This is a genomic window from Rathayibacter sp. AY1C6 (assembly GCF_002931535.1).
In the GTDB taxonomy this organism is placed as follows: domain Bacteria; phylum Actinomycetota; class Actinomycetes; order Actinomycetales; family Microbacteriaceae; genus Rathayibacter.
In genome coordinates this window covers 1-109,894 of record NZ_PSWC01000004.1, presented here as the reverse complement: position 1 = coordinate 109,894, position 109,894 = coordinate 1, and the positions used below count along the sequence as shown (strand labels likewise).

Genomic DNA, 109,894 nt, shown 5'->3' with positions numbered 1-109,894 from the left:
CAGGCTCGACCCGTGCCGGAAGAGGATCAGGAGGCCGATCCCCGCGAGCACGTCGCCCGTGAGGACGCCGTAGACGGGCTCGATCCGCAGCTCGCCGAACGCCAGCGGGTGCAGCCCCGCCAGGACCGAGACCAGCACGATCGAGAACATGGTCCGCAGCGTGAACCGCCAGCCCTTCTTCCACAGCGAGAGGGCGAGGAACGGCACGTTGACCGTGACGAGGATCACGCCGAACGGGATGTCGAGCGGGTACCCCAGCAGCAGCGCGAGACCCGCGGTGCCGCCCGTGACCGCCTGGCTCGCGCGCAGCAGGTAGAGGCCGAGCGACACGACGAACGCACCGGTGACGAGACCGAAGACGTCCTCGAGGCGGGAGTGCGGCACGGGGGCGGAGGCGTCGGGCACCCGACGATGCTGCCACACGCCGCGCCCCGGTCCGGACGTCCTCGTAGGATGTGCCGGTGCTGCCGAAGATCCTCCTGTTCTACCGCTTCGTGCCGCTGGCCGACCCCGAGTCCGTGCGGCTCTGGCAGCGCGAGCTGTGCGAGTCGCTGGGCCTGCGCGGGCGCCTGCTGATCTCGGAGCACGGGGTGAACGGCACGCTGGGCGGCGGAATGGACGCCCTGAAGCGCTACGTCCGCCGCACCCGCGAGTACTCGGCCTTCCGCGGGCTCGAGGTGAAGTGGAGCGACGGCTCCGGCCTCGACGACGCTGGCCGCAGCCTCGACTTCCCCGGTCTCTCGGTGAAGGTGCGCGACGAGATCGTCTCGTTCGGCGCGCCCGACGAGCTGCGGGTGGACGCCGACGGGGTCGTCGGGACGGCTCCGCGGCTCGACCCGGACCAGCTGGACGCCCTGGTCGCCGAGCGCGACGACGTGGTGCTCTTCGACGGCCGCAACGCCTTCGAAGCCGAGATCGGCAGGTTCGAGGGGGCGATCGTGCCGGGGGTCTCCAGCACCCGCGAGTTCGTCGAGCAGCTCGACGCCGGCGTCTACGACCACCTCAAGGGCCGGCCCGTGGTCACGTACTGCACCGGCGGCATCCGCTGCGAGGTGCTGTCGAGCCTGATGACGACGCGCGGCTTCGGCGAGGTGTACCAGCTCGACGGAGGCGTCGTCCGCTACGCCGAGGCGCGGCGCGACCGCGGTCTGTGGAAGGGGGCCCTGTACGTCTTCGACGGCCGCGGCTCCGTCTCCTTCTCCCCCGACGCCGAGGTGCTGGGCCGCTGCACCTCGTGCGCCGCGCCGACCAGCCGGATGCGCAACTGCACCGACCCCTCCTGCCGCGCCCAGCTCGTCGTGTGCGCGGACTGCGATGCGGCGGCCTGCGCCGCGCACGCGGGCCCTACGCTCGTGCCATGAGCATCGAAGCGCGCGGACGCACCCTCGTCGACCTCCACACCGCCCCCGAGCTGCTGCAGGTGGTGAACGTCTGGGACGTGATCAGCGCGACCACGATCGCCGCGCTCCCGGAGACCCGGGCGCTCGCGACCGCCAGCCACTCCATCGCGGCGGCGTTCGGCTACGAGGACGGCGAGCGGATCCCGCTGGAGCTGCACCTGGGCATGATCGAGCGCATCGTCGCCGCCGTCGAGGTCCCGGTCTCGGCCGACCTCGAGGCGGGGTACGGCGACGCGGGCGAGACGGTCCGGCGCGCGATCGGGATCGGCGTCGTGGGCGCGAACCTCGAGGACCAGGCGAAGCCGCTCCCGGAGGCGCTGCGGGCGGTCGAGAAGGCCGTCGCCGCGGCCGAGGAGGAGGCGGTGCCCTTCGCGCTCAACGCCCGCACGGACGTGTTCCTCCGCGCCGGCGACCGCGACCGCGGCGAGGTCCTGGCCGACGCCGTCGAGCGCGGCCGCGCCTACCTCGACGCCGGCGCCACCTGCTTCTTCGTCCCCGGGCTGCTCCAGGACGCCGAGCTGGAGTCCCTGGTCGCCACCCTCGGGCGGCAGCGCGTCAGCGTCATCGGCGTCCCCGGATCCCAGTCCCCCGCCCGCTTCGAGGAGCTCGGGCTGGCCCGCGTCTCCTACGGTCCGTGGACGCAGCGCGTCGCCCTGACAGCGCTCCAGGACGCGGCCGCCGCCCTCTACTCCGGCGGATCGCTCCCCGAGGGCACCCGACCCCTGAACTGACCGCCCGGCCGCGGGCCCGCGGGCGTAGCGTGGGCCCATGTACCGAGCCATCGTCGTCGAGCGGCACTCCGACTCCGACACCGACACCCCCAACCGAGCCCGCCTCCTCGAGCGCGACGACCCCGACCGCTCGCACGGCGACGTGTCGATCGCCGTCGAGTACTCGAGCGTCAACTACAAGGACGCCCTCGCGCTGGCGGGGCGTCCCGGGATCGTGCGCCGCACCCCGCTCGTCGCCGGCATCGACCTGGTCGGCACCGTGGAGTACGCGGACGGCGAGGCGGGCGAGCGCTTCGACTCCGGCGACCGGGTGGTGCTCAACGGCGCCGGCCTCGGCGAGCGCCACGACGGCGGGCTCGCCGAGCGGGCGCGTGTCGACTCCGCGTCGCTGCTCCGGCTGCCCGGCGCCATCTCGGCGGCACGGGCCGGAGCGATCGGCACCGCGGGCTTCACGGCGATGCTGGCCGTGCTGGCGCTCGAGCGGCACGGCGTGCGACCGGGCAGCGGTCCCGTCCTGGTGACGGGGGCCTCGGGAGGCGTGGGGTCGCTCGCCGTCGCGCTCCTGGCGCGCCTCGGCCACGAGGTCGTCGCCTCGACCGGCCGGCTCGGCGAGCACGGCGCTCTGCTCCAGCGCTTGGGCGCCTCCGACGTCATCGACCGCGCCGAGCTGCAGGAGGGCGGGAAGCCGCTGCAGTCCGAGCGCTGGGCGGGAGCGGTGGACTCCGCCGGCTCGCACACGCTCGCGAACGCCCTCGCGCAGACGCGGTGGGGCGGGTCCGTGGCGGCATGCGGTCTCGCGCAGGGGCCGGACCTGCCGGTGAGCGTGATGCCGTTCATCCTGCGCGGAGTGACGCTGGCCGGCATCAACTCGGTGGAGGCGCCGCGCAAGCTCCGCGAGGAGGCCTGGCGCCGCCTGGCTCACGACCTCGACCTGGAGCTGCTCGACGAGCTGACGACGACGGTGCCGCTCGGCGGGGCGGTCGACGCGGCCGAGGACGTGCTCGCCGGCCGCTCGCATGGTCGGACGCTGGTGGACGTCCGCGCCTGAGTGCACGGCGTCGCCGGAGGGCGTCCGCCCGCCTCGAGCGTGGAGGAGGGGGCGCCCCGGCCGGCGCTGCGGGGCGGCTGCTCGTGCGGCGGTGCGCTACTCCGCAGCCTCGGTGGCGCCGCTCGGCTCGGCCGACGCGTGACCGACGGAGGAGTCGGGGCGCGCGGCGCGGGGCTTCGCCGGCGTGCGGGGCTTCGGCGCGGGCTTCGCGGCCGGAGCCGGCTTCGCGGGGGAGGGCTCGGCGGACTCGGATCCGGCGGGCTTCGGCTCGGCGGGCTTCGATCCCGCGGACTTCGGCTCGGCGGGCTTCGGCTCCGCGGGCTTCGGCTCGGCGGGCCTCGGCTCCGCGGGCTTCGATCCCGCGGACTTCGGCTCGGCGGGCTTCGGCTCCGCGGGCTTCGGCTCGGCGGGCCTCGGCTCCGCGGGCTTCACCGGGGCTGCGGACTCGATCGGCTCGGAGCCGATGACGTCCACGGGCGCGGATCCCCCGGACCCGGCCGGCGTGCTCGCGGCGGTCCGAGCACTCGTCTTCGGAGCGGCCTTCGGAGTGGCCTTCGGGCTCTTCGGAGCGGCCCCCGCTGCTGACTCCGTCGGAGCCGCGACGTCCTCCGCGGCGCCGTCCGCGTCCGGAGCCGCGGTCGCCGCTGCCGCCGCGCTCCCGCCGCTCGCAGCCTCCCGGCCCTCGACCACCGTCGCCGGACCCGCCGCCTCCGCGGCCACGGCCGCGGCCTCCGCCGCCTTCGCCTTCTTCTTCGCGCGCTTCTCCGCGGCGGCCGCCTGGGCCCGCTCCGCCTGCTCGGCGACCTCGGGGACGATCACGAGGTCGTCGGTCTCGATCACGGGGATCGCCGCGGTCGTCGTCCCCAGCTGGAGGGCCGCGATCAGCTCGGGAGCGTGCTTGGTGCTCACGATCAGGCGGGAGTAGTCCTCGTCGACCAGGTCGATCACGACGGCCGAGGCGGTGCGCTTGATCAGCAGGAAGTCCTTGCCGCCGTGGAACTTCCACGTGCCGGCCGCGAGCGTGAGCGGCACCGCGGTGCCCGGCGCGCGGATGCCCCGCACCCAGATCCAGGGGTCCTCGGTGACCGTCGCCGAGCGGATGCTCGACCGGTCGACGACGACGTCGCTGCGGTGGAACGCGAGCAGTCGCTCGGCCGCGGTGAGGCGGAGTTCGAGGCGGTCGGGGAGCACGGTCACGACGGGCATGCCTCTAGTCTGCCCCGCCGCCCGCCGCCGGGTCAGCGCCGGATCGCACAACGATGCCCCGCCGCCCGCGTGGGTGGCAGCATGGTCGGATGCCGATGGATCCGGACGAGGCGCGCCTCCTCGACGCGCTGCTGGCCGAGCGGCAGGCCGAGACGCGCGACGAGGCGGCCCGGCTCGAGGCCTCGCTGGCCGAGCTCCTGCGCGACCGTGCCGACGGCACCGCCGATGACGAGCACGACCCGGAGGGCACGCCGCTCTCGGCCGAGTGGTCGCGGATGGCCGGAGTCCGCGACGCTCTCGCCCGCACGGCGCGCGAGCTCGACGCCGCTCGCGCCCGCCTCGGCACCGGCGGCTACGGGGACTGCGCCTCGTGCGGCCGCCCGATCGGGGCCGCCCGCCTCGCCGCCCGGCCCACGGCCGAGCTCTGCATCGACTGCGCCCGTCTGGCGGAGTCGCGCATCCGCTGACGCCCCGCGAGGCGAGCCTGCGGCGCGCCCTCCGCCTGAAGGCCCCCACAGATCCCGGCGTGCGGAAACCCGGTTTCTCCTGCGAGCATTCACATCCGGTCGCGTCCCTCGAACAGGTCTGACGGACCACCCCCTCCCCCCCCCTGCTCGAAAGGCACTCCTGCGATGACCGAGACGTCGACCGCCCGATCGACCGGCGCCCCTCCCGCCCCCGACAAGCGCGCCTGGCGCTCGCTGATCGTCCTGCTCGCGGGCATGTTCATCGCCCTGCTCGACACGACGATCGTGAACGTGGCGCTGCCCACCATCCGCACCACGCTCGACGCCTCCGAGTCGACGCTCTCCTGGATCATCTCCGGCTACGCCCTCGCGTTCGGCCTCGCCCTCATCCCCGCCGGCCGCCTCGGCGACCGCTTCGGGCACAAGTGGGTCTTCGTCAGCGGCATCGCCCTCTTCACCGTCGCCAGCTTCGCGTGCGGACTGGCCGCGGACGACACCCAGCTCGTCATCGCCCGCATCGTGCAGGGCCTGGCGGGCGGCGTCTTCGTCCCGGCGGTCAACGCCTACATCCAGCTCCTCTTCCGCGGCCCCTCGCGCGGCAAGGCCTTCGCGGTGATGGGCGCGGTCCTCGGCGTCTCGTCGGCGCTCGGCCCGATCATCGGCGGCCTGATCATCCAGGCCTTCGGCGACGAGAACGGCTGGCGCCTGGTCTTCTGGGTGAACCTGCCCATCGGCGTCGCGACCCTGATCGCCGCCGCGGTCCTCCTCCCCGCCCGCCGCGACCTCGAGGCCGGCGACCGCGCCCCGAGCGGAGGCGTCGACTGGCTCGGCCTCGTCCTCGTCTCCGGCGGCCTGGTCGCCCTGCTCGTCCCGCTCATCCAGGGCGAGGACGAGGGCTGGCCGCTGTGGACCTTCCTCTCGATCGCCGGCGGAGTCCTGCTCCTCGCCGCGTTCGGCGCCTGGGAGGTCCTCCACGTCCGCCGCGGACGCGCTCCCCTGGTGCCGCCGTCGCTGTTCCGCCACCCGGCCTTCACCGGAGGCGTGATCCTCGCGCTGGTCTACTTCGCGGCCTTCACGAGCATCTTCTTCACCATCTCGCTGCTCTGGCAGTCGGGCCTCGGCCACACCGCGCTCGAGTCGGGCCTGGTGTCGATCCCCTTCGCGATCGGCAGCATCATCAGCTCCTCGCAGAGCAACCGGATGACCGCGCGCCTGGGGCGCAACGTCCTGGTGATGGGCAGCGGACTGCTCGCCATCGGGCTCGGCTGGGTCTGGCTGGTGCTGCTGACCGCGACCCCGGACTCGATCAGCAACTGGCAGCTCCTGCCGCCGCTGCTGATCGCGGGCCTCGGCAACGGCTTCTTCATCGCCCCGAACGTGCAGTTCATCGTCTCGACCGTCGACCCGCAGGACGCTGGCGCGGCGAGCGGCGTGATCTCGGCGATCCAGCGCATCGGCTCGGCCGTGGGCATCGCGGTCATCGGCAGCGTGCTGTTCGGGAGCCTCGTCATCACGGGTCCGGACACGGTCGCCTCGGGCTTCCTCGACGCCGCGGCTCCCGCGATGCTCCTCAGCACCCTGATGGCGGTCGCCGCCTTCGCGCTGGTGTTCGTGCTGCCGAAGTCGGTCTCGCGCCGGGGCTGAGGGCCCCTGCCCGGTCGCCGCACGCCGGCGGCCGGGCGCGCGGGACGTCCGCCGCTCCGGTGCGGCGGGCGCCTCCCGCCTGATCCGCGGGTGGCCCCGGAGCCTACGCCCGAGCGGCCGCTGCGGCCTTCGCCGCCGCCGGCAGCGCGTCCACGATGCGCCCGATCGCCGCGTCGTCGTGCGCGGCCGAGACGAACCAGGCCTCGTACACCGACGGCGGCAGCGAGACGCCCGCATCGAGCATCGCGTGGAAGAACGCCGGGTAGCGGAACGACTCCTGCGCCTGGACTTCGGCGTAGTCGCGCACCGGCCGGCCCAGGTCCGTGAACATGAAGCTGAAGAGGCTCCCGGCCGTCTGCACCGTGTGCGCGACGCCCTCGGCCGTCAGCGCCGCCGACACCTCGCGCTGGAGCGTCAGCGCCGTGGCGTCCAGCGAGGCGTAGACCGCGTCGTCGGCCAGCTGCAGCGTCCGGATGCCCGCGGCCACCGCGACCGGGTTCCCGGAGAGGGTGCCCGCCTGGTACACCGGCCCCAGCGGTGCCAGGTGGTCCATGACGTCCGCACGGCCGCCGAGAGCCGCGACCGGCATCCCTCCGCCGATGACCTTGCCGAAGGTGTAGAGGTCGGCCCGGTACGGAGCCTCGGCGCCGCGGTTCTCGAGCCCCCACCAGCCGCCGGCGCTCACCCGGAAGCCGGTCAGCACCTCGTCCATGATCAGCAGCGATCCGTTCGCGTGCACGAGCTCGGCGAGGGCCGCGTTGAAGCCCGGGTCCGGAGCGACGACGCCCATGTTGGCGGCCGCGGCCTCGGTGATGACCGCCGCGATGTCGGCGCCGCGCTCGGCCAGGACCGCGCGCACCGCCTCGAGGTCGTTGTACGGCAGCACGATCGTCTGGGCCGCGGTCGCGGCCGTGACGCCGGCGGAGGCGGGCAGCGAGAGGGTCGCGAGACCGGAGCCGGCATCGGCGAGCAGCCCGTCGGAGTGGCCGTGGTAGTGGCCGGAGAACTTGATCAGCAGGTCGCGGCCGGTGACGCCGCGGGCGAGGCGGATCGCCGTCATCGTCGCCTCGGTGCCGGTGGAGACCAGGCGGAGCTTCTCGATCGGCGAGACTCCCCCGGCCGTGATCCGCGCCTCGACCTGCTCGGCGAGATCCGTCTCGGCGGGAGTGGACGCGCCGAACGAGAGACCGCGGGCGGCCGCCTCCTGCACTGCCGCGACGACCTCGGGGTGCGCGTGCCCGAGGACCGCGGGGCCCCAGGAGCAGACGAGGTCGACGTACTCGCGCCCGTCCGCGTCCGTGATGTACGGGCCGGCGGCCGAGACCATGAAGCGCGGGGTCCCGCCGACCGAGCGGAACGCTCTGACGGGCGAGTTGACGCCTCCGGGGATCGCGTGCCGGGCACGCTCGTACAGGGTGTCGTTCGCCGAGGTGGTCACCCCTCCAGGGTACGCGCGCCGCCCGGCGCCCTCGCGCCGGAGGAGCGCTTTCGGACGAGATGCCGAGGCTCGCTCCCGGGAGTAGGAGCGGCTACTTCAGCAGGTCGCGAGCGATCTCGACGGCCCAGTACGTGAGAACCGCGTCGGCCCCCGCGCGGAGGATCCCCGTGACCGACTCCAGGATCGCCGGCTCGCGCGAGATCCAGCCGTTCGCGGCGGCGGCCTCGATCATCGCGTACTCCCCCGACACCTGGTACGCCCAGACCGGCACGTCCGAGACGGAGGCGACGTCCGAGAGCACGTCGAGGTAGCTCATGGCCGGCTTCACCATCACCACGTCGGCGCCCTCGGCGAGGTCGAGGGTCGCCTCGCGCAGGCCCTCGCGGCGGTTCGCCGGGTCCTGCTGGTAGGTGCGGCGATCGCCCTCCAGCGTGGACTGCACGGCCTCGCGGAACGGACCGTAGAAGCTGGAGGCGTACTTCGCCGAGTACGCGAGGATCGCGGTGTCCAGGTGCCCGGCGCCGTCGAGAGCGGCGCGGATCGCTCCGACCTGGCCATCCATCATCCCCGAGAGCCCGAGCAGGTGGGAGCCGGCCTCGGCCTGGGCGAGCGCCATCTCCTCGTAGCGGAGGAGCGTGGCGTCGTTGTCGACGCGCCCGCGGTCGTCGAGGACACCGCAGTGGCCGTGGTCGGTGAACTCGTCCAGGCACAGGTCGGTCTGCACGACCAGCGCGTCGCCGACCTCCTCCACGACGACCCGCGTCGCGGCGTTGAGCACGCCGTCGGGGTCGGTCGCACCGGAGCCGACCGCGTCGCGCGTGGTGGGCACGCCGAACAGCATCACGCCGCCGATCCCCGCCTCGGCCGCCTCCGTCACCGCTCCGCGGACGCTGTCCAGCGAGTGGTGCATCACCCCCGGCATCGACCCGATCGGCCGGGCCTCGTTGATCCCCTCGGCCACGAAGAGGGGCAGGATCAGCTGCGCCGGGTGGATGCGCGTCTCCTGGACGAGACGGCGGAGTGCGGGGGTCGTGCGGAGGCGGCGCGGGCGGATGGCAGTCATGTCCTCCAGCGTAATCCCGCCCCGCCGAGCACCTCCCGGGAGCGCGGACGCCCCACCCGGTGGAGGTGCTCCGGACGCACCACATCTGCCGAGAGGCGGGTCGCTGCGCTGCGGGGCGAGGCCCGCCCCTCCCGGCCGACGTCGCGCCGAAGAGGCGGCTCAGCGGGGAGCGCGCTCCGTGGCGACGGCGGCGACCGCGTCGATGAGGGAGGAGGCCGAGCGCTCATCGGCGACGACGTCGACGCGCAGGCCGAAGTCGCGGGCGTCCTTCGCGGTCTGCGGGCCGATCGCGGCGACGAGGATCGACTCGGGCACCGGGCCGAGCTGCTTCTGGACCTGCTCCGCGACGCTGCCCGAGGTGACGAGGATCGCGTGCACGGCTCCGCCGGCGACATCCGCCACGACGCGCTCCTCCACCGGGACGCCGACCGTGCGGTAGGCGACCACGGAGCGCACGTCGTGCCCGATGCGGGTGAGGCCCTCGGTGAGCAGCGGCTTGGCGATCTCGGACCGCAGCGTCAGCACGCGCAGGGGGTGCCGACCGCCGGTCGCCTCCTCCCACTCGGCCAGGAGGCCGCGGGCGGAGTTGTCCTCGGAGGGGACGAGGTCGACGGAGTAGCCGGCGGCGACGAGCGCGGCCGCCGTGGTCTCTCCGACCGCCGCCACCTTGGTGCTGGCGGGCACGGTGGTGCGCAGGAGGGACAGGACGTCGACCGTGGTGGCGCTCGTGACGGTCATCCAGTCGAAGGCGCCGGCCTCGAGGTCGGCGAGGGCCTGCTCGAGCGCCGGGAAGTCGTCGGTCGGCGCGAAGTTGATCATCGGAGCGACGACGGGCGAGGCTCCCTTGGCACGGAGAGCGGCGGCGACACCGTCTCCCCACGGGCCTCCGCGGGGGACGAGGATGCGCCACCCCTGCAACGGCTTCTCCCACTGGGAGTAGGCGGCGGGGACGATCACGAAGGGGCTCCCAGGGGTGCGAGTTCGGCGGCACCCGCACCGAGAAGCGCGTCAGCGAGCAGAGAGCCGCAACGGAACGCGGCTTCGACGACGGGCAGTTCGCGACCACCATACTGCGGATCCGCCCGGTGTCGACCACCGCCGACCGAACCGTTATCGACCGGCTCCGCGACCTCTCGTGCGAGGGACGCCGTGCCGTCGACGGCGAAGACCACGCCGTGCAGGACCACGCGGTCCTCCTCGACGACCGCGGAGGCTCCGATCGGAGCGGCGCACCCGGCCTCGAGGGAGGCGAGGAGCGACCGCTCGGCCGTGATCGCCGCGCGGGTCGGCACGTGCTCGACCGCCGCGAGAGCGGCACGCAGCTCCTCCGACGGCTCCTCGTCGCGCACCTCGATGGCCAGCGCTCCCTGACCGGGGGCGTGCGGGGAGACGTCGAAGCCGAGCACCTCGGTGATCGCGTCGACCCGGCCGAGGCGGCGCAGGCCGGACAGGGCGAGCACGATCGCGTCCAGCGGCGAGTCGCTGCCGGGCAGCACCCTCCGGAGCCTGGTGTCGATGTTGCCGCGGATGTCCACGATCTCGAGGTCCGGACGGGCGGCCAGCAGCGCCGCGCGCCGACGGGGCGAGCCCGTGCCCACGCGGGCTCCGACCGGCAGGGTCGCCAGGGTGAGCCCGTCGCGGGCGCAGAGCGCGTCGCGCGGGTCCTCCCGCTCGGGGACCGCTCCGAGCAGCAGGCCCTCCACCGGAGCGGTGGGCAGGTCCTTCAGCGAGTGCACGATCGCATCGCAGCGCCCGGCGAGCAGCGCGTCGCGCAGGGCGCTGACGAACACGCCGGTGCCGCCGAGGGAGGCGAGCGAGCCGCGCATGCGGTCGCCGTCCGACTCGATGCGCACCAGCTCCACGGGGACCCCCGCGGCGGCCGACATCAGATCGGCCGTCATCCGGGTCTGCGCCACCGCGAGCGCGCTCGCGCGGGTGCCGACTCTGATGCTCACGACAGACGACTCCTCATCACGGTGCGACTCCCGCCAGGGCGGGCTTGAACCCCGCTCGCACGTTCTCGCAGCAGCCGGGGCGGCAGACGTCGTACCAGGGGCCGAGCGCCGTCATCGAGGGCCGGTCCTCGGTCGGCACGCCGTTGACGCGCTCGAGGACCAGGTCGATCAGGCCGGAGACGTAGACCGGGTCCGTGCCGGGGGTCGCGACGCGGAGCGCGACGAGTCCGTGCTCCTCCGAGGTCTCGAGGGCCTCGTTGTCGAGGTCCCACATGACCTCCATGTGGTCGGACACGAAGCCGAGCGGGACGATCAGCAGCGCGCGGCGGCCGCGGGCCGGCAGCTCCGCGATGGCGTCGTTGATGTCCGGCTCGAGCCAGGGCTGGGTGGGCGGGCCGGAGCGCGACTGGTAGACCAGCTGCCAGGGCACGTCCTCGTCCGTGGCGGCGGCCATGACGACCTCGGCGACGGCGAGGTGCTGCGCCTCGTAGGCGCCGCCCGGTCCGAACTCGTGCACGTCGACGACGGTGCCGTCGTCGTGGCGCTCGTGGGGTCCGCTGCGCTCGGCGTCGGCCATGGGGATCGAGTGCGTCGAGAACAGCACCTCCACCTCGGACGTGACATCGAGGTCGGGCATCCGCTCGCGCAGCTCGTCGAGCCCGTTGTGGACGGCCTTGATGAACGGCATCACGAAGCCGGGGTGGTCGAAGAACTGGCGCACCTTGTCGATCCGCAGCTCGCCCTCGAGGCCGGTCGCGTCGAGCGCCGCCGCGTAGTCCTCGCGGTACTGCCTGCAGGACGAGAAGGAGGAGTACGCGCTGGTGGCGATGGCGAGCAGGTTGGTGAACCCGCGCTCCTTCGCCTCGGCGACGGCCTCGCTCATGTAGGGCGCCCAGTTGCGGTTGCCCCAGAGCACGGGGAGGTCGATGCCGCGGTTCGCGAGCTCGGCCTCGAGCGCCTTCTTCAACGCGCGGTTCTGCGCGTTGATCGGGCTGACGCCGCCGAAGTGGCGGTAGTGGTGGGCGACCTCCTCGAGGCGCTCCTCCGGGATGCCGCGGCCGCGGGTGACGTTGCGGAGGAACGGGATGACGTCGTCCTGACCCTCGGGCCCGCCGAAGCCGGCGAGGAGGATCGCGTCGTAGGCCACGGGGACCTCGACGTGCTCGGGGCCGGACGCCGCCGCGGGGGTGGCCCCGCGGACGAGGATCGGCTCGCTGGTCGTGTCGCTCATCGGAGCACCTCGGCGATCTGGTCGGCGTCGATGCGCCGGCCTGTGTAGAAGGGGACTTCCTCGCGCACGTGGCGGCGGGCCTCGGTGGCGCGCAGGTCGCGCATGAGGTCGACGAGGTTGACGAGCTCCTCGTCCTCGAGGGCGAGGATCCACTCGTAGTCGCCGAGCGAGAACGAGGCGACCGTGTTGGTCAGGACGGAGCGGAACCGCGAGCCCTGGCGCCCGTGCTGGGCGAGCATCGCCCGGCGCTCCTCCTCGGGGAGGATGTACCACTCGTAGGAGCGGACGAAGGGGTAGACCGTGAGCCAGCGGGCCGGCGCCTTCCCGCGCATGTAGGCGGGGAGGTGGTTCGAGCTGAACTCGGCGTCGCGGTGCACGCCCATCGCGTTCCACGTCGGCAGGAGGCCGACCAGCAGCTCCGTGCGCCGCAGCTCGCGGTAGGCCCGCTGCAGCTCCTCGGGCGCCGGGCCCGTGAGCCACAGCATGATGTCGGCGTCGGCGCGCAGGGCCGAGACGTCGTAGGTGCCGCGGACGGTCACGCCCTCGCTCTCGAGCTGGGCGACGAGGTGCTCGTACTGCTTCACCGCGGGATCCACGGCGTCGCTGGAGAGGGTGAACGGACGTGCGGGATCCCTGCGGAGAACCGCCCAGAGCGTGTATCCCAGGGCCTGATCGGAGTGATCCTGATCGGCGGGGGGCTGCGGCGCCGGAGCGGCGGCGCTCGTGTCGGGGGCGGACTGAACGGGACCCGCCGTGCCGGCGGTCTGATCGGTCATTGATCCATCATCCCTCCGCTCGTGCCGATGCACAAAAGCGGCGGGGGCTCTGGCGCCGGAGGGCCCGGGACGCTAGCGCCCCGGGCCCTCCGGCACTCAGTCCTCGATGATCTGCTTCGCGACGCCCCAGACGACGAGGCCCACGGCGGCGGCGGCGCCGACCGCTCCGGCGATCAGCGCGGAGGGGTTCTGGCGGCGCACCACCTGGAGCTTGCGCTCGATCGTCCGCTGGGCGGTACGCACCTTGCGCGGCACGTTGACCTTGTACTCGATCGCGTCGAGGGTCGCGGCGAGCTCGGAGCGAGCGCGCTCGATGTCGGCCTTCAGCTGGCCGGGCTTCAGCTCCGCCGGGTCGACGAAGCGGGGCGTGGTGCTGCTGACGGATCGCTCAGTTGTCATAGCTGCCCACTCCCTTGAACGCCTGGACGTCCTTCTTGATGCTGTTGATCGAGTCCTGCGGCACCGGCGGCACGGCCTTCTTGATGGTGCGCACGCCGACGAGGGCGAGGATCACGGCCACCAGGAGGAAGAAGACCGTCACGATCAGCGCCGACAGCCAGGCCGGAAGCCAGGAGGCGATGCCGATGATCGCGAAGGCGACCAGCGTCGCCCACGCGGTCAGGAGGAGGAAGGCCGCGACCGCGAACAGGCCGACGGCCAGACCCGCGCTCTTCGCCTTGCCCGCCAGCTCGTTCTTCAGCGAGGCGACCTCGGCCTTGACGAGCTCGATCACGAGGCCGGGCAGGTCGCTGACCAGCTCTCCCAGCGATCGGGCGTTCTTGGGATTGCGTTCGTTCACCACGGGAGCTCCTCGAGGGTGGGACGTGCCGGCCGGCGCGCGCCTGGCACGGCCGGAGGGATGAGCACTAGGCCCTGCTGGTGGAGGTGGACGTCGTCGACCCGCCGGAGCCGGCCGACGCCGCGGCCTCGTCGACTTTCGAGGCCGCCTTGCGGGCGGCGGCCGACGCCTCCGCGTCGCTCGCTCCCTGGGCCTTCCTGCCGCCGGACACGGCCTTGATGACCACCGAGCGCACGACCTCGTACGCCTTGTCCGAGACGCTGCTCAGCTGGGTCTTCGCGGCACCGCCGACGGCGCCCGCGACGTCCTGCACCGGCTGGGTCCGCCAGAAGCGGCCTGCCGCCGAGGCGATCTGCTCGTACCGCTTGCGGCCGGCACGTGCTCCCAGCACGTACCCGGCTGCGGCTCCTGCCACGAAAAGAATCTTGCCCTTCACGCCTACTCCTCGTCCTGGGTCGCTCTCGCGATCGTCCACGCGGTCGGTGACCACTCGTGCCGGGGCACGCCGCACGCTCGCGCGGATGCCTGGGCCTAAGAGTAGCCGTCGGCGTCGCGGGCGTCGCTCGGCAGCCCGACTCCTTGACGCACCAGTCGGCGCCGGATAAGGGCGGCCGTCTCGGCGGCGTGCGGGAGCACCGAGGCGAGGCCCGTGCCCGCGATCCAGGTGCCGGTCACAGCGACTCCCTCGATCGGGAGGAGCGCCTCGCGGAACGCCTCCAGGTGCGCGCGGCGGCCCAGCGCCGCGGCGGGCCGGACGTTGGCCCAGCGCACCCGGGCGGAGTCGACGAGCGACGCCGGATCGAGGGCGAGTCCGAGCAGCGTCGAGGCGTCGAGCAGGGCGATCGCGGCCGCCTCGGCATCGGTGCGCCCCTCGAGCGGCGGGCGCTCGCCCGGGCGCCCGTAGGAGAGGCGCAGCACGTGGCGGCCGGGAGGGAGGGAGGCGGCCAGCCAGTCCCACTTCGCGGTCGCGTGCGTGATCGCCTTGGCCGTGACGTCGGTGGCGGTGGGCGCCACGAGCACGCCGGAGCCGCGGGGGGCTGCGTCCAGGCGGGCGTCGTCGAGGACCAGGGTCACCAGCTCGACGGAGTCGTGGGGCGCCTCGTCGGCGCGCTCCGCGACGGCGGGAGCGAGGCCGGCGAGCAGCGCCCGGGCGTCGCGCTCCGGGGTCGAGACGATCACCGCTCGGGCGCTCAGAGCGCCGTCGGCGAGGGTCAGGACGAAATCCCCGTCGGAGCCCTCGAGCCGCTGCACGGAGGCGCCGGTGCGGATCTCGCCGGAGAGGTAGTCGATCCGCTGGACCAGCGCGGCGACCAGGCGGTGCATCCCGCCTTCGAGCCCGCGGACCGCGACTCCGGCCGGGAGGTTCGCGCGGAGGGCGGCCACGGCCCGGGCGAGGGAGCCCGCGCGGGTGAGCGCGCCGTTCAGTCCGGGTGCGGCCAGGTCGACGTCGATGTCGTCCGGCCGGCTCGAGTAGACGCCGGAGACGACCGGCGCGACCAGGTCCTCGAGCACGCGCTCGCCCATCCGGGTGCGCACCAGCTCGGCGAGGGAGTGCGCGCGGCCGATGCGCAGCACCGGCATCAGGGTGTCGAGCCAGGCGCGCCAGGCGCCGCGGCGGCCGATCGCCCGCACGACGTCGGGGGCGAGCGGCGTGCCGGGGATGCCGAGGATGCCGGCCCGGGGCGACGGCACGGAGCGGCCGCCCGAGAGGTGCAGCCACGAGCCGTGCGTCCGGGGCTCGACGATCGACTCGGCGAGCGGGACGCCGTCGAGGGTCAGCGCGGCGAGCGCCCGCTCGACGTGGCCGCCGCGGGTGGCGAAGCTCTCGGCGCCCGCGTCGAGCGCGGCTCCGGCCAGGGCGAGCGGAGAGACGGAGCCGCCGACCCGCTCCCCCGCCTCGAGCACCACGACGCGCAGGCCGATGCGCAGGCACTCCGCGGCGGCGGCGAGCCCCGCCACTCCGCCGCCGACGACCGCGACGTCGTACGACGCCGCGTCGCGGGGGCGCTCCTCGCTCACGGCCGCCAGGCGTGCACGAACGCGACGAGGCGCGTGAGCACGTCGGGGTCGGTCTCGGGCGGCACGCCGTGGCCGAGGTTGAGCACGTGCGCGGGGGCGCTCAGGCCCCGGCGGAGCACGTCGTCGACGTGGGACTCGAGGACCTCCCACGGCGCGGTCAGCAGCGCCGGGTCGACGTTGCCCTGCACCGGCACGAAGCCGCCGAGGCGGTGGTTGGCCTCGTCGAGCGGGATCCGGTAGTCGACGCCCACCACGTCGGCGCCGATGCCGTGCATCGCTCCGAGCAGCTCGCCGGTGCCGACGCCGAAGTGCACGATCGGGACGTTGCGGCGCGTCTCCCCGTGGTCGAATGCGAGGTCGCGCACGTGGACGAGGGCGCGCGCGGAGGCGGGAGCGACGTGGGTCGTGTAGTCCGAGAGCGAGAGCGCCCCGGCCCAGGAGTCGAAGAGCTGCGCGGCGCTGGCCCCTGCGAGCACCTGCGCGCGGAGGAAGCGGCCGGTGACCTCGGCGGTCCACTCCATCAGCTGAGCCCAGGCGGCGGGGTCGGCGTGCATCATCGTCCGCGCGCGCAGGTGGTCCTTGGACGGGCCGCCCTCCACCAGGTAGGCGGCCAGGGTGAAGGGAGCGCCGGCGAAGCCGATGAGTGGTGTGTCGCCGAGGCCCGCGACGGTGCGGCGCACGCCCTCGCGGATGGGCTCGAGCGTCTCGTCGAGCACGGACGGGTCGATCGAGGCGAGCTCGGCGACGTCGGCGGCCGTGCGCACCGGCTTCTCGAGCACCGGACCGCGCCCGGGGACGATGTCGACGCCGACGCCCGCGAGCCGCAGCGGGATCACGATGTCGCTGAAGAAGATGGCCGCGTCCACTCCGTGGCGCCGCACCGGCTGCAGGGTGATCTCGCTCGCCAGCGCCGGGTCGAGGCAGGCGTCGAGCATCTTCGTGTCGGTGCGCAGGGCCCGGTACTCCGGGAGGCTGCGGCCGGCCTGGCGCATGAACCAGACGGGCGTCCTCTCGCCCCGCTCGGAGCGGTAGGCGCGCAGGAGCAGCGAGTCGGCCGTGCGGCCGGCGGAGAGGGGGTGCAGCGGATCGAGCAGGCCGTCGGTGGGGGAGGTCACCGCGGCATTATTCCAGGCGCATCCGTGCATTCCTCCCCAGTCCGGGACCCCGCCCCGCCGAGCGCGGGTAGACTGATGTGGTGCTTCTGTGTCTGACGGCGTCGCACAAGAACGCCAGCTTCGATCTCCTCGAGAAGCTCTCCGTCGACTCCTCCGCCGTGACCGCGGCCCTCTCCGAGGGGATCGACTTCGTCTCCGGAGCCGTCGTCGTCGCGACCTGCAACCGCTTCGAGGCCTATCTCGACATCGAGGAGCCGCTGACCGCCGCGCAGGCCGTCGCCGTCGAGGCCGCCACCGCCGCCGTCAGCGCCGCGACCGGCGTCGAGCAGGACGAGCTGCGCGGGAGCGTCGACGTCGTCTCGGGCGACCGGGTGGCCGAGCACCTCTTCGCCGTCTCCAGCGGGCTCGAGTCCGTCGTGGTCGGCGAGGGCGAGATCGCGGGCCAGGTCCGCCGGTCCCTCGAGGAGGCGCGCCGCCTCGGCACCACCTCCTCCGAGCTCGAGCGGCTGTTCCAGCGCGCCTCGCAGACCTCGCGCGGCATCAAGAACCGCACCGGCCTCGGCAGCGCCGGCCGCTCGATCGTGCGCCTCGCGCTCGACCTGGCCGCGAGCCGCGTCACCGACTGGCGGGCCGCCCGCGTTCTCCTCGTCGGCACCGGCAGCTACGCGCGGGCGACCGTCGCGGCCCTGCGCGACCGCGGAGTGGTCGACATCGCCGTGCACTCCCCCTCCGGCCGCGCCGAGGGCTTCGCCGCCCGCCGCTCGCTCCGGCCCATCGCCGCCGCCGATCTCGCGCTCGAGGCGGTCTCGGCCGACATCGTCATCACCTGCACCACGACCCAGGAGCCGGTGCTCGACGCCGCTCTGCTCGCCGCCGGGCGCCTCCAGGGCTTCTCCCGCGAGCGCCAGCTCGTGATCGACCTGGGCCTGCCGCGCAACGTCGCCTCCGACGTCACCTCGGTCGCCGGCGTCGAGCTCCTCGACCTCGAGACGATCAGCCTGCACGCGCCTCTCGACGTGCTCGACGCGTCGCAGCAGGCGCGCGCGCTCGTCGACAAGGCGGCCCGGAAGTTCTCGGACGTCGCCGACGAGAAGAGCCTCACTCCGGCCGTCGTCGCCCTGCGCGCCCACGTGTTCGACGCGCTCGACGCCGAGATCGAGCGGGCCCGCTCGCGCGGCGACGAGGACGGCCGCACCGAGCAGGCGCTCCGCCACCTCGCCGGCGTGCTGCTGCACACCCCGAGCGTCCGCGCCCGCGACTACGCGCGCGCCGGAGCGCAGGAGGCGTACCTCACCGGGCTCGAGGCGCTCTTCGGCATCGAGGTCCCGGCCGAGCCCGCCGCCGCGCGCCCCGACTCTGACGCCGCTACCGCGTGAGCCTCCGGCTCCCCTTCGACGCGGAACCGCTGCGCTCCGCGCCGCTGCTCACCGAGCGCCTGCTCCTGCGTCCCCTCGGACCGGAGGACGCCGAGGACCACGCGCGCTACCAGGGCGACGCCGACGCCGTCCGGTTCCTCCGCTGGCCGGTGCGCACCCCCGAGGAGTCGCGGGCGCACCTGCAGCGCCGCCTCCCCTCGACACGGCTCGCCGCCGACGGCGACGCGGCCGTGCTGGCGATCGTCCCCCGGGAGGGCGTCCTCGCCGGGAGGATGATCGGCGACCTCACGCTCATCGCGACGTCCGTCGAGCAGGAGGCGGTCGAGATCGGCTGGGTGCTGCACCCGGAGGCGCAGGGGCGCGGCTACGCGACCGAGGCCGCCCGGGCGCTGCTCGACCTCGCGTTCGACACCCTCGGCGCCCACCGCGTGATCGCGCAGCTCGACGCTCGGAACACCGCCTCCGCCCGCCTCTGCGAGCGCCTCGGGATGCGCCTCGAGGCGCACCACCGGGAGGACGAGTTCTGCAAGGGCGAGTGGACCTCGACCCTCGTCTTCGCCCTGCTCGCCCGCGAGCGCTGACCGCAGGGCCGGCTGGACCGCGTTCGGCGGGACGCCGCCGGCCCGTCCGGTCGGCGGCGTCCCGGAGGAGCGTCAGGCCCCGCGGAGCCCGGTGAAGAGGTACGACTCGAGCTGCTCGAGCGGGATGCGCTCCTGCTTCATCGTGTCGCGGTCGCGGACGGTCACGGCGTCGTCCTCGAGCGAGTCGAAGTCGACGGTCACGCAGTACGGGGTGCCGATCTCGTCCTGGCGGCGGTAGCGGCGGCCGATCGCTCCGGAGTCGTCGAAGTCGACGTTCCAGAGCTGGCGCAGCTGGTCGGCGACGCGGCGCGCGAGCGGCGAGAGTGCCTCGTTGCGCGAGAGCGGCAGCACGGCCACCTTCACCGGCGCCAGGCGCGGGTCGAGGTGCAGCACGGTCCGCGTCTCGACCTTGCCCTTGGCGTTCGGCGGCAGCTCCTGCTCCTCGTAGGCGTCGACGAGGAACGCCATGAGCGCGCGAGTGAGGCCGAACGACGGCTCGATCACGAACGGCACGTAGCGCTCGTTCTTGTTCTGGTCGAAGAACGAGAGGTCCTTGCCCGAGTGCTCGATGTGCGTCTTGAGGTCGTAGTCGGTGCGGTTCGCGACTCCCATCAGCTCGCCCCACTCGCCCGAGGCGAAGCTGAAGCGGTACTCGATGTCGACGGTGCGCTTGGAGTAGTGGGAGAGCTTGTCCTTCGGGTGCTCGTACTGCCGGATGTTCTCGGGGTTCATCCCGAGCCCGACGAACCAGTCCCAGGCGAGCTGCATCCAGGTCTCCTGCCACTCCTCGTCCGTGCCGGGCTCGACGAAGAACTCGAGCTCCATCTGCTCGAACTCGCGGGTGCGGAAGATGAAGTTGCCGGGGGTGATCTCGTTGCGGAACGCCTTGCCGATCTGGCCGATGCCGAAGGGCGGCTTGCGACGGGCGCTCTGCAGCACGTTCGCGAAGTTGGTGAAGATGCCCTGGGCGGTCTCGGGACGCAGGTAGTGCAGCCCCGACTCGTCGTCGACGACGCCGAGGTAGGTCTTCATCAGGCCCGAGAACTGCTTGATCTCGGTCCACTGGCCGACCTTGTCGGGGTGCTCCGGGTCCGGAATGTCGCCGAGGCCGTTCACGGGCGGGTGGCCGTTGACCTCCTCGTACTTCTCGAAGAGGTGGTCGGCGCGGTAGCGCTTGTGGGTGATCAGCGACTCGGTCAGCGGGTCCGAGAAGACGCCGACGTGTCCCGAGGCGTGCCAGATCGCCGTGGGCAGGATGACCGCGGAGTCCAGGCCGACGACGTCCCCCCGGCCCTGCACGAAGGTCTTCCACCACTGGCGCTTGATGTTCTCCTTGAACTCCACGCCGAGCGGCCCGTAGTCCCACGCGGAGCGGGTGCCCCCGTAGATCTCACCCGAGGGGAAGACGAATCCCCTGTGCTGCGCGAGGGTGATGACTTTGTCGAGGGTGGTGGGTTCTGCCACGGGTTGCTCCTCAGCTGTTCGGGCGCACGGGGCCCCGGCGCGCGCCGGCTGCGCGCGTCCTTCTGGTGTGCCCCCATGGTAGCCGCGGGGGCGCCGCGACGGTCCGCCCGCGGCGGGCATGATGAGCGGATGAGCACCCTCCCGCCGATCGTCGTGTCCGCCGTCGCCGTCCTCCGCGACCGGCGCGTCCTGATGGTCACGGCGCGGGGCCGCGACGTCCTCTACCTCCCCGGCGGCAAGGTCGACGAGGGCGAGAGCGGGATCGAGGCGGCGGCCCGCGAGGCCCGCGAGGAGCTCGGCGCCGTCGCGCTCGGCCTCGAGCCCCTGTTCACCGTCCGCACCCAGGCGCACGGCGAGCCGGAGGGGCGGGAGGTCCACATGAGCGTCTTCGCCGCCGAGCTCGACCGGGAGGCGCGCCCGAGCGGCGAGATCGACTCGCTGCACTGGGTCGACGGCTCCGATGCGGGCCGCTGCCCGCCCGCCGGGGTCGAGACCCTCCGGCTGCTGCGCGGTCTCGATCTCGTCGACTGACCCTCCGGCGCCGGGCCGACCGCGGGGCGGCTAGCCTCGTGGCGTGGAGACGAGACGGCGTGCACGGGACCGGTCGAGCGCGGAGGAGCCGGACCGGCTCGAGCCGGTGCGACTGGAGGCGGCCGTGCCGATCCTGCGGATCTTCTCGGTCGCCAAGGCGGGCGAGTTCTACGTCGACTACCTCGGCTTCGAGGTGGACTGGGAGCACCGCGCCGCGCTCGACGCCCCCCTCTACCTGCAGGTGTCGCGCTCGGGGCTTCGCCTGCACCTCAGCGAGCACCACCGCGACGGCAGTCCCGGCGCCGCGGTGCACGTCGCCCTCCGCGGTGTCCGCGAGCTGCACGCCGAGCTCGACGCGAAGGCGTACCCCTACCTCAACCCGCGGATCACCCGCACGCCGTTCGGCTTCGCGCTCGACGTGATCGATCCGTTCGGCAACCAGCTGCGCTTCGCGGAGCCGGCCCCGGTGCCGCGCCTGCCCTGATCGGTGCGCGTGCGGGTCCTTGTACAACCTGAGCGCCGACTGATCAACCGTTCACCGGCCGTCCATGCACTTCGGAGTCCCATCCTTTAGCGTGGCTCCGATGGCTTCACGGGGGACGATCGAGCGGCCGGACACGGCCCGGGCAACGGGACGGCAGCGCCGACCGCGGCTCCGCTTCATGGAGGCCGCACCGCTGGCGACGGGCCTGCTGGGCTCGATCGCGATCCTCCTCGGCTCGCTCGGCGTGGGCTACCTGCCCGCCGGCTCGCCCATCCGCGACTGGCCTCTCGTCGCCTCGATCCGCGCCACGGGCTGGCTCACCGAGTCCAGCGGCGCCCTCGTCGTGGGCGGCGGGATGCTGCTGCTGATCGCGTGGCTCCGCCTGCGCACGGTCGCTCTCGCGGCGGGCCCCGGCTCCGTCCGCACCATCGTGGTGGCGGCCCTCGCCTGGACCGCTCCGCTCCTCGTGACGGTGCCGCTGTTCAGCCACGACATGTTCTCCTACGTGGCGCAGGGTCGCCTGATGACCCAGGGCATCGACCCCTACACCCACGGCGTCGCGACGCTCCCGGGCTGGTTCGACCTCGGCGTCGACCCGCTCTGGGCCGACACGCCCACGCCCTACGGGCCCCTCTACCTCCTGATCGAGCGCACCGCCGTGCAGTTCGCGGGCTACGGCGCACCGGAGCTCTCGATCGCGATGCTCCGCGCCGTGTCGGTCGCGGGCGTGGCCGTCATGGCCGTCTACGCGCTCCGCCTGGCGCGCCTGCGCGGCCTCTCGGTCCCGCTCACCGCCTGGACGATCGTCGCCAACCCGCTGACCCTCGTGCTCTTCGTCGTCGCCGGCCACAACGACTCCGTGATGCTGGCGCTCATCCTCGCGTCGCTCTACTACACCCAGACCGACCGGCGCATCGCCGCCGTCGTGCTGATGGCCGGAGCGATCGCGATCAAGCCGATCGCCGTGATCGCGCTCCCCGTGCTCGCGCTCCTGTGGCTGCGCCACGACGCGACGTGGCGTGAGCGCACCCGCGGCTGGCTCTGGACGGGCGCCGGAGCGCTCGGCCTCGTGGTCGCCGTCGGGCTGCTCGCGGGCGTCGGGGTCGGCTGGGTCGCGGCGATGGTCGTGCCCGGCTCGATCCTGCACTGGTACGCGCCGATGTCGTTCGTCACGGTCTCGGTCTCCCGCGCCGTCGAGTTCACCGGTCACGACCCCGCCGCGGCGATCGCCGTGGTCAAGATCCTCGCGCTCGGGCTCGCCGGCCTGATCGCTGCGCGCCTCATGCTGTCGCGGCGCTCGATCGATCCGCTCGCCCGCCTGTCCGGTGCGCTGCTCGCGTTCGTGACGGCGTCGACCGCCATCCACCCCTGGTACGCCCTCTGGATCCTGCCGATCGCCGCGCTCGCGCGCCCGTGGAGCCGCTCCCACGTGCACCTGGCGGTCTACGCGTCGATCTTCCTCATGTGCGTCACGCTCGCCGAGCCGATCGACGGCGGAGGCGGCACGATGGACCAGATCCCGGCGCGGGTCGCGACGATCGCCGCGATCGCCGTGGTCGGGATGTACGTCCTCCTCGGCTACACGGACGAGGAGCGGGTCGAGGGCCTGCCCCTCGTGCGCGCGCTGCCGTTCGGCTCCGTGATCCTCGCCCGCCTCAGCGGCGGCCGCCTGGTCGACGCCCGGATGGCCGCGACGCGCCTGCGCGACTAGCCGGAGCCGCGGCTCAGGAGTCGGACTCGTCGCTCCGACGGCGAGTGCGGCGGTCGAGCGCGGCCTGCGCTGTCTCGGCGGCCGAGTCCGGGGAGCCGACCGGCCCGGTGGGTGCGGCGAGGGTGCTCGAGAGCGACGACAGCCAGCCGGAGTCGTCGCGGCCGGCGTTCAGCGCCTCCGAGAAGAGGGGGAGGTCGCTGCGGGCGGCGTGGATCGCGTAGGACTCGCGGGAGAACCCGTTGTCGGGGACGACGGGCGTCCTGCGGGACGCGCGCGTGGCGTCCGGAGCCTGCTCCTGTCGCGAGGCGTCCGACGCCTGCTCCTGGGGGGCCTGCTCCTGTGGGGCCTGCTCCCGGCGGGCGTCGCGCTCGTCGCGCGGGGTGCTGCTGTCGTGGTCCACGGCGGTCCTCCTGCTCTCCGCCCCGAGCGGAGGGACGGGCGTCGCGATGACGGGGCGGCGCCCGGTCAGGCTACCCCTCGTTCAGGGCGTGGCGTCGTCGTCGGCCTCTGATCGTGGCGCGGGGCGCCAGACGACCAGCTCGGTCCGGCGCTGCGCGCGCGTGCCGTGGCGCAGAGTGACCACGTCCCCCTCGAGTCCGGCGGCGAACACGCGGCGGCCCGGCCGGTTCAGGAGCTCGTCGGCGAGGGCCGACTCCAGCTCGCGCACCCGCTGCGAGAGCGACTGCACCTGGTTCTCGAGCTGCAGGATGCGCGCGATGCCCTCGAGCGAGACGCCCTCGGAGGAGAGCCGGGCGACCTCGCGCAGCTGCACCACGTCGCGCATCGAGTAGCGGCGCGACTTGCCCGCGGTGCGGGTCGGGCTCACGAGCCCGAGCCTGTCGTACTGCCGGAGCGTCTGCGGGTGCATCCCCGCGAGATCGGCGGCGACGGCGATCGCGAAGACGGGCGTGTTCTCGTCCATGTCTCCTCCTCCGACCGGTCGCGCCGATCCGGTGCTAGTAGCGGGCCTTCTCCAGGATGTCCTCGCGCGGGTCCTCGTCCGGCTCGGCGGCGGCGTAGGCCTCGAGGGCCTCACGGGCGGCGGCGGACAGGTGGCTCGGGACGGCGACCTGCAGGACGGCGAGCAGGTCGCCCGTGCCCTTGGGAGTCGTGACGCCGCGGCCCTTGACGCGCAGGACGCGGCCGCTCGGGGTGCCTGCGGCGACCCGGAGCTTGACGGGCTCGCCGCCGAGCGTCGGCACCTCGATCGTCGCGCCGAAGACGGCCTCGACGAAGGTCACGGGCACCGTCACGCGCAGGTTCAGCCCGTCGCGCTCGAACACCGGATGCTTGCGGACCGAGACGGTGAGCACCAGGTCGCCGGGATCGCCGCCGTCCGGGCTGGGGCGGCCCTTGCCGCGGACGCGGATCTTCTGGTCGTCGGCCACGCCGGCCGGGATGCGCACCGAGAGGGTGCGCCCGTCGCCGGTCTGCAGCTGGACGGTGTCGCCCCGGGTCGCGGTGCGGAAGTCGATGGTGGTGCTGGCGGTGACGTCGGCGCCCTTCTGCGGGCCGCCGAAGCCGCGGTAGCCGCCGCTGGGCTGGCCGAAGCGGCTGCCTCCGCCGCCGAACATGCCGCCGAGGATGTCCTCGAAGCCGGGCGGCGGGCCCTGCTGGGTGCTGTAGGAGGTGCGCCCGCCCTGGCCGAACATGCCGCCGAAGACGTCGTCGAACCCTCCGGGCTGGCCTCCCGCGGTGAAGCGCGCTCCGCCGCCCATGGCGCGGATCTGGTCGTACTCCTTGCGCTGCTCGGCGTCCGAGAGCACGGTGTACGCCTCGCTGATCTCCTTGAAGCGCGCCTCGGCCTTCGCGTCCCCCGGGTTGGAGTCGGGGTGGAACTGGCGGGCGAGCTTGCGGTAGGTCTTCTTCAGGTCCGCGGCGGAGACGTCCTTGGACACGCCGAGGACCTTGTAGAAGTCCTTGTCGAACCAATCCTGGCTGGCCATGTGCCTCTTCCTGTGTCGAATGCGGCGAGGGACCCCGCCCCGGTCCGGCAGCGTGCTGCCGAGCGGGGCGGGGTCCTCCGCGGTGGTGGTGCCGGTGGCGGGGTCAGTCGGCGGGGACTGCCACGACCACCTTGGCGGCCCGCAGCAGCGAGCCTCCGAGGTAGTAGCCCGCCTCGACGACGTCCGCGACCGTGGAGGTCTCGGCGCCGGGGGTGGGCTGCTGGAAGATCGCCTCGTGGATGTTCGGGTCGAACAGGTCGCCCACGGCGCCGGTCTTCACCAGGCCGAGCTTCTCCACTCCGCCGCGCAGCTTCTGCGCGATGGCCGTGAAGGGCCCGCCCTCGGCGAGGTCGCCGTGCTTCTCGGCGCGGTCGAGGTCGTCGAGCACGGGGAGGATGACCTTCACCGCGTCGCCGATCGCCCGCTCCTTGTCGACCTGGCGGTTGGCCTCGGTACGCTTGCGGTAGTTCGCGTACTCCGCGGTCACCCGCTGGAGGTCGGCGAGGTGCTCAGCCGCGAGCGTCTCGGCGCTGGACTGTCCCGAGAGGAACGAGAGGTCGGCGTCCGAGAGGCTGGTCTCGACGTCGGGCCCCTCGGCCTCGATGAGGCCCTCCTGGTCCTGGGCGTCCTGCGCCGCCTCGGCTCCCGCCTCGCCGCCGGTGGCCGGCTGCTCCTCGGGGAGGTCCTGGGGCTCGTTCTCGGCTGCCATGGCTACTTCGTGTCCTTCGGCTCGTCCTCATCGATGACCTCGGCGTCGACGATGTCCTCGTCGTCCTTCTTGTCACCGTCGGCCGGAGCGTCCGCGGGGGCGCTCTGCGCGGCCTGGTCCTGGGAGTAGATCGCCTGGCCGATCTTGGTCTGCGAGGCGTTGAGGGCGTCGAACGCGGTCTTGACGGCCGCGTCGTCGTCGCCGGCGAGCGCGGTCTTCAGCGCGTCGACGTCTCCCTGCACCTCGGACTTGACGTCCTCGGGCAGCTTGTCCTCGTTGTCCTTGATCAGCTTGTCGATCGAGTACGCCAGGGTCTCGGCGTTGTTGCGGATCTCGGCGGCCTCGCGGCGGGCCTTGTCCTCGGCGGCGTGCTCCTCGGCCTCGCGGACCATGCGGTCGATGTCGTCCTTGGGCAGCGACGAGCCGCCCGTGATCGTCATCGACTGCTCCTTGCCGGTGCCCTTGTCCTTCGCGGACACGTGGACGATGCCGTTGGCGTCGATGTCGAAGGTGACCTCGACCTGCGGGATGCCGCGCGGGGCCGGCGCGATGCCGGTCAGCTCGAACGTGCCCAGGTTCTTGTTGTCGCGGGTGAACTCGCGCTCGCCCTGGAAGACCTGGATCGCGACGGACGGCTGGTTGTCGTCGGCCGTGGTGAAGGTCTCGGACCTCTTGGTCGGGATCGCGGTGTTGCGCTCGATCAGCTTGGTCATGATCCCGCCCTTGGTCTCGATGCCCAGCGAGAGCGGGGTCACGTCGATCAGGAGGACGTCCTTGCGCTCGCCCTTGAGGACGCCGGCCTGAAGCGCGGCGCCGACGGCGACGACCTCGTCCGGGTTGACGCCCTTGTTGGGCTCCTTGCCGCCGGTGAGCTTCTTGACGAGCTCGGCGACGGCCGGCATGCGGGTCGAGCCGCCGACGAGGACCACGTGAGCGATGTCCTCGACCTTGACGCCCGCCTCGGCGATGACGTCGGTGAAGGGCTTGCGGGTGCGCTCGATCAGGTCGCTGGTGAGCTCCTCGAACTTGGCGCGGGTGAGCGTCTCGTCGAGGTTCGCCGGACCGTTCTCGGTGAGCGAGAGGTAGGGCAGCTGGATGCTGGTCGAGGTGCTCGAGGAGAGCTCCTTCTTCGCCTGCTCCGCGGCCTCCTTGAGGCGCTGGCGAGCGATCTTGTCCTTCGAGACGTCGACGCCGGTCGAGTCCTTGAAGCGCTTGACCAGGTGGTCGACGACGCGCTGGTCCCAGTCGTCGCCGCCGAGGCGGTTGTCGCCCGAGGTCGCGCGGACCTGGATGGTCGAGAAGTCGTCGTCCTTGCCCACCTCGAGGAGGGAGACGTCGAACGTTCCGCCGCCGAGGTCGAAGACGAGGATGAGCTCGTCCTCCTTGCCCTTGTCGAGGCCGTAGGCCAGCGCGGCCGCGGTGGGCTCGTTGATGATGCGCAGGACGTTGAGGCCGGCGATCTCGCCAGCGTCCTTGGTCGCCTGGCGCTCGGCGTCGTTGAAGTAGGCCGGGACGGTGATGACCGCATCGGTCACCTTGTCGCCCAGGTACTGCTCCGCGTCGCGCTTGAGCTTGCCCAGGATGCGGGCCGAGATCTCCTGCGGGGTGTACTTCTTGTCCTCCACGCCGAAGGTCCAGTCGGTGCCCATGTGGCGCTTGACCGACGCGATGGTGCGGTCGACGTTGGTGACGGCCTGGCGCTTCGCGGTCTCGCCGACGAGCACCTCCCCGTCCTTGGTGAACGCCACGACGGACGGCGTGGTGCGGAAGCCCTCGGCGTTGGCGATGACGGTGGGCTCGCCTCCCTCGAGGACGGCCACGACAGAGTTGGTGGTTCCCAGGTCGATGCCTACGGCACGGGACATATGCGTTGTTCTCCTTCGCGATCGGCGTCGCGCGGGCGGCTGCCGGTCAGTTGACGGGTGGTGCGGAATCCTCTGCGGGAGTTGAGCCCCGCACGCTCAAGTTTACGCATCCGTCGTCTCGCGTCAAGTCCGGAGGCGAGAAGTTGAGTCGCATCGGCTCAACTCTCAGACTCGCGGGTCCCGCCGCTTCCGGCCGTTCACCTCCTCCCCCTACGGTGGGCCCATGACGACGCGCACCGGCCGCTGGCCCGTCCTCGCCTGGGGCCTGTGGGACTGGGGCGGATCGGCCTTCAACGCGGTGGTGACCACCTTCGTCTTCACCGTCTACCTGACCACCGACGGGCTCTTCGGCACCTCGAGCGGAGTCTCGGCCGCGCTCGGCTGGTCCCTCGCCGCCGCCGGCGTGGTCGTCGCCGTCATCGCGCCGATCACCGGCCGCCGGGCCGACCTCGGCGGGCACCGCCGGCTCTGGCTCGGGATCCACTCCGCCGTCGTCGTCCTCTGCATCCTGCTGATGTTCCTCGTGCGCCCCGACCCGGCCCTCCTCTGGCTGGGACTCGGACTGCTCGCGGTCGGCACGGTCTTCTTCGAGTTCGCGAGCGTCAACTACAACGCGATGCTCCTCCAGGTCTCGACCCGGGCGACCATCGGCCGCGTCTCCGGCTTCGGGTGGGGCATGGGCTACGTCGGCGGGATCGTCCTGCTGCTGATCGTGTACTTCGGCTTCATCTCGCCCGAGGTCGGGCTCTTCGGAGTGACGGGGGACGACGGCCTCGACGTGCGCGTCTCGATCCTGGTCGCCGGCGTGTGGTTCGCCGTCTTCGCCCTCCCTGTGCTGGTCGCGGTGCCGGAGACGCCGGCGCGCGCGAGCCGGGCGGAGCGCGTCGGCGTGATCGCCTCCTACCGCGCGCTCTTCGCGCAGGTCGCCGGCCTCTGGCGCGAGAGCCGCAGCACCGTGGCCTTCCTCATCGCCAGCGCGGTGTTCCGCGACGGGCTCACCGGGGTCTTCACCTTCGGCGGCGTGCTGGCGCAGGGCACCTTCGGCTTCGACGCCGGCGAGGTGATCCTCTTCGCCATCGCCGCGAACGTCGTGGCCGGAGTGGCGACCATCTCGGTCGGCGCGCTCGACGACCGCATCGGCCCCAAGGCCGTGATCGTCGCATCGCTCATCGGCCTGGTCGTCTGCGGCACCGCCGTCTTCGTCCTGCACGACGGGGGGAGCACGGTGTTCTGGATCTTCGGCCTGCTGCTGTGCCTGTTCGTCGGCCCGGCGCAGTCGGCGAGCCGCAGCTACCTCGCCCGCCTCATCCCGGAGGGACGCGAGGGCGAGATCTTCGGCCTCTACGCGACCACCGGGCGGGCGGCCTCGTTCCTCGCGCCCGCCGCCTTCGCAGCCGCCGTCTCGATCGCCGCGGCCGTCTCGGGCAGCGGCGAGGCGAACGTGCAGTACTGGGGCATCCTCGGGCTCGTCCTCGTCCTCGCCGTGGGGCTGGTGCTGCTCCTGCCGGTGCGCCGCCCGCCGGCCACCGCCCCCGTCGTGCCGGAGCCGCGGCTCGCTCCGCCCGCCCGCCGGGACTGACGAGGCCCGTCCCGCGGGAGACGCGGGCGAGGCCCCTCCCCGCGCGCCGCCGGCCGCGGATCAGACCGTGGCGATCCAGAACACGATCAGCAGGAGCGTGACGAGGAAGCCGGTCAGGAAGTTCAGCGCGAGGAAGCGCTTCCAGCCCGCATTCGCCCGCTCCGCCTCGGCGTCCTCGAGCGACCGGTACGGCCAGATGCTCACCGCGTACGGCACCGCGAGGATCGCCGCGAGGGTCCCCGGCCAGGGCAGCAGGAGCAGGAGCAGGCCGCTCGCGACGTAGGCGGCGATGGCGAAGCGCGTGGTCGCCTTCGCTCCGATCACGGTCGCGATCGAGCCGATGCCGCCCGCGCGGTCGGCCAGGATGTCCTGCACCGCGCCGAAGGCGTGGCTCGCGATCCCCCAGAGGAAGAACGCCACGAGCAGCGCCACCAGAGGTCCGGTGACCACGGTGCCCGCGAGGGCGATCCCGTAGACGGCCGGGCTGACGAAGTGGGTCGCCGAGGTCAGCGAGTCGACGAACGGGCGCTCCTTGAAGCGGAGCCCCGGCGCACTGTAGGCGATCACGGCGAAGACGCTGATCGCGAGGACCAGCCACGAGACCGGTGACCCGAGCAGCACGAGCGCCACCAGGAACGGCACGTTCGTGGCCACCGCCGCGATCAGCGTCGCGCGGTGCTCGCTCCGGTCGAGCACGGCGCCCTCGACGCCGCCCTTGCGGGGGTTCCGCAGGTCGGACTCGTAGTCGAAGACGTCGTTGATCCCGTACATCGCGAGGTTGTAGGGGATGAGGAAGTAGATCGTGCCGAGCACGAAGGCGAGGTCGATCTCGCGGGTGGTCAGCAGGTACGCCGCCGCGAACGGGTAGGCGGTGTTGACCCAGCTCAGCGGGCGGCTCGAGACGAACAGCGCGCGCAGCCGGTTCACGGCTCGCTCCGACGACGCGAGGGCAGGAGCACCCAGAGCGCCGGGAGGGCGAGGGCCGCGGCGATCGCGTAGGCGAAGTCCTCGATCGGAGCGACACCGATCCGGATGCCCGAGATCAGGTCGTCATCGTAGGCGACCAGCAGGCCCACTCCGATCATGATGTTGTCGAACACGGCGGTCATCACCAGCAGCACGGCGAGGGTGCCGAGGACGGCGGGCAGGCGCAGGACGCGTCGGCGCAGCGCGAGCAGCAGCAGCACCAGCACCACCGCGAGGAACACGGCGTTGAGGAGGAGGTAGGTCACGCGCGCGCCTCCGCCCGCCGGGAGACGCGCTGCGAGAGGAAGCCGTGCACGTCCATCGTCAGGTAGCAGAGCAGGGTGAGGAAGAGGACCTCCTCGACCGGGAGCTCCGGCGCGATCTGCAGGCCGGTCATGTAGGAGGTCTCGCCGCGGAAGAAGACGCCCAGGCCGATCCCCACGAGGTCCCAGACCAGGAAGAACGCGACTCCCACGGGCAGCACGATCGCCGCGCGTCGCGCGTCCGCCCAGAAGAACAGCCGGAAGCGGCGGTCGAGCACGATCATCCCGGTGATCGAGACGAGGAGCGCGAGCAGGTAGAGGATCCCCACGCCTACTCCCCCACGGCGACGGGCGCGACCGGAGCGGACGGCGCCTCCCGCACGGGCAGCGGCTCGGTCGACACGTCGCCGCGCACGCGCTTGAGCATGACCTCGGCGCTGATGATGCACATCGGCAGGCCGATGCCGGGGATCGTGGAGCTGCCGGCGAAGAGCAGGCCGTCGACGTGCCGGCTGACGTTCCCGGCGCGGAAGAAGGCGCTCTGCGAGAGGACGTGGGCCGGTCCGAGCATCGAGCCGCGCCAGGCGCCGAGGTCGCTCTCGAAGTCGGCCGGGCCGATGGTGCGGCGGACGACAATCCGCTCGGCCAGGTCGGTCGCGCCGGTCCAGGACGCGATCTGCGCGATGGCCTGGTCGGCGATGGCCTCGACGCGCGCGTCGCCCGCGCCGTCGACTCCGCCGTGGCCGATCGAGGTGTCGGCCGGGATCGGCACCAGCACGAACAGGTTCTCGTGCCCCTCCGGAGCCGTGCTCGCGTCGGTCGCGCTCGGGCGGCAGACGTAGATCGACGCGGGATCGGGGACGGTCGGGTGCTCGCCGAAGATCTTGTCGAAGTTGTCGCGCCAGTCCTTCGTGAAGAGCAGGGTGTGGTGCTCGAGCTCGGGCAGCTCCCCGCGCACGCCCAGGAGGACGAGGACGGCGCTCGGGCCGGGCTCGCGCTTCTCCCAGTAGGCGGGCGGGTAGGTCCGCAGCTCCTCGGGGAGGAGCGACTGCTCGGTGGTGAAGAGGTCGGAGGCGTTGACGACCAGGTCGGCGGGGATCCGCTCCGTGCCGTCGGGGCCCGTGAACTCGACTCCGACGACCTCGGCGCCGCGGCGTCCGCCGCGGGGCGAGCGGGCGGTGAGGATCCGCGTCGCGGGCGAGGACGTGCGGACGGTGACGCCGGCCTCCTCGGCGACGTCGGCGACCGCCTCGATCAGCTTCGTGAATCCGCCCATCGGGTAGAGCACGCCGTCGGCGAGGTCGAGGTGGCTCATCAGGTGGTACATGCTCGGCGCGGCGAACGGCGAGGAGCCGAGGAAGACGGCCGGGTAGCCGAGGATCTGGCGCAGCCGGTTGTCGGTGACCGCCGTCGCCGCGAACGTGTCGAGCGGCGTGAGCAGCAGGCGGCCGAGCCTCCCGGTCCGGCTGAGCACGTCGCGGCGCAGCAGCGGGAGGAAGGAGGAGAAGCTCGTGTAGAGGAAGCGGCGCTTGGCCATCTCGTAGGTGTCGCGCGCGGAGTCGAGGTACGCGCGCATCCGCTCGCCCGCTCCGGGCTCGATGCTCTCGAAGAGCGCGAGGTTCGACTCGAGGTCGGCGAGCACGTCGATCGGCTCGTCGACGCCCTCGCTGTAGACCCGGTAGCCGGGGTCGAGCGTGACGAGGTCGAGGCGCTCCTCGGCGCTGGTGCCCATGAGGCGGAAGAAGTGGTCGAACACCTCGGGCATCAGGTACCAGGAGGGACCGGTGTCGAAGCGGAAGCCCTCGTGCTCCCACGAGCCGGCGCGGCCGCCGACGGCCTCGCGCGCCTCCAGGAGGGTCACGTCGTAGCCGTCGCGCGCGAGCAGCGCGGCGGAGGCGAGTCCGCCGATCCCGCCGCCGATGACGACGGCGCGGTGCGGGCCGGTCCTCGAGCGGGTCGCGCGGACGGGGCCGGGGCCCAGGCGCGGGCCGAGCGTCGACACGGCCGCCTTAGCCGCGAGCGCCGCCTTGGCGGCCGTGGGCACGCTGACGCGGGCGCGGAGGAGCCCCTCGGCGGGCGTCGCGCGGATCCGGTCGGCCAGGGCGGCGAAGAGGGAGTGGGCCAGCAGGACCGCGCGCCGGCTCGAGCGCGGGAGCTCGGGCACGATAGCGGCTGCCTCAGCGAGGTCGTCGTCGAGGTCGGCGAGCAGCGAGGCCTTGTCGCGCTCGGAGAACGCCCGCGGGTCGACTCCGGGGAAGTAGCTGCGGCCGAGGCCGTCGACGTCGGCGGCGAGATCGCGGAGGAAGTTGACCTTCTGGAACGCGGCGCCCAGGCGGCGCGCTCCGGCCACGAGCCGCTCGCGGGCGGCCTCGGAGACGAGCCCCGCGTCCGGCGCCGCGAGGAACACGTGCAGGCACATCAGCCCGACGACCTCGGCGGAGCCGTAGACGTAGGCCTCGAAGGACTCGGGGGTGTGCTCGGTCTCGCGGAGGTCGGCGCGCATCGACGCGAAGAACGGCCGGGTGAGCTCGGTGCCGAATCCGGTCGCCCGCGCGGTCCGAGCGAAGGCGTGGATCACGAGGTTGGAGCTGTAGCCGGAGGCGAGCGCGCGCTCGGTCTCGGCCTCGAAGGCGTCGAGGGACTCCTCCACCGCGGCCCGATCGAGACGGGCCTCCTCGGCGACGCCGTCGACGATCTCGTCGGCGACGCGCACGAGGGCGTAGACGTCCTCCACCCGCTCGCGGACGCCCGGGGCTAGCAGACGCGTGGCCAGCCCGAAGGAGGTGGAGTAGCGGCGGATCACCTGCGCGGACGACTCGTGCGCGACGCGGTCGTACAGTTCGCTCTGGCGGCTCATCGTGCCACCGTACGGGGGGACGGCCGGGCGGAGCGCATCGTCGCACGCATCCGCGCGTGGCGGACAGCGCTCATCGGGTGCGCCCGACCACGCTGGCCACGAGCGGGCGGACCTCGTTGCGGAAGGCCTCCGACACCGCGGGCGTCTCCAGCGCCGCCCAGGCGCGGTCTGCGAACTGGTTCGCGAGCCCCTCGGCGTAGCTGCGGGCGCCGCACTCCTCGAGGATGCCGCGCACCTTCTCCGCGGTCTCGGGCGCGAGGTGCTCGTCGCCGATCAGCGCCTCGATGTCGGGCCAGCAGTCGGTGCCGGCCGCGTGGGCGATGAGGACGGTGCGCTTGCCCTCGCGGAGGTCGCCCAGCGTGGTCTTGCCGGTCTGCCCCTCCGAGCCGAAGACGCCGAGCAGGTCGTCGACGATCTGGTAGGCGATGCCGATCCAGCGGCCGAACTCGCCGAGGGCGTCCACCGCGGCGTCCGAGGCCCCGGCGAGGATCGCTCCGGCCTGCAGCGGCGCCTCGAACGAGTAGACGGCCGTCTTGAGGCGCTCCATCTCGAGCACCTCGTCGACCGAGGGCATGCCCGGCATGAGGGAGAAGTCCACGTCGGCCAGCTCGCCCGCGGCGGAGGCGAAGACGGCCTCGTCGAGCAGGGTGAGCAGGCGGGCCCGCACGCCGTCGGAGGCGCCGACGCCCTCGACGAGGCGGTGGGCGCCGGTGAGGGCGAGGTCCCCGGCGATCACGGCCACCGAGGTGCCCCGGTGCTCGGCGATCGGGATGGAGAGCCCCGCGGTCGTCGCCTCGTCGCGGTAGCTGCCCGAGACGTTCGGGCCGCCGCGGCGCACGAAGTCGCGGTCGATCACGTCGTCGTGCACGATCAGCGCGGTGTGCAGCAGCTCGAACGCCGCGCCGAGATGGGCGGCGGCCTCCGGATCCTGGCCGCCGTGGGCCTCGTACGCCGAGATCACCATCAGCGGGCGGAAGCGCTTGCCGCCGCGGGTGTTGGCCTCCAGCGTCTGCCAGAGGGTCAGGTAGCGGGGTCCGAGACGCACCGCCCGGGACCTCGCCAACGAGAAGAACCTGTCCAGGACGGCATCGACGTGCTCCTGCCTCAACCGGGACAGAACCACGGGGTCGCGCGTATCCACGTGGGAAGGCTAACAAAGGGGAGAACCAGGACGATAAGCCGGCTGATGTGTTGCGGCGTGCTTGACTTGCGGGTATGACTTCGCCAGCCGCCACTGTGCAGACGGACCGGATCGAGCAGGTGGTCCTCCTCGACGAGGCCGGGAACGCCGTGGGGGTCGCCGACAAGGCGACCGTGCACGACACGGCCACCCCCCTGCACCTCGCGTTCTCCTGCCACGTCTTCTCCCCGGACGGCGCGCTGCTGGTGACCCGCCGCGCGCTGGAGAAGCGCACCTGGCCGGGCGTCTGGACCAACTCCTTCTGCGGGCACCCCGCCCCGGGCGAGCGGATCGAGGACGCCGTCGTCCGCCGGGCCGAGCGCGAGCTCGGCGCCCGGCTGGCCACGCTGGAGGTCGCCCTGCCGGACTTCCGCTACCGCGCGGTCGACGCGTCCGGCGTCGTCGAGAACGAGATCTGCCCCGTCTACACGGCGACGCTGTCGAGCCGCGAGGCCCTCGATCCGCGCCTCGACGAGGTCATGGACTACGAGTGGGTCGACGCCGAGGCGACGCTCGCCGCCGTCCGCTCGACCCCCTGGGCGTTCTCCCCCTGGCTCGTGCTGCAGCTCCCCCGCCTGCTGGGCTGACCCCCGCGCCCTGATCCCTGCGCCGGAGTCAGTCGGTGTAGACGTCCGTGCGGTGGAAGTTGAGCGCCGACCGCGACGCGGTCGGACCGCGCTGGCCCTGGTACCGCGAGCTGTACTCCGCCGAGCCGTAGGGCTTCTCGGCGGGCGAGCTGAGGCGGAAGAAGCACATCTGGCCGATCTTCATCCCCGGCCAGAGCGTGATGGGGAGCGTCGCGACGTTGCTGAGCTCGAGGGTGACGTGGCCGGTGAAGCCCGGATCGATGAATCCGGCGGTCGAGTGGGTCAGCAGCCCGAGCCGTCCGAGAGAGCTCTTGCCCTCGAGGCGCGCCGCGATGTCGTCCGGCAGCGACACCTCCTCGTAGGTCGAGCCGAGCACGAACTCTCCCGGGTGGAGGATGAACGGCTCGCCCTGCGGCGTCTCGACCAGGCGGGTCAGCTCGGGCTGGTCCTCGGCCGGATCGATGTACGGGTAGCGGTGGTTGTCGAACAGCCGGAAGAAGCGGTCGAGGCGCACATCGACGGACGACGGCTGCAGCATCGACGGATCGTGCGGGGCGAGCCCCACGCGGCCGGAGGCGAGTTCGAGCGAGATGTCGCGGTCGGAGAGGAGCACGCTGCGATCCTAGGGCGTGGCGCGACCCCGGGGCATGGGCCGGCTCCGGGCCTTGCTACGATGTCCTGGTGCGCCCGAGCGGCGCCGCGCGAGTGTAGTTCAATGGTAGAACTTCTGCTTCCCAAGCAGATGGCGCGGGTTCGATTCCCGTCACTCGCTCTCCTCCCCCTCGTCTGCGGCCGGTCCTCCGGCCCGATGCGAACGGCTCCTCCTCCGGCGCTGCAGCGGCGTCCGGCAGCGCAGCGGCGTCCGGCAGCCCAGCGGTATCCGTCAGCCCAGCAGCGGCAGCCGCCCGACGATCCTGTCGATCCGGTTCCTCGGCCCCACCAGGCTGACCGCGAGGTACTGCAGCTCGTCGGAGCCGCTCGCCGCCACCGCCTCCCGGTACTCGTCGTACACCCGGGTGGCCTGCGCGGACGCGGGCATGTCGGCGACGAACGTCCCGTCGTGCGCCTCGGCCTTCGCGCGGATCGCGAGCAGGGTCGCCGCGTCGGCGGCGAGGACCGTGCAGCCGGCCCACGGCAGACCGGGATGCAGCGATCCGGACGCGTCGGCGGGGCTCGGTCCGAGCAGTCCCGCGACGTGCGCGGCCGTCGCGGCGCCCACGCAGATCGCGGCGTTCACGGCGCGGCCGGCGGGGAGGGACTCGTCGACGACGACCACCCACTTGAGGCGGGCCGAGCGGGTGGGCGCGGCGGTGTCGATCTCGTCGGGGTGGAAGCCGACGGCGTCGGGGGCGGGGATGGTCATGATGCTCCTCGGTTCGTGCGCAGCGACGTCACGAACAGTAGGCAGGAGGGCTCCCCTTCGGCAGGATCTCCGTATGAACGACCAGCAGAACGGCCCAGGAGCGGCACTCGACGAACTCGACGTCCGGATCCTGCAGGTCCTGCAGTCGGATGCACGGATCACGAACCGTGACCTCGCAGCCGCCGTGCACGTCTCGCCGACCACCGCCCTCGACCGCACGAGGAGCCTCCGGCGCCGCGGCGTGATCACCGGCGCGACGCTCACTCTCGACTTCGCGGCCCTCGGGCGCGGCGTGCAGGCGCTGATCGCGGTCCGCATCCGTCCGCCGTCGCGCGAGATCATCGAGGCCTTCCGCGACTGGGTCGCCGGCCTCGACGAGACGGTCGGCGTGTTCGTCACCTCCGGCTCGGAGGACTTCTTCATCCACGTCGCCGTCCGCGACAACCAGGACCTCTACGCCTTCGTCATCGACGAGCTGACGCAGCGCCGCGAGGTCGCCGATGTGCGCACCTCGGTCGTCTACGAGCACCTGCGCGAGCAGGTCGTCCTGCCGCTGGAGCCGCACGGCCGCGCGGAGCGGTGAGCCGCCCGAGCGGCGTTCCGACGCGACACGCCGGGCGGATCAGTGGCAGCGCGTGGGATCGCGGGACGCAGAGGGCAGGGTGGAGGGGTGACAGAGCTCGTCCAGATCCCGTCGCCGGGCGTCGCCCTCGAGTACGGGCACCCCGGCCGGCCCGTGGTGGTCGTGCTGCACGACGTCTTCGGGCGCCTGCCGTGGCTGGAGCCGTTCGCCGAGGCCGTGGCGAAGCACGGCTACCACGTGCTCGTGCCCGACCTCTACGACGGCTGGGCCACGCTCGCCCCGGAGGACGCGCGCGACCTCGCCGCGATGGCCGCGCAGGACCGCACCCTCGCCGCCGTCGCCGAGGCGGTCGGCACCGGAGTCGCGGCCGGGGCACCGCGCAGCGCCGTCATCGGCTTCGGCTTCGGCGGCCGCCTCGGGCTGCTCGCCGCGGGCACCGGGCTCGTGGACGCGGTGGTCGCGTACTACGCCACCCTCGGTGCGGAGGAGCACGTGCTGCTCCCGTGCCCCACCCTCCTGCACTACGCGCAGAGCGACGAGTGGCCCGCGGGCGACGACCCGGAGTCGTTCGTCGGGCGGCTGAAGGAGTCGGGGACGCCGGTCACGGCGCACACCTACCCGGACACGCAGCGGCACTTCGCGAACGGCAACCTGCGCGACGCGGTCAGCCCCGCCTCCGCGGCGCTCGCCTACGCGCGGACGCTCTCGTTCCTCAATCCGCAGCTCATCGACACCTGAGCTCAGCCCTGCACGTCGTGCAGGTGGTGCTGGACGTCGTGCAGGTAGTAGCGGGCGATCGTGTCGACCGTGAACGCCGCGCCGTCGCTGCGGCGGCCTCGACGCTGCCACTGGGCGCCGGCGACGGAGTCGAACACCTCGGCGATGCGCTCGGCCGCCTCGACCAGCTCGCGGCCGACCGTCGCGGGGTCCTGCTGGTCGTAGCGCTCCTCCACGGCGGTGACGTCCTGGTCCCAGTTGGGGTAGAGCGGGTCGTCGCCGGCGAGCATCAGCTGCACACGGGTGCGGTAGATGCGGTGCACGTCGCGCACGTGCGCGGCGTACTCGAGCGGCGACCAGGTCTCGTCGTCGGGCCGGCCCGCCGCGTCGTCGCGGTCGAGCACGTAGGGCCAGGCGGCGGCGTTCTCGCGGATGAGCTCGGCGACCTCGTCGGCGTCGACGAGCGAGGCGTCGAAACCGCACTCGAGGCACGGGCGCTCGAGGACCCAGGTCCAGTCCTTGGTGTCGGGAATGATCGGCATGGCACCAGAGTAGGGCGCCGCCGGATCAGCAGCGCGTCGGGGTCCCCTGCACGGCGCCGCGCTCGCCGTCGGCCGTCCACGGGAGCTGGGGCAGGCCCTCGGCTCCCGCCGCGGCTCCCTGCTCGACCGCGATGGCGGCCAGGGTGCGGGCGACCGTCGCGGCGAAGTCCCCGCCGGGCGTCGAGCTGTTGATCGAGACGGCCACGGTCAGGCCCGAGACCGGGTCGGAGTAGGCCGCGGTGACGAAGCCGGGCGCGAGACCCGAGAAGCCGCGGAGGGGTCCCGCCTCGTGCCCGCCGAGCCCGGCGCGGAGGTAGTCGGCGCGGCCCTGGCCCTGGACGACCGGGTCCTGCCACATGGCGTCGCCCGCGGGATCGGCCGCGAGCCCCGTCGCCAGCCGCCGGAGGTCCTCCAGATCGGTCAGCGCTCCGCCGGCGGCGCCGAGGGCGGACGGGGACGCGGCGGTGACGTCGAGGCGCACGTCGCAGCGCTTCTCCCCGGTCGCCGGGTCGAGCGCGACCGCATAGCCGCGGGGGGACGGAGCGGGCAGGTCGACCTCGGAGGCGCCGGGCAGCTCCGTGCTGCGCAGCCCGTACCGCGGCACCACGTACTGGTCGTAGAGCTCCCCGATGCTCCGACCGGTCACCTGCGCGGCGACGATGCCGGCGAGCAGCGGACCGGTGGCGGAGTCGGACCACGCCGCTCCGGGCTCGGCCGAGGCACCGCGCACCTGGGCCGCGGCGAGCAGCTCGAGCGTCGGCCACTGCCGCGGGGGGTTCTGGAGCACGGTCGGCCAGAGCGCCGAGCGGAAGTCGGCCAGGCCGGAGGTGTGCGCGCAGAGCTCGCGCAGGGTGAGCCCGTCGATGCCGGGCAGGGAGCGCAGCGTCTCGCCGACGTCGGCGTCGAGGTCGACCCGGCCGGAGTCGGCGAGGGCGAGGACCACGTCGCAGGTCATCGCCTCGGTGCCGCCGGTGCCGAGCCGCAGGTGCGCGTCGGTGGTGAGGGCGGTGGTGCGCTCGTCCGACTCCCAGCCGACCGCGCCCTCCCAGCTGCCGCCCCACGGCGACCAGACCCCGGCGACCGCTCCGGTCGCGCCGGCGACGCCGACCGTCTCGTCGAGGAACCCCGACAGGGCGGAGGCGAGCTCCTCCGACGCCGCCTGCGCGGGCGCCTCCGCCACGCGCGAGGCGGCGGCGGGCGTGCAGCCGGCCAGTGCGAGCACGAGGACCGGGACGACGAGCAGCCCCGTCCGCGTCCGTCTGCGAGATCCCATGCCGTGCGACTCCCCCGTCGTCTGCGAACGGCACCACTGTACGGGGGCTCCGTCGGGCCGGAGAGGGCCGCTGAGCGCGCGATCGCGATTCGTGTCCTGACCGTGACCGGCGGAGTCCACCCCGTTCCCAAACCGGCAGGCGCCGGGTTACGAAGAGAGGGAGTACAGCGCAGACGCGTTGCTCGAAGGAGGTAAGAGACCATGCGCAGATCCCCCAATCGACTGCTGGCGACTCTCTTCGGAGCCGTCTACGTCGTCGTCGGGCTCCTCGGCTTCGTCGTGACCGGAGGCGTGCAGTTCCTCTCGACCGAAGGCGGGCTCCTGCTCGGCGTCTTCGAGGTGAACCCGCTGCACAACATCGCCCACCTGCTCATCGGAGGCGCGCTGCTGATCGTGGGCCTGTCGACCGTCGCCGCGGCGAAGACCGTCAACGTGACAGTCGGAGCGGTGTACCTGCTGCTCGGCATTGTCGGCTTCTTCCTGGTCGACACCGCCCTGAACGTGCTGGCGCTGAACACCGCCGACCACTTCCTGCACCTGGCCAGCGCGCTGGTGCTCCTGGGAGTCGGACTCGGCACCGAGAAGACGGCGAGGACGCGCTCCGCCGCGACCGCCTGACCCGGGCGGCACCTGCCGCCCCCCTCTACTCCGTCCGCCGTGGGCCCGCCGTTTTCCGCGGCGGACGGACTGAACGGCCCCGGACGACACGATGCGGTGTGTCGATCCGGGGCCTCCTCTTCTTCCCCGATCCAGCGAAGGAGCCGCCATGACCACCGTGGCCCGCTGCAACGCCGCTTTCGCCGGACTCGGCGCCGGGCTCGTCCACCTCTCGCTCGCCGCCGGCGGCGAGGGCATGCAGGCCCCGGTGATCGGAGTGCTCGGTGCCGTCGAGATCCTCTGGGCGGTCCTCGTCCTGGCACGCGGCCGGATCGTCGTGCCGCGCTCCGCGCTGGCCGTCGCGGTCGCCTCCCTGGCGGCGTTCGCCCTCGGTCTGGCCCTCGGCGCACTCGCCGAGCCCCTCCCCGCGCTGGCCGCCGCGGTCCTTCAGCTGATCGCGGTCGCCGTGGTGGCCGTCTCGCTCCGCTCTCCGCGCGTCGAGGAGAAGGCCGTCTCGCCGTCGCGAGCTCTCGTCGGACTCCTGGCCGGCGCGATCACCGTCTCCGCCCTCGCCACCCCCGCCATGGCCGGTTCCTCGGGCGGCTCGGGCGACATGGGCGGGATGATGCACTCCGTCGTCGACGGCGGACACGGGCACTGACGCCCTCTGGTCCCGGCGGCCCCGCTCGGCTAAGGTAAGGCAGACCTCAGTCGCCGAGGGGGGCCACCGTGTCGAACGTCATCCCGTTCTCCGAGGCCCTGCGCCTGCGCATCGGGCAGTCCGGCGCGGACGACGAGGGCGCCGCCTTCATGACCTCGCTGATGACCGGCTCCGGCAGCCGCGACGACTACATCGCGCTCATCTCGCAGCACTACTTCGTCTACGAGGCCCTCGAGGCCGTGGCGGAGGACATGGCCGGCGATCCGGTCGCGGAGCCCTTCCTCTCGGCCAAGCTCACCCGGCTCCCCGCGATCGCGGAGGACCTGCGCTTCCTCGTCGGCGAGGACTGGCGCGAGCGCATCCGCCCGCTGCCCTCGACCAGCGCCTACGTCGACCGGATCCGCACCGTGGCCTCGGGTTGGAGCGGCGGCTTCGTCGCCCACCACTACACGCGCTACCTCGGCGACCTCTCCGGCTGCGCGATCGTCCGCGGGCTGCTGCAGCGGCGGTTCGGCTTCGAGACCAACGGCGTCGGCTTCTTCCTCTTCGGCGAGATCGCCGCACCGTCGGCCTTCCGCGCCACCTATCGCGAGCAGCTCGACGCCGCGGGCTGGGACGAGGAGGAGCGCGAGCGGGTCATCGCGGAGGTCGCGGAGGCGTACCGGCTGACGACGGAGCTGTTCCGTGATCTCGCCCGGACCTGCGCGGCGGCCTGAGGGCCTGCTCCGACCTCCTCCGCGGGGCGTCAGTCCGCGGACGCCTCCGCGACGGCGGCCGGCTCGGCTCGCCGTTCGGACATGAAGCGCAGCACGTCCTTGTCGACGATGATGTCGCTCGGCCGGAGCGGCCGCGTCAGGTAGAGCCCCTCGAGGCTCGTGATGCGGCTGAGCGCTACGTAGGTCTGCCCGGGGGCGAAGGCGCGCTGCCCGAGGTCGACCACGGCGGAGTCGTAGGTCTTGCCCTGCGACTTGTGGATCGTGACCGCCCACGCCAGCCGGAGAGGGAACTGCGCGAACTCGGCGACGATCTCGCGGGTCAGCTTCTTCGTCGCGGCGGAGTAGGAGTAGCGGTAGCGCTCCCAGGTCGCGGGCTCGACCTCGTGGACCTCGCCGTCCACCTCGACCCACACCGTCCCCGCGACCTTCGTCACCCGGCCGATCGTGCCGTTCACCCAGCGCTGCTCGGAGTCGTTGCGCAGGAACATCACGTGCGCGCCGATCTTGAGCTCGAGGTTCTGGTCCGCTGGATAGGCGCGCCCGCCGAAGTCGCCGCTGATCTCGGCCGACGCGGTCTTCAGCGGGCCCTTCAGCCGCGCGAGTGCCGCCTGGTTGATGCGGTTGACCGTGTCGTTGCGGGTCGCGAGCGTGATCGCGTCGTCGGCCGGAGGCGTCCGCGCGCCCGCCGCGTTCAGCACGTCGGCGATCTCCTTCGTCACCATGCCGAAGCGGACCGCGTTGAGCATCCACTTGAAGCGCTCGTCGCTCTGCCGGTGGATCCGGCCGAGCTCGACGATCCGCAGCGGCGCCTCCTGCCAGACGAGGGCGTCGAAGAACCACAGCGAGCGGTAGCGGTCGGCGAAGTAGGCCCGCTCCTCCGGATCGCCGGGCACGGGTGCGAGCTGGAACGGGTCGCCGAAGAGGACGACCTGCACGCCCCCGAACGGCTCGGAGCGCCGCTGCCGCGCCTGCCGGAGGCTGCGGTCGATCCCGTCGAGCAGGTCGGCGTTGACCATGGAGATCTCGTCGATGACGAGCGTGTCGATGGTGTTGAGGAGCTTGCGCAGCTCGGGCGGCTGGTCGAGGTCGGAGTCGGCGATGACGCCGATCGGCAGTCGGAAGAGCGAGTGGATGGTCTGGCCGCCGACGTTCAGCGCCGCGACGCCGGTGGGGGCGCAGATGACGATCTGCTTGTCGGTGTTCCAGCTCAGGTGGTTGAGCAGGGTGGACTTGCCCGTGCCCGCGCGACCCGTGACGAACAGGTGCTCGCGCGTGTTCTCGATGAGGTCGAAGACCCGCTGCTGCTCGTCGGAGAGGGTCGGCTGAGTCACCGCTCCACTGTACCCGCGGGCCGCCGGGACCCCGGGGCCCGGGCGCGGATCAGCCGCGCTTCTGGAGGGCGGCCAGGCGGTCGTTGTAGGCCGTGAGCTCGGCCTCTCCGGTGCGGTCGGCCTGGCGGTCGCGGCGCTTGGTCTCGCGGGCGTCGGAGCGGCTCCACATCATCGCGACGACGATCGCGAGCGCGAGGGTGGGGATCTCGCCGATGCTCCACGCGATGCCGCCGGCCGCCTGCTGATCGGCGAGCGCGGAGGTGCCCCAGCCCATCGCTCCGTACCAGTCGGCGAGGAGCAGCCCCTCCCCCGTCATCAGTGCGAGGCCGAAGAAGGCGTGGAACGCCATGGTGCCCAGCAGCAGCAGGAGGCGCATCGCGTAGGGCACGCGGTGCACGCTCGGGTCCACTCCGATCAGGACGCTGACGAAGAGGTACCCGGTGATCAGGAAGTGGACGATCATCCACTCGTGGCCGATGTGGTCCGTGGTGGCCCAGCGGAACAGCGGGGAGTAGTAGAAGCCCCAGAGCGACCCGACGAACAGCAGCGCGGCGACGATCGGGTGCGAGATCGCGGTGGCGAAGCGCGAGTGCACGGCGAGCAGCACCCACTCGCGGGCACCGCGGGAGCCGTCGGTGCGGCGGGCGGCGGCGCGGGCGATGAGCGTGACCGGTGCCGCCGGGACGAGCAGCAGCGGCACCGCCATGGTGAGGACCATGTGCGAGAGCATGTGGGCGCTGAACAGGTACTTCTCGTATGCGTTCACCCCGCCGTTCGTGATGTAGGCCAGGAGGAGCATGCCCGCGATCCAGAGGATCGTGCGGTGCAGGGGCCAGCGGTCACCCCGGCGGTGCAGGCGCACCACTCCGGCGACGTAGAACGCGATGGCGAAGGAGCAGACCAGGAGCCAGACCAGGTCGATGTTCCAGAGCGTGAGGAAGTTCATCGCGCTCGCTGGCGGCGGCAGGGGCTCGCCCGTCAGCAGCTGGGCCGGGGTCGGATCCGTGAGCTGGCTCGCGGCGATCTGGTCGACCGGGGTCGCTGTGCGCGCGAGAGCCGCGGCGACTCCGGACGCGATCCCCATGAAGGCGATCTCGGCGCCGACGAGCCACCAGAAGCTGCGGCCGCCGACACCGCCGGCCTTCCGCATCCGCTCGATGAGGTAGCGGCGCTGCAGCACGCCGAACAGGCCCAGCGCGACCAGCGCCGCGACCTTGACCAGCACGAGGATCCCGTAGCCGGTCAGCAGGTTGTCGAGAGTGGCGAGCCGGAGCTCGGCGCTGACGTACCCGGACGCCGCGACCACGACGAAGCTCACGAGCGCGAGGCTGGAGTAGCGCTCGATCACGGGCAGCAGGCGGGAGCCGCCGAGCAGGGGCCGCAGGGCGATGACGGTGATGAGGCCGCCCAGCCAGATCGCCGCGAAGACGAGGTGCAGGCCCAGCGCCGTGACGGCGGCGTCGTGCCCGCTCGCTCCGGCCGCGTGCCCCTGCTGCGCCATCGGCAGCAGCGTGAGCAGGGCCAGGCCCGTGACGAAGACGAGCGCGGTCTGGTTGCGGACGGCGAAGCAGAGGACGGTGACGACGGCCGCGAGCAGCGTCGTGATGAGCCAGGCCTGGCCGACCTCGATGCTGCCGATGAAGTAGCTGAGCTTGGTGCCGAAGTCGCGATCGAGGCTCAGGGGCGTCTGCGTGACGTTGAGGAAGGTGAGGAACCCGGTCACCGCGCTGGCCGCCGCGAAGAAGGCGGCGCTGGCGGCGGCGACGTCGAGGGCGATCGAGAACTCGGTGCGCGGCTCGGGCGCGGCCTCGGCGGGCGCGGGGCGCGCGGGGGCGACCGCGGTGCGCGTCGATCCGGCGCGGGAGGAGGACTGGCCGCCGCGCGAGGACTGGCCGCCGCGCGAGGAGGCGTGAGCGGTCGAGGCGCGGGACGAGGACCGGGCGTCGCGGGCGGCGGCGGCGCGGGGGCTCAGCGCGAACAGCGTCAGCACGAGCGAGCCGATCATGCCTGCGGCGCCGAGATTGACGGCCAGCTTGGCGATCGGGAGGCCGTAGCGGACCACGGGGCCGGGATCGTTCAGCAGCGGAGCCGCGGCTCCCCCGCCGAAGGCCAGGGCCGCGAGGAGGGCGACGAGCGCTGCGGCGACGAGCACGAGCGCAGGGCCGACGATCCGGACGGTTCGATTCACCGGTCCAGCCTACGTTCCGCGGCTGATCGGCAGCCGCGTCCGCGGACGATCGGCGGCCGCGTCCGCGGACGACGACGGCCCCGGCGCAGTGCCGGGGCCGTGTCGGAGGGCGCGACTACTTCGCGGCGGCCTTGAGCTTGGTGCCCGCGGAGACCTTGACCGAGTGGCCGGCGGCGATCTGGATGGTCTCGCCGGTCTGCGGGTTGCGGCCGGTGCGCGCGGCGCGGGAGGTGCGCTCGACGGCGATCCAGCCGGGGATGGTGACCTTCACGTCGTTCGACACGGAGTCGGCGAGGGTGGTGAAGAGCGAGTCGAGGACGCCGTTGACGGCGGCCTGGCTCTGGCCGGAGTCGGCGGCGATCTTCGCGACGAGCTCGGTGCGGTTGAGCGACTTGTCAGCCATGGAGTGTCCTCCCAGGACGTTCTCGCTGTCGGAACAGCTGGTTTCGATGGATCGTCCTCGGCCGGGGACGGACGTCCTCAACCGGTCGGACCGTCGGTAACCTACCAGCCCCGCCCCGGATCTCCGGCGATTCCGGCCTCGAGACGCCCGGAACGACGCCGATCGCGCCGGTCGGTCCCTCCACAGGAGGCGCTCGGCGCCTCTCGTCCACCGGTCCGCCGATCGCCTCTCCGCAGAGTCCGCCGCCTGACGAGGATCGGCTCATGACGACGACGGCACTCCTCCCTCCACCCGCTCCGGCCGACGCGGCCCTCCTCCGCCCTCCCCGGCGGCACCCTCCCGCCCGCAGGCCGTACGAGCCCGGGCTCGCGGCGCTCGCGCTGGGCCTGCTCGCGCTCGCGTCCTCCGTGCATCCGCTCTGGGCCCTCCCCGCCGTCGCCGTGGCGGTCGCCGCGGTGATCGCGTCCGTGCGGGCGCTGCGGTGGGCGGGCGAGCGGAGGAGCGCGGTGGCCGGGCTCGCCTGCGCGGCTCTCGCGCTGCTCGTCTGCTCCGTCACGGCTCCCGCCTCCGTGCGGGCGGGCCTCGCCGTGCTGGCCTGGATCACCGCCCTGCGGCCCGGCCCGTGAGCGGGCGCGGCTCCGGTCCAGCCCGCCTCGCTACAGTGACGGCGGCCCGCGCCCGAGCGGGCCGGGAGGACGGCCACGATGGCTCAGACGGACGGTTGGATCTCGACGGCGATCTGGTGGCACGTCTACCCGCTCGGCTTCACGGGCGCCGAGGCGAGCGCCTCGGAGGGTCCGGGTCCGGACGACGAGCCGCAGCACCGCCTCCGCGCCCTGCTGCCCTGGCTCGACGACCTGCTGGCGCTGGGCTGCAACGGGCTGCTGCTCGGGCCGGTCTTCGCCTCCTCCACCCACGGCTACGACACGGTCGACCACTTCCGGGTCGATCCCCGCCTCGGCGACGAGGCAGACCTCGACGCGCTGATCGCCGCGTGCCGCGAGCGCGGGATCCGGGTGCTGCTCGACGGGGTCTTCAACCACGTGGGACGGGAGCACCCCTGGTGGCGTGCCGCGGTCGCGGCCGGCGAGGGCTCCCCCGAGGCGGCGCGCTTCTCCCGCAGCGAGCGGTCGCAGGAGGTCGACGGCCTCCGCGTCGACGTGTTCGAGGGGCACGACGCCCTGGTCGAGCTCGACAACGGGAACCCCGAGGTCGCGGAGCACGTGTCGTCCGTGCTCGCGCACTGGCTCGAGCGGGGCATCGACGGCTGGCGGCTCGACGCGGCGTACGCGGTCGCGCCGGCGGCCTGGCACGCGGCGATCGACCCGGTGCGGCAGCGCTTCCCCGACGCGTGGTTCGTCGGCGAGGTCATCCACGGCGACTACACCGGCTACGTGCGGGAGTCCGGGCTCGACTCGGTCACGCAGTACGAGCTCTGGAAGGCCGTCCGCAACTCCCTCGAGGAGGCGAACCTCTTCGAGCTGGCCTGGTCCCTGAAGCGCCACGACGACTTCGTCCGCGAGTTCCTGCCCCTGACCTTCGTCGGCAACCACGACGTGACCCGGATCGCCAGCGCCGTCAGCGACGAGCGCCACCACGGCCACGCCACGGCGATCCTCGGCTTCGTCGCCGGCGTGCCGAGCATCTACTCCGGCGACGAGCGGGGCCTGCGCGGCGTCAAGGAGGAGCGGATCGGCGGCGACGACGCGATCCGCCCGGAGTTCCCGGCCGATCCCGCCGAGTGGCCGGGCGGAGAGGCCTACCGCGCCCACCAGGAGGTCGTCGCGTTCCGCCGACGGAACCCGTGGCTGGTCGGCGCGAGCACCCGCACGGTCGACCTCTCCAACACCGCCGTGCTGCTCGTGGCGGAGGGCCCGGAGGGACGCACCGCGCGGCTCGCGCTGAACATCGGCGACCAGACGGCGACCATCGGCGGCGTCCAGGTCGCTCCCCACTCCTGGTCGCTGCACGACTGACCCGGCGCGCGGGCGGCCCGGCAGTGCGCGACGGAGCGTCGACCTTCAGGGGCCTGTCCTCTACGCTCGGGCGCATGCCGAGACCTGCACGAGGACCCTCCGACGGACGAGCCGACTCGATCGACGACGCCGGGATGCCGGCGTCCGGACTCGAGCAGGCGTTCGCCGCCCCGGTCGACCCGGAGAGCGACCCCGGACCGGGCGAGAGGAGCGGCCTCTCGAGCCGCATCGCCCAGGAACTACTCGAGGACGGCTTCGGCCTCGACGCGAGCGACGAGGAGCCCCCGCCCCGCGCCGTCGAGATCGACAATCCCGCCCGCGCGGTCGGTGACGATCCCGCCCACCCCGTGCACGGCTCGATGTCCGGCGAGTTCGAGCGCCGCTGAGCCCGGCCGCCGTCGATCGGTCGTCGTGAGCCCGGCGGCACCGCTCCGCCCGCCGGCCGCCGTCACCCCGCCGGTACCGCGCCGCCGGCCGCCGGAGCCGGGTCCGGGCCGCCCGCCTGCAGCTCGGCGAGGAACCCGGGCCGGAGCACGCGCGCCTCGATCGACGCGGCTCCCGAGGTCCAGCCGTCGCCGAGCGGACGCTCGGGCGTGAGCAGCACGTGGCCCGGCGTCCCGGCTCGGCCGAGGACGGCGGCGACCCGGCCCTCCGGATCGTAGAGGGCGTGGTCGACGAGCGGCCCGTAGACGGCGTGCACCGCGAAGTCCTCGCGGCTGCCGAGGAGGACGGGCAGCAGCTCCTCGCCCGGGCGCAGGCCGTGGGGCCACCAGCGGAAGCGCTCGACGAGCTCGTGGCAGGCGGCGCACGAGGGCGAGAAGAAGACGAGGTGCGTCGCCGGGCGGGACAGCTCCTCGAGCGTCAGGAGCTCGCCGGCCACCGTGACGAACGCGAGGTCGGCGGCCGAGAGGTCGCCCTCGGGCGCGCGCCCCGGCGCGGACTCCCTGTCGGCTGCGGACAGGCGGGCGGCCGCCCGGACGCGAGCGGCCGTCGACGCCGCACGGCGGTCGCGCACCAGCACGAGCGAGACCGCGGCGAGAGCGGCGGCGAGCCCGGACGCCGCCGCCGAGGCACCGCCGCCGCCGAGCAGCGCGGCCGGAGCGAGCCCGCCGAGCGCCCCGGCCACCGCGAGCGCGAGCAGCACCGCGTTCCTCGCGACGGTGCGTCCGGTCATCCGCGCCGAGCCCAGCCCGCCGAAGCACTCGCAGTCGACGTCCTCCGTCGCGCGGACGGCGCGGACGGCGACGACGAGGAACACGGCGTCGAGGAGCGCCACCGGCACGAGGGCGGCACGGTGCGCCGGAGCGGGCGCCAGCACCACCGCGGCGCCCAGCGCGATCTCGACGACGGGGAAGGCGGCCGCGAACCAGCCGCGGCGCCGGAGGAGGAGGGGGACCCCGAGCGCCTCGAGGCTCGCCCGGAACCGCTCCGCGCGGCCGAGCTTCAGGGCACCGCTGACGACGAGCACCGCGCCCGCGCACCACGCGGCGATCGCGAGAACCGCCTCCAGCATCCGTCGCCCTCCTCGCTCGGCATCGACCCGCGCGACGCTACCGGCGCGGACCGGCCTCCCGCGGCCGAGGCGGGGAACGGGGCGGAGACGGCGCGATCCGGCGCGTTCCGCCCTCCGGACGAGCCGTTGCCGGCGCATCCGGTGCCCCGATCCGCCCAGGCGCGGCGCCCCCGGGCTCCCTCCCGGTCCCGGACGGCCGCTCGGCCGTACACTGCGAGAGGATCGGAGGGGTCATGCGGGGACGGCGAGCGCGCGACGAGCGGCACGGCACGGCGGCGAGTCCGCCTGCGGCCGCCGCTCCCCCGGCTGCGGTCACGGCTCCGGCCCCCTCGGACTCGCCGGACGACGCCTCGGGCGACGTCTCGACCGGGATGCGGATCGCCGCCGCCTGGTCGTGGCGCTTCCTCGCCGTCGCCGGGCTCCTCTACCTCCTCGTGCGCCTCGTCTCGCTGCTGCCCGTGATCGTCGTGCCGGTGCTGATCGCGCTGCTGCTCACCGCGCTCCTCACCCCGCTGCGGAACCGGCTCGAGCGCCTGCGGCTCCCCCGCCCGCTCGCGGTCCTGGTCTCGATCGTCCTGATGCTCCTCCTGCTGACCGGCCTCGTCGGGCTGGTGATCGTGCAGTCGCGCTCCGGCTTCAGCGGAGTGGGGCAGCGTGCCCTCGACGCGGTCGACGGCGTCGAGGCGTGGCTGCGGAGCCCGCCGCTGTCGTTCTCGGACGTCCAGCTCTCGGACTGGGCGCAGCGCGCGGTCGACTGGGCCGACGCGCAGGCGTCGACGATCGCGTCCGGGGCCCTCGCCGTCGGCTCCCAGCTGGCCGAGGTCTTCGCAGGGACCCTCCTCACCCTGTTCTCGCTGATCTTCCTGCTCCTCGACGGCCGCCGGATCTGGCACTGGTTCCTCCGCCTCCTCCCCCGCCGCGCGCGCCCCGCGATGGAGCGCGGCGGCGCCGCCGGCTGGCGGACCCTCAGCCAGTTCGTGATCGCGCAGCTCGGCGTCGCCGGGATCAACGCCGTCGGCATCGGCATCGGCGCGCTCGCGCTGCAGCTGCCGCTCGTCGTGCCGATCGCGATCGTGGTGTTCCTCGGCTCGTTCGTCCCGATCCTCGGCGCGATCGTGACCGGTGCGCTCGCCGCGCTGGTCGCGCTGCTGTTCAGCGGGCCCGTCGCCGCGCTCGTGATGGTCGGCGTCGTGATCCTGGTGCACCTGCTCGAGGGGCACGTGCTGCAGCCGCTCATCCTCGGGACCGCCGTGAAGGTGCATCCGCTCGCCGTGGTGCTCGGGGTCGCGACCGGGCTCGAGGTGGCCGGGCTCGCCGGGGCGCTGTTCGCGGTGCCGACGATCGCGACGCTGAACGCGGCGGTCACCGCCATGCGGGCCCGCGCGCCCGGCGCGGAGTGAGCGCGTTCGATCCGGCCGGCCGACCCGGATCGACGGTTCTGCCCGCCCTCGCCTGCCCGGTCTGCGGCGGCGCGCTCGCCCCCGATGCGCTGCCCCGCCCCTCCTCGCTCCGCTGCCCCCTCGGGCACAGCGCCGACCTCGCGCGTCAGGGCTACGCCTCGCTGCTGCGCGGGAGGCACGCGACCTCGGGCGACACCGCGGCGATGGTGCAGGCCCGCGCCGACCTGCTCGGCTCCGGCCACTACCGGGTGATCCAGGACGCGGTCGCCGCGGCCGTCCCCGCCGACGCGCGGCTCGTGGTCGATCTCGGCTGCGGCACCGGGGCGTACCTCGCGGCCGTGCTCGAGGCGCATCCGGCGGCGGACGGGCTGGGCCTGGACCTCTCGGCCCCGGCCGCCCGCCGCGCCGCCCGCGCGCACCCCCGGGCGGCGATCGCGACCGCGGACCTCTGGCAGCCCCTCCCGCTGGCCGACGCCTCCGCCGACGCGCTGCTCACCGTCTTCGCGCCGCGGAACGCCCCGGAGATGCGGCGGGTGCTCCGTCCGGGCGGCGTCGCCGTCGTCGTCACTCCGCGCGAGAGGCACCTGCACGAGATCCGCGAGCGGTTCGGGATGCTCGGCATCGACGCCGGCAAGGCGGAGCGGCTCGACGAGCAGCTGGCGGGGTTCGCGCTCGAGGAGCGCACCGAGCTGGACACGACGGTGCTGATGAGCGTCGACGAGCTGCGCGCCGAGGTGCTGATGGGGCCGAGTGCCCACCACGTGGATCCCGAGGCGCTGGACGCGCGGCTCGCGGCGGTGGAGGGGACGACTGCAGTGACGGTCGCGGTCACCGTGTCGCGCTTCGTGCGCGCGGAGTAGCGGCGGGCGCGCCGTCGGCCCCGCGTCAGTACGTCTCGCGCAGGCGCTCCTGGTCGACCACCGCTTCGCGGTCCGCGAGGCGGCGCAGGCCCGCGAGGGGCTGGGCCATCCGGTGGTTGCCGCGGAGGACCGGCTCGGCCCGGTCGAGGAAGGCCCAGTACCCGGCGGTCACCGGGCAGGCGTTCTCGCCCAGGCGCACCTTCGGGTCGAAGCGGCAGCCGCCGCAGTAGTCGGACATCCGGTTGATGTAGGCGCCGCCCGAGGCGTACGGCTTCGTCGCGACGACGCCGCCGTCGGCGTGCTGGGACATCCCGATCACGTTCGCGGGCATCACCCACTCCGTGCCGTCGACGAAGACGTCCACGAACCAGTCGTTGAGCTCCGCCGGATCCCACCCCCGCTGCAGTCCCCAGTTGCCGAGCACCATCAGGCGCTGGATGTGGTGCGCCCAGCCGTGCCGGTGCACGTCGTCGAGCGTCTCGTGCAGGCAGTTCGCCTCGATGCCGCTCGGGTCGAGCGCGAGCAGCTCGGCGGGCAGCGGCGTGGAGGCGCCGAGCGCGCGGCTGCGGTTCCGGTACTCCGGCCCGAGGTGCCAGAACAGGTTCCAGACGTAGTCGCGCCAGCCGAGGATCTGGCGGATGAACCCCTCCGTCGCCGCGATCGGCGCGCCCCCGGCGGCGTACTCCGCCTCGGCCGCCTCGACGACCGTCCGTGGATCGAGCACGCCGAGGTTCATCGGGGCGCTGAGCAGCGAGTGCGCCATCGTCCAGTCGCCCGAGAGCATCGCGTCCTCGTAGGTCCCGAAGTCGCCCAGGCGCGACGACACGAAGTCGGCGAGCGCCGCTTCGGCCTCGGCGGGCGTCGCGGCGAAGCGGCGCGGACCGTCGGCGCCGACCAGGCGGACCGCCCCCTCGGCCTCCCAGCGCGCGAGGTCGGCGCGCACCTCCTCGTCGATGTCGTCCTCCTCCGGCCACCACGGCTCGGGCAGGCCGAGCCGGGAGGCGCCCTTGGGCGGAGGCTGGCGGTTGTCGTGGTCGTAGTTCCAGCGGCCGCCCTCGGGCTGGTCGCCGCGCATCAGCACGCCGGTGCGCTCGCGGCTCCACCGGTAGAAGCCCTCCAGCAGCAGGCGCTTGCCCGAGCGGGAGAGCGCCCACTCGCGGAAGTCCTCCTCGGCCGTGATGAAGCCGCGGCTGGGCAGGACGCTCATGCCGAGCCTGCGGGCGAGGCGGCGGCCGCCGCGGGTGGGCGGGTCGATCACCTCGAGGTCGTCGCGCCCGGCGAGGGCCTCGCCGAAGGTCTCGGAGCGGACGTACTCGGCGCGGTCCCCGAGCTCGCGGGCGCGGTGGCGGAGCGCCGACAGCAGCAGTTGCGCCTTGGCGCGGTGCATCGGGCGGCGCCCGAACGCCGATCGGGCCTCGACCAGCAGCATCGGACCGCCGTCGTCGAAGGCCGGTCCGAGCTGGCCGATGACGCTCCAGCGGGTGCGAGGGGGTCTGCTCATCCTCGGAGGCTAGGCGGACGGATCCGGCACCGGTAGGAGTTGCGCGGCACGGATGTGCAGCCGCCACGTCTTGCACCCCCGCCCCCGATGCAGAAGTCTCGGAGCGAGCGCGGCCGATCCGACCGCGCACCGACGCGACGAAGCGAGGAGGCCGCCATGGCCCACCACGACCACGACAACGAGCACCACGAGGGTCACGAGCACCACGACCACCACGAGGGTCACGACGAGCACGCCGTCGGCCACGGCCGTCACGTCGCCGAGGGCACGAGCACCGAGGACACCGAGGGCGGCGAGTACACCTCGACGGAGGGCGTCTCGCACACCGCCGGCGAGGCCGAGGGCAGCTACGTCGACACCTCGGTCAACGAGCAGAGCACCGCCGACAAGGGCAGCTACGTCGACACCAGCGCCGCGGGCACCTCCGCCGAGGGCGAGGGCGAGTACACCGACCGCGACGAGTGACCCGCGCCCGGGCGCCGCGCGTCCCGCCGGGACACCGCGCTCCGGCCGGTGTCCCGGCGGGGAGCCGGCGCCTCGGCGGGACGCGGTGGTCCGTCGGCGCTTCAGGCGGGCTTCAGCGGGGCCGCGGCTAGCCTGGGCTCGCGCGGGCCCCCGCGCGCCGAGCCCGGGGAGGCCGCCATCCGCATCCTGGTCGTCGACGACGAGATCAACCTGCTCCGCGCCCTCGAGACGGGCCTGGAGGCCGAGGGTTTCGCCGTGGACACCGCCACCACCGGCACCGACGCCCTCTGGTACGCGCAGGAGGCCGACTACGCAGCGATCGTCCTCGACCTGATGCTCCCGGACGTCAGCGGCTTCCGCGTCTGCGAGCGGCTGCGCGCCGCCGAGGACTGGACCCCGATCCTGATGCTCACCGCGAAGGACGGCGACCTCGACCAGGTCGAGGCCCTCGACACCGGAGCCGACGACTACCTCACCAAGCCGTTCTCGTTCCCGGTGCTCGTCGCGCGGCTGCGCGCCCTCATCCGCCGCGGAGCCGCCGAGCGGCCCACGGTGCGCGTCGTCGGCGATCTCGTGCTGGATCCGGCCTCCCGGACCGTCGAGCGGGGCGGAGTCGCCGTGCCGCTGGCCGCGCGCGAGTTCAGCGTCCTCGAGTACTTCGTCTCGCGGGCGGGCGAGGTCGTCTCCAAACGCGACGTCCTCGGAGCCGTCTGGGACTTCGACTACGACGGCGACCCGAACATCGTCGAGGTCTACGTCCGCACCCTGCGCAACAAGATCGACCGGCCCTTCGGTCGCGACACCCTCCGCACCCGGCGCGGGGCGGGCTACACGCTGGTGGCCGGGTGAGCCGCCGGAGCCTGCGGACCCGCATCACCGCGGCCGCGACCGCCGTGGTGGCCGCCGCCGCGCTCCTCGGGAGCGTGCTCTTCGTCCTGGTCCTCTCCTCCGTGCTCGCCTCGAGCGCCGCCTCCGCCGCCGACGCCGAGGCGGAGCGGGTCGCGGCGCTGGTCGAGCAGGGCGGCCCGGAGGCCGTCCGCGGCTCAGAGGGACTGGTCCAGCTCGTGGTCGACGGGCGGGTCGCCGCCGCGGGCGAGGACGCGGAGGACCTCCCTCCGCTCGCGCTGGCCGAGAGCGACGACCCGGTCACGGTCGACGTGGACGACGAGGGGCCGGTGGTGGTCGCCGCCCGCGAGCTCGACGACGACTCCCTCGTGGTGGTCGGCGTGCCCGACGAGGGCCGCGAGGAGGCGGTGTCCACGACGATCGGGCTGCTCGCGGTCGCCGTCCCGCTGCTGATCGCGCTGGTGGCGGTGGTGTGCGCCGTCGTCGTCGGCCGGGCGCTGCGCCCCGTGGAGCGGATGCGCGAGGAGGCCGAGGCGGTCACCTCCTCCGCCCTGGACCGCCGGATCGCCGCTCCCGGCTCCGGCGACGAGGTCGACCGGCTGGCGCACACCCTCAACCGGATGCTCGATCGGCTGCAGAGCGGGCAGGAGCGGCAGCGGCGCTTCGTCTCGGACGCCTCGCACGAGCTGCGCTCCCCCGTCGCGGCGCTGCGTCAGACCGCGGAGGTGGCGCTCGCGCACCCGGACCGGCTCGACTCCGCCCGGCTGGCGAGGACGGTCGCGGAGGAGTCGGTGCGGCTCGGCGGGCTGATCGAGGGCCTGCTGCTGCTCGCCCGGGCGGACGAGGCGCGCCTGGCCGTGGCGGCGGCTCCCGTGGACCTCGACGATCTCGCCCTCGGCGAGGTGCGGCGCCTGCGCGACTCCGGAGCCCGGGTCGACGCGAGCGGGATCTCGCCCGTGCAGGCGGTGGCCGACGAGGCCCTGCTCTCGCGGGCGCTGCGGAACCTGGTCGACAACGCGGTGCGGCACCGCTCCTCGCAGCTGGCGCTCTCGACACGGGTCGACGGAGCGGAGGCGGTGCTCGCGGTGGACGACGACGGGCCGGGGATCCCGGCGGCGGAGCGCGAGAGGGTGCTCGAGCGCTTCGTCCGCCTCGACGAGGGCCGGGCGCGCGACGCCGGAGGATCGGGCCTCGGCCTGGCGATCGTCGCCGGGATCGCCCGGGCCCACGGCGGACGGGTCGTCGTCGGCGACTCGGCGCTGGGCGGCGCCCGGGTCGAGGTGCGGGTGCCGCTCGTCCGCTGAGCGGGCGCTTCAGGCCTGCTTCAGCGCCCGACCGCGAGAGTGCTGGAGGCGTCGACGAGCGGCGCCGGGACGGAGCCATCGTGCAGAAGAAGACGAAGATCATCGCCGGGATCGCCGGAGCGGTCGTGCTGATCGGAGCCGGGACGGGCATCGCCTACGCCGCGACCGACGGCTTCGAGCGGTCCGACTCCCTCACCGGCAGCGACCTGGACCGCGCGAGCGAGGCCGCGCTCGCCGAGATCGGCGGCGGGACCGTCACCTCGGCCGAGCGCGACGACGACGGCGCCACCGGCTACGAGCTGGACCTGACCGACCGCGACGGCCTCGAGTACGAGGTGCGCCTCGACGACTCCTTCGCCGTCGTGTCCGTGGACCCCGACGACCGCGCCCTCCAGGCCGGCTCGGGCGACGACGGCGTGCCTGCCGGCGACCCGACCGCGGCCGCCGTGGACCCGGACGACCTCACCGGCGACGACCTCGCCCGCGCGAGCGAGGCGGCGCTGGGCGCCGTCGGCTCCGGGACCGTCACCGAGGCCGAGCGCAGCGACGACGCCGACCACGCCTTCGAGGTGGAGGTCACCCGCGAGGACGGCACGGACGTGGACGTCGAGCTCGACGCCGCGTTCGCCGTGCTCTCGACCCAGGAATAGCGCTCTAGCGGCCGCCGGGGCCCTTCGCGGCCCCGGGTGCGGCACCGCTGCCCGCGGGGGCGCCGACGCCGGTCGCCGCACCGCGAGCGCCCGGGCCGTTGCCGCCCGCGTTGCCGTTGCCGCCCGCGTTGCCGTTGCCGTTGCCGTTGCCGTTGCCGGGAGCGTTCCCGCTGTTGCCGGGTGCGCCACCGCTGTTCCCCGGTGCGTCGCCGCTGCTCCCCGGAGCGTCGTCGCCGGGAGCGGCCGGGGTCTCCTCCGCGGGCTCCTCCGGCTCGGTCGGCGTCTCCTCCGGCTCCGACTCCTCGGGCGAGGGGGCGGGGTCGTCCTCGGTCTCGACCGGAGCGGGCGTGTCCTCCGGCTCCTCCTCGACCGGGGTCGTCTCCTCGGGAGCCGGGGCGGTCGTCTCGGCCGGCGCCGGCTCCGGGGCTCCCGCGATCAGGGCCTCGAGGTCGGCGCGGACGACGTCGACCTGCGCCTGCACCGTCGCTGCGCGATCGGAGCTGACGGAGTCCTCGGCGAGCGCGGCGTCCAGCGCCGACTGCAGCGAGGCGAGCTCGGTGAGAGCGCCCTGGTAGTCGTCGGCCGAGGCCTTCTCGGCGACGGCGACCACCGCGTCGTCGAGGGTCTGGGCGGTGCCCTCGTCGATGCCCTGCGGCGCGGAGGAGCATCCGCTCAGCAGCAGGACCGAGGCGAGCACGGCGCCGGCAGCGCGCAGTCGGAGGCCCCTCACGAGCGGATGCTCTCGCGCAGCTGACGGAGGTGGTCGCCCAGCTCGCCGTCCACCTGCGGCAGAGGCGACTGGGGACCGTCGATCAGGATGATCGCGAGCCCGACGGCGACCGCGACCAGCGCGAGCACCAGCACGATCAGCCACGGGCTCGGGCCGCGGCGCTGAGGACGGGCGGCCGCGGGGCGGAGCGGAGCCGTGCGCGGCGCCGGAGCGGTCTGCGGTGCCGGAGCGATCCGCGGTGCCGGAGCGATCCGCTCGGTCGCGGTGAAGCGCTGCGTCGGATCGAGCGCCTCCGCCCGCGTGATCGGCTCGGTCTCGGCCAGCGGCTCCGTCGACATCACCCGGGTGGCGGGGACGTCGGGGACGACGATGGCCGCCGGCGGGGAGTCGCGCCGCGGATCGATCAGGCGGCGTGCCGACTCCGCCACCTGGAGCGCGGCGGGACGCTCGCCGGGCTCGCGCCGCGTCATCGAGGTCAGGAGCGAGGTCCACCCGCTGCCGAGCGACTCCGAGACCTCGGGGTCGCGGAGCAGGCGGGCGAGCGTGACCTCGATCGCCGAGCCCGTGAACGGGCGGCGACCGGTCAGCGACTCCAGGAGCACCAGGCCGAGGGAGTAGATGTCGCTCGCCGACGTGACCGGGTCGCCGTGCGCCTGCTCGGGGCTGAGGTAGGCGGCGGTGCCGATGAGGGTGCCGGGCGCGGTGATCCGCGTCGCGTCGATGAGGGAGGCGATGCCGAAGTCGGCCAGCTTCGGGCGGAACTCGCGGCTCGTCAGCGGGCTCGGGACGAGCAGCACGTTCGACGGCTTCACGTCGCGGTGCACGACTCCGGCCGCGTGGACCGTGTGCAGGGCCTCGCCGAGGTCGCCCGCCATCGAGGCGACGTCGTTCGGCGCGACCGGGCCCTCGGCGAGCCGCTCGGACAGGCTCGGCCCCTCGGCGAGCTCCATCACCATGTAGGCCTGGCCGTTGGTGTCGTCGCCGCCGTCGTGCGCGTCGTAGAGGGTGACGAGAGCGGGGTGGTTGAGGGCCGCGAGCAGCCGGATCTCGGACGCCTTGCGCTGCAGGTCCTGTGCGTCGTCGATGCCGGGGGCGAACATCTTCAGCGCGACGGAGCGGCCGAGGACGCCGTCTCGCGCCCGGTAGACCGTGGCCATGCCGCCGCGGCCGATGAGCTCCTCGATCGTGTACCGGCCGTCGACCGTCGTCCCGACGATGCGGGTGTCGCCTGTCCGGTGGGATGCCACGGGTCCTCCTCGCGGTCGGCGGCGGGTGTGCCGCGCCCCCCGGTGCGACCGTCGACCCAGGGTAGTACGTCGACCCTGCACGCCGCCCTCCCCCGGCCGGGCTGTCAAGCGGGTGCCCCCGCGCGCGCCCCGACGTAGCGTCGGAGGTCCCGACGAAAGGCGACGACATGGACCAGGACCGCACGGAGCAGGACGACCAGGGCTCGACCATCGGCAAGCCGGACGGGGCGGCGCCCGCCACCTCCTCCGAGAGCGAGACCATCGAGAAGGACATCTCGGAGTCGCCCGGCAGCGAGCGCGAGACCGAGGCCAAGCAGGATTCGGACCCGGCGGAGAGCCGCACCGAGGTCTCCGGCTCGGCCGAGGTGAAGGCCGTGCCCGGCACGGGCGGCCCGGACGACGTGGGCGACGTCGAGGTCGACCCCGACGAGGTCTCGCTGAACGGCAAGCCGTTCCCGGGTCACGCCGGCACGAAGTAGGACGCCCGGGGGGCGGGGCCGCGGCTCCGCCCCTCCCGTGCTCTCCGGTCCACCCACCACCCGTCGTCCGCCCTCGCCCGGAGGTTCCGCTGACCGCGCGGATCGTCCCGCGCCTACCGAGCGAACGGCATCAGGCGACCGGCGTCAGCAGGCCCGAGTCGCGGCGGTCGACGGTGCGGGAGTTGTTCACGCGGCGGTCGACCGGGTGGGCCGTGACGGTCGAGGCCATCGCGACGGACGCCCGGTCGAGGGTGGCGAGCATCTCCTCGGCGGAGGCGAGCGGAGCCGGGTCGAGCCAGGCGTCGCGCACGTCGGGCGTGAGGAACACGGGCATCCGGTCGTGCACCTCGCCGGAGGCGTCGCGCGCCTCGCGGGTGATGATCGTGAAGGAGACGCGCCAGTCGTCGCCCTCCTTGCGGGCCGTGTAGAGGCCGGCCGCGGCGAGGATCGGCTCCTCGCCCTGCAGGAACCAGGGCTGCTTGCCGTCGGCGCGGGTCTCCCACTCGTAGTACCCGCGCATCGGCACGATCGCGCGCTGCTTGGCGAACGCCCCGCGGAACAGGCCGTTCGTCGCGACCGACTCGAGGCGCGCGTTGATCGGCGAGGGCCCCCTGCCCTTCGACCAGGACGGGGTGAAGCCCCAGGACGCGAGCTCCAGCTCGCGCTCCCGCTCGCCGTCGTGGAGCCGCTCGCGCACGATCGGCGCGACGTCGGTGGGAGCGACGCTGTAGTCGGGCGCCCAGTCCTCGGCGCGCCCGCCCGCGGCGACGAACTCGCGGATCAGCTCATCGGTCTCGGAGTCCATCGCGAAGCGGCCGCACATGCGGGACATGCTACGCCGCACCTCCGACGCCGCGCGAGGCGCCCGGTCCGACCACCCGGGACTTCGCGGACCAGAAGCGCATCAGCGCGCCGGCGAGGATCGAGCCCAGCGCACCGGCGGCGAGATCCCCGAGCGTGTCCTCGTAGCCGACGAAGATCGAGGAGTCGATGAAGCGGTGCCCCGCCCACTCGCCCCACTCCCACAGGACGCCCGCCGTCGTCCCGAAGCAGGCGCAGAGCACGACCGCCGGGAGCAGCGGCCCGCGATCGCCCGCGACGGCCGGCACGACTCCGGCCCGCGCGGCGACGATGTAGGCCACCGCGGCGATCAGCCCGTTGAGCACGCAGTGCACGACCAGGTCCCACTGCGGCCACGCCTCGTACAGGCCGAGGACGCTGCTCCAGGACGCCACGAGCAGCGCGAGCCCGAAGAGGGCGTCGAGCGCCGGACGGATGCCGAGGAAGCGCGGCAGCACCAGCCCGATCGCCGCGAGCGCGAGCACCGCCACATCCACCAGGTCCCAGCCGATCGCGGCCGCCACGATGCTCGCCGCCCCGATCGCGCGGATGCCGTCGGCCGTCCACTCCCCGCGGGTGCGCGGGGGCTCGAGGAAGGTCTCGACGAGGGCGGAGCCGCTCACGGGTTCGTGAAGCGCAGCACGGCCTGGACCGGCTCGTGGTCGGAGGGCGCCGCTCCCCCGTAGCGGACGGCGTTGATCCCGGCGGAGACGACCTCGAAGGCGCCCTCGCTGACGAGCAGCCAGTCGATCCGCTTGCCCGGCGCCGGCGCGCGGTAGTTCGAGAAGGTGCTCCACGAGTGGGTGAGGTGCTTCTCCGCCGTCTCCCACGCGTCCGCGAGGCGGCCCTCCTCGAGGATCGTCCGGTAGGGGACGGTGTCGACGTCGGTGTTGGTGTCGCCCATCACGATCGCGGGGCGTCCGAGCTCGAGGACGCGGCGGGCGATCAGCTCGGCGGAGCGCTGGCGCGAGCGCCGCGAGATGTGGTCGAAGTGGGTCGAGATCACGGTGAGCTCGCGGCTGGTCGCGTGATCGGTCAGCTCCGCGATCACCGCGGTGCGCGGGATGCGGTTGCCCCAGCTGCGCGAGCCGGCGACGTCCGGGGTGTCCGAGAGGGCGATCTGGGTCCAGTGCCGGACGGCGTAGCGGCTGCGGTCGACGAAGAGCATCACGCGCTCGCCGCCGCGGTCCGCGTCCCGGCCGAAGCCCATCGCCTCGAAGGAGGAGCCCAGCGCCTCGTGCACGGCGGCCGACTGGTCCGGCAGCGCCTCCTGCACGGCGAGGATCGAGGGGCGCTCCTGCTCCAGCACCCGCTGGACGAGCGGGCGGCGCCGGTCCCACTGGTCGACGGCGCGGGAGGTGAGGCGCGGCATCCGCCGGCGGATGTTGTAGGTCATCACGTGCAGATCGGGCGCCTCGGTCGGGCCGATCAGAGGCGTCGCGTCGGTCATCACTCCACCCTACGGGGGCGGATCGAGGTGCCACGGAGGCTTGCGGTGACCGCTCCCGGCCGCTCTACTTCGGACATGCCCCTCTCCCAGGACCTCACCGCCCTCGCCGACGAGCGCTTCGTCTCGCTCACCACGTTCCGGAAGTCCGGGGACGCCGTCTCGACCCCGGTCTGGATCGCCCGCGACGGCCACGAGCTGATCGTCACCACTCCCCGCCGCAGCGGCAAGGTGAAGCGCCTCCGCAACGACGCGCGGGTGACCCTCGTCCCCTGCGACCGCCGCGGCCGCGTCTCCGACTACGCGGCGCCGGTCGAGGCCGCCGCGGAGATCGACGCCGACCCCGGCGAGGTCGAGCGCCTGGGCCGCGTGTTCCTGGCGAAGTACCGGCTCGAGTACCGCGTGTTCCTCCTGATCGAGGGCCTGGTCACCCGCGCCGACCGCACCCGCGTGATGCTCCGCGTCTCCGACCGCTGACCCGCACCGCCCTACACCCCCGGAGGCTCCCGCCGGAAGGCCTGGGGGCCGCCGGACCCGGGGTCTACCGTGGGGCGATCGCCGGTGCCCCTGCGCGCTTCCCGCGTGCGCTCCGGCGGCAGTCAGAAGGAGCACGCAATGAGCATCGGAGCAGGGATCTTCCTCCTCGTCGTCGGCGCGGTCCTCGCCTTCGCGGTGGACGTGCAGGTGTCCGGGATCGACCTGAAGCTGGTCGGCTACATCCTCATGGCGGCCGGAGCGGTCGGCCTGATCCTCGGGCTGGTCCTGCTGACGCGCCGCCGCCAGGCCGTCTCGACCACGCGCTCGGCCGTCGACCCGGCCAGCGGCGAGCAGGTCACCCGCCGCTCGAGCGAGAGCGACGGCCCGCTGATCTGATCGGCGGAACGACGAAGGGCGGGACCTCGCGGTCCCGCCCTTCGTCGTTCACGGCCCTACTCGGCGGGCTCGTCCGGCTCGCCGCCGGAGACGGTGTCGGTGTCGCCGCCACCGGAGGAGGTGTCCGTCCCGGTGCCGTCGGGGAGGTCCTCGGTCTTCTCGGTGTCCTCACCCGTGGTGCGGTCGGTGCTCATGGCGCTCTCCCTTCGCGTCGGCGACCTGCCGACCCTCCCACTCTGCTCCGCCCGCGCCTCGCGGGGCAGGGGGTAGCGGAGGCGGAGGCCGGCGTGGAAGGCGCCTACTCCTCGACGACGATGGTGGTGATGACAGGGTTCCGGCGGTGGCGGCGGGTCAGCCAGCGGCCGAGGGTGCGCGTGATCAGCGCCTCCATGGCCTCGAGCTCGACCGGCTTGCCCGCGGCCTGCAGGACGGCGTCGTCGATCGCCTTGCTCGCGTTGGCCTTCCAGCCCGGCTCCTCGACGAAGCCGCGGGTGAAGAACTCGACCGGCTCGCCGAGCGTGCCGCGGTCGAGGTCGGCGATGGCGAGGACCGTGATGGCCCCCTCCTCGGCGAGGACGATGCGGTCGTTCATCGCGTCCTCGGTGGCGACGCCCATCGTGGTGCCGTCGACCAGGATCTGGTCGGCCGGGATGCGCCCGCTGATGCGCGAGCGGCCCTTCACCAGGTCGATCGAGACGCCGTCCTCGATGACGAAGACGTCCTTCTCGTCGATCCCGGTGCGGGTCGCGATCGCCGCGTTCGCGGTGAGGTGGCGCCACTCGCCGTGCACGGGGAGCACCGCGGTGGGGCGCAGGATGTTGTAGCAGTAGGCGAGCTCGCCCGCGCTGGCGTGGCCCGAGACATGCACCTTGGCGTTGCCCTTGTGCACGACCGTGGCGCCCCAGCGGGTGAAGGCGTTGATGATCCGGTAGATCGCGTTCTCGTTGCCGGGGATCAGCGAGCTGGCCAGCAGCACGGTGTCGCCGGGGCCGATGTCGATGATGTGGTCCTTGTTGGCCATGCGCGAGAGCGCCGCCATCGGCTCGCCCTGCGAACCGGTGCAGATCATCACGATCTCGGTCGCGGGGAGCTTCTCGAGCACCTTCATGTCGACGACGAGGCCGGCCGGGATCTTGAGGTAGCCCAGGTCGGCGGCGATGCCCATGTTGCGGACCATCGAGCGGCCGACGAAGGCGACCTTGCGGCCGTGGCGCTGCGCGGCGTCGAGGACCTGCTGGATGCGGTGCACGTGGCTCGCGAAGCTGGACACGACGATGCGGCGCGGCGCGGTGCGGAACACCTGGTCGATCGCGGGGGCGAGGTCGCCCTCCGAGATCGCGAAGCCGGGGACGTCGGCGTTCGTGGAGTCGACCAGGAACAGGTCGACTCCCTCGTCGCCGAGGCGCGCGAAGCCGGGGAGGTCGGTGGTGCGCCCGTCGAGCGGGAACTGGTCCATCTTGAAGTCGCCCGTGTGCAGCACGAGGCCGGCCTCGGTGCGGATCGCGACGGCGAGCCCGTCCGGGATGGAGTGGTTCACGGCGAGGAACTCGAGGTCGAAGACGCCGGCGTCGATCCGGTCGCCCTCCTTCACCGGACGCGTGCGCGGGGTGATGCGGTGCTCCTGCAGCTTCGCGCTGATCAGCGCGAGGGTGAAGGTCGAGGCGATGATCGGGATGTCGCCGCGCTCCTTGAGGAGGTACGGCACGCCGCCGATGTGGTCCTCGTGGCCGTGGGTGAGGACGATGGCCTCGATGTCCTTCAGGCGCGAGCGGATCGCGGCGAAGTCGGGGAGGATCACGTCGATGCCGGGCTGGTTCTCCTCGGGGAAGAGGACGCCGCAGTCGACGATGAGCAGCTTGCCCTTGTGCTCGAAGACGGTCATGTTGCGGCCGATCTCGCCGAGGCCGCCGAGCGGAGTGATCCGCATGGCGCCCTTCTCGAGGGGCTTGGGCTTGGGGAGCTCGAGGTGGTGGCGGGCGGGCTTGGCGGTTCTGGCGTTTCTCATGCGGTTCTTCCGGGAGGGAGTGGCTGGACGCGGGCGCGCGGCGCAGGGTCCGACCGCGCGCCCGGTCGGGCCGCGGTGATGTGTCGCTCCGGCGCTGTGAGCGCTGTCGGGAGCGGGTGGAGGTGTGCGGGACGGGGCCGGGCGGGGCCGCTCTCAGCGGGCGGTGCCGTCCGTGCGGCGCGCTTTCGCGCACCGACCGTCCCGTACATCCTGCCAGCGTTCCCTGGGTCGCGGGTCCAGGAGGCGGGATCCGGGCCTCGCAGGCGCTCAGGCGCGCGCGTCCTCCGGGGTCTCGGCGGCCTCCTCCGCCGCGCGGAGCACGCGCAGGGTGTTGCGTCCGGCGAGGTCGAGCAGCTCCGCGTCGCTCCAGCCGCGGTCGGCCAGCTCGGCCAGCAGGCGCGGGTAGCCCGAGACGTCGCCGAGCCCCTCGGGCAGGTCGGCGACGCCGTCGAAGTCGCTGCCGAGGCCGACGTGCCGGGACCCGACGGCCTCGCGGGCGGCGTCGACGTGGTCGGCGACCTGCGCGACGGTGACGAGCGGCGCCGGATGCGCGCGGCGCCACTGCTCGAAGGCGGCGAGCGCGGCGGGGTCGGCCACCGGGAACGCGGCCCGGTTCGCCCGCGCGGCGTCCTCGGGCGCCTCGGCGGGGCGGGGGGCGCGGGGCCAGGGCATCGACGTGGTGAGCCCGAGCGCGGCGCGGGCGGCGTCGGCCTCGGCCGACCAGTCGGCGAAGGCGCGCGAGACGAACTGCGCGACGAAGGCGATCTGCAGCACTCCTCCGTTCGCGGCGAGCGCCGCGAGGGCCCGGGCGGAGACGTTGCGCGGATGCGCGGCGACGTCCGCGACTCCGGAGTGGGAGTAGAGGACGGGAGCGGAGGTGGCGGCGAGCGCGGCGAGCTGGGTGCGCTCGGAGGTGTGCGAGAGGTCGACGACGACGCCGAGCCGGTTCAGCTCGTGGACGACGGCCACCCCGTCCGCCGTGAGCCCGCCCTCGACCGGGGTGCCGGTGGCGGCCTCCGCCCAGTCGAGGGAGCTGTTGTGCGTGAGCGTCATCGTCCGCACGCCCAGCCGGGCGAGCATCCGGAGCACGCCGAGGGAGGAGGCGACGGAGTGGCCGCCCTCGATCCCGAGGAAGGAGGCGATCCGGCCGGAGGCGACCGCCTGCTCCGCCTCCCGCACCGTGGTCACGATGCGCAGGTCGCGCGGGTGGGCGGCGGCGAACCGGTACGCGGCGTCGATCTGCTCCAGCGTCGCGGCCACCGCGTCGCCCTCGCTCTGCAGCGCCGAGACGAAGACCGACCAGACCTGCGCCGAGACGCCTCCCGCGCGCAGCCGCGGCAGGTCGGTGTGGAACTCCGGGCGGGGCCGGTCGAAGCCCTCGACGCGGTACCCCTCGTAGCGCCGCAGCCCGCAGAGCAGGTCGTTGTGCGTGTCGAGCAGCACCTCGCCCTCGAGGAGCCGGCGGAGGCGCTCGGCGCTCACGCGTCGTCGTCGGTGGGGATCGGCCCGACGCCGCGCCAGCGGGAGAACACCAGGGTCGTGTAGGTGTCGGCGACCACCGGATCGGAGGTGACGCAGTCGAGGACGAAGTCGCTCAGCTCGTCGGGGCTCGCGGCGACCACCTCGATCAGGTAGTCGTCCTCGCCCGCGACCAGCCACAGGTTCACCACCTGGGGCAGCTTCGACATCGCCTCGGCGAAGCGGGCGTTCTCGGCCCGCGAGTGCTCGCGCAGCTGGACGCGGAGGATCGCGCGGATGCCCTTGCCGAGCAGGCGCGCGTCGACCTCGGCGTGGAAGCCCGAGATGACTCCGCTCTCGATCAGCGCCCGCACCCGGGCCAGCGAGGAGGAGGGCGCGAGGCCGATCCGGTCGGCCAGCTCCTTGTTCGGGATGCGCCCGTCCTGCACCAGGACGTTGATGATCGCGCGGTCGACCTCGTCGAGCCGGACCGGCCTAATTATGTTCGGCAAGGGAGACACCTTTCGCGGGCGTGAGCCGCTTCTGTGCGGCCAGAGTGGGAATCGCTGTACAGGATACAGAACGTTTGCCTCGACGGGCATCGACGTGCAGACTTTCTGCGAGATCACCGAACGCATGCGCCAGTCCCCTCGATGACGCCGCACCCTCCCGACTCCCCCGAGTCTCCCGATGCACCACACACGAAGGGGTACCTCCTCCCATGAAACGGCTCCCGAAGCTCCTGATGGCGGCGGTCGCGATGACCGCGGCCGTCGGCCTGCTGTCCGCCTGCGGCACCGACTCGACGTCGTCGAGTCAGGCCGGCACGTCCTCCCACGTCCTCACCGTCGGCAAGCTGCTCCCCCTGCAGGCCGTCGATCCGCACAAGGTGAACGACGGCATGTCGAACGAGGTGCTCACCGCCGTCTTCGACGGCCTCTACACGCTCGACGCCGACGGCCAGATCGACCCGCTGATGGCCGAGAGCGTCGAGAAGTCCGACGACGGCCTGACCTACACCTTCACGATCCGCGACGCGTCGTGGAGCAACGGGACGCCGGTCACCGCGCAGGACTTCGAGTACTCGTGGAAGCGCCTGGTGAACCCGGCCACCGCGGCCCCGAACAGCAACGAGGCGGTCGCCGCCGGCATCAGGAACGCGAACGAGATCGTCAACGAGGGGATGGACTACACCCAGCTCGGCGTCACGGCGCTCGACGACAAGACCCTGCAGGTGCAGCTCGCCGCGGACGTGCCCTACTTCCAGGCGCTGCTGGTGCGGCCGGCGTTCCTCCCGGTGAACCAGGCCTACCTGGAGAGCGTGGGCGACACCTACGGCCAGACCCCCGAGACGACGATCTACAACGGGCCCTTCGTCTGGGACTCCTGGGACTTCGCGAACAACTTCTCGGTCGCCAGGAACGCCGACTACTGGAACGCCTCCGGCATCGACCTGGATGCGATCAAGTGGCAGGTGGTGAAGGACTCGCAGACCGCGGCGCTCCTCCAGGAGAGCGGCGACCTCGACTTCACCGAGATCTCCGGAAGCCTGATCGACCGCTACACCGACTCCCCCGAGCTGACCACGGCGCTCGAGGTGCACATGTGGTACTTCTACCCCAACCTCCAGAACCCGGCGCTCGCGAACGAGGACATCCGCACCGCGCTGGCCACCTCCTTCGACAAGGAGGCGCTCGCCGACGAGGTGCTGAAGAACGGCGCCCAGCCCGCCGACTACTTCGTCGGGCAGAACCTGGCGGTCGGACCCGACGGGAAGCAGTTCCGCGACACGGGCGGCAGCTACCTCGCCTACGACCTCGACGCGGCGCAGGCCGCCTGGACGAAGGGCCTCGCCGCCCTGGGCACCGACTCGGTGAGCCTCAAGCTCTCGTACTGGGACGACGAGGCCTCGATCGCGCAGGCCGAGTACGTCGCCTCGCAGTGGGAGGCGAACCTGCCAGGTCTGAGCATCGAGCTCACCAGCCAGCCCAAGGCGACGGCGAACGAGCAGGCCACGGCCGGCGACTTCGACCTCTACCTCTTCCGCTGGGGCCCCGACTACAAGGATCCGATGGCGTTCCTGGAGCTGCTGTCCTCCACCTCCGCCCGCGACTTCGGCGGCTATGCGAACCCGGAGTACGACTCGATCATCGCCGCGGCCCGCACCGCCGACATGCTCTCCCAGCCGGAGGCGCGCTGGCAGAGCCTGCACGACGCGGAGGACATCCTGATGGGCGACGTGGCGGTGATCCCGACCGTGCAGAACGGCATCGCGATGCTGATCAACCCCGCCGTGCAGGGCATGGAGGTCCGCAACGTGAGCCTGACCTGGAACTACCGCCTCGTCACGAAGGACGACTGATGCGCACCACCCCCCGAGAGGAGACGGCACGATGACCGCGACGAGGACCCTGCGCGAGCTGATGGAGTCCGGGAGCGTCCTGGCCCCCTGCGTCTTCGACTGCTCCTCCGCCCGAGCGGTCGAGCTGGCCGGCTTCGAGGCGATGCTGCTGAGCGGATCGGAGGTGTCGATGTCGATGAAGGGCATCCCCGACCTCGGACTGCTCTCGCTGGAGGAGCTCCTCTGGGCGGTGGAGCGGATCGTCGACATGTCGCCGCTGCCGCTCGCGGTCGACATCGAGGACGGCTTCGGCGCCAGTCCCCTGCAGGTCTACGAGACCTGCAGGCGGGTGGCCAAGGCCGGCGCGATGGCGGTGCTGATGGAGGACGAGTTCGAGCCCGGCTACGCCCGGGACGTCTCGGCCGACAACATGATCCCCCGCGAGGAGTACTACGCGAAGGTGCGGGCCGCCGTCCGCGCCGTCGAGGGCACCGACTGCATGGTGATCGCGCGCAGCAACTACGGCAGCGCGAATCTGGAGGAGGGCATCCAGCGGATGATCGACTGCGTCGCCCTCGGAGCGCACGCGACGGTCGTGGTCAACGTCACGACCCTCGCGGACGCCGCCGAGGTGGCCCGCCGGGTGCCGGGGCTGAAGATGTTCGCCGACATCAACGCCAAGCGCGGCCTCGAGCAGATGTCGTTCGCGCAGCTGGCGGAGCTGGGCTTCCAGCTGGTCACGATGCACTTCACGATGAAGGCGTCCATGGCCGGGATGATCGAGGCCGGCCGGGCGAACCTCGCCGAGATGGGCAACACCTACTCGAACGAGCTGATGCCGGAGGAGTACCCGGGCCACAGCGGCATGGCGTTCTTCGCCGCGCAGGAGCTGCTCGACCTCGAGTCGGAGTTCTCGGGCCGAGTCCAGTCGTTCAACGACCCTCGGACCGTGCACGCGGCCCCGGCCGGCTGAGCGCGACCGCACCTCTGCAGGGCCGTCCGCCCGCGCCTCGAGCGCGGCGGGCGGCCCTTCGTCGTGCGCGGGGCGCGAGGGGCGCGGCGCCGAACATCGTTCGGCCGAGAGCCCTCACTGCCGCACGCAGCCGAATCCGCTTCGGCAGCAGCGTCGCATCGGCGCTTCTGTTCGGCTGACTTGCCACTCAATCGCGTTCTATGCAGACTTAAGCCACTACCACCGAACGACCGAGGCTCCGAAGCCGGATCAACGAAAGAGACTCACTCCCATGACTGAACTGGCACAGACGAGCGGAACCGCTACGATCGGCTCCTCTCAGCCCGACTTCGTCGAGATCGACGGCTTCACGCTCACGATCGAGGACATCGCGCTCGTCGCCCGCGGGCTCTCGGACGGCACGTTCCCCGAGGTCGTCCTCAGCGACGAGGCCCGCCGGGTCACGAACGAGGCCCGCGCCTACGTCGACGAGCACTTCCTCGCCCCCGACGCCCCCGCCATCTACGGCATCAACACCGGGCTCGGCCGGCTGATGGACGTCCGCGTCCCCGCCGAGGACCAGGCCCGCTTCCAGCGCCTGGTCATCAACTCCCACTCCGCCGGAGTCGGCGAGCCGCTCCCCCTCGACGAGACCCGCGCGCTGCTGCTGCTGCGCACCAACGCGATCGCCAAGGGCATGTCGGGCGTGCGGATCGAGTGCATCGACCGCCTGATCGCGATGCTCAACGCCGACGTCCTCCCGGTCATCCCGGGCCAGGGCTCGGTCGGCGCCTCGGGCGACCTCGCCCCCCTCGCGCACATGGTCAGCGTGATGGTCGGCCACGAGAAGGCCGAGGCCTACCACCGCGGCGTGCGGATGCCCGCCGTCGAGGCCCTCACTGCGGCCGGACTCGCCACCGAGTTCGAGCTCAAGCCCAAGGACGTCCTCGCCCTGATCAACGGCTCCACCATCTCGCTCGCCACCGCCTGCCTCGCCCTGCACGACGCGTGGAGCCTCACCCGCCAGGCGGACGTGGCCCTCTCGCTCTCGCTCGAGGCGATCCGCGGCGAGCTCGACGCGTTCGACGAGCGCATCCACCTCGCCCGCAACGCCCCCGGCCAGGTCGACGTGGCCGCGAACGTCCGCGCCCTCACCGCGGGCAGCGAGCGCACCGTCGAGGAGGCGCGCCGCCTCCGCCTCCCGGACGAGCAGCGCGTCGGCGGCGTCTACAAGCCGCGCGTGCAGGACGCCTACTCGCTGCGCTGCGCGCCGCAGGTGCACGGCACGACCCGCGAGTCGCTCCTGTTCGCGCAGACGCTGCTGGTGCGCGAGGCCAACGCCGCGACCGACAACCCGCTGGTGCTCCCGGACGGCGAGGGCGGCTACGACGTCCTCTCCGGCGGCAACTTCCACGGCGAGCCGATCGGCGTCGCGGCCGACCTCATCGCGATCGCGGTCGCCGAGATCGGCGCCATCTCGGAGCGCCGCTCGTTCCGCCTCACCGACCCCAACCTCAGCTACGGCCTGCCGCTCAACCTCGTCGGCGGCCAGCTCGGCCTCAACACGGGCTTCTCGATCGTGCACTGCGCGGCGGCCGCCATCGCCTCCGAGAACAAGGTGCTGTGCTTCCCCTCCGTCGTCGACTCGATCCCGACGAAGGCGAACCAGGAGGACCACGTCTCGATGTGCACCTTCTCCTCGCGGAAGGCGCGCAGCATCATCCACAACACGCAGGTGATCCTCGGAGTGGAGTTCATCCTCGCCACCCAGGGCATCGACCTCGCGTCGCCGCACCTGGAGGACCGGGCGCTCGGCGAGGGCAGCACGGCCGCCTACGAGGCGGTCCGCTCGATCGTGCCGATGACCCGCGAGGACATCTACCAGTCGGAGCAGATGATCAACGCGCAGGCGATGGTCGTGCTCGGCACCGTCCTCACCGCCGTCGAGGCGCGCATCGGAGCCGTGCGGTGACCGCGGGCGGGACGGTCGTCCACGGCCGCGTCGTCACGCCGGGCGCCGTGATCGAGGACGGGGCGGTGGTCGTCGAGGACGGCCGCATCGCCGCCGTGCTCGGCGGACGCGAAGCGGCGCGCGCCCTCACGGAGGCCTCGGTCGTGATCGGCGGCGCGGGGATGCTCGTCCTGCCCGGCGCGGTCGACGCGCACGTCCACGCCTTCTCGGAGCCGGCCGAGACGTTCACCGGCGCGACCTCGGCCGCCGCCGCGGGCGGGGTGACCACGATCCTCGACATGCCCTACGACGCGGGCAGCACGGTGAACACGGCCGCCGCCGTCGTCGCCAAGCGCCAGCGCCTCGAGCGCGAGGCCGTCGTCGACGTCGCCCTGCACGGCACGGTCCGCCCCGGGGACGGCGCGCGGGACGTGGCCGGGATGATCGACGAGGGCGTCTGCGGATTCAAGGTCTCGCTGTTCGAGACCGACCCGATCCGCTTCCCCCGCATCCCCTCCGACCAGCTGCTCGAGGCCTTCGCGATCATGGCCGAGCGCGGCGTCCGCGTCGGCGTGCACGCGGAGGACGGCGAGATCATCGGCGCGCTCGTCGCGGCGGCGAAAGCCGCGGGCCGCACTGCCCCCCTCGACCACGTCCGCAGCCGCCCGCCCGTGTCCGAGACCTCCTCGGTGGCGCTCGGGCTCGAGCTCGCCTCGGCGGCCGGTGTGCCCTTCCACATCTTCCACGCGAGCCTCCCCGGCACCGTCGAGCTCGTGACGGCGAGCGCCGCCCGCGGGCTCGACGCGACGCTGGAGACCTGCCCGCACTACCTCGTCCTCACCGAGGACGACATGGAGCGGCTCGGCGCCCTCGGCAAGATCAACCCGCCGCTGCGCACCGCCGAGCACGCCCGCGGGATGTGGGAGGCGCTCGCCGACGGCCGGATCGGCCTGGTGACCTCCGACCACGCGCCGTGGCCGCTGGCGAAGAAGAGCGCCGACGTGATCTTCGACAACGCCTCCGGAGCGCCCGGCGTGCAGACCCTGCTGCCGATCGTGATCGGCGCCGGCTACCTCGGCGGCCGCCTCTCGCTGCTGCGCGCCGCCGAGGTCCTCGCGACGAACCCCGCCCGCGCATTCGGCCTCGGGCACCGCAAGGGCGCGATCGAGGCGGGCCTGGACGCGGACTTCGCCGTCGTCGACCCGTCCGGCACGACCGTGATCGACGACACCCCGATGCTCTCGACCGCCACCTGGAGCCCCTACGCCGGGATGTCCTTCCCCGGCCGCCTCGAGACCACCGTCGTCCGCGGCACCCCCGTCTTCAGCCGGGCCGAGGGCCTGCTCGCGGAGCCGGGCGACGGACGCTTCGTCGCGAGGGCCGCCTGATGGGAGAGCAGTCCCTCCGCGCCTTCGTCGACGCGCTGCCCGCCGACGAGCTCGTCACCGTCGAGCGCACCGTCGACGCCCGCTTCGAGCTGGCGAGCGTGCTCGCGCTGCTGGACCGCGGCCCGGCCGTGCGCCTGACCTCGGTCGCCGGCTCGGCCCACCCGGTCGTCGGCAACGTGCTCTCCAGCCGCGAGCGGATCGCCCGCGCCGTCGGCTGCCGGGTCGACGAGCTGCTCGACCGGCTCACCGCCGCGGTCGCCGACCGCACCCCGGTGCGCGTGGTCGAGGACGCTCCGGTGCAGGCCGTGCGCCTGCCCGCCGCGTCCGTGTGGGAGGAGGTCATCGCTCCGGTCTGGTTCGAGAAGGACTCCGGCGGCTACCTCACCGCCGGGCTCATCGTGGCGTTCGACCCGGTGACCGGGCACCGCAACGCCTCCTACGCGCGGATCAAGCCGCTCGACGCGACCACCGGCTTCGTCGGGATCGCGCCGAACCACCACCTCACCGCGCTCTCGCGCTCGGCCGCGGCCGTCGGCGGGCTCCCCGTCGCCGTGGTCCTCGGCGCGCACCCGGCCGTGCAACTCGCCGCCTGCTGCTACCTCGCCCTGGGCGACGACGAGCTGGAGCACGCCGCCCACCTGCTCGGCGAGGAGGTGCGGGTCGCGCGGGCCACGACGAGCGACGTGCTCGTCCCCGCCGACGCGGAGATCGTGATCGAGGGGATCCTGCACGCCGACCGGCCGGTGCACGAGGGCCTCGTGAACGAGTACCACGGCATGTACGAGGACTACGGCGACGGGATCACCCTCGAGGTCACCGCCGTGACCCGCCGCGAGTCCCCCGAGGTCCAGGTGATCCTGCCCGGCCTCTCCTCGGAGCACAGCTACATCGCGGCGCTGCCCATCGCCGCCGGCATCCGGCACGCGCTGCGGAACGTCGGCTGCGACATCGTCGACGTGGCGGTCACGCACTCCGGCGGCGGCCGGGTCGACGTGGTGGTCGCGATCGCGAACGGCCGTCCGGGCACCGCCAAGCGCGTGATGTTCGGCGCGTTCGCGGCCGTCAGCATGGTCAAGCAGGTCACCGTCGTCGACTCCGACGTGGACGCCTGGGACATGGAGCACGTGCACTGGGCCCGGACGAGCCGGATGCGGTGGGACCGCGACCTGATGCTGGTCGACGGGGTCGCCACCGACCGCAACGTGCCGATGCAGGTCGGCGGCACCGTGACGAAGGTCGGGATGGACGCGACCCGCAAGATGGGCGACCGCGCCCTCGGCGCCGAGCTGGCCGTCCCGCCCGGGGACGTCCTCCGCCGCGTGCGCGACGCCCTCGTCGCCGACGGAGTCGCCCTCCGCCCCGCCGTCGTCGTGCACGGCTCCCTGGCCGACGACGGGGAGGACCCGCGATGACCCCCGACGTGCGCTTCCCCGACGCCGGCCGGCTGGCCCTCGACCTCGACGAGATCGCCGGCCTCGTCGACTCCTCTCGCCCCGGCTGGAGCCGCGTGGCGATGACCGAGGTCGACACCGACTCCCGCCACTGGGTCGCCGAGCGGATGCGCTCCGCGGGCCTGGAGGTCCGGATCGACGGAATCGGCAACGTGATCGGCACCCTCGCCGGCACGGGAGCCGCCCGCCGCGCGATCGTGATCGGCTCGCACACGGACACGGTGGACGGCGGCGGGCGCTACGACGGCGTCGTGGGCGTGCTGGGCGCGATCGAGGTGGCGCGCCTGCTGCAGGAGTCGGGGATCCGGCTCCACCACGACCTGCGCGTCGTCGACTTCTACAACGAGGAGGCCAACCGCTTCGAGCTCTCCTGCCTGGGCAGCCGCGCGCTGGCCGGCTCCCTCACGGGCGAGCACCTCTCGGCGACCGACGACACCGGGCGCACCCTCGGCGCCGCCCTGGAGGCCGCCGGATGGTCCGACCCGCTCTCGGGCACCCGCTGGAGCCCCGACGAAGTGCTCGGCTTCCTCGAGCTGCACATCGAGCAGGGCCCGGTCCTCGAGCGTGAGGGGCTGCCGCTCGGAGTCGTCACCTCGATCGCGGGCATCTCGCGGTTCCGCACCCTCTTCTCGGGCCGCCGCGACCATGCGGGCACCATGCCGATGGCGCTGCGGCACGACGCCGGCTGCGCCGCGGCCGGCGTGGTCCTCGCGGTCGAGCGCATCGCCTCCCGGGCCGCGGAGGCGGTCGGCACCGTCGGCTCCGTCACCTTCACCCCGGAGGCGACCAGCGTCGTCACCGAGAGCGCCCTGGTCACCGCGGAGTTCCGCAGCCCCGACCCCGGCTGGTTCACCGTCGCCCGCGAGCAGATCGCGGAGGCCGCGGCCTCCGAGGCGGCGGCGCGCGGCCTCGGCCACGAGGTGACGTGGCTGCCCTGGGAGCGCCCGACGGCCATCGACCCCCGCCTCGCGGACGGCATCGGCCGCTCCATCGAGCGCCTCGGCCACCCCGCCGCCCGCCTCTACAGCGGAGCCGGGCACGACGGGGTGCAGATGGCGAGACTGGGACCCATCGGCATGATCTTCATCCCCTCGCAGGACGGGCGCAGCCACTGCCCGGAGGAGTACACCGGGATCACGGACATCGCGGTGGGCGTGCACGCGCTCGCGCAGTCCGTGCTCACCCTCGACAAGGAAGGCCTCGCATGAACCGCACCCGCCAGGAGCCCCCCGGCCGCGTGATCGTCGCCATCACCGGCGCCTCCGGAGTCGGGATCGGTGTCCGCATCCTCGAGCTGCTGCGGATGGATCCGGGGCTGCGCAGCGACGTCATCGTCTCGAAGGCGGGCGCGATGACGCTCGACCAGGAGTGCGGCCTCACCCAGAAGCAGGTGGAGGCGCTCGCCGACACGGCCCACCGGCCCGCGCACATCGGCGCCTCCATCGCGTCGGGGTCCACGCCCGCCACGGCGATGGTGATCGCGCCCTGCACGATCAAGACCCTGAGCGGCATCGCGTACGGCCTCGCCGACAACCTGATCACGCGGGCGGCCGACGTCTGCCTGAAGGAGGGCGTGCCGACGCTCCTGATGGTGCGGGAGTCGCCGCTGCACCGCGGCCACCTCGCCGCGATGGACGCGGTGGCCCGCTCGGGCGGCATCATCGCGCCGCCGGTCCCCGCCTTCTACACGCGGCCCGCCTCGGTGGAGGAGATCATCGACTCCCTCGCCCGCCGCGCCCTGGTGCGCGTGGGGCTGACCCAGTTCCACGCCCGCTCCTGGGCCGGCATCCCCGAGGACGGCGAGCGCGCCGTGCTCGCCGAGGGGTCGAGCCGGTGACGAAGTACGTCGCCACCCGGCTGCTCACCTCGGTCTTCACGATCGTCGCGATCGCGATCGTGATGTTCGCGCTGCTGCAGCTGCTCCCGGGTTCGCCCTTCAACAGCGAGAAGCTCGACGCGGTGCAGAAGGCGCTCCTCACGCAGAAGTACGGGCTCGACGAGCCGGTGCTGCTGCGGCTGGGCACCTACCTGGTGAACCTCGCCCGCGGCGACTTCGGCATCTCGTACAACCTCATCCCGGACTTCCCCGTCTCGGAGATGCTCGGCAGCCGCCTGCCCGTCACGATCCGCATCGGCCTGCAGGCCCTCGTCCTCGGCGTGGTGCTGGGCCTGCTGATCGGCATCGTCTCGGCGATCCGCCCGCGCGGCTGGTTCGACAACCTCTCGACGTTCGTCTCGGTGATCGCCTTCAGCGTCCCGTCGTTCGTCATCGCGCTGCTGCTGGTCTACTTCGTCGGCTTCGAGTGGAAGCTGCTGCCGATCCGGTACTCCGAGTCGGACCCCTTCACCTCGAGCGTGCTGCCGACGATCTCGCTCGCCGCCTACGTGATGGCGGTGACCGCCCGCTACGCCCGCTCCGAGATGCTCGACTGCCTCGAGAGCGACTACATCCTCCTGGCGAAGGCGAAGGGCATCGGCCCCTCCAAGGTGATCGGCCGGCACGCGCTGCGCAACACCCTGGTCTCGATCATCACGGTGCTCTCGCCGCTGCTGATCGGCCTGATCACCGGCTCCGTCGTCATCGAGCAGATCTTCGGAGCGCCGGGCCTGGGCCAGCTGCTGCTCACGGCGATCCAGAACGTCGACTACAACATCGTCATCGCGATCAGCCTCGTCTACAGCATCATCTACATCCTCGTGATGCTGCTCGTCGACGTGCTCTACGGACTGATCGACCCCCGCATCCGACTGGCAGGACAGGCAGCATGAGCGACCGCGTCTCCCCCACGGCCGGCCTCGACGCCGGCGTCCCGCCCGAGGGCCTGCGCCTCGTCTCGCCGGGCAACCGGCCCGCCGGGCCGCCGACCACCTCCACCCGCATCATCCGCGGCGGCGGCCGCGACATCGCCCGGCGCTTCCGCGGCAACTGGCCGGCGATGGTCGGCCTGGTGCTGCTGGTGGTCATCGTCGTGCTGAGCCTGGTGGTCCCCTTCTTCCCCGCAGCCGGAGGAGGAGCGGACGTCGGCTCGCGCTTCCTCCCGCCGCGCGTGCCGCTGCTCGAGGGCCTCGGGATCCTCGACGGCACCCGCGACGGCCAGGACGCGTACGCCGCGGCGGGCCTGCCGCCCGGCACCTACTTCCTCTTCGGCACCGACGAGCTGGGCCGCGACGTGTGGTCGCGGGTCTGGAGCGGCACCCGCGTCTCGCTCCTGATCGCCGTGATCGCCTTCGCGATCGACGTGGTCATCGGCATGACCTACGGCCTGGTCTCGGGCTACTTCGGCGGTCGCACCGACTCGGCGATGCAGCGCGTGGTCGAGGTGCTCTCCGGCATCCCGCAGCTGGTGATCGTGACGCTCTTCGTGGTCGCCGTCGGGCCGGGCATCGGCGCCATCGTCTTCGGCCTCCTGCTGAGCAACTGGCTCGCGATGAGCCGCGTCAGCCGCGCGCAGGCGCTGCGCCAGAAGACGGAGGAGTACGTGCTCGCCTCGCGCACCCTCGGAGCGCGGGACAGCCGGATCGTGTTCGTCGAGATCCTCCCGAACATCATCGGCCCGATCGTGACGATGAGCATGTTCTCGATCCCGTCGGCGATCTTCACCGAGTCGTACCTGTCGTTCGTGGGCCTGGGCGTCCAGGCGCCGATGGCCTCGCTCGGCTCGCTCGTCAGCGTCGGCTACAAGTCGTTCCTCTCCTATCCGTTCCTCGTGATCGTCCCCGTGGTCGTGCTGGGCCTGCTCATGGTGGCGTTCACGCTCGTCGCCGACGGGTTGAAAGAGGCCACCGATCCGCGACTGTCCCACTCGAGAGGCCACTGACATGACCGAGAGCAGCACGGGCACGACCCGTCAGGACACGGCCGGACCGGAGCGCGGCAGGGTCCTTCTGTCGGTGCGAGATCTGGCGATCTCGTTCGACAACGAGGGCGGCAGCGTCGAGGCGATCCGCGGACTGGGCTTCGACCTGCACGAGGGCGAGGTGGTCGCGATCGTCGGCGAGTCCGGCAGCGGCAAGTCGGTGACGGCGCGCGCGATCCTCGGCCTGATGGCCCGCAACCAGCGGATCACCGCGGGCAGCATCGAGTTCTCGCACCGGAGCGACGACGGCACGGTGACCGCGAAGGACATCGCGGCGATGCCCGAGTCGGCGATCCGTCGCGAGATCTGCGGGCGCCGCATCGCGATGGTGTTCCAGGACGCCCTGACCTGCCTCGACCCGACGATGTCGGTCGGCAAGCAGGTGATGGAGGGGATCCAGGAGCACTTCGGGCTCGGCCGTCGCGAGGCGCGCGCCCGTGCCGTGGAGCTGCTCGGCGAGGTCGGCATCGACGATCCGGAGCGGCGGTTCAAGCAGTACCCCCACCAGCTCTCCGGAGGCATGTGCCAGCGGGTCAACATCGCCATCGCGCTGTCGTGCAACCCGGACGTGCTGATCTGCGACGAGCCGACGACCGCGCTCGACGTGACGATCCAGCTGCGGATCCTCGAGCTGCTGAAGCGCCTGCAGGCGGACCGCGGGCTCTCGGTGATCTTCATCACCCACGACCTCGGCGTCGTCGCGACCGTCGCCGACCACGTCAGCGTGATGTACGCCGGACGGATCATCGAGCAGGGCACCGCCGAGCAGGTCTTCTACGACCCGCGGCACCCCTACACCTGGGGCCTGCTCTCGGCGATGCCGGACCTGACCACCGACTCCCCCGAGCTGTTCGCCATCCCCGGCAGCCCGGCGAGCCTGGTGAACCGCGCGCCGGGAGACCCCTTCGCTCCGAGGAACCCGTTCGCGCTCGAGATCGACTTCGTCGAGGAGCCGCCCCTCTTCGACGTCGGCGGCGGGCACCGGGTCGCCTCGTGGCTCTGCCACCCCTCCGCTCCCCCGGTCGAGATGCCGGCGCCGCTGCGCGCCAAGATCGACGCCATGCTCGCCCCCAGTGAAGGACCGACCCCGTGACCGCACTCGCTCCGACGCCCGACTCCGCGCCCGCCCTGCTCTCGGTGCGCGGCCTCACCCAGGTGTTCCGGCTGGGCCGGCGGCACCACGTGACCGCGATCGGCGGCGTCGACTTCGAGATCCGGCGCGGCGAGACCTTCGGGCTGGTCGGCGAGTCCGGCAGCGGCAAGTCCACGATCGGCCGCTCGATCATCCGGCTGATCGACCCGACCGACGGCCAGGTGGTGCTCGCGGGCCGCACGATCAGCGGCCGGCTCGACGCCGCCCAGCGCGACCACCTGCGATCCAGCATCCAGATGATCTTCCAGAACCCGATGTCGAGCCTCAATCCGCGCAAGACCGTCTTCGACATCGTCGCGCAGGGACTCACCACCCAGCGCCGGTACTCCTCGGCGGCCGAGCGCGACGAGAAGGTCTACGCGATCCTCGAGAAGGTCGGCCTCGACCGCTCCCACGCCGACCGCTACCCGCACCAGTTCTCGGGCGGCCAGCGGCAGCGCATCGGCATCGCCCGCGCGCTCGTGATGCAGCCCGACCTCGTGATCGCGGACGAGTGCGTCTCGGCGCTCGACGTCTCGATCCAGGCGCAGGTCGTGAATCTGATGCGCGCGCTCCAGGAGGAGCTCGGCACCGCGTACCTCTTCATCGCCCACGACCTCGCGATGGTGAAGTACATCTCCGACCGGATCGGCGTCATGCACAAGGGCCACCTGGTCGAGACGGGCACGACCGCCGAGATCTTCTCCGGCCCCGTGCACCCCTACACCCGCTCGCTGCTGCGCGCCGTGCTCTCGGCGGACCCGCGCGCGATGCGCCGCCGCGCCCCCTCCGAGCCGTACGACCCGGTCGCGCTCGGGATCGACTACTCGGCCGGGAGCGTCCACGAACTCTCGCCGACCCACCGCGTCCTGGCGACTCCGGAGGAGCTGGCGGCCTGGCGCGCGTGACGGCCGCCCGGCGTCAGGACTCGTCGGCCTCGAACCGCAGGGGCCGGTCGGCCACCGGCAGCCCGGAGCCGCGCACGGCGGCCTCGATCGCGGCGTGCCCGCCGTCGGGCGCGACGATCCGCAGGCCGTCCTCGGTCGCCCAGTAGGCGGTGACGCCGTGCTCCTCGACGAGGGTCGTGAGCAGCGCGGCAATCCGCTCCTGCTCGCCGGGACCGACGGTGATCGCGGCCCAGGGACCGGAGATCTCGACCGGGGCGCCCCGCTCCGCGCCCGCAGCGTCCCGCAGGTCCTCCGCCGCCCGGACGATCGGGAGCAGCGCGGGCAGCCCGCCGGAGACGTCCTCGAAGGAGTCGAGGGCGAAGGACCCCTCGCGGAGCGACGCGTGCAGCTCCAGGCCGCGGCCGAGGCCGTCGATCCGCTCGAGCAGGGCCGAGGCGTCGACAGCGGGAGCGGGGCACGCGCCGGTCGGCTCCTCCGCGCCCGCGAAGGAGAGGGCGTTCCCGCCGGCGGACGTCGCCCGGAACGACCACAGCACCGGATCCGCGTACTCGGTCGCGCAGGCCGTCGCGAGGGCGTCGGCGAGCGCCGGCTCCTCGACCGCGACCCCGACCCACGAGGTCGGCGGGCCGAACGCCGGCGCCTCGACCCAGCGCTCGGCGCCGTCGAGGGAGACTCCGGGCACCGCGGCGACCTCGCTCGTCAGACGGTCGAAGCCGGCGTCGGGCCGTGCGAACGGCGTCTCGTCGATCGTCCAGACGAGGAGCGTCAGCCCGCCGGCGGCGAGGGCCGCGGCGAGGACGCCGGCGACGGGGAGGAGGAGGCGACGGGACACGCCCCCATCCTCGCTCCCCTCCTCCGCGGCGTCACGTGGACATCGGGTGAACGGACGGTGCGCCGGCGTCGACGGCTCCCGCCTCGATCGAGCGCATCATCCGCGTGTTCACGGGCGACGGGTGGACCGAGTCGACCCGGACGCCGGTGCCCGCGAGCTCGAGGGCCGCGCTCCTGGTGAGCCCGGCGACCTCGCGCTTCGAGGCGACGGAGGGGCTGAGGCCCGGGGCGCCGTCGAGCCCGGCGACGGAGGAGGTGGTGATCACGCTGCCCCGCCCCTGCTCGATCATCCGCGGCAGCACGGAACGGAGCCGGTGCCGACCCGCTCCCAGCACGCTGGGCGGCCGCCGGCCGCCTGCCACGGGGGTCGACCTCCGCGGGGGCAGGGGTTACCGGCGCAGTCCCGAGACGAGCGCGAGGAGCCCGTCCATCGACTCGACGACGAGGGGCGGGAGGTCGCCGCGCTCGGCGACGAAGGCGATCGCGAGCACGCCCGCTCCGGACGCGTCCGACTGCTCCCGCTCCGGCACAAGGCCCAGCGCGCGGGCCGCCGTCTCCGCTTGACTGGGGGCGACGCGCCGACCCTCGGCGCACCCGGGAGGCGACATGGCGAACCACCGTTTCGAGCTGCGGTCCGGCCGCGGGATGGGCGTCTCGGCGGCGGGCGATCCCGTCGCCGACCGGCTGGTGGTGTTCTGCCACCCCACTCCCGGAGCTGGCGGCTTCGACCCCGACCCCACTGTCACCGGCCCCTGGGGCCTGCACCTGCTGATCCTCGACCGCCCCGGCTACGGCGCCTCGGACCCGGTCGACGCCGCTCACGGCCGCGTCGAGGACCGCGCGGACGACCTCGCCGAGTACCTGCGCCGCTCCGAGCGCACCGCCCGCATGGTCGAGGGCGCCCGCTTCGGCAGCGTCGGCGTGGTCGGCTGGGGCTCCGGCGGCGCGTTCGCGCTCTCGCTCGCGGCCCGGCACCCCGACCTCGTGGACCGCCTCGCGCTGGTCGGCACCCCCGCGCCCCCGCAGGCCGGCGTGATCGTGCACCCCACCAGCGCGTGGGAGCGGCGCGAGACCCTCCGCGGGGAGGACGCCGACGCGATCGCCGCCGCCCTCCCGCAGACGCAGCCGGGCCTGGACGCGCTCGGGATCGACTCCGACGACCCGGTGCTCACTACCCACGGCGGACTGCGCAACCGGCTGGAGCGGATGCTCGCCGAGGGCTGGCGGCAGGGCCCGAGCGGCGCCGCGACCGACCTCGCGGCCCTCCGCGACGGCTCCTGGGCCGACGACCTCGACCGGGTGACCGCCGAGACGCTCCTGGTCCACGGCGACGCGGACCCGGTGGCGAGCGCCGAGGACGGCCGCTGGTACCGCGGCCGCCTCGCGCGGGCGCGCACCGTGACGGTCGACGGAGCCGGCCGGCTGGCGCTGGTGCGCGAGTGGCGCCGGATCCTCGACCACGTCGCTCCGCTCGAGCGCGGGGCGGAGGGCCGATGAGCGGCCTGGGCGCGGGCCCGCTCGTGCTCGTGTCGGCGATGGCGGTCTCGGGAGTCGTCCACCTGGTGCACCCGCGGACCTTCGACGCGGTGGTCCCGCGAGGGATGCCCGGCTCGGCGCGCGGATGGGTCCTCGTCTCGGGAGCGGCGGAGCTGGTCTGCGCGGCCGCGACGCTGCACCCGCGGACCCGCGCGGCCGGCGGTCTCGCCTCCGCCGCCCTGATGGCCGCCGTCCTCCCCGGCAACGTGCAGATGGCGCGGGACGCCCGTCGGCCTCGGACCCGGGTGATCACGCTGCTGCGCCTCCCGCTCCAGATCCCGCTCGTGCTCTGGGGTCTTCAGGCGGCACGCAGCCGCTGACGCAAGCCCGCGCGGGCGCGGATCGCCCGCTGCTACCGTCCAGGCATGACCGACCAGAGCGCGGACGACCGCTACGACCAGCTGACCAGCGCCCCGAAGGCGACGGAGGCCGACGCGGCCCCGCGCATCGAGGTCTCCACCACCGAGGCCGGCGACACCCGCATCGACATCCGCGAGGACGCCGCCGTGCGTCCGGGCCGTGTCGACGAGAACGGCGACGAGCTCGACGAGAGCCGCGACGATGCCTGAGCGCCGCCGCGCCGCCCTCGTCTACAACCCCGTCAAGGTCGACCTGGAGTCCGTGAAGGCCGCTGTGAAGCGCGCCGAGGAGGCCGCCGGCTGGGAGGAGACGCTCTGGTACGAGACCTCCGTCGAGGACCCCGGAGCCGGTCAGACGAAGGAGGCCCTCGCCGCGGGCGCCGACGTCGTGATCGCGGCCGGCGGCGACGGGACGGTCCGCGTCGTGGCGGAGGCCCTCCGCGGCTCCGACGCCTCGCTCTCGCTGCTGCCCTCCGGCACCGGCAACCTGCTCGCCCGCAATCTGAACCTCACGCTCGACGACATCGACAACTCCCTGACCGTCGCGTTCTCCGGACAGGACCGGGCGATCGACGTCGGGATGATCGACATCGAGACCTCCACGGGCCGCGACCGCCACGCCTACGTCGTGATGGCGGGCCTCGGGATCGACGCGAAGATGCTCGCCAACACCGACGACGACCTCAAGAAGCGGGCCGGCTGGCTCGCCTACGTGGACGCGCTGCGGAAGGCCCTGCTCGACAAGAACCAGCTCGAGTTCCGCTACCGCCTCGACGGCTCGAAGACCCGCAAGGTGCGCGCGCACACGATCATCGTGGGCAACTGCGGCGCCCTGCCGGCGAACATCCTCCTGCTGCCGGACGCGGCCGTCGACGACGGCGAGTTCGACATCGTCCTGCTGCGCCCCGAGGGCTTCTTCGGCTGGGTGCAGATCATCTTCAAGGTGGTGTGGGAGAACGGCGTGCTCCGCCGCAGCGGCGTCGTCGGCAAGAAGCTGATGGGCCTGACCAAGGAGGTATCGGCCCTGCGGTACGTGAAGGGCCGCGACCTCACGGTCCGCCTCGAGCACGCGCAGGAGATCGAGCTCGACGGCGATCCGTTCGGCTCGACCTCGGCGTTCCGCACCTGGATCGAGCCCGGCGGGCTGACGGTGCGCGTCCCGGCGTAGCGCCGGCGGCGGCCGGGCGGATCCGCCCGGTCCGCCTCCCGCCGGGAGAGAGGATCGTCATCCCTCCCGGCGGAGGCGTCTGCTCCGAGCAGGGCGGTGCAGTGCGGCTTCGGGTACCGCACCCCATGCACCTGCATGAACACGGCGACTGTAGTGCGGAATCCGTCGCCGCCGCAACGATCCGCGGGGCTCCGGCGGCTCGAATGGGTAATTCCACCGTGCGATGCTCCGTGACCGCGACGGATTCCGCAGCTGACTCGCCCCGCCAGGAACGTGATCGCCCGTCCGTCGATCGACGGGGCTTCTCCTCGGCACGGTGCCGACACGCGCACGAAACGCCCGCCCGCTAGCGTGCGGACATGACATTCCGTGCGTCAGCCGCGCTCAGCGCGCTCGTGGCCTCCTCCCTCCTCCTCGCACCCGCCGCCATCGCCTCCCCCGCCGCCCGCGCGGGCGCCGTCGACGGGGGCACCAGCGCCGGCGATCCCTACTTCCCCGGCCTCGGCAGCAGCGGCTTCGACGCCCTCACCTACAGCCTCGTCCTGAAGTACGATCCGACGACCCGGGCCCTCGGCGGCAGAGCCGTGGTCACCTTCGCGCCCCAGAAGGACCTGCGCTCGCTCTCCTTCGACCTGACCGGCCTCACCGTCTCGAAGGTCACCGTCAACGCCGGGGTCGCCCGGTTCTCGCAGTCGGGGGACGAGCTGACCGTCACGCCCGCCCGGACCCTCCGGAAGGGCCTGCCCGCGCTGGTGAGCATCGACTACGCCGGGACCACCGGGAACCCCGTCGACGGCACCGGGGCCCCCTTCGGCTGGTGGTCGACGGACGACGGCGCCCTGGTCGCCAGCGAGCCGGACGGCGCCTCGACCTGGTACCCCGTCAACGACTCGCCAGCCGACAAGGCGCGCTACACCTTCAGCATCACGGTCCCGGAGGGCCGGACGGTGGTCGCGAACGGCCTGCCGGTCGGCTCCCCCACCACGTCGAAGGGGTGGACGACCTCCCGCTGGGTCGAGACCAGCCCGATGGCGAGCTACCTCGCCATGGTGAACATCGGCGACTACGACCTGGTCCGCTCCACCCAGGGCGGCGTGACGACCATCGACGCGATCGACCGGGACATCACCGGCGACACCCGCGCCCGCACCGAGGCGGCGCTCGCGAAGCAGGGCGCGATCATCGACTACTTCTCCTCCGTCTTCGGCCCGTACCCGTTCCGCTCGGCCGGAGCCGTGGTCGACGACGAGCGGATCGGCTACGCCCTCGAGACCCAGGGCCGCTCGTTCTACTCCGGCGGCGCGGACGAGTCGACCGTCGCGCACGAGACCGCGCACCAGTGGTACGGCGACAGCGTCACTCCGGAGACCTGGTCCGACATCTGGCTGAACGAGGGCTTCGCGACCTACGCCGAGTGGCTCTGGGAGGAGCACACCGGCGGCGCGAGCGTCACCGAGTCCGCCGCCCGGGTCGCCGCCGCTCCCGCCGACGACCCGTTCTGGTCGACCGCCGTCGCCGACCCCGGAGCCGCGGGCCTCTTCGACGCGCCCGTCTACGCCCGCGGCGGCCTGACCCTCGTCGCCCTCCGCGACCGGATCGGCGCGGACGCGTTCGGCGTGCTGCTGAAGCGCTGGGCCTCCGAGAACCGCTACTCGAACGCGACGACCGCCGACTTCCAGGCCCTGGCCGAGAACGTCTCCGGCTCCGACCTGGCGGACTTCTTCGACACCTGGCTGCGCACGCCGGAGAAGCCCGCCGGTCTCTGACCCCCGCATCGCCGCGGCGCGGGCGGGGTGTCAAGGAGGGACGGCAGGTCGGCCCGAGCCGATACCGTCCCTCCATGGGCTTCTTCGACCGCAACGACTCCTCGACCAGCGCCGCAGCGCCGCAGCCGAGCGCACCCGATCCGCAGCGGCGGGTCTGGAGCGACGGCCTCGGCCGGTTCGCCACCCGCTGCCTCCAGGTGGTCATCGTCCTCCTGCTGGCCTCGGTGCTCGTCTTCGCGATGACGCAGCTCACGCTGGTGCTCATCCCCGTGATGATCGCGCTCATCCTCGCCGCGGCGATCCACCCGGTCCTGGCGTGGATGCGGCGCAAGGGCGTGCCGTCGATCCTCGCGACCTGGCTGGCGCTGATCGGGCTGCTCGCGGTCCTCGGCGCGGTCGGATGGCTGATCACGGTCGCGGTCCGCAACCAGTGGGACGAGCTGGTCAGCAGCGCCTCCGACGGCATCACCTCGCTGCAGGACTACGTGCAGCACCTGCCGTTCCAGATCACCGACGAGCAGATCGAGTCCGCCCGCCAGTCGGTCGTCGACTTCCTCACCTCCAGCTCGTTCGGCAACGGCGCGCTCGCGGGCGTCTCCGCAGCGGCGAACTTCATCACCGGCCTCGTGCTGATGATCGTGGTGCTCTTCTTCTTCATGAAGGACGGCCCGAAGATCTGGGAGTTCCTCCTGCGCCCCTTCACCGGCTCGGGCTACGAGCGCGCCAAGCGCGTCGGGCACAAGACGGTCGACGTGCTGGGCGGCTACGTCCGCGGAACGGCGACCGTCGCGGCGGTCGACGCGATCGGCATCGGCGTCGCGCTGGCGATCATCCAGGTGCCGCTGGCGATCCCGCTGGCCGTCATCGTCTTCCTCACCGCGTTCATCCCGATCGTCGGAGCCACGGCCGCCGGCATCCTCGCCGCTCTCGTCGCCCTGGTCGCCAACGGCCCGGTCGCCGCGCTGATCGTGATCCTGGTCGTCATCGGGGTCAACCAGCTCGAGGGCAACTTCCTCCAGCCGGTCGTGATGGCGCGCTCGCTGAAGCTGCACCCGCTGATCGTCCTGATCGCCCTGACCGTGGGCACCGTCCTCGCCGGCATCGTCGGCGCCGTGCTGGCCGTGCCGATCGCGGCCGTCGTCTGGGGCATCGTCTCGATCTGGAACGGACCCTCCGACCCCGCCGAGCCCGCGCGGCAGAAGCGCGCCGAGACGGTCTAGGCCCCCGGGATCGTCGAGCGCGCGCCTAGCGCTCGACGATCCCGTCGCGCAGAGCCTGCCTGCGGAGCGAGATCTTCGTGCCGACGGCCAGTCCCTCCGCCCGGTACTTGCCTCGGGCGCTGCGCAGCGAGCTCCGCGCGGCGTCCTGGGTGATGCCGAGGAGCGTCGCGACCTGCTTCAGCGGCATCCCGTCGACGAAGAGGCGCACGATCTCCCGCTCGCGGTGCGTCAGGGTGCCCGGGCGGTCGGCCCCGAGCAGCTCCCGCGTCTGCGCCGTCAGGAAGCGCTCGTCGCGCGCCGCCGTCCGGATCGCCGCGAGGATCGTCTCGGTCCGCTCGCTCTTGACCACGTAGCCGTGCGCCCCGGCCTCGAGCGCCCGGCTGATCGTCCCCGGCTCGGAGTGCGTGCTGATGATGATCGTGGCGGCGCCGGCGGCCGCGATGATCCGGATCTTCATGGCGAGGTCGAGCTCGTCGCCGAGGTCGATGTCGAGCAGCACCACGTCGGTCGGGAAGGCCGGGTGAGCGAGCAGGTCCGTCCAGGTGCCGGCCGTCGCCGCCACGCGGATGTCCGTGCCCGAGCGGCGGATCCACTCCGCCAGCGCCGCCAGCAGGATCGGGTGGTCGTCGAGGATGGCCAGCGTGATCGCGGGCTCGTCGCTCATGTCGTCGTCCTCCTGCGGGGCCGGTGGGCGACGAGGATCCTCGTCGCGCCGTGGTCGGTCGTCGTGCGGTGCTCGCCGAGCTCGCTGAGGATGCCCCAGACCGAGCGGTCGAGGTCGCGGGCGCGGATGCCCGCGGCGACCAGGGCGAGCTCCACCCCGCCGCTCTGGCCCGGCTCCAGGCGGACGGCGAGCGGAGTCCTCCCCGCGGGGGCGGTGAGCAGCCAGAGCACCGAGAGCAGCCGCGAGCGGTCGAGCGGGGCCAGCAGCGCCGCAGCCCCGCTCGGATCGTCGATCGCGACAGCGGAGGACAGCAGCGCCGACTCCTCCACCGCGATCCTCAGCCAGGTGCGGTCGTGGCTGCGGGCGAGCGCCTCGCGGAGCTCGTCTCCGAGCACCCGCGCCCGCTCGCCCAGCTCCTCGTCCAGCGGCACCGGCGTCCGGACCCGCTCGAGGAGCTCCTCGATGCGGGCGTCCACCTGCGAGAACTCGTCGTCCGCGGCGTGGACGGTGCCGTCGGCCAGGCTGCGGTCGAGCGTGCGCCGCACGTACTGGTCGAGCGAGGTGAGCACGACGACGCACACGGCCGCGGGCGCGACGGCGAGGAGGACGTTGCCCACCGCGAGGGCGGCGCCTCCGTCGCCGAGCAGCGCCTGGCCGACGAGTCCGAGCGCCGCGAGCGCGACCAGGACCACGAGGGCGAGGAACGAGCGCGAGAGCGGCTGGAAGGTGATCAGCGCGATCACGCCCGCGCCCACTCCCACGCAGACCGACGGGTAGTACATCGGTGCCGGAGTGGGCAGCGCGTGGTCGGCGAACTCGAGCAGCAGCGCGATCACGTCGACGCCGAGGACGCCCGCGAAGGCCCAGCGCGGCAGCTCGCCGTGGCGGCGCAGGGCGATCGCGGCCCCCGCCGCGCTCGCGGCGATCACGAGCAGCCAGGAGAGACCGCTCACCCAGGTCGCGGACCGGGCGTCGAGGGACCAGAGGTACGAGATCAGTCCGCGGATGTCGAGCATCACCGCCATGGTGAGGAAGCCCAGCCCGAGGTAGCTCCCGCTCAGGCGGTTCGGCCGGGTGAGGCGCTCGCGGATGCTCCACAGCGCTCCGGGGCTCCGATCCGCCGCGCGGACCAGCTCGAGGAGCGTCCCGTCCTCCGGCCCCTCCTCCTGCCGCGTCCCGCTCACAGCGGCACGCTCAGCAGCGGCACGCTCAGCAGCACGGTCGCGCCGGATCCCGGCGCCGAGAAGACCCGGACCGTGCCGCCCACCGCCTCGACGCGGCCGACGACGGACTCCGCGAGGCCCAGGCGCCCCGGCGGCACCGCGGCCGGATCGAAGCCGCGCCCCTCGTCCGTGACGACGACGCGGAGCGAGCCCGCCTCCTCCGCGACGCTCACGTGCGCCAGCGCTGCCCCGGAGTGACGGCGCACGTTCTCGAGGCACTCCCCGGTCGCGCGCACCAGGGCGTCGAGCACCTCCGCACGGATCCGCGGCTGGGCACCGCCGTGCCAGCGCACCTCGACGCCGACCTCCGCCGACCGCCGACCGAGCGCGGCGAGCGGCTCGGGCAGCCGGACGCCGGAGGCCGGCTCCGGCTCGTCCACCGCCTCCACACCGCGCAGGAGCGCGAGGTCGGCCGCCGCCCGGTCGCGCAGCACCGGAGCCGGCACTCCCTCGCCCCGATGGGCCACGAGCGTCAGGGTCGCCAGGATGGTGTCGTGCATGAGCCGCGCGTCGGCGCGGTGCCGCGACTCGGTCTCGCTGGAGCGGCGCTCGGCGTCGTGGGCCCTCCGGAGACGGGCCGTGCCGACGTGGGCCCGCGCGACGCTGCCCGCGAGCCAGCGGGCGGCCGTCAGCAGCAGGGCCCAGCAGACGACGATCGAGAGGAGGACGAACGGCGCGCGCCCGGACGCCCCCGTCGTCGCCGCCCCGAGGACCAGGACCGGGAGCAGCGCCAGGACCGCGGCCCAGGGCAGGCCCCGCCAGGCGCCGACGGCGAGCATCGCGCACGGCAGCGCCATCGAGGTGAGCATCGTGATCCCGCTCAGGACGGCTCGGAGGGAGGCGTCGACGTCCGGCGAGAGGAACGCGACGAGCGCCGCGACGTCCAGCGCGAGCCCGAGGGCGACCGCCCTCGCCCCCGTCGCGACGGACCGGCTGGGCGCGAGCTGCACGAGCGCCGAGACGACGAGCAGCGCGGCGCTCGGCACCACCGTCAGCAGCTGGGCCGGAGTCAGGGCGATCAGGTGCAGGGCTGAGGCGGCGGTGAGCACCCCGCCGGCCCGCCGAGCGCAGAGCACGCCGACCTCCCGCTGCTCGCGCAGCAGCACCGCGGCGTCGGCGGTGGGGTCGGCGCGTTCCGAGTCGTATCGTGGCACACCGCGACCCGCTCCAGCGGGCCTTCCGGCCGTCCAGCGCAGGCGGATCGGCGCTCAGTGTGACGCGAGCGGTCGCGCTCGGGGGCCGTGATCCCGTAGAGTCGAGTCATCTCCTGGGCGATCGCCCGAATTCCACGGCTGAGAAGTCGCACGACGACGAAGAGACTCAGCCCCTGATAGAGACCGCATCGACCGAGAGCATCGTCCTCGGTCCTCCGGTTCGAACGCCCGCCTCGCACGCGGGTACCGCCCTTCACAGGACGCCGCGGAAGCCGCGCCGTTCCTCGTTCGACCCCCGCTCCACCGGCTCGCCCGGTGCGCGGGACGTTCTCCCCCGCAGAGCCGCCCTCCCCCGGAGGCGCGAGCTCAGCCCCTAGACGACCCGGACGACTCCGGCCGACGCGTGTTTCACCCGCGGAAGCCGAGTCGAGCGGGTACCGCACACTCGTGCGGACTCTGACGACGCCGGCCCCGGTCGGCGTCATTAACACATAAGGAAAAGAAATGCCTACTGGCACCGTTAAGTGGTTCAACTCCGAAAAGGGCTTCGGCTTCATCGCTCCCGACGACGGAGGCGCCGACGTGTTCGCGCACTTCTCCGCCATCGCGAAGCAGGGCTACCGCGAGCTCGTCGAGAACCAGCACGTCGAGTACGACGTCGAGCAGGGCCGCAAGGGCCCGCAGGCCGCGAACATCCGCGGCGTCGGCGAGTAATCTCCGACTTCCGACGCCCCGTCGACCAGGATCCCCGGATCCGGTCGGCGGGGCGTCCGTCGTTGACGGGGTGATTCCGCCCCCGGCCGGCGGAGGCGGAACCCGTGTCACCCCTCCGGGCCGCAGGATCGGTATCCTCTCCGTGGCGGCTCCCGAGCTCACGGAGCCCGCGACGCCGTCCGGGACTCCGGCGCGTCGGCACCACTTCACGGCGGAGACAATGGGACGACTGATCTACGGACCGCAATCACTCGAGATCGACTTCGAGGACCGGCTCCTCGCGCACCTCAAGGTCGCGATGTTCACCAAGATGCGGCGGAACGAGTCGTTCAGCCTCTCCTGGAGCGAGCCGGAGTCGTCCGGCTACGGCCGCAGCTCCGTCTGGGTGCACCCGACGACTCCGCTGCACTTCCGGTTCCACGGCAGCAAGCGGCCGTCGCTGAACCGCCTGTGGATCGAGCAGTTCATCGCGAGCGCGAACAACACCGGCGAGATGACCGTGGTGCCGGAGCCGGCCGAGGGCTCCTGAGCCGCGACGCTCCTCAGACCACGAGCGGCCGGGCCGTGTGCACGAGCTCCTCGTGCGGCAGGGCCCGGAGGCGCTCGGCGATCTCGGCACGGGCGCCCGCGTCGACCGACGCCCGGGCGTGCTCCTGCGGCCGCAGCGGCGTGAGGGTGACCAGGTCGGCGTGACCGGTCGCCAGGTCGAGCCGCTCGGGCAGGCCGGAGCTGCGCAGGCCCAGGAGGACGCCGACGGTGCCCTGCTCATCGGTCCAGGCGGGCGGCGCCGCGACGTTCGCGAGCCGCGCCGTGTCGAGGGAGCTGCGGCAGCACACCCCCTGCAGGGCGGCCCGTCGGGCGGCCTCGTACAGCAGGCGGAAGTGCCAGTGGTTCCAGAGCTCGGCGGTGGGGACGCCGCGGACGGCGGACGTCTCGAGGCACAGCTCGAGGCCGAGACCGGTGCCGGGATGCGCGAGCCGGTCGAAGGGATCGCTCAGCCCGTCGGTCGCGAGCACCACGGAGGCGCCGCGGTCGACGCGCAGGAACGCACGGTGATCGGTGGGCCAGCGCGCGCCGCCGCGGACGCCGGGATCCTCGGTCGAGACGACGACGGTGCGATCCAGCGCACCCACTCCGCGCCAGGCGTCGGCCCGGTCCTCCGCCACCGCCTCGGCCAGCGCCCGCCTCTCGTCCTCGGTCCATCGGACCTCACGAATGCGGTTCAGGAACAACGACATGGGACTCCCCGTCCGCGCGACCGGCGTGCCGCGCTCCCGGAACGCTACGGCGCCCACCCCTGCTCCTCCTCCGAGCAACCGGAACGCCAGCTGTGTTTGTTGCGCGGCGGTCCCCGCCCGCCGCGGCGCGGTCGGCTCCCAGGAGTGGCCGGGCAGGTGGAGCGGGTCGCGTCCGGCTACGCCGAAACGCTGGAACGCGTTTCGACGGTTCGCCTCAGGCGGTGTTCACTCCCGCGGCGGTCCCGGCCCGCCGCGGCGCGGTCGGCTCCCGCAAACGGCCGGGCAGGTGGAGCGTGTCGCGACCGGCTACGCCGAAACGCTGGAACGCGTTTCGACGGTTCGCCTCAGGCGGTGTTCGTTCCCGCGGCGGTCCCCGCCCGCCGCGGCGCGGTCGGCTCCCGCAGACGGCCTGGCAGGTGGAGCGTGTCGCGACCGGCTACGCCGAAACGCTGGAACGCGTTTCGACGGTTCGCCTCACGGCGCACCGCCGTGGCCGTGGATGGAGGAGTCGATGGCCCGCGCGACCGGGCGTCCACCGCCGCTGTGTCCGCGAGGCGAACCGGCGGAACGCGTGTCAGCGTTCCGTCGTAGCTGGACGCAGGACGCTCCACCCGCCCGGCCATCCCGAGTAGCCGACTGCGCCGCGGCGGGCGGGGACCGCCGCGGGAGAAGGCTCAACCCAGCGGGTTGATGCCGTTGGTGCGCCAGCGCTCGTCGGCGAGCTGGCCGGGGGTGCCGGCGCTCGCGTTCTCTCCCAGGGGCTCGCCGCCCTCGACGGCGTCGGCGCCGAGCGCGGTGCCGGCTCCCTCGGCGGTGCTGCCGGGGGGAAGCAGGCCCTCCTCGTCCTCGCGGGGGCCGACCTCGTCCTCGGGGGCGTTCTCGGAGCCGCTCTCGCTCATCGGGTCGTAGCCGTGGTCCGGGTCGCGGCTCTCGTCGGCCGTCGTGTTCTCCTCGACCTCGGCGTCGGCGGGGCGGACGTCGTCGGCCTTCTCCGCATCGGTGGAGGGGGTGCCCTCGAAGCCTGCGAACTCGGGACTGTCGTCTGCGCTCATGGCCGCCACGGTAGCACCGGGCCCGCGGGTACCGGAGGGGGTTCCGCCGGGCTCCCGCGACGCCTCCGCTCAGCGGCCACGCCCTAGGCTCGGGGGGCTGGCACGGACGACGGGAGCGACATGCGACGACTCGGGTACGACAGGTTCGGCGGGCCCGATCTGCTCTCGTGGCGGGAGGCGCCGGTGCCGATGCCGGGTCGCGGCGAGGTCCTGGTGCGCACGCGCGCGGCGAGCATCAACGCGACCGACGAGAAGATCCTGTCCGGCTCCGCGCGGATCATGGCCGTCGGCCGCTCCCGTCCCTACGGGTTCGGCCTCGACATCGCCGGCACCGTCGAGGCGCTCGGCCCGGGGTCGCACTCGGTCGCGATCGGCGACCGCGTGGTGGGGATGACCCGCGACGGCGACGCCTTCGCCGGTGCGTCCATCGCGCGCAGCCGCTCGCTCGTCCCGATGCCCGACTCCCTCGGCTTCGTCGAGGCCGTCACGCTCGCGATGTCGGGCGGCACCGCGGTGGGCCTGGTGGACGCACTGCACGTGCGCGCCGGCGAGCGCGTCCTCGTCAGCGGCGGCTCGGGAGCCATCGGCGATCCGACGATCCAGCTGCTGGTGCGGGCGGGCTGCACGGTCGCGGCCACCGGCTCGGCCGCCTCCGCCGACCTGCTCCGCTCGCTCGGCGCCGAGCCGCACGACTACCGCGCGCTCGACCTCGGGGTGCTGGGCGGCCGCTTCGACGTGGTCGTCGACGTCTCCGGCCACCTGCCGGTCGACGACGCGGCGATCCTCCTGGCCGAGGGCGGGCGCATCGCGACGCTGGTGCCGAGCGGTCCGGCGCTGGTCTCGCAGGCGACGGGCCTCGTCCGCCGCGACCGCCCGCGGGTGCGCAACATGATCGTGGTGGCGACGGCGGAGCGGATCGGGCGCGCGGTCTCGCTCGCCACCTCCGGCGAGCTGCGGCCCCGGCCGGGCGCCGTGCATCCGCTGGGCGACGTCGTCGACGTGCTGTCGCGCCGAGCGACCGGCGCCGACCGCACGATCGGCAAGATCGTCTTCACCGCCGACGACTCGGCTCCGCTGAGCTGACCTCCGGCTCCTCCTCCTCTGCCGGGCGGCCGAGCGAGAGCGTGGCCAGGAAGCCGACGGCGAGGAACCCGGCGGCGGCGAAGGCCGCGTAGCGGGTGCCGTCCGAGAACGCCTCGCCCGCCGCCCGGGCAGCGTCGGCGGTGTCCGGTGAGGCGGCCAGCCCGGCGATCGCGGCGCCGGAGGAGTCGACCACCGCGTCGACGGTGCTCGCGACCTGCTCCGCGGGGAGGCCCTGCTGCTCGAGCGAGGTCGTGAGGACCCCCGCGGTCGAGGTGTAGAGGATCGTCCCGAGCACGGCGATGCCCAGCGCCGAGCCGATCTGCCGCGCGGTCGACTGCGTGCCCGAGCCCTGCCCGCTGAGCTCGACGGGCACGTCCCGGAGCACGACCCCGGTCAGCTGCGCCGTCGCGAGGCCGACGCCGAAGCCGTAGACGGCGAGGAACGGGACGAGGGCCCACCACGGAGTGGAGTCGGAGACGACCAGGCCGATGCCCGCGACGCCGACGATCTCGGCCGCGAGACCCACCCGCACGATCAGCACCGGCGCGACCCTGTTGCCGAAGGCGCCGGCGAAGCCCGAGGCGACGAAGGAGCCGAGCGCGAGCGCGAGGAGCACCAGGCCGGTCTGCACGGCCGTGTAGCCGAGGACGCTCTGGAGCCAGATCGGCAGCGCCAGGATGATCCCGAACTCGCCGAGCGAGACGATCATCGCGGCGAGGTTGCCGTTGCGGAACGAGGCGAGGCGGAAGAGCCCGATCGCGAGCATCGCCGAGCGCCCGGCGCGCTCGCGGGCCCGCGCCCAGAGGACGAAGGCGACCCCGGCGAGTACCGCGACGGCGAACGCGATCGGGACCGGCGAGAGACCGAGCGGCCAGCTCCAGCCGCCGACGCTCAGGCGCTCGTCGACGCCCCACCAGCCGAGGGTGCGCCCCTCGATGAGGGCGAACACCAGGGAGGCGGAGGCGATGATCGAGAGCGCGGCGCCGACGAGGTCGACCCTCCGCCCGTCGGGCTGCCGCGACTCGTCGACGAACAGCAGCGCTCCGACCACGATGATCACGCCGAGCGGGATGTTGATGCCGAACGCCCAGCGCCAGGAGAAGTCGGTGGTGAGCCAGCCGCCGAGCAGCGGGCCGACCGCGGTCATGCCGCCGATGGTCGAGCCCCAGACGGCGAAGGCGATGGCGCGCTCGCGCCCGCGGAAGGTGGCGTTGATCAGCGAGAGGGTCGTCGGCAGCACCATCGCTCCTCCGACGCCCTGCACGACCCTGGAGAGGATCAGCAGGTCGCCGGTCGGAGCGAGGGCCGCCGCGACGGAGGAGAGCGCGAAGAGCGAGACGCCGACGATCAGCATGCGGCGCCGGCCCCAGCGGTCGGCGAGGGTGCCGAAGACCAGCAGGAGCGCGGCGAACACGAGCGTGTACGACTCCTGCACCCACTGCACCTGGGTCGAGGTGATCCCGAGATCGGCGACGATCGACGGGATGGCGACGTTGACGATGGTCGAGTCGACGATGATCGTCGCCACTCCGAGGCTGATGACGACCAGCCCGATCCACTTGCGGTTGCGCACGACGCTCTCCTCCGACGATTTAGTAAGCCAGCTGACTATATGCCCGCGGAGGGCGCCGTGTCGAAGGGAGGGCCTGGAAGATTAGCGGGAGGCGGGCGCGGCGACAAGGGCGCGAAGCTCCCGGAGCCGCCCGGTCAGGATGGACGCATGCCCGCATCCCCCCGTTCCTTCCCGTATCCCCTCGGCGTCTCCCTCCGCGGCGACGCCGGCGCCGGCGTCGCCGTCTACTCCGAGACCGCGGACAGCGTCGAGGTCTGCCTCTTCGACGAGTCCGGAGCAGAGACCCGCGTCGCCCTCACCGAGCGGACCGGCCACGTCTTCCACGGCCTCGTCCCCGAGATGGGCATCGGCACCCGCTACGGACTGCGCGTCGACGGCCCCTGGGACCCCGCCAACGGCCTCCGCCACAACGCCGCCAAGCTCCTCCTCGACCCGCACGCCACCGCGATCGAGGGCTCGTACACCTGGTCCGAGGACGTCTTCGGCCAGTTCTACGAGGACGCCGACTCCCGCAACGACGCCGACTCCGCGCACGCGGTCCCCCGCTGCGTCGTAACCGACCCCGACTCCTTCGACTGGAGCGGCGACACCGCGCCGCGCATCCCACTCGAGGAGACCGTCGTCTACGAGGTGCACGTGAAGGGCTTCACGAAGCTGCACCCCGACGTGCCCGAGGACATCCGCGGCACCTACCGCGGCCTCGCGCACCCCGCCGCGATCAAGCACTTCACCGACCTGGGCGTGACCTCGGTCGAGCTGCTCCCCGTGCACCAGTTCGTGCAGGACTCGCACCTCGAGGAGAAGGGCCTGCGCAACTACTGGGGCTACAACTCCCTCGGCTTCTTCGCGCCGCACAACGAGTACTCGCACGCCGGGGACGACGGCTCGCAGGTCGACGAGTTCAAGGCCATGGTCAAGGCGTTCCACGAGGCCGGCCTCGAGGTCATCCTCGACGTGGTCTACAACCACACCGCCGAGGGCAACGACAAGGGCCCCACCCTCTCGTTCAAGGGCATCGACAACGGCTCCTACTACCGACTGGTGGAGGAGGACCGCGCGAACTACTTCGACACCACCGGCACCGGCAACAGCCTCAACGTCGCGCACCCGGCCGCGCTCGGCCTGATCATGGACTCGCTGCGCTACTGGGTGACCGAGATGCACGTCGACGGCTTCCGCTTCGACCTCGCCACCACCCTCACCCGCCAGACCGGTGAGGCCGAGGTGCACAGCGCCTTCCTCGACCTGATCGCGCAGGACCCGGTGCTCGCGCCCGTCAAGATGATCGCCGAGCCGTGGGACACCGCCGGCTACCAGGTCGGCGGCTTCCCCGCGGACTGGTCGGAGTGGAACGGGAAGTTCCGCGACGACGTGCGCGACTTCTGGAACGGCGCCGACTCGGTGCTCGGCACGACCGCGCAGCGCGTCCTCGGCTCCCCCGACGTGTACGAGGCCGACCGCCGCTCGCCGGTCTCCAGCATCAACTTCGTCACCGCGCACGACGGCTTCACCCTCGCCGACCTCACCGCCTACTCGCGCAAGCACAACGCGGCCAACGGCGAGGACAACAACGACGGCGAGAGCGACAACCGCTCCTCCAACAACGGCGCCGAGGGCCCGACTGAGAACGAGGCGGTCAACGAGCGCCGCGACCGCATGCGCCGCAACTTCCTCGCGACGCTGCTGCTCTCGGCCGGCGTGCCGATGATCCTGGGCGGCGACGAGATCGCCCGCACGCAGGGCGGCAACAACAACGCCTACTGCCAGGACGACGAGATCTCGTGGTTCGACTGGGAGAACGCGGACCGCGAGCTGCTCGCCTTCACCCGCGAGCTGATCGCCCTCCGCGCCGCGGAGCCGGCGCTGCGCCCGAAGTGGTTCCGCCGCGCCCCCGGCGACGGCGGCCCCGACACGGTCGACATCCTCCGCTCCGACGCGCAGGGCTTCGCCGACGAGGACTGGGACAACCCCGACGCCCGTTCGATCACCTTCGTGTTCGAGCACGAGGGCAGCGCGAGCTTCGCCCTGCTGCTGAACGCGGCGGAGAACGGCGTCGAGTTCACCGTTCCCGAGGCGCCCGGCGCCGAGTGGACGCTGGCCGCCTCGAGCGACCCGGAGCAGGTCGTCGAGGGCGAGGTCACCACGCTGATCGTCCGCGACGGCTCGTTCACGCTGCTGCGCTCGGCCTCCTGATGACCGGCCGGACCCCGCGGCTCCTCCGCTTCGGCGGGCGCATCGCGGGGTTCGGCACGTCCTCGGGCACGAGGATCGTGCTGGGCCTCTGGGAGGACACCCCCTTCGGCCCGTTCGCCGACGCGATGGTCGAGGACGGCGACGGCCACCGCCTCCTGATCGCACCGACCCGCGAGGTCGCGGACTTCATCGGGTCGACTTACGCGTTCGACGAGGTGCGGATCGCGCCGGTGTCGTGGCGGAGGATCGCGGGCGGCCTGTCCGTCGTGGCCGGACCGCTCGCGGTGCGACTGGAGCTCGGCGGTCTCACTCCGCTCGGCCGGCTGCTGCGGATCGTTCCACGACCGCTCGCCGAGCACCCGGCATGGCTGACCGCGATCTCGCCGGTCGCCTCCCTGCTCGTCCGCGGGGTCAGTACGGCCGGGTCGGCTGGGCACGGACGCCGCGAGTACTACGGCGTGCGGGCGATCCGCCGCGTCGAGGGCGTCCACGCGGTGCTGGCGGAGGAGGACCTCGGCCCGTTGCGCCCGCTCTCGCCGCCCGTGCGGTTCGGCTTCTCGTCGGCGCCCGCCGCTCCGGCGATCGTCGACGTCACCACCACCATCGCGCTTCCGCGCGACGGGACCACCGCGCTCCGGCGCGACCGAGAGAGAGGAGCCGCCTCGTGAAGAAGGGCGACAAGATCAGCTGGAACACCTCGCAGGGCGAGACCCACGGCGAGCTGGTCGAGAAGAAGACGAAGGAGTTCCAGTTCGAGGGGCAGAAGTTCAACGCCTCGGACGACGAGCCCTACTGGATCGTGCAGAGCGACAAGACCGACGCGAAGGCCGCGCACAAGGAGTCGTCGCTGACGAAGAAGTGAGCGGGCGCACGCCGAGCGGCTGCGGGCCGGGCTCCGGATCGACTCCAGGGCCCGGCCCGCGCCCGTCTCACGCGATGCGGATGAGCTTCTTGTTCACGAACTCCTCGAGGGCGGGGCGGCCCATCTCGCGGCCGGTGCCCGAGCGCTTCACACCGCCGAAGGGCAGCTCGGCCGCGTCGCCGAGGACGAGGTTGATCCAGACCATCCCCGCGTCGATCCGGTCCGCCAGGCGCAGCGCCTGCTCCTGGTCGGTCGTGTAGAGGTAGGAGCCGAGGCCGTAGGGGGTGTCGTTCGCGAGGGCGATCGCCTCGTCCTCGTCGCGGACGCGGTAGAGCGCGGCGACGGGGCCGAAGAACTCCTCGCGGTAGGCGTCCATCTCGGGCGTGACGCCCTCGAGCACGGCGGGCGGGAAGAAGTTGCCGGTCACCTCGCCGCTGGCGCGGACGGTGGCCCCCTGCTCGCGCGCGGCCGCCAGCTGCGCCTCGAGGCGCTCCGTCGCGGCGGAGGAGGAGAGCGGGCCGAGGAGGGTGCCCTCCGCGAACGGATCGGCCGGCTGGGCGCGGGTGAACGCCTCCGTGAACTTCTCGGCGAACGCGTCGTACAGCTCGTCGATGACGATGAAGCGCTTCGCGGCGTTGCAGGACTGGCCGTTGTTGTCCAGGCGCGCGGCGACCGCGTCCTCGACCGCCTTGTCGAGGTCGTCGGTCGACAGGAGCACGAACGGGTCGGAGCCGCCGAGCTCGAGCACGACCTTCTTCAGGTGTCGGCCCGCGAGCTCCGCGACGGCCGCGCCGGCCCGCTCGGAACCGGTGACGGAGACGCCCTGGACCCGGGGGTCGGCGATGACGGTCGCGGCCTGCTCGTTCGTGGCGTAGAGGTTCACGTAGACGCCGGCGGGCGCGCCCAGCTCCTCGGCCGCGGTGCGGAACATGTCGGCGATGGCGGCGGCCGACTCCGGGCACTGCGGCGCGTGCTTGAGCAGGATCGTGTTGCCCGCGACCACGTTCGGGCCGGCGAAGCGGGCCACCTGGTAGTAGGGGAAGTTCCACGGCATGATGCCCAGGAGCACGCCCAGCCCGGCGCGGCGGATCAGCGCGGAGCCGGTGCCCTCGGCGAGCTCGATCGGCTCGTCGGCGAGGAAGGCCTCGCCGTTCTCGCCGTAGTAGCGGTAGATGTCGGCGGCGAAGCCGACCTCGCCCTGCGCCTGGTCGAGCGGCTTGCCCATCTCGCGGACGATGATCGCCGCGAGCTCGTCGGCGCGCTCGACGTGCAGCTCTGCCACGCGGGCGATCAGCGCCGCGCGGGTCGCGACGGGCACGGTCCGCGACCACGAGGAGTACGCGTCCTGCGCCGAGCCGATCGCCGCGGTCAGCTCGGCGTCACCGAGGGTCGGGTACTCGCGGAGGGTCTCCCCCGTGGCCGGGTCGATCACGGCGTAGTGGGTGCTCATGCGGGCTGTGCTCCTTCGCTGTGGGGGGCCGGTGCGGTCGCGCCGTCCTCGTCGATGATCTCCTGTGCCAGGCGCCTGCCGACGCGGATGGCGCCGTCGACGTGCTGGTAGCCCTCGGCGGCGAGGTCGCTCGTGCCGAAGCGGAGCGGACCCACCGGCTCCAGCTGCAGCGCGCCGTACCGGGTCAGCCCGCCCAGGTCGAAGCTCGCGGCGTACGCGCCCTGCGTCCACTCCTCGGACGCCCAGTCGCTCTCGTAGTAGACGACCGGATCGAGTGCGGCCGGGCCGAAGTAGGCGGCGAGCGAGTCGAGGATCGCGGCCTTCCGCTCCGCCTCGTCGAGCGCGAGCACGCGGTCGGCCTTCTCGTCCGAGACGAAGCCGACCAGGGTGCCGCGCTCCTCCCCGTGGTTCGAGTTGTCGTAGGCCTCGTGGACGAGCGAGTGCGGGCTGAACGCGGTGCCGGAGAGGCCGTCGGCGCGCCAGAAGGGCGTGGCGTAGGTGGCGTGCACCTTGATCACGAGGCCGAGCGACTGGTGCTGCAGGGCCTGCTGCCGCAGGCGCGGGAGCGGCGGGTCGAACGAGATGCGGCCGACGAGGTTCGGCGGCACGGCGACGATCGCGCGGCGGGCGCGGAGGACGACGCCGTCGGCGCGCACCTCGACCCCGTCGTCGCCGTAGCGGACGGAGCGGACCGGGTGCCCGAGCAGGACGCGCTCGGCGCCGAGGCGCTCGGCGAGCCGCTCCGGGACCTGCTGGAGGCCGCCGATCACGCGCTTGTCGAGGATGAAGTCGGCGTCGACCAGGTTGCTGAAGCTCCCCGCGCTCGCGGCCATGAGGAGCGCCTGGAGGAGGGAGAAGGCGTGCGCCGGCTTGGTGAGCATGGCGTCGGCGAGGAAGAGGGCGATGTTGGCCCGCGCCTCCTCGTCGTCGCTCTGCTGCTCCAGCCAGGCGGCTAAGGTGACGCGGTCGTAGTCGCGGGCGAGCGGATGCGTCCACGGCGCCGCCGGGTCCGTCTCGGCGACGAGGCGGTCGAGCACCTCGATCAGGCGGGAGATCTCGGACTCGGTGCGCTCGCTCCCCGGGAAGATGTCGCCGGTGAAGCGGCGAGCGGAGCCGTCGGCGCCGATGTAGACGCTCTCGCCCTCGCGGTAGCGGGAGTAGGTGCCGAGGCCGAGCTCGTCGAGGGTCTCGAGGAGCGCCGTCTGGTCCGGCGAGACCCACTGGCCGCCGAGCTCGAGGAGCTGCCCGTCGACCACGCGGGTCTCGAGCCGCCCGCCCACGCGCTCGCGCGCCTCGACGACGACGACGTCGAGGCCGTGCTGCTGCAGCCGGAGCGCCGCGGTGAGTCCGGTGGCACCGGCTCCGATCACGACGACGTCGTGCTCGCTGGGGGACATGACTTCTCTTTCCATCGGTGATCGCGGGAGTGGACGCGCGAATACGGACGATCCTGTCACAGAAGCGGAGGAGAACGTCAGTGAGTGCGCCCGATGGAGGGTGGACTCGAAGCGCCCTCCACCGAACTACATAGGCGTGCTATATTGTTTCTCGTGCCCGATCCCAGTGCCCCCGTGCGTCTCGCCTCCGCCGCCACCGCCCTCACGCGGTTCGCGGGCCGGGCGAGCGGCGCGACCGGGCTCGGCGCGCAGTCCGGAGCCGTCTGGTCGACGCTCGCCGAGCTGCGCACCGCCTCCCCCTCCCGCCTCGGCGAGCTCGCCGAGCGGGTCCGCGTCACCCAGCCGACGATGACCGGCATCATCGCCCGTCTCGACGAGGCCGGCTGGATCCGCCGCGTCCACGACGCCGGCGACGGCCGCGCCTGGCTGATCGAGGGCACTCCCGCCGGCTTCGACGCCCTCGCCGAGCACCGGCTCCGCCTCGAGGCCGCCCTCGCCCCGCTGTTCGCGGGCCTCGACGAGGACGACCGCCTCGCCCTCGAGCGCGCCGCGACCCTCGTCGAGGCCCGCGTCGCCCGCATCGCCGGCACCCCCGTCCCCTCCTCCCCCGAGAAAGGCTCCACGCCGTGACCACCTCCCCCCACTCGCCCGCCCAGGGCTCGATCCTGAAGCAGCCGCTGGCCGTCTGGGCCGTCGCCTTCGCCGCGGTGATCGCCTTCATGGGGATCGGCCTGGTCGACCCGATCCTCCCGGCCATCGCCGAGAGCCTGCAGGCGACTCCGACCGAGACCTCGCTGCTCTTCACGAGCTACCTCGTCATCACCGGCGTCGTGATGTTCTTCACCAGCTGGCTCTCCAGCCGCATCGGCGCCAAGAAGACCCTCATGATCGGCCTGGTGCTGATCGTGGTGTTCGCCGCGCTCGCCGGCACGGCGGGCAGCGTCGAGGGCGTCATCGGCTTCCGCGCGGGCTGGGGCTTCGGCAACGCGCTGTTCATCTCGACCGCCCTGTCGACCATCGTCGGCGCGGCGAGCGGAGGCTCCTCCGCGGCGATCGTGCTCTACGAGGCCGCGCTGGGCATCGGCATCGCCATCGGCCCGCTGCTCGGCGGGCTCCTCGGCAGCGTCTCGTGGCGCGGCCCGTTCTTCGGGACCGCCGTGCTGATGGCCGTCGGCTTCATCGCCATCGCGACGCTCCTGCGCGAGGACGGCCCCAAGCCCTCTCCGACTCCGCTCTCGGCGCCCTTCGCCGCCCTCAAGGTCCCGGCCATCCGCACGCTGGCGGGCGCCGCCCTGTTCTACAACATCGGCTTCTTCGTGCTGCTCGCCTACACGCCCTACCCGCTCGGGCTGGACGAGATGGGCCTCGGCTTCACGTTCTTCGGCTGGGGCCTGGGCGTGGCGATCACCTCCGTGTTCGTCGCTCCGCTGCTCACCCGGCGCCTCCCGCGCACCGTCGTGCTGCGCTCGGTGCTGCTGCTGCTCGCGCTCGACCTGATCGCCGGCGGCCTCGTGATCTCGTCCCGTGTCGGCCTGATCGTCTGCATCATCGTCGGCGGCCTGCTGCTCGGAGTCGTCAACACGGTGCTCACCGAGTGCGTGATGGAGGCGACCGACCTGCCCCGCTCCGTCGCCTCGTCCGCCTACTCCGGCGTCCGCTTCCTCGGCGGCGCGATCGCCCCGCCCGCCGCCTCCGCCCTGGCCGCGGCGATCTCGCCGGCCTTCCCGATGTACGCCGCGGCCGGAGCCGTCGCCGTCGCCGCGCTGATCGTGCTGCTCGGACGCCGCACCCTGGCTCGCGCCGACGCCCACGAGCCCGAGCCCGAGTTCGTCGAGGCGCAGGCGATCACGCTCGGCGAGTGACGCGCCCGCACCTGCGCGCACCAGCTCGCTGAGGGGTCGCGAACGGTCGTCATCCGAGCGGGATGGCGGCCGTTCGTGACGCATGGACGCGGTCGAGCGGGGTGGGCGGCGGATCCGACCTGTGGAGAACCGGTTCACGAGGATCGGGAGGCGGGACAGTGGCCGGATGCACGATCCCTCGCCGCTTCCGATCGGACTCCGCGGCCGCGCCTTCACCGTCGCTGACGCTCGCGCGAGCGGTCTGAGCCGCGGGCGGCTCCGCAGCTCCGACCTCCACCGGCCCTTCCACGGCGTCCGCACCGCCGACCCCGACCCCGACCTGCGCCTGCGCGCGGAGGCGCTCCTCGCGCTGGTCGGTCCGGAGGCGCTCCTGAGCCACGTGACGGCGGCGCGGCTCTGGCCGCTCGACCTCCCGCCCGCCGCTGCGGACGAGCCGGTGCACGTCAGCGTCCGCCGGCCGGGACGCGCTCCCCGGCACCGGAACGTCGTCGGCCACGCCCTCGCCGATCCCGACGTCCGCTGTGTCCTCCGCCGCGGACTCCCCCTCACCGATCCGGCCTCGCTCTTCTGCCATCTCTCCGCGCTCCTCGAGCCGGACGACCTCGTCGCGGTGGGCGACGCGCTGGTGCGCACGCCGGTCGTCGGCGATCCGGCGGATCAACGGCCCTGGGTGCCGCTGCCCGACCTGCGGGAGCGCGTGTCGGCCTTCCGCGGTCGGGGCTCGGTGCGACTCCGCGCCGCGCTCGCTCTGGTGCGCGACGGGGCGGAGTCGCGGCAGGAGTCGCGGTTCCGGCTCGCGTCCATGCGGGCGGGGCTCCCGGAGCCGGTGCTGCAGGAGCCGCTGTTCGACTCCGACGGGGTCTTCGTCGGGCGGCCGGACGGCTGGTACCCCGCGGAGCGGGTCGCGTGGGAGTACGAGGGCGACGATCATCGCACCAGCAACCGGCGCTTCGCGCGCGACCTCGGCCGCTACGACGACCTCGCCTCGATCGGGGTCCGCGTCGTCCGCATCGTCGGCGCCGAGTTCGTCCCCCACCCCGAGCGCTCCGTCGAGCGCCTGCGACGAGCACTCGCCGACCGGGCTCCGCATCGACGACCGCCGAGGCGTCACGAACGGTCGTCATCCGGGCAGGGTGACGACCGTTCGTGACGCCTCACGGGAGGGCGCGCGCTCAGGAGTCAGGGCGCGACCTCGAAGAGGCGCGGGCGCAGCGCGGACGTGCGCGGGTCGGCGGCGCACGCGGCGAGCGCCGCCGCGAGGACGCCGCGGGCCGGGTGCGGCTCGCGGACGTACACGTCGACGCCGGCGGGCGTGAACGGTGTCCGGGCGAAGCGGGTGAGCGCCCAGCCCGCCTCCTCGTCGGCGGCGACGAACGACCAGCGGCTGCGGGCGAGGAGAGTCAGCGGCTCGACGCCGCGCCAGCGGAAGCCGGACGGATCGTGCGGGTCGGGGATGTCGATGCCGACCACGTAGTGCGAGCGCGTGCGGCCGCGCCAGCTGACGACGTCGCCGATCCCGCCGGTCGGGAGCGGCGCGTACGTGATCGCCACCCCCGACCGCGAGCGCCAGAGCGGCAGCGAGGAGCCCCGGACGAACCAGGTGCCGCTCGCGAGCGCCCGGGCGTCGATCATCGGAGGGCGTGCTTGATGTTGGTGCGGGCCAGCGCGACGGCCTCGCCCGCTCCTCCGTTCATCACGATCTTCGAGACCGCCAGCGCGAAGCCCTTCACCTGCGCGCCCGTGATCGTGGGTGGGAGCGAGAGGGCGAGCGGATCCGTCACCACGTCGACGAGGACCGGGCCGCCGTCGGCGAGAGCCGAGCGGAAGGCCTCCTCCACGTCGCGCGGGTCCTCGACGCGGATGCCGCGGATGCCGATCGCCTCCGCCACCTTCGCGTAGTCGACCATCGGCACGTCGACAGCGAAGTCCGGGAAGCCGTCGACCAGCATCTCGACCTTCACCAGCCCGAGCGTGGAGTTGTTGAACACGACGATCGTCACGGGCAGCCGGTAGGCGGCGACCGTGACCAGCTCGCCCATCAGCATCGAGAGCCCGCCGTCGCCGCTCAGCGAGACGACCTGGCGCCCCGGGTGCGAGAGCTGCGCGCCGACCGCCTGCGGCAGCGCGTTCGCCATCGAGCCGTGCATGTACGAGCCGAGCAGGCGCCGCTTCCCGTTGGGGGTGATGTAGCGGGCCTGCCAGACGTTGCCCATGCCGGTGTCGGCGGTGACGATCGCGTCCTCGGAGAGCAGGCCGTCGAGCGTGGACGCGACGAGCTCGGGGTGGATCGGGCTGCGCGTGCCGACCTCGGTGTACTTCCCGACGACTCCGGTGACCAGCTTCTCGTGCTTCTTCAGCGTCTTGTCGAGGAAGCGGTGGTCCTTCCGCTGCACGAGCGGGGTCAGCGCGGTGAGGGTCGCCGCCACGTCGCCGTGGACGGGGTGCGCGACGCTGACGCGGCGACCGAGCTTCGAGGCGTCGCTGTCGACCTGAGCGATCACCACCTTCGAGGCGTCGGGGAGGAACTGCTCGTAGGGGAAGTCGGTGCCGAGGAGGAGGAGCAGATCGGCGTCGTGAATGCCGGCGTGCGCCGCTCCGTAGCCGAGGAGGCCCGTCATGCCGACGTCGTAGGGGTTGTCGTACTGGATCCACTCCTTGCCGCGCAGGCTGTGCCCGACGGGCGCGCCCACCAGCTCGGCGAAGGCGACGACCTCGTCGTGCGCGTTCTGCACTCCGGCGCCCGCGAAGATCGCGACGGTCCGCGCCTGGTCGATCGCGGCCGCGAGGGCGCGGACGTCGGCGTCGGCGGGGACCAGGACGGGCGTCGACGGCAGCACGAACGCGGGGAAGCCGTCCACCGCCTCCAGCTCGGCGATGTCGCCGGGGAGGGTGACCACGGCGACTCCGCGGAGCGCCACCGCGCTGCGCATCGCGGCGTTGACGACCCGCGGGGCCTGGGCGGCGGTCGAGATCAGCTCGCGGTAGTTCGAGCACTCGACGAAGAGCCTGTCCGGGTGCGTCTCCTGGAAGTAGGACGAGCCGATCTCGTTGCTCGGGATGTGGCTCGCGATGGCGAGCACCGGGGCGGAGGAGCGGTGCGCGTCGTAGAGGCCGTTGATCAGGTGCAGGTTGCCGGGGCCGCAGCTGCCGGCGCAGACGGCGAGGCGCCCGGTGAGCTGCGCCTCCGCGCCGGCGGCGAAGGCGGCCGCCTCCTCGTTGCGCACGTGGATCCAGTCGATGCCTCCCTTCTCGGAGCCGCCGCTGCGGCGCACCGCGTCGACGATCGGATTCAGCGAGTCGCCGACGATCCCGTAGATGCGGGAGACGCCGGCGTCGATGAGCTGAGCGATGAGCTGGTCTGCGACCGTCTTCTGAGCCATGACCCCATTCGACCGGACCGGGCTGAGCGTCCGCTACTCCGGAAAGTGGAGATCCGGATCGGGTGCATCCCCCTCGGGACGGATGCCCTGCACCTCTAGCCTGGGAGTCGTCACAGGAACACCTCCGTACCGCTGATCCCGGGAGTCGCCATGAACCGCCGCAGAACCGCCCTCGTCCTGGCCGCCGGCGCGGCCCTCGCCCTCGGCCTGACCGGCTGCTCGGGCCTGAACGGCCTGATGGGAGGCGAGACCCGCGACGACGAGACCGGGGAGATCACCGAGGGCGGGACGACCGACGTCTTCCAGCTGCGCGTGGGCGACTGCCTGAACGGCGAGCTCAGCGAGGAGGCGACCGAGGTCACCGACGTGCCGACCGTGCCCTGCACCGACCCGCACGTCTACGAGGTGTTCCAGAACCTGACGATGGCCGATGCCGACGAGTACCCGGGCGAGTCCGTCGCGACGGAGCAGGCCGAGACCGACTGCGTCACGGCGTTCGAGTCGTTCACCGGGATCGGCTACCAGGACTCGGCGTACGACTTCAGCTACTACTACCCGACCGCCGAGAGCTGGGGCACGGGCGACCGCACGATCAACTGCATGATCACCGACCCGAACGGGCCGAGCACGGGCACGCTGGCGGGCGTCGCGGCCTGATCGCGATCCCCGCGCGCGGTGGTGCCGGTCCCGCCGAGCGCTCCGCGCGCGGCTCGGGTCAGTCGCGGTCGCGCGCGGGGAACAGGCGCAGGAGCAGGCCGGAGCCGATCCAGACCACGGCGATCCCCGCGACGAGCCAGGAGGCTCCGAGGCCGGACGCCGCTCCCGCCAGCACGGCGCCGACGGCCGCGGCGGCGGAGCGCAGCCCCGCGCCGATCGTGAACACCTGCGAGCGGACGGCGGCGGGGCTCTCCTGGTCGCGCAGCAGCAGCATCGCCGCGTTCGAGGGGGCCGTGAAGACGCCCGCGACCGCGAAGGCGGCGATCGCCACGACGACGCCCAGGTCGGGGACGGCGACCAGGAGGACGGCGCCGGTCGCGATGTAGGCGGCGCCCATGGTCCACGCCGGCGGACGGCGGGTCCAGCGGCGAGCCGCCACGGCGAGGGCGCCGAGCAGGCCGCCCACGGCGAAGGCGGTCAGGATCCACGCGGCGGCGTCGGTGCTGCCCAGCCGCTCCACCGAGAGGCTGATCGCCGCGACTCCCGCCGCTCCGCCCGCGACCTGGCTGAGCGTGCCCGCCGAGGTGACCACCGCGATCGGACGGTGCCGCACGAGGTGGGTGACGCCCGCGACGATCGTCCGCAGCACGCCGACGGTCGGCGCCGGACGAGCCTCCATCGCCAGGCCGAGCGACCCGACGACGCCGATGAGGGCGAGGACCGCCATGGCGAGCATCGCGGTCCGCGCTCCCCCGACTCCGACCGCGAGGCCCACGATCGCCGGCCCGCTGATCGAGGCGACCGTGTACGAGAGCGAGTCCTGCGCGTAGGCGCGGCGCGGCTCCGGGATGGCGCTCGTGACGAAGCTCGACATGCCGCCCATGTAGACGGGCGTCGCGAGCCCCGCGAGGAGCAGCAGCAGCACGATGAGCGGCGTCGGCACCTCGCCGAGGAAGGCGGCGACCGCGAAGGCGACGGCGGTCGTGAGCGCGGCGCCGACCAGGAGCCGGCGGGGGCGGCGGACCCGGTCGAGCACCGTGCCGACCAGCGGCGCGGCGATCACGGCGGGGAAGAGCGCCGCTCCGGTCAGGGCGCCGCCGAGCGCGACGTCGCCGAGACGCTCGACGGCGAGGACGGGGAGGGCGACGACCATGCCGGCGCTGGCCAGGCGGAGGGGGATCGACGCGGCCTGGTAGCTGACCGCGCTCATGCGGGACCGGGGATCGACATCACCTCCGATGGTGTCACGGCTGCGGGACCGGGTCGGCCGGGGAGGCAGGCCACCGGCGTCCGAGCGGCCTGCGGAGCCTGCCCTAGGCGATCGGCGTCCGCGCCGCGAGCTCGGCCGCCGCCGCGACGCCCAGGCGCCAGGGCGCGCCGTGGCCGGGCAGGAGTGTCCGCGCCCCGGTCCCGGCGAGGACCCGCAGCGAGTCGAGGGACTGCGCCGTGTCGGCGGTGGCGGCGCGCGCGACCAGGTGCGGGCCGGTGCGCGCGGAGTAGGGGTCGAGCGTGACCAGTGCGTCTCCGTCGATCACCGCGTCGCGCTCGGGCAGGTGCAGCGAGACGTGCCCGTCGGTGTGCCCCGGAGTCGCGAGCACGCGGGGCGATCCGGGCACGTCGAGCACCGCTCCGGCGGTCAGCGGCAGGGTCCCGTGCACGGGCGGCACCGCGAGCGCGCCCGCACGGGCCATCGCTCCGAGCACCGGGATCGCGGAGGGGTGCAGCAGCGGGTACACGAACGGGGTGCGCTGGCGGCGGTAGGAGTAGGGCTGCGCGGCGAGCGGCTGGTCGGCCACGTGCAGGTGCACGGGGACGCCCCGCCGGACGAGGCTGCGGGCGACGCCGAGGTGGTCGACGACGGTCAGCCGGCCGGCCTCCTCGATCAGGTAGAGGTTCGTCCAGGCGTGCTCGAGCCGGTGCACCCCGGGTGCGACGTCCCGGTGCAGGCTCGCGCCGCCCCCTCGCCGCTGCTGCCGGCCCTGCTGCTCGCGCTGCTGCTGCTCCATCGTGCTCCCGCCCCTCCGGGCCCGCGCCCGATCGCGACGACGCTACGAGCGTCTGCGACGGATCGGACAGGGCGTTGACGGCGGGGGTCCGCGTCGTGCAGGGCTCAGCGGCGCCGCCCGCGGAGGGCGAGCTGCACCGCGGCGAGCAGGAGGAGGACCGCGAAGAGGATCCCGGACACGCGCGCCGGCAGGAGGAAGGAGAGCGCCACTCCGGCGAAGGAGAACGCCGTGGCGGTGAGCCCGACCACGAGGCCTGCGCGCACGTCGAGCAGGCCTCGCCGGGCGTTCGCGATCGAGCCGGTGACCGCCGTCGGGATCATCGCGGCGAGCGAAGTGCCCTTGGCCAGGAGGTCCGCGAGCCCGAAGGCGCCGACCAGGACCGGCACGGCGATCGCTCCGCCGCCGATGCCGAAGAGGCCGGAGGCGACGCCCATCCCGATGCCGAGCCCCGCGAACCCGGGCCACACGCCCCAGCCCTCGGCGACGTCGCCGGTGTCGTTCGAGCCGAACACGGCCATCCGCACCGCCGCGGCCACGAGCAGCGCCACGAACATCCAGCGCAGCACCCCCAGAGGCAGCCGCGCGAGCAGCCAGGATCCGGCCACCGCCCCGAGCATCGCCGCAGCCGCGATCACCGCCGCCGGGACCCAGGCGACCTGGCCGGCGAGGGCGTAGCCGAACGCTCCGGCGACCGAGGTCGGAGCGATCGCGAGCAGCGAGGTGGCGGAGGCGCGGCGCTGGTCCATCCCGGCCCACGCGATCAGCATCGGCACCATCACGATCCCGCCGCCGACGCCGAACGCGCCCGACAGGGTCCCGCCGACCGCGCCGATCAGGGCCAGGACGAGCAGGGCGCGCGGGCGCATGCGCGCGGCCGTCCGATCGGGGAGGGGCGCCTGCGGGGCGGTCGCGTCGGTCACGGCTCCATGCCACCACAGCACCGGGCCGAGGGCGAATCGACGGGCGTCGACCGCGTTCCTGAGAGGATCGGCCCGGCCCGGCCCGCCTCTCTGGCAGTTGCCTGGGCGGGCCGGATCCGACCGTGACGTTCGGCGTCGACGGAGCGTCCTACCTGCATACCCCGCCTGATCGAGCGATCGGGCCCCGAGCGAAAGAGGAGACCATGGCCGAGACCACCGCGACCACCACCCGTCAGACCAGCACCGGATCCGGACGCACCGTGATCGAGGACGGCGTCATCGCCAAGGTCGCCGGCATCGCCGCGCGCGAGGTCCCGGGCGTCCACGCCCTCGGCGGAGGAGCGGCCCGAGCGATCGGCGCCATCCGCAGTGCGATCGGCAACGACGACCGCGGCCAGGGCGTCAAGGTCGAGGTCGGCGAGCGCCAGGTCGCCGCCGACATCACCATCGTCGCCGAGTACCCCGCGCCGCTGCAGAAGGTCGCCGAGGACGTGCGCTCCGCCGTCGCCGACGCCATCCAGCACATCGCCGGCATGGAGGTCGCCGAGATCAACGTGACCGTCCAGGACGTCCACATCCCCGAGGACGACACCCAGGAGTCCGACCCGCGCGTCGTCTGACCCGTTCCCCCCGCACCGACGCCCCGG

Annotated in this window: 115 protein-coding genes and 1 tRNA gene (1 of these 116 cut by a window edge); 58 read left to right on the top strand and 58 right to left on the bottom strand. The window is 73.2% G+C overall.

The genetic code is table 11. From position 1 onward, the window contains the following. Positions 1-405 carry the 5' portion of a YitT family protein gene (locus C5D36_RS04345; RefSeq protein WP_244230588.1) on the bottom strand. 207 nt of this gene lie to the left of the window's left edge, so the window shows 405 of its 612 coding nt (coding positions 1-405); the start codon lies at positions 403-405; its stop codon lies off the left edge, out of view. A 56-nt stretch (positions 406-461) separates the two neighbouring features. On the opposite strand from C5D36_RS04345, the gene C5D36_RS04340 reads away from it, so the two are divergent. From C5D36_RS04340 to C5D36_RS04330, 3 genes are read left to right on the top strand one after another with little or no spacing between them, the layout of a single operon-like run. After that, entirely contained in the window at positions 462-1,361 is a 900-nt protein-coding gene (locus C5D36_RS04340; protein ID WP_104295260.1) for a rhodanese-related sulfurtransferase, read from the top strand. Then, positions 1,358-2,131, top strand: coding sequence for an isocitrate lyase/phosphoenolpyruvate mutase family protein (locus tag C5D36_RS04335; RefSeq protein WP_104249898.1), 774 nt, complete (start codon positions 1,358-1,360; stop codon positions 2,129-2,131). The genes C5D36_RS04340 and C5D36_RS04335 overlap by 4 nt, the downstream gene beginning before the upstream one ends. Positions 2,132-2,168: 37 nt before the next feature. After that, entirely contained in the window at positions 2,169-3,179 is a 1,011-nt protein-coding gene (locus tag C5D36_RS04330; protein ID WP_104295259.1) for an MDR family oxidoreductase, read from the top strand. Between the two features lie 96 nt (positions 3,180-3,275). On the opposite strand, the gene C5D36_RS17270 is transcribed toward C5D36_RS04330, so the two are convergent. Further along, complete coding sequence (locus C5D36_RS17270) at positions 3,276-4,385, bottom strand: hypothetical protein (protein WP_308471292.1); 1,110 nt, start codon at positions 4,383-4,385, stop codon at positions 3,276-3,278. A gap of 89 nt (positions 4,386-4,474) precedes the next feature. On the opposite strand from C5D36_RS17270, the gene C5D36_RS04320 reads away from it, so the two are divergent. Both C5D36_RS04320 and C5D36_RS04315 read left to right on the top strand, forming a co-directional pair. After that, positions 4,475-4,852, top strand: a complete 378-nt coding sequence (locus C5D36_RS04320; RefSeq protein ID WP_258060010.1) for a TraR/DksA family transcriptional regulator — start codon at positions 4,475-4,477, stop codon at positions 4,850-4,852. Between the two features lie 165 nt (positions 4,853-5,017). Continuing rightward, complete coding sequence (locus C5D36_RS04315) at positions 5,018-6,496, top strand: MFS transporter (protein ID WP_104233092.1); 1,479 nt, start codon at positions 5,018-5,020, stop codon at positions 6,494-6,496. A gap of 103 nt (positions 6,497-6,599) precedes the next feature. Here the strand turns inward: C5D36_RS04315 and hemL are convergent, their stop codons facing one another. The 11 genes from hemL to hemE all read right to left on the bottom strand — a co-directional run bounded on the left by hemL (position 6,600) and on the right by hemE (position 16,922). Beyond that, positions 6,600-7,934 carry a glutamate-1-semialdehyde 2,1-aminomutase gene (gene hemL, locus C5D36_RS04310; protein WP_104295258.1) on the bottom strand — a complete coding sequence of 445 codons (1,335 nt, stop codon included), beginning with the start codon at positions 7,932-7,934 and terminating at the stop codon, positions 6,600-6,602. Between the two features lie 91 nt (positions 7,935-8,025). After that, positions 8,026-8,997, bottom strand: a complete 972-nt coding sequence (gene hemB, locus C5D36_RS04305; protein ID WP_104295257.1) for a porphobilinogen synthase — start codon at positions 8,995-8,997, stop codon at positions 8,026-8,028. Between the two features lie 159 nt (positions 8,998-9,156). Next, positions 9,157-9,951 carry a uroporphyrinogen-III synthase gene (locus tag C5D36_RS04300; RefSeq protein ID WP_104295301.1) on the bottom strand — a complete coding sequence of 265 codons (795 nt, stop codon included), beginning with the start codon at positions 9,949-9,951 and terminating at the stop codon, positions 9,157-9,159. Continuing rightward, entirely contained in the window at positions 9,951-10,952 is a 1,002-nt protein-coding gene (gene hemC / locus C5D36_RS04295; protein WP_104249903.1) for a hydroxymethylbilane synthase, read from the bottom strand. Before hemC ends, C5D36_RS04300 begins: the two co-directional genes overlap by 1 nt. A gap of 16 nt (positions 10,953-10,968) precedes the next feature. Next, a complete protein-coding gene (locus tag C5D36_RS04290; protein ID WP_104222877.1) occupies positions 10,969-12,183 on the bottom strand; it encodes a ferrochelatase in 1,215 nt (404 codons plus the stop codon). After that, positions 12,180-12,959 (bottom strand): hydrogen peroxide-dependent heme synthase, encoded by a 780-nt coding sequence (gene hemQ / locus C5D36_RS04285; RefSeq protein ID WP_104222878.1) that lies wholly within the window; start codon positions 12,957-12,959, stop codon positions 12,180-12,182. Before hemQ ends, C5D36_RS04290 begins: the two co-directional genes overlap by 4 nt. A 96-nt stretch (positions 12,960-13,055) precedes the next feature. Beyond that, positions 13,056-13,358, bottom strand: coding sequence for a DUF3618 domain-containing protein (locus C5D36_RS04280; protein ID WP_104222879.1), 303 nt, complete (start codon positions 13,356-13,358; stop codon positions 13,056-13,058). Beyond that, entirely contained in the window at positions 13,348-13,758 is a 411-nt protein-coding gene (locus C5D36_RS04275) for a phage holin family protein (protein ID WP_258062864.1), read from the bottom strand. Before C5D36_RS04275 ends, C5D36_RS04280 begins: the two co-directional genes overlap by 11 nt. A gap of 67 nt (positions 13,759-13,825) precedes the next feature. Next, positions 13,826-14,194 carry a hypothetical protein gene (locus C5D36_RS04270; RefSeq protein WP_146085379.1) on the bottom strand — a complete coding sequence of 123 codons (369 nt, stop codon included), beginning with the start codon at positions 14,192-14,194 and terminating at the stop codon, positions 13,826-13,828. A 95-nt stretch (positions 14,195-14,289) separates the two neighbouring features. Continuing rightward, positions 14,290-15,777 carry an NAD(P)/FAD-dependent oxidoreductase gene (locus tag C5D36_RS04265; RefSeq protein WP_244229490.1) on the bottom strand — a complete coding sequence of 496 codons (1,488 nt, stop codon included), beginning with the start codon at positions 15,775-15,777 and terminating at the stop codon, positions 14,290-14,292. Beyond that, the gene (hemE, locus tag C5D36_RS04260) at positions 15,774-16,922 is read right to left on the bottom strand and encodes a uroporphyrinogen decarboxylase (protein ID WP_104222882.1); all 1,149 of its coding nucleotides are present in this window, start codon (positions 16,920-16,922) and stop codon (positions 15,774-15,776) included. The genes C5D36_RS04265 and hemE overlap by 4 nt, the downstream gene beginning before the upstream one ends. 50 nt (positions 16,923-16,972) lie before the next feature. Here hemE and C5D36_RS04255 point away from each other — a divergent pair, with 50 nt between their 5' ends. Continuing rightward, on the top strand, positions 16,973-18,268 hold the full coding sequence (locus C5D36_RS04255) for a glutamyl-tRNA reductase (protein WP_104222952.1): 1,296 nt from the start codon (positions 16,973-16,975) through the stop codon (positions 18,266-18,268). Beyond that, the gene (locus tag C5D36_RS04250) at positions 18,265-18,849 is read left to right on the top strand and encodes a GNAT family N-acetyltransferase (protein WP_258062863.1); all 585 of its coding nucleotides are present in this window, start codon (positions 18,265-18,267) and stop codon (positions 18,847-18,849) included. Before C5D36_RS04255 ends, C5D36_RS04250 begins: the two co-directional genes overlap by 4 nt. 72 nt (positions 18,850-18,921) lie before the next feature. Here the strand turns inward: C5D36_RS04250 and C5D36_RS04245 are convergent, their stop codons facing one another. Next, entirely contained in the window at positions 18,922-20,313 is a 1,392-nt protein-coding gene (locus tag C5D36_RS04245; protein ID WP_104257681.1) for a glycine--tRNA ligase, read from the bottom strand. Between the two features lie 129 nt (positions 20,314-20,442). Here C5D36_RS04245 and C5D36_RS04240 point away from each other — a divergent pair, with 129 nt between their 5' ends. The 3 genes from C5D36_RS04240 (at position 20,443) to mptB (ending at position 23,039) form a co-directional block, all read left to right on the top strand. Next, positions 20,443-20,844 carry an NUDIX domain-containing protein gene (locus C5D36_RS04240; protein ID WP_104222884.1) on the top strand — a complete coding sequence of 134 codons (402 nt, stop codon included), beginning with the start codon at positions 20,443-20,445 and terminating at the stop codon, positions 20,842-20,844. Between the two features lie 43 nt (positions 20,845-20,887). After that, on the top strand, positions 20,888-21,328 hold the full coding sequence (locus tag C5D36_RS04235) for a glyoxalase superfamily protein (RefSeq protein ID WP_208543318.1): 441 nt from the start codon (positions 20,888-20,890) through the stop codon (positions 21,326-21,328). A gap of 100 nt (positions 21,329-21,428) precedes the next feature. Next, complete coding sequence (mptB, locus tag C5D36_RS04230) at positions 21,429-23,039, top strand: polyprenol phosphomannose-dependent alpha 1,6 mannosyltransferase MptB (RefSeq protein WP_146083690.1); 1,611 nt, start codon at positions 21,429-21,431, stop codon at positions 23,037-23,039. Between the two features lie 13 nt (positions 23,040-23,052). Here mptB and C5D36_RS04225 read toward each other — a convergent pair whose 3' ends face one another. From C5D36_RS04225 to dnaK, 5 genes are all read right to left on the bottom strand, one after another. Continuing rightward, positions 23,053-23,439: a hypothetical protein gene (locus C5D36_RS04225; RefSeq protein WP_104295255.1), complete on the bottom strand. Its 387-nt coding sequence runs from the start codon at positions 23,437-23,439 to the stop codon at positions 23,053-23,055. An 81-nt stretch (positions 23,440-23,520) separates the two neighbouring features. Beyond that, a complete protein-coding gene (locus C5D36_RS04220; protein ID WP_104295254.1) occupies positions 23,521-23,961 on the bottom strand; it encodes a heat shock protein transcriptional repressor HspR in 441 nt (146 codons plus the stop codon). A 34-nt stretch (positions 23,962-23,995) separates the two neighbouring features. Then, positions 23,996-24,985: a DnaJ C-terminal domain-containing protein gene (locus C5D36_RS04215; protein WP_104222888.1), complete on the bottom strand. Its 990-nt coding sequence runs from the start codon at positions 24,983-24,985 to the stop codon at positions 23,996-23,998. A gap of 103 nt (positions 24,986-25,088) precedes the next feature. Next, positions 25,089-25,694 (bottom strand): nucleotide exchange factor GrpE, encoded by a 606-nt coding sequence (locus tag C5D36_RS04210; RefSeq protein ID WP_104222889.1) that lies wholly within the window; start codon positions 25,692-25,694, stop codon positions 25,089-25,091. Between the two features lie 2 nt (positions 25,695-25,696). Next, complete coding sequence (gene dnaK / locus C5D36_RS04205) at positions 25,697-27,559, bottom strand: molecular chaperone DnaK (protein ID WP_104222890.1); 1,863 nt, start codon at positions 27,557-27,559, stop codon at positions 25,697-25,699. Between the two features lie 223 nt (positions 27,560-27,782). Here dnaK and C5D36_RS04200 point away from each other — a divergent pair, with 223 nt between their 5' ends. After that, positions 27,783-29,138, top strand: coding sequence for an MFS transporter (locus C5D36_RS04200; RefSeq protein ID WP_104222891.1), 1,356 nt, complete (start codon positions 27,783-27,785; stop codon positions 29,136-29,138). Between the two features lie 60 nt (positions 29,139-29,198). On the opposite strand, the gene C5D36_RS04195 is transcribed toward C5D36_RS04200, so the two are convergent. The 5 genes from C5D36_RS04195 to C5D36_RS04175 all read right to left on the bottom strand — a co-directional run bounded on the left by C5D36_RS04195 (position 29,199) and on the right by C5D36_RS04175 (position 34,269). Continuing rightward, positions 29,199-30,065 (bottom strand): prenyltransferase, encoded by an 867-nt coding sequence (locus C5D36_RS04195; protein WP_104222892.1) that lies wholly within the window; start codon positions 30,063-30,065, stop codon positions 29,199-29,201. Then, the gene (locus C5D36_RS04190; RefSeq protein WP_104222893.1) at positions 30,062-30,370 is read right to left on the bottom strand and encodes a lycopene cyclase domain-containing protein; all 309 of its coding nucleotides are present in this window, start codon (positions 30,368-30,370) and stop codon (positions 30,062-30,064) included. Before C5D36_RS04190 ends, C5D36_RS04195 begins: the two co-directional genes overlap by 4 nt. Next, positions 30,367-30,696, bottom strand: a complete 330-nt coding sequence (locus C5D36_RS04185) for a lycopene cyclase domain-containing protein (RefSeq protein ID WP_104255346.1) — start codon at positions 30,694-30,696, stop codon at positions 30,367-30,369. Before C5D36_RS04185 ends, C5D36_RS04190 begins: the two co-directional genes overlap by 4 nt. Before the next feature lie 2 nt (positions 30,697-30,698). Further along, positions 30,699-33,224: a phytoene desaturase family protein gene (gene crtI / locus C5D36_RS04180; RefSeq protein ID WP_104295253.1), complete on the bottom strand. Its 2,526-nt coding sequence runs from the start codon at positions 33,222-33,224 to the stop codon at positions 30,699-30,701. Positions 33,225-33,294: 70 nt separating this feature from the next. Next, positions 33,295-34,269: a polyprenyl synthetase family protein gene (locus tag C5D36_RS04175; protein WP_244229492.1), complete on the bottom strand. Its 975-nt coding sequence runs from the start codon at positions 34,267-34,269 to the stop codon at positions 33,295-33,297. 170 nt (positions 34,270-34,439) lie between these two features. Here C5D36_RS04175 and idi point away from each other — a divergent pair, with 170 nt between their 5' ends. Further along, positions 34,440-34,991 (top strand): isopentenyl-diphosphate Delta-isomerase, encoded by a 552-nt coding sequence (gene idi / locus C5D36_RS04170; protein WP_104295252.1) that lies wholly within the window; start codon positions 34,440-34,442, stop codon positions 34,989-34,991. A gap of 28 nt (positions 34,992-35,019) precedes the next feature. Here idi and dcd read toward each other — a convergent pair whose 3' ends face one another. Further along, complete coding sequence (gene dcd / locus C5D36_RS04165; protein WP_104222898.1) at positions 35,020-35,604, bottom strand: dCTP deaminase; 585 nt, start codon at positions 35,602-35,604, stop codon at positions 35,020-35,022. Positions 35,605-35,692: 88 nt separating this feature from the next. Here dcd and C5D36_RS04160 point away from each other — a divergent pair. Further along, a tRNA-Gly gene (locus tag C5D36_RS04160) sits at positions 35,693-35,763 on the top strand. A 111-nt stretch (positions 35,764-35,874) separates the two neighbouring features. On the opposite strand, the gene C5D36_RS04155 is transcribed toward C5D36_RS04160, so the two are convergent. Beyond that, positions 35,875-36,354: a DUF2000 domain-containing protein gene (locus C5D36_RS04155; RefSeq protein WP_104222899.1), complete on the bottom strand. Its 480-nt coding sequence runs from the start codon at positions 36,352-36,354 to the stop codon at positions 35,875-35,877. Positions 36,355-36,427: 73 nt separating this feature from the next. On the opposite strand from C5D36_RS04155, the gene C5D36_RS04150 reads away from it, so the two are divergent. Both C5D36_RS04150 and C5D36_RS04145 read left to right on the top strand, forming a co-directional pair. After that, on the top strand, positions 36,428-36,937 hold the full coding sequence (locus tag C5D36_RS04150; RefSeq protein ID WP_104295251.1) for an Lrp/AsnC family transcriptional regulator: 510 nt from the start codon (positions 36,428-36,430) through the stop codon (positions 36,935-36,937). An 87-nt stretch (positions 36,938-37,024) separates the two neighbouring features. Continuing rightward, positions 37,025-37,675: a dienelactone hydrolase family protein gene (locus tag C5D36_RS04145; RefSeq protein WP_104295250.1), complete on the top strand. Its 651-nt coding sequence runs from the start codon at positions 37,025-37,027 to the stop codon at positions 37,673-37,675. A 2-nt stretch (positions 37,676-37,677) separates the two neighbouring features. On the opposite strand, the gene C5D36_RS04140 is transcribed toward C5D36_RS04145, so the two are convergent. Both C5D36_RS04140 and C5D36_RS04135 read right to left on the bottom strand, forming a co-directional pair. Next, positions 37,678-38,196, bottom strand: coding sequence for a DinB family protein (locus tag C5D36_RS04140; protein ID WP_104295249.1), 519 nt, complete (start codon positions 38,194-38,196; stop codon positions 37,678-37,680). 25 nt (positions 38,197-38,221) lie between these two features. Then, entirely contained in the window at positions 38,222-39,469 is a 1,248-nt protein-coding gene (locus C5D36_RS04135; RefSeq protein WP_104295248.1) for a serine hydrolase, read from the bottom strand. A gap of 201 nt (positions 39,470-39,670) precedes the next feature. On the opposite strand from C5D36_RS04135, the gene C5D36_RS04130 reads away from it, so the two are divergent. The 3 genes from C5D36_RS04130 to C5D36_RS04120 all read left to right on the top strand — a co-directional run bounded on the left by C5D36_RS04130 (position 39,671) and on the right by C5D36_RS04120 (position 41,443). Then, positions 39,671-40,087 carry a DUF4383 domain-containing protein gene (locus C5D36_RS04130; protein ID WP_104295247.1) on the top strand — a complete coding sequence of 139 codons (417 nt, stop codon included), beginning with the start codon at positions 39,671-39,673 and terminating at the stop codon, positions 40,085-40,087. A 148-nt stretch (positions 40,088-40,235) separates the two neighbouring features. Then, positions 40,236-40,727, top strand: a complete 492-nt coding sequence (locus C5D36_RS04125; RefSeq protein WP_104295246.1) for a hypothetical protein — start codon at positions 40,236-40,238, stop codon at positions 40,725-40,727. A 68-nt stretch (positions 40,728-40,795) separates the two neighbouring features. Beyond that, positions 40,796-41,443, top strand: coding sequence for a heme oxygenase (biliverdin-producing) (locus C5D36_RS04120; protein WP_104226125.1), 648 nt, complete (start codon positions 40,796-40,798; stop codon positions 41,441-41,443). A gap of 29 nt (positions 41,444-41,472) precedes the next feature. On the opposite strand, the gene C5D36_RS04115 is transcribed toward C5D36_RS04120, so the two are convergent. The 3 genes from C5D36_RS04115 to C5D36_RS04105 all read right to left on the bottom strand — a co-directional run bounded on the left by C5D36_RS04115 (position 41,473) and on the right by C5D36_RS04105 (position 45,365). Beyond that, complete coding sequence (locus C5D36_RS04115; RefSeq protein ID WP_104222908.1) at positions 41,473-42,774, bottom strand: ATP-dependent RecD-like DNA helicase; 1,302 nt, start codon at positions 42,772-42,774, stop codon at positions 41,473-41,475. Between the two features lie 49 nt (positions 42,775-42,823). Continuing rightward, entirely contained in the window at positions 42,824-44,962 is a 2,139-nt protein-coding gene (locus C5D36_RS04110; RefSeq protein WP_258060006.1) for a bifunctional copper resistance protein CopD/cytochrome c oxidase assembly protein, read from the bottom strand. Between the two features lie 115 nt (positions 44,963-45,077). Next, a complete protein-coding gene (locus tag C5D36_RS04105; protein ID WP_056037903.1) occupies positions 45,078-45,365 on the bottom strand; it encodes an HU family DNA-binding protein in 288 nt (95 codons plus the stop codon). Positions 45,366-45,628: 263 nt separating this feature from the next. Here C5D36_RS04105 and C5D36_RS04100 point away from each other — a divergent pair, with 263 nt between their 5' ends. From C5D36_RS04100 to C5D36_RS04090, 3 genes are all read left to right on the top strand, one after another. Continuing rightward, the gene (locus tag C5D36_RS04100; protein WP_104226124.1) at positions 45,629-45,991 is read left to right on the top strand and encodes a hypothetical protein; all 363 of its coding nucleotides are present in this window, start codon (positions 45,629-45,631) and stop codon (positions 45,989-45,991) included. A gap of 78 nt (positions 45,992-46,069) precedes the next feature. Further along, the gene (locus C5D36_RS04095) at positions 46,070-47,341 is read left to right on the top strand and encodes an alpha-amylase family glycosyl hydrolase (RefSeq protein WP_104295245.1); all 1,272 of its coding nucleotides are present in this window, start codon (positions 46,070-46,072) and stop codon (positions 47,339-47,341) included. A gap of 74 nt (positions 47,342-47,415) precedes the next feature. Then, positions 47,416-47,727, top strand: coding sequence for a hypothetical protein (locus tag C5D36_RS04090; protein WP_146083689.1), 312 nt, complete (start codon positions 47,416-47,418; stop codon positions 47,725-47,727). Positions 47,728-47,789: 62 nt separating this feature from the next. On the opposite strand, the gene C5D36_RS04085 is transcribed toward C5D36_RS04090, so the two are convergent. Continuing rightward, positions 47,790-48,854, bottom strand: coding sequence for a MauE/DoxX family redox-associated membrane protein (locus tag C5D36_RS04085; protein ID WP_104295243.1), 1,065 nt, complete (start codon positions 48,852-48,854; stop codon positions 47,790-47,792). 233 nt (positions 48,855-49,087) lie between these two features. Here C5D36_RS04085 and C5D36_RS16985 point away from each other — a divergent pair, with 233 nt between their 5' ends. Continuing rightward, a complete protein-coding gene (locus tag C5D36_RS16985; protein WP_104226121.1) occupies positions 49,088-50,254 on the top strand; it encodes an AI-2E family transporter in 1,167 nt (388 codons plus the stop codon). After that, a complete protein-coding gene (locus C5D36_RS04080; protein ID WP_219812575.1) occupies positions 50,251-51,114 on the top strand; it encodes a methyltransferase domain-containing protein in 864 nt (287 codons plus the stop codon). The genes C5D36_RS16985 and C5D36_RS04080 overlap by 4 nt, the downstream gene beginning before the upstream one ends. 25 nt (positions 51,115-51,139) lie before the next feature. Here the strand turns inward: C5D36_RS04080 and C5D36_RS04075 are convergent, their stop codons facing one another. Beyond that, positions 51,140-52,615: a cryptochrome/photolyase family protein gene (locus C5D36_RS04075; RefSeq protein WP_104295242.1), complete on the bottom strand. Its 1,476-nt coding sequence runs from the start codon at positions 52,613-52,615 to the stop codon at positions 51,140-51,142. Positions 52,616-52,771: 156 nt separating this feature from the next. On the opposite strand from C5D36_RS04075, the gene C5D36_RS16980 reads away from it, so the two are divergent. The 4 genes from C5D36_RS16980 (at position 52,772) to C5D36_RS04055 (ending at position 55,880) form a co-directional block, all read left to right on the top strand. Beyond that, on the top strand, positions 52,772-53,080 hold the full coding sequence (locus tag C5D36_RS16980; RefSeq protein ID WP_219812574.1) for a hypothetical protein: 309 nt from the start codon (positions 52,772-52,774) through the stop codon (positions 53,078-53,080). A 177-nt stretch (positions 53,081-53,257) separates the two neighbouring features. Next, positions 53,258-53,929, top strand: coding sequence for a response regulator transcription factor (locus C5D36_RS04065; protein ID WP_104295298.1), 672 nt, complete (start codon positions 53,258-53,260; stop codon positions 53,927-53,929). Continuing rightward, positions 53,926-55,230, top strand: a complete 1,305-nt coding sequence (locus C5D36_RS04060) for an ATP-binding protein (RefSeq protein WP_258062862.1) — start codon at positions 53,926-53,928, stop codon at positions 55,228-55,230. The genes C5D36_RS04065 and C5D36_RS04060 overlap by 4 nt, the downstream gene beginning before the upstream one ends. Before the next feature lie 80 nt (positions 55,231-55,310). Next, on the top strand, positions 55,311-55,880 hold the full coding sequence (locus tag C5D36_RS04055) for a PepSY domain-containing protein (protein ID WP_104295241.1): 570 nt from the start codon (positions 55,311-55,313) through the stop codon (positions 55,878-55,880). 4 nt (positions 55,881-55,884) lie between these two features. On the opposite strand, the gene C5D36_RS04050 is transcribed toward C5D36_RS04055, so the two are convergent. Together C5D36_RS04050 and C5D36_RS04045 are read right to left on the bottom strand one after the other, a co-directional pair. Beyond that, positions 55,885-56,610: a hypothetical protein gene (locus C5D36_RS04050; protein ID WP_104258004.1), complete on the bottom strand. Its 726-nt coding sequence runs from the start codon at positions 56,608-56,610 to the stop codon at positions 55,885-55,887. Further along, positions 56,607-57,857: a serine/threonine-protein kinase gene (locus tag C5D36_RS04045; RefSeq protein WP_104295240.1), complete on the bottom strand. Its 1,251-nt coding sequence runs from the start codon at positions 57,855-57,857 to the stop codon at positions 56,607-56,609. Before C5D36_RS04045 ends, C5D36_RS04050 begins: the two co-directional genes overlap by 4 nt. Before the next feature lie 167 nt (positions 57,858-58,024). Between C5D36_RS04045 and C5D36_RS04040 the strand changes: the two genes are divergently transcribed. Further along, on the top strand, positions 58,025-58,336 hold the full coding sequence (locus C5D36_RS04040; protein WP_104222919.1) for a hypothetical protein: 312 nt from the start codon (positions 58,025-58,027) through the stop codon (positions 58,334-58,336). Between the two features lie 130 nt (positions 58,337-58,466). Here the strand turns inward: C5D36_RS04040 and C5D36_RS04035 are convergent, their stop codons facing one another. From C5D36_RS04035 to C5D36_RS04025, 3 genes are read right to left on the bottom strand one after another with little or no spacing between them, the layout of a single operon-like run. Continuing rightward, positions 58,467-59,159, bottom strand: a complete 693-nt coding sequence (locus C5D36_RS04035; RefSeq protein ID WP_104274456.1) for an SOS response-associated peptidase — start codon at positions 59,157-59,159, stop codon at positions 58,467-58,469. Between the two features lie 10 nt (positions 59,160-59,169). After that, positions 59,170-59,799: a hypothetical protein gene (locus C5D36_RS04030; RefSeq protein ID WP_104226114.1), complete on the bottom strand. Its 630-nt coding sequence runs from the start codon at positions 59,797-59,799 to the stop codon at positions 59,170-59,172. Further along, entirely contained in the window at positions 59,796-60,626 is an 831-nt protein-coding gene (locus C5D36_RS04025; protein WP_104261535.1) for an endonuclease/exonuclease/phosphatase family protein, read from the bottom strand. The genes C5D36_RS04030 and C5D36_RS04025 overlap by 4 nt, the downstream gene beginning before the upstream one ends. Before the next feature lie 75 nt (positions 60,627-60,701). Between C5D36_RS04025 and C5D36_RS04020 the strand changes: the two genes are divergently transcribed. Both C5D36_RS04020 and C5D36_RS04015 read left to right on the top strand, forming a co-directional pair. Further along, positions 60,702-61,100, top strand: a complete 399-nt coding sequence (locus tag C5D36_RS04020; RefSeq protein ID WP_104295239.1) for a PPOX class F420-dependent oxidoreductase — start codon at positions 60,702-60,704, stop codon at positions 61,098-61,100. Positions 61,101-61,238: 138 nt separating this feature from the next. Continuing rightward, complete coding sequence (locus C5D36_RS04015) at positions 61,239-61,496, top strand: DUF6458 family protein (RefSeq protein ID WP_104222924.1); 258 nt, start codon at positions 61,239-61,241, stop codon at positions 61,494-61,496. Between the two features lie 56 nt (positions 61,497-61,552). Here C5D36_RS04015 and C5D36_RS16770 read toward each other — a convergent pair whose 3' ends face one another. The 4 genes from C5D36_RS16770 to C5D36_RS04000 form a co-directional block, all read right to left on the bottom strand. Beyond that, entirely contained in the window at positions 61,553-61,690 is a 138-nt protein-coding gene (locus tag C5D36_RS16770; RefSeq protein WP_159940924.1) for a hypothetical protein, read from the bottom strand. A 104-nt stretch (positions 61,691-61,794) separates the two neighbouring features. Then, complete coding sequence (locus tag C5D36_RS04010; RefSeq protein ID WP_104222925.1) at positions 61,795-63,501, bottom strand: ribonuclease J; 1,707 nt, start codon at positions 63,499-63,501, stop codon at positions 61,795-61,797. A gap of 267 nt (positions 63,502-63,768) precedes the next feature. After that, positions 63,769-64,983, bottom strand: coding sequence for a dipeptidase (locus C5D36_RS04005; RefSeq protein WP_104295238.1), 1,215 nt, complete (start codon positions 64,981-64,983; stop codon positions 63,769-63,771). Continuing rightward, the gene (locus C5D36_RS04000; protein ID WP_104238816.1) at positions 64,980-65,480 is read right to left on the bottom strand and encodes an Lrp/AsnC family transcriptional regulator; all 501 of its coding nucleotides are present in this window, start codon (positions 65,478-65,480) and stop codon (positions 64,980-64,982) included. Before C5D36_RS04000 ends, C5D36_RS04005 begins: the two co-directional genes overlap by 4 nt. A gap of 200 nt (positions 65,481-65,680) precedes the next feature. Between C5D36_RS04000 and C5D36_RS03995 the strand changes: the two genes are divergently transcribed. From C5D36_RS03995 to C5D36_RS03945, 11 genes are all read left to right on the top strand, one after another. After that, complete coding sequence (locus tag C5D36_RS03995; protein ID WP_104295237.1) at positions 65,681-67,321, top strand: peptide ABC transporter substrate-binding protein; 1,641 nt, start codon at positions 65,681-65,683, stop codon at positions 67,319-67,321. Positions 67,322-67,352: 31 nt separating this feature from the next. Next, positions 67,353-68,273, top strand: coding sequence for an oxaloacetate decarboxylase (locus C5D36_RS03990; protein ID WP_104284021.1), 921 nt, complete (start codon positions 67,353-67,355; stop codon positions 68,271-68,273). 271 nt (positions 68,274-68,544) lie between these two features. After that, entirely contained in the window at positions 68,545-70,224 is a 1,680-nt protein-coding gene (gene hutH, locus C5D36_RS03985) for a histidine ammonia-lyase (RefSeq protein WP_104238813.1), read from the top strand. Next, positions 70,221-71,591, top strand: a complete 1,371-nt coding sequence (locus C5D36_RS03980; RefSeq protein WP_104295236.1) for a dihydroorotase family protein — start codon at positions 70,221-70,223, stop codon at positions 71,589-71,591. Before hutH ends, C5D36_RS03980 begins: the two co-directional genes overlap by 4 nt. Further along, complete coding sequence (locus C5D36_RS03975) at positions 71,591-73,003, top strand: UbiD family decarboxylase (protein WP_104295235.1); 1,413 nt, start codon at positions 71,591-71,593, stop codon at positions 73,001-73,003. Before C5D36_RS03980 ends, C5D36_RS03975 begins: the two co-directional genes overlap by 1 nt. Continuing rightward, complete coding sequence (locus C5D36_RS03970) at positions 73,000-74,250, top strand: M20 family metallo-hydrolase (protein ID WP_104295234.1); 1,251 nt, start codon at positions 73,000-73,002, stop codon at positions 74,248-74,250. Before C5D36_RS03975 ends, C5D36_RS03970 begins: the two co-directional genes overlap by 4 nt. Beyond that, positions 74,247-74,879: a UbiX family flavin prenyltransferase gene (locus tag C5D36_RS03965; protein ID WP_104238809.1), complete on the top strand. Its 633-nt coding sequence runs from the start codon at positions 74,247-74,249 to the stop codon at positions 74,877-74,879. Before C5D36_RS03970 ends, C5D36_RS03965 begins: the two co-directional genes overlap by 4 nt. Continuing rightward, positions 74,876-75,811, top strand: coding sequence for an ABC transporter permease (locus C5D36_RS03960; RefSeq protein WP_104238808.1), 936 nt, complete (start codon positions 74,876-74,878; stop codon positions 75,809-75,811). Before C5D36_RS03965 ends, C5D36_RS03960 begins: the two co-directional genes overlap by 4 nt. Next, positions 75,808-76,860: an ABC transporter permease gene (locus tag C5D36_RS03955; RefSeq protein ID WP_104238807.1), complete on the top strand. Its 1,053-nt coding sequence runs from the start codon at positions 75,808-75,810 to the stop codon at positions 76,858-76,860. The genes C5D36_RS03960 and C5D36_RS03955 overlap by 4 nt, the downstream gene beginning before the upstream one ends. A 1-nt stretch (position 76,861) precedes the next feature. Next, positions 76,862-77,992: an ABC transporter ATP-binding protein gene (locus tag C5D36_RS03950; protein ID WP_104249940.1), complete on the top strand. Its 1,131-nt coding sequence runs from the start codon at positions 76,862-76,864 to the stop codon at positions 77,990-77,992. Beyond that, positions 77,989-78,939: an ABC transporter ATP-binding protein gene (locus C5D36_RS03945; protein WP_104249941.1), complete on the top strand. Its 951-nt coding sequence runs from the start codon at positions 77,989-77,991 to the stop codon at positions 78,937-78,939. The genes C5D36_RS03950 and C5D36_RS03945 overlap by 4 nt, the downstream gene beginning before the upstream one ends. A gap of 13 nt (positions 78,940-78,952) precedes the next feature. On the opposite strand, the gene C5D36_RS03940 is transcribed toward C5D36_RS03945, so the two are convergent. The 3 genes from C5D36_RS03940 to C5D36_RS16505 form a co-directional block, all read right to left on the bottom strand. Beyond that, positions 78,953-79,771: a hypothetical protein gene (locus C5D36_RS03940; RefSeq protein WP_104295233.1), complete on the bottom strand. Its 819-nt coding sequence runs from the start codon at positions 79,769-79,771 to the stop codon at positions 78,953-78,955. A 31-nt stretch (positions 79,772-79,802) separates the two neighbouring features. Next, positions 79,803-80,072, bottom strand: coding sequence for an SDR family oxidoreductase (locus tag C5D36_RS03935; protein ID WP_258062866.1), 270 nt, complete (start codon positions 80,070-80,072; stop codon positions 79,803-79,805). A gap of 87 nt (positions 80,073-80,159) precedes the next feature. Continuing rightward, positions 80,160-80,378: a hypothetical protein gene (locus C5D36_RS16505; RefSeq protein WP_146083688.1), complete on the bottom strand. Its 219-nt coding sequence runs from the start codon at positions 80,376-80,378 to the stop codon at positions 80,160-80,162. On the opposite strand from C5D36_RS16505, the gene C5D36_RS03930 reads away from it, so the two are divergent. The 6 genes from C5D36_RS03930 (at position 80,377) to C5D36_RS03905 (ending at position 85,819) form a co-directional block, all read left to right on the top strand. Further along, positions 80,377-81,267, top strand: coding sequence for an alpha/beta fold hydrolase (locus C5D36_RS03930; RefSeq protein WP_104295231.1), 891 nt, complete (start codon positions 80,377-80,379; stop codon positions 81,265-81,267). The genes C5D36_RS16505 and C5D36_RS03930 overlap by 2 nt on opposite strands. Then, complete coding sequence (locus tag C5D36_RS03925) at positions 81,264-81,626, top strand: hypothetical protein (protein ID WP_181068405.1); 363 nt, start codon at positions 81,264-81,266, stop codon at positions 81,624-81,626. The genes C5D36_RS03930 and C5D36_RS03925 overlap by 4 nt, the downstream gene beginning before the upstream one ends. 45 nt (positions 81,627-81,671) lie before the next feature. Then, positions 81,672-81,875: a multidrug transporter gene (locus tag C5D36_RS03920; RefSeq protein WP_104292681.1), complete on the top strand. Its 204-nt coding sequence runs from the start codon at positions 81,672-81,674 to the stop codon at positions 81,873-81,875. Beyond that, complete coding sequence (locus tag C5D36_RS03915) at positions 81,868-82,833, top strand: diacylglycerol kinase family protein (RefSeq protein ID WP_104295230.1); 966 nt, start codon at positions 81,868-81,870, stop codon at positions 82,831-82,833. Before C5D36_RS03920 ends, C5D36_RS03915 begins: the two co-directional genes overlap by 8 nt. Positions 82,834-83,192: 359 nt before the next feature. Further along, a complete protein-coding gene (locus tag C5D36_RS03910; protein WP_104295229.1) occupies positions 83,193-84,599 on the top strand; it encodes a M1 family metallopeptidase in 1,407 nt (468 codons plus the stop codon). A 74-nt stretch (positions 84,600-84,673) separates the two neighbouring features. Next, the gene (locus tag C5D36_RS03905; protein WP_104233055.1) at positions 84,674-85,819 is read left to right on the top strand and encodes an AI-2E family transporter; all 1,146 of its coding nucleotides are present in this window, start codon (positions 84,674-84,676) and stop codon (positions 85,817-85,819) included. A gap of 25 nt (positions 85,820-85,844) precedes the next feature. On the opposite strand, the gene C5D36_RS03900 is transcribed toward C5D36_RS03905, so the two are convergent. The 3 genes from C5D36_RS03900 to C5D36_RS03890 are packed head-to-tail and all read right to left on the bottom strand — an operon-like array spanning position 85,845 to position 88,860. Next, a complete protein-coding gene (locus C5D36_RS03900; protein WP_104295228.1) occupies positions 85,845-86,483 on the bottom strand; it encodes a response regulator transcription factor in 639 nt (212 codons plus the stop codon). Continuing rightward, positions 86,480-87,667, bottom strand: a complete 1,188-nt coding sequence (locus C5D36_RS03895; RefSeq protein ID WP_104295227.1) for a hypothetical protein — start codon at positions 87,665-87,667, stop codon at positions 86,480-86,482. Before C5D36_RS03895 ends, C5D36_RS03900 begins: the two co-directional genes overlap by 4 nt. Next, the gene (locus C5D36_RS03890) at positions 87,664-88,860 is read right to left on the bottom strand and encodes a sensor histidine kinase (protein ID WP_104295226.1); all 1,197 of its coding nucleotides are present in this window, start codon (positions 88,858-88,860) and stop codon (positions 87,664-87,666) included. The genes C5D36_RS03895 and C5D36_RS03890 overlap by 4 nt, the downstream gene beginning before the upstream one ends. A gap of 504 nt (positions 88,861-89,364) precedes the next feature. Between C5D36_RS03890 and C5D36_RS03885 the strand changes: the two genes are divergently transcribed. Both C5D36_RS03885 and C5D36_RS03880 read left to right on the top strand, forming a co-directional pair. Then, positions 89,365-89,574, top strand: coding sequence for a cold-shock protein (locus C5D36_RS03885; RefSeq protein ID WP_055786246.1), 210 nt, complete (start codon positions 89,365-89,367; stop codon positions 89,572-89,574). A gap of 220 nt (positions 89,575-89,794) precedes the next feature. Further along, the gene (locus C5D36_RS03880) at positions 89,795-90,103 is read left to right on the top strand and encodes a hypothetical protein (RefSeq protein ID WP_104226101.1); all 309 of its coding nucleotides are present in this window, start codon (positions 89,795-89,797) and stop codon (positions 90,101-90,103) included. Between the two features lie 13 nt (positions 90,104-90,116). Here C5D36_RS03880 and C5D36_RS03875 read toward each other — a convergent pair whose 3' ends face one another. Further along, on the bottom strand, positions 90,117-90,812 hold the full coding sequence (locus tag C5D36_RS03875; RefSeq protein ID WP_104355154.1) for a hypothetical protein: 696 nt from the start codon (positions 90,810-90,812) through the stop codon (positions 90,117-90,119). Between the two features lie 674 nt (positions 90,813-91,486). Next, positions 91,487-91,864: a hypothetical protein gene (locus C5D36_RS03870; protein ID WP_146083687.1), complete on the bottom strand. Its 378-nt coding sequence runs from the start codon at positions 91,862-91,864 to the stop codon at positions 91,487-91,489. Positions 91,865-91,984: 120 nt separating this feature from the next. Between C5D36_RS03870 and C5D36_RS03865 the strand changes: the two genes are divergently transcribed. Next, a complete protein-coding gene (locus C5D36_RS03865; protein ID WP_104295223.1) occupies positions 91,985-92,947 on the top strand; it encodes an NADP-dependent oxidoreductase in 963 nt (320 codons plus the stop codon). Here C5D36_RS03865 and C5D36_RS03860 read toward each other — a convergent pair. Continuing rightward, the gene (locus tag C5D36_RS03860) at positions 92,916-94,520 is read right to left on the bottom strand and encodes a DHA2 family efflux MFS transporter permease subunit (RefSeq protein ID WP_104246954.1); all 1,605 of its coding nucleotides are present in this window, start codon (positions 94,518-94,520) and stop codon (positions 92,916-92,918) included. The two genes, C5D36_RS03865 and C5D36_RS03860, sit on opposite strands and share 32 nt — an antisense overlap. Before the next feature lie 147 nt (positions 94,521-94,667). Here C5D36_RS03860 and glgX point away from each other — a divergent pair, with 147 nt between their 5' ends. The 3 genes from glgX to C5D36_RS03845 are packed head-to-tail and all read left to right on the top strand — an operon-like array spanning position 94,668 to position 97,575. After that, on the top strand, positions 94,668-96,713 hold the full coding sequence (gene glgX / locus C5D36_RS03855; RefSeq protein WP_104295222.1) for a glycogen debranching protein GlgX: 2,046 nt from the start codon (positions 94,668-94,670) through the stop codon (positions 96,711-96,713). After that, positions 96,713-97,381: a hypothetical protein gene (locus C5D36_RS03850; protein WP_104295221.1), complete on the top strand. Its 669-nt coding sequence runs from the start codon at positions 96,713-96,715 to the stop codon at positions 97,379-97,381. The genes glgX and C5D36_RS03850 overlap by 1 nt, the downstream gene beginning before the upstream one ends. Continuing rightward, a complete protein-coding gene (locus tag C5D36_RS03845; RefSeq protein ID WP_056866275.1) occupies positions 97,378-97,575 on the top strand; it encodes a DUF2945 domain-containing protein in 198 nt (65 codons plus the stop codon). Before C5D36_RS03850 ends, C5D36_RS03845 begins: the two co-directional genes overlap by 4 nt. 67 nt (positions 97,576-97,642) lie before the next feature. Here the strand turns inward: C5D36_RS03845 and C5D36_RS03840 are convergent, their stop codons facing one another. Next, positions 97,643-99,025, bottom strand: a complete 1,383-nt coding sequence (locus C5D36_RS03840; RefSeq protein WP_104295220.1) for an NAD-dependent succinate-semialdehyde dehydrogenase — start codon at positions 99,023-99,025, stop codon at positions 97,643-97,645. After that, positions 99,022-100,422 carry an NAD(P)/FAD-dependent oxidoreductase gene (locus C5D36_RS03835; RefSeq protein WP_104295219.1) on the bottom strand — a complete coding sequence of 467 codons (1,401 nt, stop codon included), beginning with the start codon at positions 100,420-100,422 and terminating at the stop codon, positions 99,022-99,024. The genes C5D36_RS03840 and C5D36_RS03835 overlap by 4 nt, the downstream gene beginning before the upstream one ends. Positions 100,423-100,575: 153 nt before the next feature. Between C5D36_RS03835 and C5D36_RS03830 the strand changes: the two genes are divergently transcribed. The 3 genes from C5D36_RS03830 (at position 100,576) to C5D36_RS03820 (ending at position 103,434) form a co-directional block, all read left to right on the top strand. Further along, positions 100,576-101,052, top strand: a complete 477-nt coding sequence (locus tag C5D36_RS03830) for a MarR family winged helix-turn-helix transcriptional regulator (protein ID WP_181072760.1) — start codon at positions 100,576-100,578, stop codon at positions 101,050-101,052. Next, positions 101,049-102,284: an MFS transporter gene (locus tag C5D36_RS03825; protein ID WP_104295217.1), complete on the top strand. Its 1,236-nt coding sequence runs from the start codon at positions 101,049-101,051 to the stop codon at positions 102,282-102,284. The genes C5D36_RS03830 and C5D36_RS03825 overlap by 4 nt, the downstream gene beginning before the upstream one ends. Before the next feature lie 166 nt (positions 102,285-102,450). Next, the gene (locus C5D36_RS03820; protein WP_104295216.1) at positions 102,451-103,434 is read left to right on the top strand and encodes a hypothetical protein; all 984 of its coding nucleotides are present in this window, start codon (positions 102,451-102,453) and stop codon (positions 103,432-103,434) included. Positions 103,435-103,463: 29 nt separating this feature from the next. Here the strand turns inward: C5D36_RS03820 and C5D36_RS03815 are convergent, their stop codons facing one another. Together C5D36_RS03815 and C5D36_RS03810 are read right to left on the bottom strand one after the other, a co-directional pair. Beyond that, on the bottom strand, positions 103,464-103,916 hold the full coding sequence (locus C5D36_RS03815) for a hypothetical protein (protein ID WP_104249952.1): 453 nt from the start codon (positions 103,914-103,916) through the stop codon (positions 103,464-103,466). Continuing rightward, the gene (locus C5D36_RS03810; protein ID WP_104295215.1) at positions 103,913-105,664 is read right to left on the bottom strand and encodes a pyruvate dehydrogenase; all 1,752 of its coding nucleotides are present in this window, start codon (positions 105,662-105,664) and stop codon (positions 103,913-103,915) included. Before C5D36_RS03810 ends, C5D36_RS03815 begins: the two co-directional genes overlap by 4 nt. A 150-nt stretch (positions 105,665-105,814) precedes the next feature. Here C5D36_RS03810 and C5D36_RS03805 point away from each other — a divergent pair, with 150 nt between their 5' ends. Then, positions 105,815-106,321: a septum formation family protein gene (locus C5D36_RS03805; protein ID WP_104226088.1), complete on the top strand. Its 507-nt coding sequence runs from the start codon at positions 105,815-105,817 to the stop codon at positions 106,319-106,321. A 58-nt stretch (positions 106,322-106,379) separates the two neighbouring features. Here the strand turns inward: C5D36_RS03805 and C5D36_RS03800 are convergent, their stop codons facing one another. The 3 genes from C5D36_RS03800 to C5D36_RS03790 form a co-directional block, all read right to left on the bottom strand. Continuing rightward, positions 106,380-107,531: an MFS transporter gene (locus C5D36_RS03800; protein WP_104257981.1), complete on the bottom strand. Its 1,152-nt coding sequence runs from the start codon at positions 107,529-107,531 to the stop codon at positions 106,380-106,382. Between the two features lie 103 nt (positions 107,532-107,634). Continuing rightward, positions 107,635-108,327, bottom strand: coding sequence for an MBL fold metallo-hydrolase (locus C5D36_RS03795; RefSeq protein ID WP_104257980.1), 693 nt, complete (start codon positions 108,325-108,327; stop codon positions 107,635-107,637). A 104-nt stretch (positions 108,328-108,431) separates the two neighbouring features. Then, positions 108,432-109,247: a sulfite exporter TauE/SafE family protein gene (locus C5D36_RS03790; RefSeq protein ID WP_104233037.1), complete on the bottom strand. Its 816-nt coding sequence runs from the start codon at positions 109,245-109,247 to the stop codon at positions 108,432-108,434. 203 nt (positions 109,248-109,450) lie between these two features. On the opposite strand from C5D36_RS03790, the gene C5D36_RS03785 reads away from it, so the two are divergent. Then, positions 109,451-109,867, top strand: coding sequence for an Asp23/Gls24 family envelope stress response protein (locus C5D36_RS03785; protein WP_104225148.1), 417 nt, complete (start codon positions 109,451-109,453; stop codon positions 109,865-109,867). Positions 109,868-109,894: the final 27 nt, after the last annotated feature.

Bases quoted from the DNA above. Each gene is read 5' to 3' on its own strand.
- C5D36_RS04335 (WP_104249898.1), top strand. From the start codon at position 1,358: ATGAGCATCGAAGCGCGCGGACGCACCCTCGTCGACCTCCACACCGCC.
- C5D36_RS04330 (WP_104295259.1), top strand. From the start codon at position 2,169: ATGTACCGAGCCATCGTCGTCGAGCGGCACTCCGACTCCGACACCGAC.
- C5D36_RS17270 (WP_308471292.1), bottom strand. From the start codon at position 4,385: ATGCCCGTCGTGACCGTGCTCCCCGACCGCCTCGAACTCCGCCTCACC.
- C5D36_RS04320 (WP_258060010.1), top strand. From the start codon at position 4,475: ATGCCGATGGATCCGGACGAGGCGCGCCTCCTCGACGCGCTGCTGGCC.
- C5D36_RS04315 (WP_104233092.1), top strand. From the start codon at position 5,018: ATGACCGAGACGTCGACCGCCCGATCGACCGGCGCCCCTCCCGCCCCC.
- hemB (WP_104295257.1), bottom strand. From the start codon at position 8,997: ATGACTGCCATCCGCCCGCGCCGCCTCCGCACGACCCCCGCACTCCGC.
- C5D36_RS04290 (WP_104222877.1), bottom strand. From the start codon at position 12,183: ATGAGCGACACGACCAGCGAGCCGATCCTCGTCCGCGGGGCCACCCCC.
- hemQ (WP_104222878.1), bottom strand. From the start codon at position 12,959: ATGACCGATCAGACCGCCGGCACGGCGGGTCCCGTTCAGTCCGCCCCC.
- C5D36_RS04280 (WP_104222879.1), bottom strand. From the start codon at position 13,358: ATGACAACTGAGCGATCCGTCAGCAGCACCACGCCCCGCTTCGTCGAC.
- hemE (WP_104222882.1), bottom strand. From the start codon at position 16,922: ATGCACGGATGCGCCTGGAATAATGCCGCGGTGACCTCCCCCACCGAC.
- C5D36_RS04240 (WP_104222884.1), top strand. From the start codon at position 20,443: ATGAGCACCCTCCCGCCGATCGTCGTGTCCGCCGTCGCCGTCCTCCGC.
- mptB (WP_146083690.1), top strand. From the start codon at position 21,429: ATGGCTTCACGGGGGACGATCGAGCGGCCGGACACGGCCCGGGCAACG.
- C5D36_RS04220 (WP_104295254.1), bottom strand. From the start codon at position 23,961: ATGGACGAGAACACGCCCGTCTTCGCGATCGCCGTCGCCGCCGATCTC.
- C5D36_RS04215 (WP_104222888.1), bottom strand. From the start codon at position 24,985: ATGGCCAGCCAGGATTGGTTCGACAAGGACTTCTACAAGGTCCTCGGC.
- C5D36_RS04210 (WP_104222889.1), bottom strand. From the start codon at position 25,694: ATGGCAGCCGAGAACGAGCCCCAGGACCTCCCCGAGGAGCAGCCGGCC.
- dnaK (WP_104222890.1), bottom strand. From the start codon at position 27,559: ATGTCCCGTGCCGTAGGCATCGACCTGGGAACCACCAACTCTGTCGTG.
- C5D36_RS04200 (WP_104222891.1), top strand. From the start codon at position 27,783: ATGACGACGCGCACCGGCCGCTGGCCCGTCCTCGCCTGGGGCCTGTGG.
- crtI (WP_104295253.1), bottom strand. From the start codon at position 33,224: ATGAGCCGCCAGAGCGAACTGTACGACCGCGTCGCGCACGAGTCGTCC.
- idi (WP_104295252.1), top strand. From the start codon at position 34,440: ATGACTTCGCCAGCCGCCACTGTGCAGACGGACCGGATCGAGCAGGTG.
- C5D36_RS04155 (WP_104222899.1), bottom strand. From the start codon at position 36,354: ATGACCATCCCCGCCCCCGACGCCGTCGGCTTCCACCCCGACGAGATC.
- C5D36_RS04150 (WP_104295251.1), top strand. From the start codon at position 36,428: ATGAACGACCAGCAGAACGGCCCAGGAGCGGCACTCGACGAACTCGAC.
- C5D36_RS04140 (WP_104295249.1), bottom strand. From the start codon at position 38,196: ATGCCGATCATTCCCGACACCAAGGACTGGACCTGGGTCCTCGAGCGC.
- C5D36_RS04135 (WP_104295248.1), bottom strand. From the start codon at position 39,469: ATGGGATCTCGCAGACGGACGCGGACGGGGCTGCTCGTCGTCCCGGTC.
- C5D36_RS04130 (WP_104295247.1), top strand. From the start codon at position 39,671: ATGCGCAGATCCCCCAATCGACTGCTGGCGACTCTCTTCGGAGCCGTC.
- C5D36_RS04125 (WP_104295246.1), top strand. From the start codon at position 40,236: ATGACCACCGTGGCCCGCTGCAACGCCGCTTTCGCCGGACTCGGCGCC.
- C5D36_RS04105 (WP_056037903.1), bottom strand. From the start codon at position 45,365: ATGGCTGACAAGTCGCTCAACCGCACCGAGCTCGTCGCGAAGATCGCC.
- C5D36_RS04100 (WP_104226124.1), top strand. From the start codon at position 45,629: ATGACGACGACGGCACTCCTCCCTCCACCCGCTCCGGCCGACGCGGCC.
- C5D36_RS04095 (WP_104295245.1), top strand. From the start codon at position 46,070: ATGGCTCAGACGGACGGTTGGATCTCGACGGCGATCTGGTGGCACGTC.
- C5D36_RS04090 (WP_146083689.1), top strand. From the start codon at position 47,416: ATGCCGAGACCTGCACGAGGACCCTCCGACGGACGAGCCGACTCGATC.
- C5D36_RS04085 (WP_104295243.1), bottom strand. From the start codon at position 48,854: ATGCTGGAGGCGGTTCTCGCGATCGCCGCGTGGTGCGCGGGCGCGGTG.
- C5D36_RS16985 (WP_104226121.1), top strand. From the start codon at position 49,088: ATGCGGGGACGGCGAGCGCGCGACGAGCGGCACGGCACGGCGGCGAGT.
- C5D36_RS04075 (WP_104295242.1), bottom strand. From the start codon at position 52,615: ATGAGCAGACCCCCTCGCACCCGCTGGAGCGTCATCGGCCAGCTCGGA.
- C5D36_RS16980 (WP_219812574.1), top strand. From the start codon at position 52,772: ATGGCCCACCACGACCACGACAACGAGCACCACGAGGGTCACGAGCAC.
- C5D36_RS04040 (WP_104222919.1), top strand. From the start codon at position 58,025: ATGGACCAGGACCGCACGGAGCAGGACGACCAGGGCTCGACCATCGGC.
- C5D36_RS04035 (WP_104274456.1), bottom strand. From the start codon at position 59,159: ATGTGCGGCCGCTTCGCGATGGACTCCGAGACCGATGAGCTGATCCGC.
- C5D36_RS04025 (WP_104261535.1), bottom strand. From the start codon at position 60,626: ATGACCGACGCGACGCCTCTGATCGGCCCGACCGAGGCGCCCGATCTG.
- C5D36_RS04020 (WP_104295239.1), top strand. From the start codon at position 60,702: ATGCCCCTCTCCCAGGACCTCACCGCCCTCGCCGACGAGCGCTTCGTC.
- C5D36_RS04015 (WP_104222924.1), top strand. From the start codon at position 61,239: ATGAGCATCGGAGCAGGGATCTTCCTCCTCGTCGTCGGCGCGGTCCTC.
- C5D36_RS16770 (WP_159940924.1), bottom strand. From the start codon at position 61,690: ATGAGCACCGACCGCACCACGGGTGAGGACACCGAGAAGACCGAGGAC.
- C5D36_RS04010 (WP_104222925.1), bottom strand. From the start codon at position 63,501: ATGAGAAACGCCAGAACCGCCAAGCCCGCCCGCCACCACCTCGAGCTC.
- C5D36_RS03995 (WP_104295237.1), top strand. From the start codon at position 65,681: ATGAAACGGCTCCCGAAGCTCCTGATGGCGGCGGTCGCGATGACCGCG.
- C5D36_RS03990 (WP_104284021.1), top strand. From the start codon at position 67,353: ATGACCGCGACGAGGACCCTGCGCGAGCTGATGGAGTCCGGGAGCGTC.
- hutH (WP_104238813.1), top strand. From the start codon at position 68,545: ATGACTGAACTGGCACAGACGAGCGGAACCGCTACGATCGGCTCCTCT.
- C5D36_RS03975 (WP_104295235.1), top strand. From the start codon at position 71,591: ATGGGAGAGCAGTCCCTCCGCGCCTTCGTCGACGCGCTGCCCGCCGAC.
- C5D36_RS03970 (WP_104295234.1), top strand. From the start codon at position 73,000: ATGACCCCCGACGTGCGCTTCCCCGACGCCGGCCGGCTGGCCCTCGAC.
- C5D36_RS03965 (WP_104238809.1), top strand. From the start codon at position 74,247: ATGAACCGCACCCGCCAGGAGCCCCCCGGCCGCGTGATCGTCGCCATC.
- C5D36_RS03955 (WP_104238807.1), top strand. From the start codon at position 75,808: ATGAGCGACCGCGTCTCCCCCACGGCCGGCCTCGACGCCGGCGTCCCG.
- C5D36_RS03950 (WP_104249940.1), top strand. From the start codon at position 76,862: ATGACCGAGAGCAGCACGGGCACGACCCGTCAGGACACGGCCGGACCG.
- C5D36_RS03930 (WP_104295231.1), top strand. From the start codon at position 80,377: ATGGCGAACCACCGTTTCGAGCTGCGGTCCGGCCGCGGGATGGGCGTC.
- C5D36_RS16505 (WP_146083688.1), bottom strand. From the start codon at position 80,378: ATGTCGCCTCCCGGGTGCGCCGAGGGTCGGCGCGTCGCCCCCAGTCAA.
- C5D36_RS03925 (WP_181068405.1), top strand. From the start codon at position 81,264: ATGAGCGGCCTGGGCGCGGGCCCGCTCGTGCTCGTGTCGGCGATGGCG.
- C5D36_RS03920 (WP_104292681.1), top strand. From the start codon at position 81,672: ATGACCGACCAGAGCGCGGACGACCGCTACGACCAGCTGACCAGCGCC.
- C5D36_RS03915 (WP_104295230.1), top strand. From the start codon at position 81,868: ATGCCTGAGCGCCGCCGCGCCGCCCTCGTCTACAACCCCGTCAAGGTC.
- C5D36_RS03910 (WP_104295229.1), top strand. From the start codon at position 83,193: ATGACATTCCGTGCGTCAGCCGCGCTCAGCGCGCTCGTGGCCTCCTCC.
- C5D36_RS03905 (WP_104233055.1), top strand. From the start codon at position 84,674: ATGGGCTTCTTCGACCGCAACGACTCCTCGACCAGCGCCGCAGCGCCG.
- C5D36_RS03900 (WP_104295228.1), bottom strand. From the start codon at position 86,483: ATGAGCGACGAGCCCGCGATCACGCTGGCCATCCTCGACGACCACCCG.
- C5D36_RS03885 (WP_055786246.1), top strand. From the start codon at position 89,365: ATGCCTACTGGCACCGTTAAGTGGTTCAACTCCGAAAAGGGCTTCGGC.
- C5D36_RS03880 (WP_104226101.1), top strand. From the start codon at position 89,795: ATGGGACGACTGATCTACGGACCGCAATCACTCGAGATCGACTTCGAG.
- C5D36_RS03875 (WP_104355154.1), bottom strand. From the start codon at position 90,812: ATGTCGTTGTTCCTGAACCGCATTCGTGAGGTCCGATGGACCGAGGAC.
- C5D36_RS03870 (WP_146083687.1), bottom strand. From the start codon at position 91,864: ATGAGCGCAGACGACAGTCCCGAGTTCGCAGGCTTCGAGGGCACCCCC.
- C5D36_RS03865 (WP_104295223.1), top strand. From the start codon at position 91,985: ATGCGACGACTCGGGTACGACAGGTTCGGCGGGCCCGATCTGCTCTCG.
- glgX (WP_104295222.1), top strand. From the start codon at position 94,668: ATGCCCGCATCCCCCCGTTCCTTCCCGTATCCCCTCGGCGTCTCCCTC.
- C5D36_RS03850 (WP_104295221.1), top strand. From the start codon at position 96,713: ATGACCGGCCGGACCCCGCGGCTCCTCCGCTTCGGCGGGCGCATCGCG.
- C5D36_RS03840 (WP_104295220.1), bottom strand. From the start codon at position 99,025: ATGAGCACCCACTACGCCGTGATCGACCCGGCCACGGGGGAGACCCTC.
- C5D36_RS03835 (WP_104295219.1), bottom strand. From the start codon at position 100,422: ATGTCCCCCAGCGAGCACGACGTCGTCGTGATCGGAGCCGGTGCCACC.
- C5D36_RS03820 (WP_104295216.1), top strand. From the start codon at position 102,451: ATGCACGATCCCTCGCCGCTTCCGATCGGACTCCGCGGCCGCGCCTTC.
- C5D36_RS03815 (WP_104249952.1), bottom strand. From the start codon at position 103,916: ATGATCGACGCCCGGGCGCTCGCGAGCGGCACCTGGTTCGTCCGGGGC.
- C5D36_RS03810 (WP_104295215.1), bottom strand. From the start codon at position 105,664: ATGGCTCAGAAGACGGTCGCAGACCAGCTCATCGCTCAGCTCATCGAC.
- C5D36_RS03805 (WP_104226088.1), top strand. From the start codon at position 105,815: ATGAACCGCCGCAGAACCGCCCTCGTCCTGGCCGCCGGCGCGGCCCTC.
- C5D36_RS03800 (WP_104257981.1), bottom strand. From the start codon at position 107,531: ATGAGCGCGGTCAGCTACCAGGCCGCGTCGATCCCCCTCCGCCTGGCC.
- C5D36_RS03795 (WP_104257980.1), bottom strand. From the start codon at position 108,327: ATGGAGCAGCAGCAGCGCGAGCAGCAGGGCCGGCAGCAGCGGCGAGGG.
- C5D36_RS03785 (WP_104225148.1), top strand. From the start codon at position 109,451: ATGGCCGAGACCACCGCGACCACCACCCGTCAGACCAGCACCGGATCC.